General features: G+C 29.1%; 125 protein-coding genes, 1 tRNA gene and 1 other RNA gene (2 of these 127 only partly in view). 55 read left to right on the top strand and 72 right to left on the bottom strand.

What is annotated here, in order from left to right; all coding sequences use genetic code 11:
• A protein-coding gene (gene recG / locus OLM55_RS10545) for an ATP-dependent DNA helicase RecG (RefSeq protein ID WP_264558866.1) crosses the window boundary here: on the bottom strand, positions 1-1379 show its 5' portion. 727 nt of this gene lie to the left of the window's left edge; 1379 of the gene's 2106 nt are visible here — the first part of the coding sequence; it begins with the start codon at positions 1377-1379; its stop codon lies off the left edge, out of view.
• A 153-nt stretch (positions 1380-1532) separates the two neighbouring features.
• Between recG and OLM55_RS10540 the strand changes: the two genes are divergently transcribed.
• Positions 1533-3605 carry a M1 family metallopeptidase gene (locus OLM55_RS10540; protein WP_264558865.1) on the top strand — a complete coding sequence of 691 codons (2073 nt, stop codon included), beginning with the start codon at positions 1533-1535 and terminating at the stop codon, positions 3603-3605.
• On the top strand, positions 3606-4514 hold the full coding sequence (locus tag OLM55_RS10535; RefSeq protein WP_264558864.1) for a patatin family protein: 909 nt from the start codon (positions 3606-3608) through the stop codon (positions 4512-4514). It abuts the gene before it with no gap.
• Positions 4515-4598: 84 nt separating this feature from the next.
• Here the strand turns inward: OLM55_RS10535 and OLM55_RS10530 are convergent, their stop codons facing one another.
• Entirely contained in the window at positions 4599-5123 is a 525-nt protein-coding gene (locus OLM55_RS10530) for a hypothetical protein (protein WP_264558863.1), read from the bottom strand.
• Between the two features lie 440 nt (positions 5124-5563).
• On the opposite strand from OLM55_RS10530, the gene OLM55_RS10525 reads away from it, so the two are divergent.
• The 3 genes from OLM55_RS10525 (at position 5564) to OLM55_RS10515 (ending at position 9611) form a co-directional block, all read left to right on the top strand.
• Entirely contained in the window at positions 5564-7897 is a 2334-nt protein-coding gene (locus OLM55_RS10525) for an ATP-dependent helicase (RefSeq protein ID WP_264558862.1), read from the top strand.
• Positions 7898-7966: 69 nt separating this feature from the next.
• Complete coding sequence (locus OLM55_RS10520; protein ID WP_264558861.1) at positions 7967-8587, top strand: L-threonylcarbamoyladenylate synthase; 621 nt, start codon at positions 7967-7969, stop codon at positions 8585-8587.
• A 1-nt stretch (position 8588) separates the two neighbouring features.
• Positions 8589-9611 carry a carboxypeptidase-like regulatory domain-containing protein gene (locus OLM55_RS10515; RefSeq protein ID WP_264558860.1) on the top strand — a complete coding sequence of 341 codons (1023 nt, stop codon included), beginning with the start codon at positions 8589-8591 and terminating at the stop codon, positions 9609-9611.
• Between the two features lie 41 nt (positions 9612-9652).
• Here the strand turns inward: OLM55_RS10515 and OLM55_RS10510 are convergent, their stop codons facing one another.
• The gene (locus OLM55_RS10510; protein ID WP_264558859.1) at positions 9653-10375 is read right to left on the bottom strand and encodes a YebC/PmpR family DNA-binding transcriptional regulator; all 723 of its coding nucleotides are present in this window, start codon (positions 10373-10375) and stop codon (positions 9653-9655) included.
• A 158-nt stretch (positions 10376-10533) separates the two neighbouring features.
• Positions 10534-11616 carry a glycine cleavage system aminomethyltransferase GcvT gene (gcvT, locus tag OLM55_RS10505; protein WP_264558858.1) on the bottom strand — a complete coding sequence of 361 codons (1083 nt, stop codon included), beginning with the start codon at positions 11614-11616 and terminating at the stop codon, positions 10534-10536.
• A 166-nt stretch (positions 11617-11782) separates the two neighbouring features.
• On the opposite strand from gcvT, the gene hutH reads away from it, so the two are divergent.
• Positions 11783-13285, top strand: coding sequence for a histidine ammonia-lyase (gene hutH / locus OLM55_RS10500; protein WP_264558857.1), 1503 nt, complete (start codon positions 11783-11785; stop codon positions 13283-13285).
• 32 nt (positions 13286-13317) lie between these two features.
• On the top strand, positions 13318-13797 hold the full coding sequence (locus tag OLM55_RS10495; protein ID WP_264558856.1) for a YcxB family protein: 480 nt from the start codon (positions 13318-13320) through the stop codon (positions 13795-13797).
• A 13-nt stretch (positions 13798-13810) separates the two neighbouring features.
• Here OLM55_RS10495 and OLM55_RS10490 read toward each other — a convergent pair whose 3' ends face one another.
• The 6 genes from OLM55_RS10490 to OLM55_RS10465 all read right to left on the bottom strand — a co-directional run bounded on the left by OLM55_RS10490 (position 13811) and on the right by OLM55_RS10465 (position 17602).
• Complete coding sequence (locus OLM55_RS10490; RefSeq protein ID WP_264558855.1) at positions 13811-14176, bottom strand: DUF1304 domain-containing protein; 366 nt, start codon at positions 14174-14176, stop codon at positions 13811-13813.
• A gap of 4 nt (positions 14177-14180) precedes the next feature.
• Positions 14181-14570: a hypothetical protein gene (locus tag OLM55_RS10485; protein ID WP_264558854.1), complete on the bottom strand. Its 390-nt coding sequence runs from the start codon at positions 14568-14570 to the stop codon at positions 14181-14183.
• Positions 14571-14573: 3 nt separating this feature from the next.
• On the bottom strand, positions 14574-15323 hold the full coding sequence (tpiA, locus tag OLM55_RS10480) for a triose-phosphate isomerase (protein WP_264558853.1): 750 nt from the start codon (positions 15321-15323) through the stop codon (positions 14574-14576).
• The gene (locus tag OLM55_RS10475; RefSeq protein WP_264558852.1) at positions 15323-15820 is read right to left on the bottom strand and encodes a TlpA disulfide reductase family protein; all 498 of its coding nucleotides are present in this window, start codon (positions 15818-15820) and stop codon (positions 15323-15325) included. Before OLM55_RS10475 ends, tpiA begins: the two co-directional genes overlap by 1 nt.
• 99 nt (positions 15821-15919) lie before the next feature.
• On the bottom strand, positions 15920-17029 hold the full coding sequence (locus tag OLM55_RS10470; RefSeq protein ID WP_413614319.1) for a BT_3928 family protein: 1110 nt from the start codon (positions 17027-17029) through the stop codon (positions 15920-15922).
• 30 nt (positions 17030-17059) lie between these two features.
• On the bottom strand, positions 17060-17602 hold the full coding sequence (locus tag OLM55_RS10465; RefSeq protein ID WP_264558850.1) for a DUF1599 domain-containing protein: 543 nt from the start codon (positions 17600-17602) through the stop codon (positions 17060-17062).
• A 90-nt stretch (positions 17603-17692) separates the two neighbouring features.
• On the opposite strand from OLM55_RS10465, the gene folP reads away from it, so the two are divergent.
• Both folP and OLM55_RS10455 read left to right on the top strand, forming a co-directional pair.
• The gene (gene folP / locus OLM55_RS10460) at positions 17693-18514 is read left to right on the top strand and encodes a dihydropteroate synthase (RefSeq protein WP_264558849.1); all 822 of its coding nucleotides are present in this window, start codon (positions 17693-17695) and stop codon (positions 18512-18514) included.
• Entirely contained in the window at positions 18511-19221 is a 711-nt protein-coding gene (locus OLM55_RS10455; RefSeq protein WP_264558848.1) for a hypothetical protein, read from the top strand. The genes folP and OLM55_RS10455 overlap by 4 nt, the downstream gene beginning before the upstream one ends.
• A 42-nt stretch (positions 19222-19263) precedes the next feature.
• On the opposite strand, the gene OLM55_RS10450 is transcribed toward OLM55_RS10455, so the two are convergent.
• The 4 genes from OLM55_RS10450 to uvrA all read right to left on the bottom strand — a co-directional run bounded on the left by OLM55_RS10450 (position 19264) and on the right by uvrA (position 23973).
• Positions 19264-19746, bottom strand: a complete 483-nt coding sequence (locus OLM55_RS10450) for a hypothetical protein (RefSeq protein WP_264558847.1) — start codon at positions 19744-19746, stop codon at positions 19264-19266.
• Positions 19747-19851: 105 nt separating this feature from the next.
• A complete protein-coding gene (rlmH, locus tag OLM55_RS10445) occupies positions 19852-20325 on the bottom strand; it encodes a 23S rRNA (pseudouridine(1915)-N(3))-methyltransferase RlmH (protein ID WP_264558846.1) in 474 nt (157 codons plus the stop codon).
• 45 nt (positions 20326-20370) lie between these two features.
• Positions 20371-21075 (bottom strand): hypothetical protein, encoded by a 705-nt coding sequence (locus OLM55_RS10440; RefSeq protein ID WP_264558845.1) that lies wholly within the window; start codon positions 21073-21075, stop codon positions 20371-20373.
• Between the two features lie 108 nt (positions 21076-21183).
• Positions 21184-23973: an excinuclease ABC subunit UvrA gene (gene uvrA / locus OLM55_RS10435; RefSeq protein ID WP_264558844.1), complete on the bottom strand. Its 2790-nt coding sequence runs from the start codon at positions 23971-23973 to the stop codon at positions 21184-21186.
• Between the two features lie 324 nt (positions 23974-24297).
• Between uvrA and OLM55_RS10430 the strand changes: the two genes are divergently transcribed.
• Positions 24298-24894: an RNA polymerase sigma factor gene (locus OLM55_RS10430; protein WP_264558843.1), complete on the top strand. Its 597-nt coding sequence runs from the start codon at positions 24298-24300 to the stop codon at positions 24892-24894.
• Positions 24895-24932: 38 nt separating this feature from the next.
• Positions 24933-25076 carry a hypothetical protein gene (locus OLM55_RS10425; protein WP_264558842.1) on the top strand — a complete coding sequence of 48 codons (144 nt, stop codon included), beginning with the start codon at positions 24933-24935 and terminating at the stop codon, positions 25074-25076.
• Between the two features lie 20 nt (positions 25077-25096).
• Here OLM55_RS10425 and OLM55_RS10420 read toward each other — a convergent pair whose 3' ends face one another.
• On the bottom strand, positions 25097-25753 hold the full coding sequence (locus OLM55_RS10420; RefSeq protein ID WP_264558841.1) for an endonuclease III domain-containing protein: 657 nt from the start codon (positions 25751-25753) through the stop codon (positions 25097-25099).
• A 70-nt stretch (positions 25754-25823) separates the two neighbouring features.
• Between OLM55_RS10420 and bcp the strand changes: the two genes are divergently transcribed.
• Positions 25824-26276, top strand: a complete 453-nt coding sequence (gene bcp, locus OLM55_RS10415) for a thioredoxin-dependent thiol peroxidase (protein ID WP_264558840.1) — start codon at positions 25824-25826, stop codon at positions 26274-26276.
• Between the two features lie 28 nt (positions 26277-26304).
• Here the strand turns inward: bcp and OLM55_RS10410 are convergent, their stop codons facing one another.
• Positions 26305-27768 (bottom strand): TonB-dependent receptor, encoded by a 1464-nt coding sequence (locus OLM55_RS10410; protein ID WP_264560622.1) that lies wholly within the window; start codon positions 27766-27768, stop codon positions 26305-26307.
• Between the two features lie 117 nt (positions 27769-27885).
• Between OLM55_RS10410 and OLM55_RS10405 the strand changes: the two genes are divergently transcribed.
• The 3 genes from OLM55_RS10405 to yaaA all read left to right on the top strand — a co-directional run bounded on the left by OLM55_RS10405 (position 27886) and on the right by yaaA (position 30037).
• The gene (locus OLM55_RS10405; protein ID WP_264558839.1) at positions 27886-28650 is read left to right on the top strand and encodes an MBL fold metallo-hydrolase; all 765 of its coding nucleotides are present in this window, start codon (positions 27886-27888) and stop codon (positions 28648-28650) included.
• Positions 28651-28661: 11 nt separating this feature from the next.
• A complete protein-coding gene (locus tag OLM55_RS10400; RefSeq protein WP_264558838.1) occupies positions 28662-29156 on the top strand; it encodes a hydrolase in 495 nt (164 codons plus the stop codon).
• A gap of 122 nt (positions 29157-29278) precedes the next feature.
• Entirely contained in the window at positions 29279-30037 is a 759-nt protein-coding gene (yaaA, locus tag OLM55_RS10395) for a peroxide stress protein YaaA (protein WP_264558837.1), read from the top strand.
• Between the two features lie 5 nt (positions 30038-30042).
• Here the strand turns inward: yaaA and OLM55_RS10390 are convergent, their stop codons facing one another.
• From OLM55_RS10390 to OLM55_RS10320, 15 genes are all read right to left on the bottom strand, one after another.
• The gene (locus OLM55_RS10390) at positions 30043-30840 is read right to left on the bottom strand and encodes an RluA family pseudouridine synthase (RefSeq protein WP_264558836.1); all 798 of its coding nucleotides are present in this window, start codon (positions 30838-30840) and stop codon (positions 30043-30045) included.
• 118 nt (positions 30841-30958) lie between these two features.
• Positions 30959-32380 (bottom strand): SDR family oxidoreductase, encoded by a 1422-nt coding sequence (locus tag OLM55_RS10385; protein WP_264558835.1) that lies wholly within the window; start codon positions 32378-32380, stop codon positions 30959-30961.
• 14 nt (positions 32381-32394) lie between these two features.
• A complete protein-coding gene (locus OLM55_RS10380) occupies positions 32395-32919 on the bottom strand; it encodes a CIA30 family protein (protein ID WP_264558834.1) in 525 nt (174 codons plus the stop codon).
• Positions 32920-33054: 135 nt separating this feature from the next.
• Positions 33055-34593 (bottom strand): flotillin family protein, encoded by a 1539-nt coding sequence (locus tag OLM55_RS10375; RefSeq protein WP_264558833.1) that lies wholly within the window; start codon positions 34591-34593, stop codon positions 33055-33057.
• A 19-nt stretch (positions 34594-34612) separates the two neighbouring features.
• Entirely contained in the window at positions 34613-35179 is a 567-nt protein-coding gene (locus tag OLM55_RS10370) for an NfeD family protein (RefSeq protein ID WP_264558832.1), read from the bottom strand.
• 174 nt (positions 35180-35353) lie between these two features.
• On the bottom strand, positions 35354-36118 hold the full coding sequence (trpA, locus tag OLM55_RS10365) for a tryptophan synthase subunit alpha (RefSeq protein ID WP_264558831.1): 765 nt from the start codon (positions 36116-36118) through the stop codon (positions 35354-35356).
• A 126-nt stretch (positions 36119-36244) separates the two neighbouring features.
• Entirely contained in the window at positions 36245-37426 is a 1182-nt protein-coding gene (trpB, locus tag OLM55_RS10360; protein ID WP_264560621.1) for a tryptophan synthase subunit beta, read from the bottom strand.
• Complete coding sequence (locus OLM55_RS10355) at positions 37416-38057, bottom strand: phosphoribosylanthranilate isomerase (protein WP_264558830.1); 642 nt, start codon at positions 38055-38057, stop codon at positions 37416-37418. The genes trpB and OLM55_RS10355 overlap by 11 nt, the downstream gene beginning before the upstream one ends.
• A gap of 152 nt (positions 38058-38209) precedes the next feature.
• A complete protein-coding gene (gene trpC / locus OLM55_RS10350) occupies positions 38210-38995 on the bottom strand; it encodes an indole-3-glycerol phosphate synthase TrpC (protein WP_264558829.1) in 786 nt (261 codons plus the stop codon).
• A 1-nt stretch (position 38996) separates the two neighbouring features.
• Positions 38997-39989: an anthranilate phosphoribosyltransferase gene (trpD, locus tag OLM55_RS10345; protein ID WP_264558828.1), complete on the bottom strand. Its 993-nt coding sequence runs from the start codon at positions 39987-39989 to the stop codon at positions 38997-38999.
• Positions 39990-40069: 80 nt separating this feature from the next.
• Positions 40070-40633, bottom strand: coding sequence for an anthranilate synthase component II (locus tag OLM55_RS10340; protein ID WP_264558827.1), 564 nt, complete (start codon positions 40631-40633; stop codon positions 40070-40072).
• Positions 40634-40711: 78 nt separating this feature from the next.
• Positions 40712-42112 (bottom strand): anthranilate synthase component I family protein, encoded by a 1401-nt coding sequence (locus OLM55_RS10335; protein WP_264558826.1) that lies wholly within the window; start codon positions 42110-42112, stop codon positions 40712-40714.
• 271 nt (positions 42113-42383) lie between these two features.
• Positions 42384-42947, bottom strand: a complete 564-nt coding sequence (locus tag OLM55_RS10330; protein WP_264558825.1) for a YceI family protein — start codon at positions 42945-42947, stop codon at positions 42384-42386.
• 19 nt (positions 42948-42966) lie between these two features.
• Entirely contained in the window at positions 42967-43602 is a 636-nt protein-coding gene (locus OLM55_RS10325; RefSeq protein WP_264558824.1) for an NAD(P)H-dependent oxidoreductase, read from the bottom strand.
• A gap of 4 nt (positions 43603-43606) precedes the next feature.
• Positions 43607-44059, bottom strand: a complete 453-nt coding sequence (locus tag OLM55_RS10320; protein WP_264558823.1) for a MarR family winged helix-turn-helix transcriptional regulator — start codon at positions 44057-44059, stop codon at positions 43607-43609.
• A 125-nt stretch (positions 44060-44184) separates the two neighbouring features.
• Between OLM55_RS10320 and OLM55_RS10315 the strand changes: the two genes are divergently transcribed.
• Positions 44185-44490, top strand: a complete 306-nt coding sequence (locus tag OLM55_RS10315) for a rhodanese-like domain-containing protein (RefSeq protein WP_264558822.1) — start codon at positions 44185-44187, stop codon at positions 44488-44490.
• Between the two features lie 31 nt (positions 44491-44521).
• Here the strand turns inward: OLM55_RS10315 and OLM55_RS10310 are convergent, their stop codons facing one another.
• The gene (locus OLM55_RS10310; protein ID WP_264558821.1) at positions 44522-45202 is read right to left on the bottom strand and encodes a Crp/Fnr family transcriptional regulator; all 681 of its coding nucleotides are present in this window, start codon (positions 45200-45202) and stop codon (positions 44522-44524) included.
• Positions 45203-45311: 109 nt separating this feature from the next.
• Here OLM55_RS10310 and OLM55_RS10305 point away from each other — a divergent pair, with 109 nt between their 5' ends.
• From OLM55_RS10305 to OLM55_RS10270, 8 genes are all read left to right on the top strand, one after another.
• Complete coding sequence (locus tag OLM55_RS10305; RefSeq protein WP_264558820.1) at positions 45312-47693, top strand: heavy metal translocating P-type ATPase; 2382 nt, start codon at positions 45312-45314, stop codon at positions 47691-47693.
• A gap of 75 nt (positions 47694-47768) precedes the next feature.
• Positions 47769-47954, top strand: coding sequence for a cbb3-type cytochrome oxidase assembly protein CcoS (ccoS, locus tag OLM55_RS10300; protein ID WP_264558819.1), 186 nt, complete (start codon positions 47769-47771; stop codon positions 47952-47954).
• A 2-nt stretch (positions 47955-47956) separates the two neighbouring features.
• Positions 47957-50140, top strand: a complete 2184-nt coding sequence (ccoN, locus tag OLM55_RS10295) for a cytochrome-c oxidase, cbb3-type subunit I (protein WP_264558818.1) — start codon at positions 47957-47959, stop codon at positions 50138-50140.
• A 15-nt stretch (positions 50141-50155) separates the two neighbouring features.
• A complete protein-coding gene (locus tag OLM55_RS10290; RefSeq protein ID WP_264558817.1) occupies positions 50156-50326 on the top strand; it encodes a CcoQ/FixQ family Cbb3-type cytochrome c oxidase assembly chaperone in 171 nt (56 codons plus the stop codon).
• Between the two features lie 80 nt (positions 50327-50406).
• Positions 50407-51351, top strand: a complete 945-nt coding sequence (locus tag OLM55_RS10285; RefSeq protein ID WP_264558816.1) for a cbb3-type cytochrome c oxidase N-terminal domain-containing protein — start codon at positions 50407-50409, stop codon at positions 51349-51351.
• 56 nt (positions 51352-51407) lie between these two features.
• Positions 51408-52826 (top strand): cytochrome c oxidase accessory protein CcoG, encoded by a 1419-nt coding sequence (gene ccoG, locus OLM55_RS10280; RefSeq protein WP_264558815.1) that lies wholly within the window; start codon positions 51408-51410, stop codon positions 52824-52826.
• A gap of 12 nt (positions 52827-52838) precedes the next feature.
• Positions 52839-53285 carry a FixH family protein gene (locus tag OLM55_RS10275; RefSeq protein ID WP_264558814.1) on the top strand — a complete coding sequence of 149 codons (447 nt, stop codon included), beginning with the start codon at positions 52839-52841 and terminating at the stop codon, positions 53283-53285.
• Positions 53286-53291: 6 nt separating this feature from the next.
• The gene (locus OLM55_RS10270) at positions 53292-53993 is read left to right on the top strand and encodes a sulfite exporter TauE/SafE family protein (RefSeq protein ID WP_264558813.1); all 702 of its coding nucleotides are present in this window, start codon (positions 53292-53294) and stop codon (positions 53991-53993) included.
• Positions 53994-54075: 82 nt separating this feature from the next.
• On the opposite strand, the gene OLM55_RS10265 is transcribed toward OLM55_RS10270, so the two are convergent.
• The 3 genes from OLM55_RS10265 to OLM55_RS10255 form a co-directional block, all read right to left on the bottom strand.
• Positions 54076-55170, bottom strand: a complete 1095-nt coding sequence (locus OLM55_RS10265; RefSeq protein WP_264558812.1) for an endonuclease — start codon at positions 55168-55170, stop codon at positions 54076-54078.
• A 4-nt stretch (positions 55171-55174) separates the two neighbouring features.
• The gene (locus OLM55_RS10260) at positions 55175-56389 is read right to left on the bottom strand and encodes an RsmB/NOP family class I SAM-dependent RNA methyltransferase (RefSeq protein ID WP_264558811.1); all 1215 of its coding nucleotides are present in this window, start codon (positions 56387-56389) and stop codon (positions 55175-55177) included.
• A 69-nt stretch (positions 56390-56458) separates the two neighbouring features.
• Entirely contained in the window at positions 56459-57676 is a 1218-nt protein-coding gene (locus OLM55_RS10255; RefSeq protein WP_264558810.1) for a hypothetical protein, read from the bottom strand.
• A 241-nt stretch (positions 57677-57917) separates the two neighbouring features.
• Between OLM55_RS10255 and OLM55_RS10250 the strand changes: the two genes are divergently transcribed.
• Positions 57918-58847 carry a WD40/YVTN/BNR-like repeat-containing protein gene (locus tag OLM55_RS10250; protein ID WP_264558809.1) on the top strand — a complete coding sequence of 310 codons (930 nt, stop codon included), beginning with the start codon at positions 57918-57920 and terminating at the stop codon, positions 58845-58847.
• Positions 58848-58877: 30 nt separating this feature from the next.
• Here OLM55_RS10250 and OLM55_RS10245 read toward each other — a convergent pair whose 3' ends face one another.
• Genes OLM55_RS10245 through OLM55_RS10235 form a run of 3 tightly spaced genes read right to left on the bottom strand, consistent with a single transcriptional unit; the run spans position 58878 to position 60308 of the window.
• Entirely contained in the window at positions 58878-59318 is a 441-nt protein-coding gene (locus OLM55_RS10245) for a sensor of ECF-type sigma factor (protein WP_264558808.1), read from the bottom strand.
• Positions 59319-59321: 3 nt separating this feature from the next.
• Positions 59322-59735 (bottom strand): hypothetical protein, encoded by a 414-nt coding sequence (locus OLM55_RS10240; protein ID WP_264558807.1) that lies wholly within the window; start codon positions 59733-59735, stop codon positions 59322-59324.
• Between the two features lie 30 nt (positions 59736-59765).
• On the bottom strand, positions 59766-60308 hold the full coding sequence (locus OLM55_RS10235; RefSeq protein ID WP_264558806.1) for an RNA polymerase sigma factor: 543 nt from the start codon (positions 60306-60308) through the stop codon (positions 59766-59768).
• Positions 60309-60421: 113 nt separating this feature from the next.
• Here OLM55_RS10235 and OLM55_RS10230 point away from each other — a divergent pair, with 113 nt between their 5' ends.
• On the top strand, positions 60422-61078 hold the full coding sequence (locus tag OLM55_RS10230; RefSeq protein ID WP_264558805.1) for an HAD family hydrolase: 657 nt from the start codon (positions 60422-60424) through the stop codon (positions 61076-61078).
• Positions 61079-61081: 3 nt separating this feature from the next.
• Here OLM55_RS10230 and OLM55_RS10225 read toward each other — a convergent pair whose 3' ends face one another.
• From OLM55_RS10225 to OLM55_RS10210, 4 genes are read right to left on the bottom strand one after another with little or no spacing between them, the layout of a single operon-like run.
• On the bottom strand, positions 61082-62530 hold the full coding sequence (locus OLM55_RS10225) for a cryptochrome/deoxyribodipyrimidine photo-lyase family protein (protein WP_264558804.1): 1449 nt from the start codon (positions 62528-62530) through the stop codon (positions 61082-61084).
• Positions 62531-62558: 28 nt separating this feature from the next.
• A complete protein-coding gene (locus OLM55_RS10220; protein ID WP_264558803.1) occupies positions 62559-63845 on the bottom strand; it encodes a cryptochrome/photolyase family protein in 1287 nt (428 codons plus the stop codon).
• 51 nt (positions 63846-63896) lie between these two features.
• Positions 63897-64595 carry an SDR family NAD(P)-dependent oxidoreductase gene (locus OLM55_RS10215; RefSeq protein WP_413614312.1) on the bottom strand — a complete coding sequence of 233 codons (699 nt, stop codon included), beginning with the start codon at positions 64593-64595 and terminating at the stop codon, positions 63897-63899.
• An 8-nt stretch (positions 64596-64603) separates the two neighbouring features.
• On the bottom strand, positions 64604-65068 hold the full coding sequence (locus tag OLM55_RS10210; protein WP_264558802.1) for an SRPBCC family protein: 465 nt from the start codon (positions 65066-65068) through the stop codon (positions 64604-64606).
• A gap of 129 nt (positions 65069-65197) precedes the next feature.
• Here OLM55_RS10210 and OLM55_RS10205 point away from each other — a divergent pair, with 129 nt between their 5' ends.
• From OLM55_RS10205 to OLM55_RS10175, 7 genes are all read left to right on the top strand, one after another.
• Positions 65198-66046, top strand: a complete 849-nt coding sequence (locus tag OLM55_RS10205; RefSeq protein ID WP_264558801.1) for a DUF2911 domain-containing protein — start codon at positions 65198-65200, stop codon at positions 66044-66046.
• A gap of 122 nt (positions 66047-66168) precedes the next feature.
• On the top strand, positions 66169-66711 hold the full coding sequence (pyrR, locus tag OLM55_RS10200; RefSeq protein WP_264558800.1) for a bifunctional pyr operon transcriptional regulator/uracil phosphoribosyltransferase PyrR: 543 nt from the start codon (positions 66169-66171) through the stop codon (positions 66709-66711).
• A 22-nt stretch (positions 66712-66733) separates the two neighbouring features.
• Entirely contained in the window at positions 66734-67660 is a 927-nt protein-coding gene (locus tag OLM55_RS10195; RefSeq protein WP_264558799.1) for an aspartate carbamoyltransferase catalytic subunit, read from the top strand.
• A 34-nt stretch (positions 67661-67694) separates the two neighbouring features.
• Complete coding sequence (locus tag OLM55_RS10190; RefSeq protein WP_264558798.1) at positions 67695-68027, top strand: ribonuclease Z; 333 nt, start codon at positions 67695-67697, stop codon at positions 68025-68027.
• A gap of 39 nt (positions 68028-68066) precedes the next feature.
• Positions 68067-68975, top strand: coding sequence for a ribonuclease Z (locus tag OLM55_RS10185; RefSeq protein ID WP_264558797.1), 909 nt, complete (start codon positions 68067-68069; stop codon positions 68973-68975).
• A gap of 24 nt (positions 68976-68999) precedes the next feature.
• The gene (pdxH, locus tag OLM55_RS10180; protein ID WP_264558796.1) at positions 69000-69644 is read left to right on the top strand and encodes a pyridoxamine 5'-phosphate oxidase; all 645 of its coding nucleotides are present in this window, start codon (positions 69000-69002) and stop codon (positions 69642-69644) included.
• Between the two features lie 153 nt (positions 69645-69797).
• Positions 69798-70295, top strand: coding sequence for a CAP domain-containing protein (locus OLM55_RS10175; RefSeq protein ID WP_264558795.1), 498 nt, complete (start codon positions 69798-69800; stop codon positions 70293-70295).
• A 59-nt stretch (positions 70296-70354) separates the two neighbouring features.
• On the opposite strand, the gene OLM55_RS10170 is transcribed toward OLM55_RS10175, so the two are convergent.
• Both OLM55_RS10170 and dnaX read right to left on the bottom strand, forming a co-directional pair.
• Entirely contained in the window at positions 70355-70930 is a 576-nt protein-coding gene (locus OLM55_RS10170; protein ID WP_264558794.1) for a DNA polymerase III subunit gamma/tau, read from the bottom strand.
• Positions 70931-70989: 59 nt separating this feature from the next.
• On the bottom strand, positions 70990-72075 hold the full coding sequence (gene dnaX, locus OLM55_RS10165; protein ID WP_264558793.1) for a DNA polymerase III subunit gamma/tau: 1086 nt from the start codon (positions 72073-72075) through the stop codon (positions 70990-70992).
• A gap of 132 nt (positions 72076-72207) precedes the next feature.
• On the opposite strand from dnaX, the gene rnpB reads away from it, so the two are divergent.
• Both rnpB and OLM55_RS10155 read left to right on the top strand, forming a co-directional pair.
• An RNA gene (rnpB, locus tag OLM55_RS10160) (RNase P RNA component class A) lies at positions 72208-72537 on the top strand.
• 17 nt (positions 72538-72554) lie between these two features.
• Entirely contained in the window at positions 72555-73223 is a 669-nt protein-coding gene (locus OLM55_RS10155; RefSeq protein ID WP_264558792.1) for an FAD-binding oxidoreductase, read from the top strand.
• On the opposite strand, the gene OLM55_RS10150 is transcribed toward OLM55_RS10155, so the two are convergent.
• Genes OLM55_RS10150 through OLM55_RS10140 form a run of 3 tightly spaced genes read right to left on the bottom strand, consistent with a single transcriptional unit; the run spans position 73224 to position 75335 of the window.
• The gene (locus tag OLM55_RS10150) at positions 73224-73781 is read right to left on the bottom strand and encodes an RsmD family RNA methyltransferase (protein WP_264558791.1); all 558 of its coding nucleotides are present in this window, start codon (positions 73779-73781) and stop codon (positions 73224-73226) included. It lies immediately after the preceding gene.
• Positions 73778-74590, bottom strand: coding sequence for a DUF3822 family protein (locus OLM55_RS10145; RefSeq protein WP_264558790.1), 813 nt, complete (start codon positions 74588-74590; stop codon positions 73778-73780). Before OLM55_RS10145 ends, OLM55_RS10150 begins: the two co-directional genes overlap by 4 nt.
• Positions 74574-75335: a hypothetical protein gene (locus OLM55_RS10140; RefSeq protein ID WP_264558789.1), complete on the bottom strand. Its 762-nt coding sequence runs from the start codon at positions 75333-75335 to the stop codon at positions 74574-74576. Before OLM55_RS10140 ends, OLM55_RS10145 begins: the two co-directional genes overlap by 17 nt.
• A gap of 123 nt (positions 75336-75458) precedes the next feature.
• On the opposite strand from OLM55_RS10140, the gene OLM55_RS10135 reads away from it, so the two are divergent.
• Genes OLM55_RS10135 through OLM55_RS10110 form a run of 6 tightly spaced genes read left to right on the top strand, consistent with a single transcriptional unit; the run spans position 75459 to position 80379 of the window.
• The gene (locus OLM55_RS10135; RefSeq protein WP_264558788.1) at positions 75459-76880 is read left to right on the top strand and encodes an ATP-dependent DNA helicase; all 1422 of its coding nucleotides are present in this window, start codon (positions 75459-75461) and stop codon (positions 76878-76880) included.
• 46 nt (positions 76881-76926) lie between these two features.
• Entirely contained in the window at positions 76927-77652 is a 726-nt protein-coding gene (gene kdsB / locus OLM55_RS10130; RefSeq protein WP_264558787.1) for a 3-deoxy-manno-octulosonate cytidylyltransferase, read from the top strand.
• 28 nt (positions 77653-77680) lie between these two features.
• A complete protein-coding gene (locus tag OLM55_RS10125; RefSeq protein WP_264558786.1) occupies positions 77681-78316 on the top strand; it encodes a hypothetical protein in 636 nt (211 codons plus the stop codon).
• Positions 78306-78773 carry a hypothetical protein gene (locus OLM55_RS10120; protein ID WP_264558785.1) on the top strand — a complete coding sequence of 156 codons (468 nt, stop codon included), beginning with the start codon at positions 78306-78308 and terminating at the stop codon, positions 78771-78773. Before OLM55_RS10125 ends, OLM55_RS10120 begins: the two co-directional genes overlap by 11 nt.
• An 11-nt stretch (positions 78774-78784) precedes the next feature.
• A complete protein-coding gene (locus OLM55_RS10115) occupies positions 78785-79705 on the top strand; it encodes a hypothetical protein (RefSeq protein ID WP_264558784.1) in 921 nt (306 codons plus the stop codon).
• Entirely contained in the window at positions 79702-80379 is a 678-nt protein-coding gene (locus tag OLM55_RS10110) for an ATP-binding cassette domain-containing protein (protein WP_264558783.1), read from the top strand. Before OLM55_RS10115 ends, OLM55_RS10110 begins: the two co-directional genes overlap by 4 nt.
• A gap of 2 nt (positions 80380-80381) precedes the next feature.
• On the opposite strand, the gene OLM55_RS10105 is transcribed toward OLM55_RS10110, so the two are convergent.
• Positions 80382-81047, bottom strand: a complete 666-nt coding sequence (locus tag OLM55_RS10105) for a spermidine synthase (protein WP_264558782.1) — start codon at positions 81045-81047, stop codon at positions 80382-80384.
• A 56-nt stretch (positions 81048-81103) separates the two neighbouring features.
• On the opposite strand from OLM55_RS10105, the gene OLM55_RS10100 reads away from it, so the two are divergent.
• Both OLM55_RS10100 and OLM55_RS10095 read left to right on the top strand, forming a co-directional pair.
• On the top strand, positions 81104-81661 hold the full coding sequence (locus tag OLM55_RS10100) for a 1-acyl-sn-glycerol-3-phosphate acyltransferase (protein WP_264558781.1): 558 nt from the start codon (positions 81104-81106) through the stop codon (positions 81659-81661).
• Between the two features lie 73 nt (positions 81662-81734).
• The gene (locus tag OLM55_RS10095) at positions 81735-82742 is read left to right on the top strand and encodes a hypothetical protein (protein WP_264558780.1); all 1008 of its coding nucleotides are present in this window, start codon (positions 81735-81737) and stop codon (positions 82740-82742) included.
• A 65-nt stretch (positions 82743-82807) separates the two neighbouring features.
• Here the strand turns inward: OLM55_RS10095 and OLM55_RS10090 are convergent, their stop codons facing one another.
• Complete coding sequence (locus tag OLM55_RS10090; RefSeq protein WP_264558779.1) at positions 82808-83287, bottom strand: helix-turn-helix domain-containing protein; 480 nt, start codon at positions 83285-83287, stop codon at positions 82808-82810.
• A gap of 303 nt (positions 83288-83590) precedes the next feature.
• On the opposite strand from OLM55_RS10090, the gene OLM55_RS10085 reads away from it, so the two are divergent.
• Genes OLM55_RS10085 through OLM55_RS10075 form a run of 3 tightly spaced genes read left to right on the top strand, consistent with a single transcriptional unit; the run spans position 83591 to position 85831 of the window.
• Positions 83591-84742 (top strand): M14 metallopeptidase family protein, encoded by a 1152-nt coding sequence (locus OLM55_RS10085; RefSeq protein ID WP_264558778.1) that lies wholly within the window; start codon positions 83591-83593, stop codon positions 84740-84742.
• Between the two features lie 50 nt (positions 84743-84792).
• The gene (locus OLM55_RS10080) at positions 84793-85272 is read left to right on the top strand and encodes an Lrp/AsnC family transcriptional regulator (protein WP_264558777.1); all 480 of its coding nucleotides are present in this window, start codon (positions 84793-84795) and stop codon (positions 85270-85272) included.
• A 46-nt stretch (positions 85273-85318) separates the two neighbouring features.
• Complete coding sequence (locus tag OLM55_RS10075; RefSeq protein ID WP_264558776.1) at positions 85319-85831, top strand: DinB family protein; 513 nt, start codon at positions 85319-85321, stop codon at positions 85829-85831.
• A gap of 37 nt (positions 85832-85868) precedes the next feature.
• Here OLM55_RS10075 and OLM55_RS10070 read toward each other — a convergent pair whose 3' ends face one another.
• From OLM55_RS10070 to aroB, 4 genes are all read right to left on the bottom strand, one after another.
• Positions 85869-86174: a hypothetical protein gene (locus tag OLM55_RS10070; protein WP_264558775.1), complete on the bottom strand. Its 306-nt coding sequence runs from the start codon at positions 86172-86174 to the stop codon at positions 85869-85871.
• 86 nt (positions 86175-86260) lie between these two features.
• Positions 86261-87235 carry a deoxyhypusine synthase family protein gene (locus OLM55_RS10065; protein WP_264558774.1) on the bottom strand — a complete coding sequence of 325 codons (975 nt, stop codon included), beginning with the start codon at positions 87233-87235 and terminating at the stop codon, positions 86261-86263.
• Between the two features lie 40 nt (positions 87236-87275).
• Positions 87276-88676, bottom strand: a complete 1401-nt coding sequence (locus tag OLM55_RS10060) for an arginine decarboxylase (protein ID WP_264558773.1) — start codon at positions 88674-88676, stop codon at positions 87276-87278.
• Positions 88677-88969: 293 nt separating this feature from the next.
• Positions 88970-90037 carry a 3-dehydroquinate synthase gene (aroB, locus tag OLM55_RS10055; protein ID WP_264560619.1) on the bottom strand — a complete coding sequence of 356 codons (1068 nt, stop codon included), beginning with the start codon at positions 90035-90037 and terminating at the stop codon, positions 88970-88972.
• A 95-nt stretch (positions 90038-90132) separates the two neighbouring features.
• On the opposite strand from aroB, the gene OLM55_RS10050 reads away from it, so the two are divergent.
• Positions 90133-91299 (top strand): proline dehydrogenase family protein, encoded by a 1167-nt coding sequence (locus tag OLM55_RS10050; protein WP_264558772.1) that lies wholly within the window; start codon positions 90133-90135, stop codon positions 91297-91299.
• 810 nt (positions 91300-92109) lie between these two features.
• Here the strand turns inward: OLM55_RS10050 and OLM55_RS10045 are convergent.
• The 6 genes from OLM55_RS10045 to OLM55_RS10020 form a co-directional block, all read right to left on the bottom strand.
• Positions 92110-92475: a DUF2200 domain-containing protein gene (locus OLM55_RS10045; protein ID WP_264558771.1), complete on the bottom strand. Its 366-nt coding sequence runs from the start codon at positions 92473-92475 to the stop codon at positions 92110-92112.
• A gap of 94 nt (positions 92476-92569) precedes the next feature.
• A tRNA-Val gene (locus OLM55_RS10040) sits at positions 92570-92644 on the bottom strand.
• An 83-nt stretch (positions 92645-92727) separates the two neighbouring features.
• Positions 92728-93114, bottom strand: coding sequence for a DUF4258 domain-containing protein (locus tag OLM55_RS10035; protein WP_264558770.1), 387 nt, complete (start codon positions 93112-93114; stop codon positions 92728-92730).
• 55 nt (positions 93115-93169) lie between these two features.
• Positions 93170-94366 (bottom strand): alanine dehydrogenase, encoded by a 1197-nt coding sequence (locus OLM55_RS10030; RefSeq protein WP_264558769.1) that lies wholly within the window; start codon positions 94364-94366, stop codon positions 93170-93172.
• Positions 94367-94445: 79 nt separating this feature from the next.
• A complete protein-coding gene (gene tsaE, locus OLM55_RS10025) occupies positions 94446-94859 on the bottom strand; it encodes a tRNA (adenosine(37)-N6)-threonylcarbamoyltransferase complex ATPase subunit type 1 TsaE (RefSeq protein ID WP_264558768.1) in 414 nt (137 codons plus the stop codon).
• Between the two features lie 6 nt (positions 94860-94865).
• Positions 94866-96419, bottom strand: a complete 1554-nt coding sequence (locus OLM55_RS10020) for a bifunctional response regulator/alkaline phosphatase family protein (RefSeq protein ID WP_264558767.1) — start codon at positions 96417-96419, stop codon at positions 94866-94868.
• A 154-nt stretch (positions 96420-96573) separates the two neighbouring features.
• On the opposite strand from OLM55_RS10020, the gene OLM55_RS10015 reads away from it, so the two are divergent.
• The 8 genes from OLM55_RS10015 (at position 96574) to sucD (ending at position 103902) form a co-directional block, all read left to right on the top strand.
• Positions 96574-97809: an HD domain-containing protein gene (locus OLM55_RS10015; RefSeq protein ID WP_264558766.1), complete on the top strand. Its 1236-nt coding sequence runs from the start codon at positions 96574-96576 to the stop codon at positions 97807-97809.
• 31 nt (positions 97810-97840) lie between these two features.
• Positions 97841-98857: a UDP-3-O-(3-hydroxymyristoyl)glucosamine N-acyltransferase gene (gene lpxD, locus OLM55_RS10010; protein ID WP_264558765.1), complete on the top strand. Its 1017-nt coding sequence runs from the start codon at positions 97841-97843 to the stop codon at positions 98855-98857.
• Positions 98858-98862: 5 nt separating this feature from the next.
• Positions 98863-100248 (top strand): bifunctional UDP-3-O-[3-hydroxymyristoyl] N-acetylglucosamine deacetylase/3-hydroxyacyl-ACP dehydratase, encoded by a 1386-nt coding sequence (locus tag OLM55_RS10005; protein WP_264558764.1) that lies wholly within the window; start codon positions 98863-98865, stop codon positions 100246-100248.
• A 6-nt stretch (positions 100249-100254) separates the two neighbouring features.
• The gene (gene lpxA, locus OLM55_RS10000) at positions 100255-101040 is read left to right on the top strand and encodes an acyl-ACP--UDP-N-acetylglucosamine O-acyltransferase (protein ID WP_264558763.1); all 786 of its coding nucleotides are present in this window, start codon (positions 100255-100257) and stop codon (positions 101038-101040) included.
• A gap of 37 nt (positions 101041-101077) precedes the next feature.
• The gene (gene efp / locus OLM55_RS09995) at positions 101078-101644 is read left to right on the top strand and encodes an elongation factor P (RefSeq protein ID WP_264558762.1); all 567 of its coding nucleotides are present in this window, start codon (positions 101078-101080) and stop codon (positions 101642-101644) included.
• A 6-nt stretch (positions 101645-101650) separates the two neighbouring features.
• Positions 101651-102580: a UDP-3-O-(3-hydroxymyristoyl)glucosamine N-acyltransferase gene (locus OLM55_RS09990; RefSeq protein ID WP_264558761.1), complete on the top strand. Its 930-nt coding sequence runs from the start codon at positions 101651-101653 to the stop codon at positions 102578-102580.
• A 2-nt stretch (positions 102581-102582) separates the two neighbouring features.
• A complete protein-coding gene (locus OLM55_RS09985) occupies positions 102583-102945 on the top strand; it encodes a nuclear transport factor 2 family protein (RefSeq protein WP_264558760.1) in 363 nt (120 codons plus the stop codon).
• A gap of 84 nt (positions 102946-103029) precedes the next feature.
• Positions 103030-103902 (top strand): succinate--CoA ligase subunit alpha, encoded by an 873-nt coding sequence (sucD, locus tag OLM55_RS09980; RefSeq protein WP_264558759.1) that lies wholly within the window; start codon positions 103030-103032, stop codon positions 103900-103902.
• 48 nt (positions 103903-103950) lie between these two features.
• On the opposite strand, the gene OLM55_RS09975 is transcribed toward sucD, so the two are convergent.
• The 13 genes from OLM55_RS09975 to OLM55_RS09915 all read right to left on the bottom strand — a co-directional run.
• Positions 103951-104697: a DUF2490 domain-containing protein gene (locus OLM55_RS09975; RefSeq protein WP_264558758.1), complete on the bottom strand. Its 747-nt coding sequence runs from the start codon at positions 104695-104697 to the stop codon at positions 103951-103953.
• A complete protein-coding gene (locus OLM55_RS09970; protein ID WP_264558757.1) occupies positions 104687-105328 on the bottom strand; it encodes a DUF4956 domain-containing protein in 642 nt (213 codons plus the stop codon). The genes OLM55_RS09975 and OLM55_RS09970 overlap by 11 nt, the downstream gene beginning before the upstream one ends.
• The gene (locus OLM55_RS09965) at positions 105328-106077 is read right to left on the bottom strand and encodes a polyphosphate polymerase domain-containing protein (protein ID WP_264558756.1); all 750 of its coding nucleotides are present in this window, start codon (positions 106075-106077) and stop codon (positions 105328-105330) included. Before OLM55_RS09965 ends, OLM55_RS09970 begins: the two co-directional genes overlap by 1 nt.
• Before the next feature lie 6 nt (positions 106078-106083).
• A complete protein-coding gene (locus OLM55_RS09960) occupies positions 106084-106470 on the bottom strand; it encodes a hypothetical protein (protein ID WP_264558755.1) in 387 nt (128 codons plus the stop codon).
• A gap of 5 nt (positions 106471-106475) precedes the next feature.
• Positions 106476-108740: a CotH kinase family protein gene (locus OLM55_RS09955; RefSeq protein ID WP_264558754.1), complete on the bottom strand. Its 2265-nt coding sequence runs from the start codon at positions 108738-108740 to the stop codon at positions 106476-106478.
• A 229-nt stretch (positions 108741-108969) separates the two neighbouring features.
• Positions 108970-110313: a YHYH protein gene (locus OLM55_RS09950; protein ID WP_264558753.1), complete on the bottom strand. Its 1344-nt coding sequence runs from the start codon at positions 110311-110313 to the stop codon at positions 108970-108972.
• Positions 110314-110317: 4 nt separating this feature from the next.
• Positions 110318-110995 (bottom strand): SCO family protein, encoded by a 678-nt coding sequence (locus tag OLM55_RS09945; RefSeq protein WP_264558752.1) that lies wholly within the window; start codon positions 110993-110995, stop codon positions 110318-110320.
• The gene (locus OLM55_RS09940; protein WP_264558751.1) at positions 110967-111581 is read right to left on the bottom strand and encodes a toxin-antitoxin system YwqK family antitoxin; all 615 of its coding nucleotides are present in this window, start codon (positions 111579-111581) and stop codon (positions 110967-110969) included. The genes OLM55_RS09945 and OLM55_RS09940 overlap by 29 nt, the downstream gene beginning before the upstream one ends.
• Positions 111568-112338 carry a YHYH protein gene (locus tag OLM55_RS09935; RefSeq protein ID WP_264558750.1) on the bottom strand — a complete coding sequence of 257 codons (771 nt, stop codon included), beginning with the start codon at positions 112336-112338 and terminating at the stop codon, positions 111568-111570. The genes OLM55_RS09940 and OLM55_RS09935 overlap by 14 nt, the downstream gene beginning before the upstream one ends.
• Before the next feature lie 26 nt (positions 112339-112364).
• Complete coding sequence (locus OLM55_RS09930) at positions 112365-112643, bottom strand: EF-hand domain-containing protein (protein ID WP_264558749.1); 279 nt, start codon at positions 112641-112643, stop codon at positions 112365-112367.
• Positions 112644-112705: 62 nt separating this feature from the next.
• A complete protein-coding gene (locus OLM55_RS09925) occupies positions 112706-113737 on the bottom strand; it encodes a cytochrome-c peroxidase (RefSeq protein ID WP_264558748.1) in 1032 nt (343 codons plus the stop codon).
• Complete coding sequence (locus OLM55_RS09920; RefSeq protein WP_264558747.1) at positions 113734-114435, bottom strand: MbnP family protein; 702 nt, start codon at positions 114433-114435, stop codon at positions 113734-113736. Before OLM55_RS09920 ends, OLM55_RS09925 begins: the two co-directional genes overlap by 4 nt.
• On the bottom strand, positions 114428-114862 hold the 3' portion of the coding sequence (locus OLM55_RS09915) for a hypothetical protein (protein WP_264558746.1). Its footprint extends 45 nt past the window's final position; the window shows 435 of its 480 coding nt (coding positions 46-480); the start codon falls outside the window, past its right edge; the stop codon is at positions 114428-114430. The genes OLM55_RS09920 and OLM55_RS09915 overlap by 8 nt, the downstream gene beginning before the upstream one ends.

The following is a 114862-nucleotide window of genomic DNA, read 5'->3' as shown; positions in this document are numbered from 1 at the left end:
ACGGTTTCAATAGGTTTTCTTCCTGGTGGCAATTCATCAATAACCGAAATATCTAAATCGCCATATAAACTCATGGCTAAAGTACGCGGAATAGGCGTTGCTGTCATTACTAAAATATGTGGTGGAATTGTATTTTTTTTCCACAGTTTACTTCGTTGTTCAACACCAAAACGATGTTGTTCATCAATAATGGCTAAACCTAAATTTTTGAATTTTACTTTATCTTCTAATAAAGCGTGCGTTCCAATTAAGATATCTAAAGTTCCATCTTCTAAAGCTTCATGTATAAGTCTTCGTTCTTTAGTTTTACTTGAACCTGTAAGTATTTGTATGTTAATATTTAGGTCTTTAGCTAATTCGGTTAAACCAATAAAATGCTGATTGGCCAGTATTTCTGTTGGCGCCATTAAGCAACTTTGGTAACCATTATCTTTAGCAATTAACATGCTCATTAAGGCTACAATTGTTTTCCCTGAACCAACATCACCTTGTAGCAAACGATTCATTTGGGCATTACTTCCCATATCGTTTCGAATTTCTTTAATTACTCTTTTTTGAGCGTTTGTCAATTCAAAAGGCAAGTGGTTTTTATAAAAATCATTAAAGTTTTCGCCAACTATTTCAAACTGATGTCCTTTTATTTTATGTTTTCGAATTAGATTTTTAGTAATTAATTGCAATTGAATAAAAAATAATTCTTCAAACTTCAATCTAAATTGAGCTTTGTTCAATAAATCTTGATTTTTCGGAAAATGAATATTAAATAAAGCTACATTTTTAGGAATTAGTTTTAAATTTTCAATTAAATATATTGGTAAGTTTTCAGTAAATAAATTTTGCGTTTCAATAAACAATTGTTGCATTAATTTATTGATAGTTCTGCTTGTAATGCCTTTATTATTTAGTTTTTCCGTACTAGGATAAACTGGTTGCATTGCCGAACGCAGACTTGCTTTATGTTCGGCTAAAAGTTCCATTTCTGGATGCGCCATGTTAAAAGCACTTCCAAATTGAGCCACTTTTCCAAAAATCACATAAACTTCATTAATTTTTAAACCTTCCCTAATCCATTTATGTCCTTGAAACCAAACCAATTCCATTTGTCCTGTTTCATCTACAAAAGTAGCGACCAATCTTTTTCCTCGTTTTTGTTCAACCGTTTTAATGTTGATTATTCGACCTACAATTTGAACTTCTGAACTGGTATTTTGTAACTGATTGATTTTAAAATAATGTGTTCTATCGATATAACGATTGGGAAATAAATGAATTAAATCTCCATATTTATGAATGCCTAATTCTTTGCGTAGCAAGTCGCCACGTTGCGGACCAACGCCTTTTAAGTATTCAATGGGAGTTTCTAAGAGATTGTTAGACATTTAAATTGTAAGATTATTAGACTATTAGAATTTTTCAATTCTTCAATCTTTTAATTTTTTTAATCACATTAAGCGAAGATAGTTGATAAATTATTAATTTGGAAATGACTTTTTCTTAAAATGCCTTATATTCGTGACATAAATTAAGTTTACATGATGTTTCGATTTCTTTTTATCTGTTTTTTTACAATTTCTACTTTTGCTCAGCAATTTAAAAAGGTTGACTTTATTTCTTGTAATGCTTCTATAACTCCAATATCATCTGATAAAGTTGTTTTGGGTTCAGTAACTTATGAATTTAATGTTTTTAGTACAATTGATACTATCAGTATTGATGCAATTAATATGGAATTTATTAATGTAGAACTAAATGGTAAAAAAGTTGATTTTATAAATACTAGAAATAAACTTCAGTTTTATGAAGGTTTTCAGATTGGAAAAAATAAACTTTCATTTAATTATTCAGCTAAACCCAAGCAAACTTTATATTTTATTGGTGAAGGAGATGATTTACAAATTTGGACACAAGGTCAAGGTAAATACACAAGTCACTGGTTGCCTAGTTTTGATGATGTAAATGAGAAAGTTATTTTTAAAATAAAAGTTGATTTTGAGCCTAAATTTGAGGTAATAACTAATGGGAAATACGAGTTTGGGATTAGTCAAGATGGAATGATGACTTCGAGTTACCAAATGCAAAAACCAATGTCTTCTTATTTGGTTATGTTGGCAATTGGAAAGTTTGTAAAACAAACAGATGTAACAAAATCAGGAACGAAATTAGAATATTATTTAGATCGAAATGACGCTGATAAATTTGAACCAACGTATCGTTATTCAAAACAAATGTTTAATTTCTTGGAAAAAGAAATAGGAGTGAAGTATCCTTGGGGAATTTACCGTCAAGTTCCAGTTCGTGATTTTTTATATGCCGGAATGGAAAACACGACTTCTACCATTTTTGCACAAGATTTTGTAGTAGACGAAATAGGTTTTAACGATAAAAATTATGTAAATGTAAATGCGCATGAATTGGCTCATCAATGGTTTGGCGATTTTATTACGGCGAAAGAAAGTAAACATCACTGGCTTCAAGAAGGTTTTGCAACGTATTATGCTTTGTTAGCTGAAAAAGAAATTTTTGGTGATGATTATTTTAATTACGAATTGTTTCAAATGGCAGACCAATTAAAACAAGCAGCTAAAACAGATACGATTCCAATTTTGAATGAAAAAGCGAGTTCGCTTACATTTTATAAAAAAGGAGCTTGGGCTTTACATTATTTAAGAACTCAAATTGGTGAACGAAAATTTAAAAAAGCAGTTAAATCTTATTTAAAAGAATATGCTTTTAAAAATGTTGATACCGATGAATTTTTAGCTAAAATTAAAAAAGTATCGAATTTTGATACCGATAAATTTAAAAAAGAATGGTTAGAAAATGCAGATTTTAGATGGAACGATGCCATTTCAATCTTAAATAAAAACACATTTATTGTCGATTTACAAAAAGTAAAAGCATTAGAAGTATTACCTTTTGATGATAAAAAAGATCAATTACTGACTTTAATGACAAAGAAAAGTTATTATCCAGTTCAACAAGAAATTATGTTACAAACCTCGGTTGTAGATTTTGAAGATAAAAAAGAATTGATAGATTTAGCTTTTGATAGTAATAATATAAAAGTTCGCCAAGCTTTAGCACAATCACTTATTAAAATTCCTTCTTCTTACAGAGAAAAGTTTGAAACCTTATTAAATGATGAATCTTACATTACTAAAGAAATTGCTTTATTCAGACTTTGGTCTAATTTTCCTGATGAAAGAAATCGTTATATTGATTTATTTCAAAACGAAAACGGTTTAAATTATAATTTAAAAATAGCTCATTTAACATTGCAATTAGTATCACAGCAAGTAAATCTTGAAGATAAGCAAGTAGCTATTCAAGAATTAGAAAAATTATCAAAAGCACCATATGAATCTGGAGTTAGGCAAAATGCTTTAGAAACGTTGATTAACTTTAAATTGATATCTAATTCGGTTTTAACTTCGTTAATAGATGCTTCAATGCATCATAAATGGCGTTTTGTAAGTTATGCAAAGGCTGAAATTAGAAAATTAATTTCAACAGATGAAGGAAACCAACAGTTAAAAGATTTATTACCTTTATTGAATGAAAATCAGCAAAGTAGATTGAATTCTTTTTTTAATGAAATAAAATAAATGAAAGCATTAGTAATATCAGGAGGAGGAAGTAAAGGTGCATTCGCAGGAGGAGTGGCGCAATATCTTATAGAGGATTTAAAGCACGATTACGATTTGTATTTAGGAACTTCAACTGGTAGTTTATTAGTGTCGCATTTGGCATTAGGAAAAGTAGACAAAGTAAAAGAAATGTATACTTCGGTAAATCAAAACAGTATTTTTAGTAATTGTCCGTTTGTTGTAAGAAAGAAATTTGGAGAAGAAGTAATAGAAATCAACCATTGGAATGTTTTAAAAAATTTCCTAAAAGGCTCCAAAACCTTTGGTGAAAGCAAAAATTTAAAAAAATTAATTAAAAAAGAATTTACGCCATCTGAATTTGAAATTTTAAAAGCTTCCAATAAAGAAATTATAATCACTGTTTCTAATTTATCTTTAAATACAGTAGAATATAAGTCGATAAATGAATGTAGTTACGACGATTTTTGCGAATGGATTTGGATTTCCTGCAATTATATTCCGTTTATGTCATTAGCTAGAAAAAACGGCTGTGATTATGCCGATGGTGGTTTCGCAGCTATGATTCCTATTGAAGAAGCAATTAGAAATGGTGCAACTCATGTAGATGCTATTATTCTACATACCGAAAGCACTTTGTTTAATAGAATGCCAGCAACAAGTGTATTTGCCTCCTTAACCAATTTATTTGCTTTTATGATGGATAGAATTGAGTTCCAGAATATTAAAATTGGAAAATATGAAGCAATTATTCATGGAGCAACTATAAATTTCTATTATACGCCCACAATGTTAACCACAAATTCTTTAGTTTTTAACAAAGAACAAATGAAAAAATGGTGGCAAATTGGCTATGAGTATGCTAAGTCTAAAGATATTGATAGTCAAGAAATAATTACCGAAGAATAAAAGAATTGTAATAACAAGCACAATTTAAAAAAAATATAATTTTAATCTTTTATCTTTTTTCTTTCAGCAAAGCGTTCTTTAATCTTAAAAAATCGTTTTCAAATCTTCTTTCAAATAACTAATTGCAATTGCGCTTGGTGCTTCTGTTTCGGTCATTTCAATTAAAATAGCTTCACGAAGTTTTTCTGCCGAAGTAACTTCTTGTTCAATAGATTTTTTTCTAATTAATTGAATAGTAGAATTCTTCGCTTTATTCACAATATCCCAGCTTGTTGAAGTCAAATAAATTTGTTGTGTTAAATTATGCTCAAATTCTGTTTGAATCGTATGAATTAAAAAAGTAGCATAATCTTCTTTACTTGTATTTGGAGGAGAAACTCTCAATAATAATTGCGCAGGGTTAATACGTTCTAAAAATAAAACCATTCTCTCATAAGCTTGTAAACGAACAGGTAATGCTAAGCTTTGGTTTTCTTTTAATAATTCAAAACGTCTTCTACTTTCCTCATTTTTAAAAAAAGTTTGAAAAGATAAGTAGGCAACTCCCCCCGTTATTAAAGCAGGTAATGTATAAGCTGCTAATTCAATTATTTTTGTAGTAATATCCATTTTTATTTGAAGCTATTTCCTGCTTTCGCTTTTATCTTTTTTTTCGTTAGCACTACAAAAAAGGATATCAGCTCTATCAGGGCTATGTTAGTAGTACAAAGAAAACATTAATATTTACAATTTCAAAATACAATTTCAATTTCAACAAATCACATTCTACACTATCTTGTCATTTCGACCAACGGGAGAAATCACATAAAATATAATCTAAATATCTTAAAAACCATATGAGATTCCTCCTTTCGTCGGAATGACAATAAAAACGGGAAGTAAATCCTTTTAATCTGTATAATCTGTGATGCTAAGTTTTTAAGAATTTCTTATTAAACTTGTCCTTGAACTTGAGTTTTTAATTCGATTTTTAAATTGGCTTTTGTTCTTTGTAATTGAACTTTAAAACACCTATTTTTGTAAATTAGTACAATTTATAGAAAATCATAATGCAGCAAATAATTGCCCAATTAAATGAAGCCCAACAAGCTCCTGTTCTTCAAAAAGACGGGCCAATGATTGTAATCGCTGGTGCCGGTTCTGGAAAAACTAGAGTATTAACGGTACGTATTGCAAATCTTATGCATCAAGGTGTTGATGCGTTTAATATTTTGGCATTGACATTTACCAATAAGGCTGCGCGTGAAATGAAAAAACGTATTGCCGATATAGTAGGGAATAACGAAGCGAAAAATCTTTGGATGGGAACTTTTCACTCGGTTTTTGCTAAAATTTTACGAATCGAAGGCGAAAAATTGGGTTACCCTTCAAATTTTACCATTTACGACACACAAGATTCTGTTCGATTAATTTCGGCAATCATTAAAGAAATGCAACTCGATAGAGATGTATATAAACCAAAACAAGTTTTAGGTAGAATTTCATCCTACAAAAACTCATTAATTACGGTTAAAGCATACTTCAATAATCAAGATTTACAAGAAGCGGATGCTATGAGTAAAAAGCCTCGTTTAGGCGATATTTATAAAAATTATGTAGAGCGTTGTTTTAAATCGGGCGCAATGGATTTTGATGATTTGTTATTGAAAACCAATGAGTTAATTAATCGTTTTCCTGAAGTTTTAGCAAAATACCAAGATAGATTTCGTTACATTCTAGTCGATGAGTATCAAGATACAAACCATTCACAGTATTTAATTGTTAGAGCTTTATCTGATCGTTTTCAAAATATTTGTGTAGTTGGAGATGATGCGCAAAGTATTTACGGTTTTAGGGGTGCAAACATCAACAACATTTTAAACTTTCAAAAAGATTACGATAATGTTCAAATGTACCGATTGGAACAAAATTATCGTTCGTCAAAAAATATAGTTGAAGCCGCAAATAATATTATTGATAAGAATAAGACCAAATTAGACAAAATTGTTTGGACCGCAAATGATAACGGACCAAAAATTAAAGTACACCGCAGTTTAACTGATGGGGAAGAAGGTCGTTTTGTAGCGGCAACAATATTCGAACAAAAGATGCAACAACAATTGCATAACGGTCAGTTTGCCATTTTATATAGAACCAATGCGCAATCTCGTGCAATGGAAGATGCTTTGCGTAAACGCGATATTCCGTATCGTATTTATGGTGGATTATCTTTCTACCAACGTAAAGAGATTAAAGATGTTTTATGTTATTTACGATTGATTATCAACCCAAATGATGAAGAAGCTTTAATTCGTGTCATCAATTATCCGGCGAGAGGAATTGGTAATACAACTATTGAAAAATTAACAGTAGCAGCCAATCATTACAAAAGATCCATTTTCGAAGTTTTAGAACATATTGATAAAATAGATTTAAAACTGAATTCGGGAACCAAAAATAAGTTGCAAGATTTTGTAACGATGATTAAAAGTTTTCAAGTAATTAATGAAAATCATGATGCTTTTTATTTAGCTGATTTAGTTACTAAAAAAACCGGATTAGTTCAAGAACTTAAAAAAGACGGAACGCCAGAAGGAATTACTCGTATTGAAAATATCGAAGAACTTTTAAACGGTATAAAAGATTTTATTGAAGGTCAAAAAGAAATTGATGGAGCAAGAGGTGCTTTAGCTGAATTTATGGAAGATGTTGCTCTTGCAACTGATTTAGATAATGATACTGGCGATGACGATAGAGTTGCATTAATGACTATTCACTTAGCAAAAGGACTTGAGTTTCCTCATGTTTTTATTGTTGGTTTAGAAGAAGATTTGTTTCCAAGTGCTATGAGTTTAAGTTCTCGAAGCGACTTAGAAGAAGAACGACGTTTGTTTTATGTTGCACTAACAAGAGCAGAAAATCAAGCGTATTTAACGTATGCGCAATCGCGTTACCGTTGGGGAAAATTAGTTGACAGTGAACCTTCACGTTTTATTGAAGAAATTGACAGTCAGTATTTAGAATATTTAAATCCAGAAAATAATTCAGGATACCGTTATAAACCAATGATGGATGTTGATATTTTTGGAGACATTGATAAATCTAAATTACGGACAGCAAAACCTGTTGCTAGCAAGCCACCCGCATATTTAAATACACAAGCAAACGAAAAGCCAAACATTCGTAAGTTAAAACCGGTTTCTGGCGTTAGAACACAAGGAAATACTAATTTATTCGATTCTAATTTAGCGATTGGAAATGTTGTTATGCATGAACGTTTTGGAAAAGGGCAAATCATCAATATTGAAGGAATGGCTGGCGATAAAAAAGCCGAAATTAAGTTTGAAGTTGGTGGAGTTAAAAAGTTATTACTCCGTTTTGCAAAACTAGAAGTAATTGGATAGTTAAAACCCTTAACGTTACAATAGAATCTAAAAACCCATCAGTCTAATAATCTAACAATCTTTAAAAAAATGGCAGAATTTATTAAAATATACGAAGATAAACCTAGTGAAGCTGCTATTAAAAAAGTAGTTGATGTTTTACGAAATGGAGGTTTAATTATTTATCCAACCGATACAGTTTACGGTTTAGGATGTGATATTACGAATACAAAAGCATTGGAACGCATTGCTAAAATTAAAGGAATCAAATTAGAAAAAGCCAATTTTTCATTCATTTGTAACGATTTAAGTAATATTTCAAACTATGTAAAGCAAATAGATACTTCTACTTTTAAAATTTTAAAAAGAGCTTTACCTGGTCCTTATACATTTATCTTGCCAGGAAATAACGATTTGCCTAAAGAATTTCGTAAAAAGAAAACAGTTGGTATTCGTGTTCCTGACAACAATATAGCCTTAGAAATTGTAAAATTATTAGGAAATCCAATTGTATCTACATCGATACATGATGAAGATGAAGTAATAGAATATTCTACCGATCCTGAATTAATTTTTGAAAAATGGCAGAATAAAGTCGATTTAGTAATTGATGGCGGTTATGGAAATAATATTGCTTCAACCATAATTGATTTAACAGGCTATGAGCCAGAAGTTATTCGTGAAGGAAAAGGAAGTTTAGATATTTTGTAATATGAAAAAAATAATACTATTCTTTTTTTTATTTGTTACTTCTATAATACATTCACAAACAATTCTAGGAACCGTTGTAGATTCAAATGAAGAACCTATTTTTGGTGCTTTTATTTATTTTGATGGAACATCTTATGGAACAACAACTGATATTGATGGGAAATTCTCTTTTGAAATTAAATCAAGTATAAACACTCCATTAGTGATAAGTTATGTTGGTTATGAAAAAATTTATTTAAAAGAAATAGATTTTAACAAAAGATATAAATTCATAATGCAAGAATCTATTGAAAATTTAAATGAAGTGGTCGTTTCAAACAATAAATTTTCAAGAAAACAAATGTTGACTATTTTTAAAAACCAGTTTTTAGGAGTTACAAAAGCTGGAAAAAGGTGTACAATTGAAAATGAAGATGAATTATACTTTACTTACGATAACGATAATTTTTTACTTAAAGCATTTGCAGATAAACCATTAATTATTAATAATCCTTTTTTAGGCTACAAGATTTATTTTGATATAAATTCGTTTGAAGCAAAGTTTTATAAATACAGTATTAAAAATTCTGATATTTATTCGAGTATTTACATTGGTACTTCAAGATTTGAAGAGACTTCAAATAGTATTAAAATTGTTAAAAATAGAGAAAAGGCATTTAATGGTTCTCTTTTACAGTTTTTCAGAAATTTTGCAAAAATGAGTTGGGGAAAAGATAAGTTTGTATTGTTTTATAAGTCTTTTCAAGATAACCCAAAAAATCATTTCACTATTAATAGTCCTTTTGATAAATCTACAAAAGTGATAATATTTCCTCAAGAAAGTAATTTAAAATCAAAAGGTTTTATTGCAGAGTTTGGTTTGTTGTATAATAATAAAGAACAATCTAAAATTATTTTTCATACAGATAATTTTGAAATTGATGAGTTTGGTTTATTTACAAATTATGATAAAATTTATTTTTCTGGAGCTCTTTCAGAAAAAAAAGTTGGACTAATGTTGCCTTCTAATTATGGGATAGAATGATAAAAAAACCGCTACAATTGCAGCGGTTTTTTTATAAGAAATTATTCTTCTGTATTTTCTTGCATAGAATGGTACACATTCATTACATCATCGTCTTCTTCAATTTTTTCTAAAAGTTTTTCAACGTCTGCTGCTTCTTCTGCTGTAAGTTCTTTTGTAACTTGTGGAATTCTCTCAAAGCCAGAAGAAAGTATTTCTAAACCTCTGTTTTCCAATTCTTTTTGAATAGCTCCAAAACTTTCAAATGGTGCATACATTAAAATACCATCTTCATCAGCAAAAATTTCTTCAACCCCAAAATCAATCATTTCAAGTTCAAGTTCTTCAACATCTTGTCCTTCAGCTGGGATTCTAAAATTACAAGTATGATCAAACATAAATTCTACAGAACCTTGTGTTCCCATAGTTCCATTACATTTATTAAAGTAACTTCTTATGTTGGCAACTGTTCTGTTGTTATTATCAGTAGCTGTTTCAATTAAAATTGCAATTCCGTGTGGTGCATAACCTTCAAATAATACCTCTTTAAAATCTGCCGTATCTTTTTCAGATGCTTTTTTAATTGCTCGCTCTACATTATCTTTAGGCATGTTCGCAGCCTTAGCATTTTGTATTACAGCTCTTAATCGCGAGTTAGTTTCAGGATTTGGTCCTCCTTCTTTAACTGCCATTACGATATCTTTTCCTATACGAGTAAACGTTTTAGCCATTGCTGACCAACGTTTCATTTTACGTGCTTTTCTAAATTCAAATGCTCTTCCCATTTCTTATTTTTTAATCTGTGCAAATTTAATTATTTCAAGGTCAATTTCAAAAGACATTTTAAAAATCAATTTCAAGTTTCAACTTCAATTTTTTTAAAAAATATTCATGCTTTTTATAGCACTTGAAATTTGTTCTTGCTCTTGATTCTTTTAAGTTGCTATTTCTTATAAAAAGGTAATTTAACCACTTTTGCAGCAATGTCTTTATTTCTAATTCGAATGAAAATTTCTGAATCAATCGCTGATAGAGCAGTAGGTACATATCCTAAACCAATTGCTTTTCCAAGTGATGGCGACATAGTTCCAGAAGTTACAATTCCTATTACATTTCCGTTTGCATCAGCAATTTCATAATCGTGACGAGGAATTCCTCTTTCTGTTAATTCAAAAGCAACTAATTTTCTTGTTACACCAGCTTCTTTTTGTTTCTTTAAATTTTCAGAATTGGTAAATTCTTTATCAAATTTGGTAATCCAACCTAAACCAGCTTCTAAAGGAGAAGTTGTATCGTTAATATCGTTTCCATATAGACAAAATCCCATTTCTAAACGCAAAGTATCTCTTGCAGCTAATCCAATTGGTTTAATACCAAAAGATGCACCGGCTTCAAAAACTTTGTTCCAAATCGTTTCAGCATCTTCATTTTTAAAATAAATTTCAAAACCTCCAGAACCAGTATAACCAGTTGCAGAAACCGTTACATTATCTACACCAGCAAATTCTCCAATTTGAAACGTATAATAAGGCATATTAACTAAATCAATTGAAGTCAATGATTGCATTGCTTCAGCAGCTTTTGGACCTTGAATCGCTAATAAAGAATAAGAATCTGATAAATCTTGCATTTCAACACCTAAGTCGTTATGTTTCGAAATCCAATTCCAGTCTTTTTCAATGTTTGATGCGTTTACAACAAGCATATAATGATTATCAGCTATTTTATAAATAATTAAATCATCTACAATTCCACCTTCGTTATTTGGTAAACAAGAATATTGTGCTTTACCATCAACTAATTTAGAAGCGTCATTTGAAGTTACTTTTTGAATTAATGCTAATGCATTTTCTCCTTTTAGGAAAAATTCTCCCATGTGAGAAACATCAAAAACTCCAACACCTGTTCTAACAATTTCATGTTCTGCATTTACACCTTCATATTGCACAGGCATATTGTAACCTGCAAATGGAACCATTTTCGCTCCTAAACTTTCATGAACGTGAGTTAAAGCTGTATTTTTCATTATAATTATAGTATAAAATTTGAAGTGGCTAATTTATTAAAATTCTTAATTTTTGAAGGTATAAATACATAGTTTTATTCCAAATAAAAATAAATTGATGATTATCTTAATGAAACCTTGCATTTTAACAATTGTTTGTTGAATTTTGGGCTTATAAAAATTTAACATGGAAACGATACATTATATAAGCGCTGATTTATTATCTATTGAGAAAATTAATGAAATAATTTCTTATGATTTAAAACTAGAATTATCAGAAGAAGCTCGTATTAATATTGAAAAATGCCGTAATTATTTAGATGAGAAAATGAAATCTCATGATAAGCCAATTTACGGAATTAATACAGGTTTTGGTTCGCTTTGTAATGTAAAAATTGCTGGAGAAAATTTATCTAAGCTTCAAGAAAACTTAGTAAAATCGCATGCTTGTGGAACTGGAGATGAAGTACCTCATGAGATTGTGAAGTTAATGTTGTTGCTTAAGGTTCAATCGTTAAGTTACGGACATTCTGGCGTTCAGTTAGAAACGGTTGAGCGTTTAATTGCATTTTATAATAATGATGTTTTACCAGTTATATATACTCAAGGTTCATTAGGAGCTTCTGGCGATTTGTCTCCATTAGCTCATTTATCGTTGCCTCTTTTAGGTGAAGGTGAAGTTTATTATAATGGATTTAGACAACCTTCTCATAAAGTTTTAGAAAGTTTTGGTTGGAAACCTTTGATATTAAAATCAAAAGAAGGGTTAGCTTTATTGAACGGAACTCAATTTATGGGTGCATATGGAGTTTACAGTTTAATAAAAGCAAGTAAATTATCGTATTTAGCCGATTTAATTGGAGCTGTTTCTTTAGAAGGTTTTGATGGAAGAAAAGAACCATATACCGATTTAATTCATTTAATTCGCCCGCATAAAGGTCAGGTTGTTACTGCCGAAAAAATGTTAGAATTCTTAGACGGAAGTGAAATTATAGAACAAGAAAAAGTACATGTACAGGATCCGTATTCATTTAGATGTATTCCTCAAGTACATGGAGCGAGTAAAGATACTATTGATTACGTAAAGAAAGTTTTTCGTACTGAAATTAATTCGGTTACCGATAACCCAAATATTTTTGTGGGCGAAGACCAAATTATTTCTGGCGGAAATTTCCACGGACAACCATTAGCTTTAGCTTTGGACTTTTTAGGATTAGGTTTAGCTGAATTAGGAAGTATCTCAGAAAGAAGAACCTACCAATTAATTTCAGGATTAAGAGGTTTACCTGCCTTTTTAGTGAATGATCCAGGTTTAAATTCAGGATTTATGATTCCGCAATATACTGCCGCAAGTATTGTAAGTCAAAATAAACAATTTGCTACGCCAGCAAGTATTGATAGTATTGTTTCGAGTAACGGACAAGAAGATCATGTAAGTATGGGAGCAAATGCAGCAACTAAAACGCTTAAAATTGTTGAAAATTTAGAACGTATTTTAGCTATTGAATTGATGAATGCTTCACAAGCTTTAGAGTTTAGAAGACCCTTAAAATCGAGTGATTTTATTGAAATGTTTATTAAATCGTATAGAGAAGAAGTTCCTTTTGTAAGTGAAGATAGAATTTTACATTACGATATTGAAAAATCGATTCAGTTTTTGAATAGTTTTCAAATTGATATAGAGGATTAATATTTTGTTTGTACTTTTAAAATATTGTAATAATGGACTTTAAATTAAATTTTCATCCAGATGAAGAATATTATAAAGAAGCTTATGACCAATTAATAAGTATTGCTAAACTAAAGAAATTTGAACCTATTTTTGCAGTAGTTTTTGTCTTAATCGGAGTTTGTTTATATTATTTTAATATGAATAAAGCGTTCGGTTTTTCGTCTATGATATTTTCAGCAATTGGAATATATGAGTTTTTTAAATTTTATTATGATAGAAATAAATGGTTGAAGGATAGAAATGAAAGTAAAATAAATGGAAATAAAATTGAACTTGAATTTACAGATACACATATTAAACATTCAGGGCCATTTTCTTCTGGAGAAATAAATTGGAGTGGTTTAATGTCAATAATAAAGACTAAAAAAGGAATTGTAATTAAACCACAAAATGGATTAAGTATTTATTTACCTGACAGGCTTTTTGTTGAGCAAAAACAAATTGATTTTATTTTATCTAAAAAAAAGTAAAATCAATTTGTACTCACTTTAAAAATATCAAACTCAAAATTCCTAAAATAGCAGGAATACTTTGTACAAAGAATATTTTTTTAGAAATAGAATAAGCACCATAAATACCTGCAATAGCAACGCATGTTAAAAAGAATAATGCAATGTTATTGCTCCAAACAACATCTGTTATAAATAAAGACCAAATTAATCCAGCTGCTAAAAATCCGTTATATAAACCTTGATTGGCAGCCATAGTTTTTGTTTTCTCAAATAAATCTTTTGGAAAATTTCTAAATACTTTATAGGCTTTTGTGGTCCATACAAACATTTCTAACCATAAGAAATACAAGTGGAGTAGTGCTACAAGAACGATTAATAGTTGTGAAATAATATGCATAAAATTAGTCTAACTTTGTAAGTTCAGAAAAAATCTCCATTTCTGGATATTCTTTCATTGTGCTTTTTATGATGATAGATTTTTCTCTAACTTCTGTTATTTCAACATATAAATAACCTGCAAAATCTTTGTTTTTTGCAAGAGTTTCTTTTGTAGGATACAAAGTGTACTTACAATCGGAAATCCAATTTACATGAAATGAATATCCTTCTTTTTCACCTTCAATTTCTTCCGTTTGTATGTTTCCTTTACGCTTAATTAAAAAAACAGTTCCTGTAGTTTTGTCAACTAGTTTAAAAGTTCCGTTTCTAAAGTTCTTACAATCTTCTTGTCCATAAGATATTGAAGTTATTGTTAGGATTAAGGTTAAAAGTAGTTTTTGTATTTTTTTCATTTTTTAAAACCCATTTACAATTGCTAAGAAATCGTCTGCTTTTAATGCTGCTCCACCAATTAAACCACCATCGACATCTTTTTTAGAGAATATTTCTTTTGCATTTTCTGGTTTTACACTTCCACCATAAAGTATAGAAACGTTTTCAGCAACATCGTTTCCGTAGACTTTTTCAATTAAGCTACGAATGAACGCATGCATTTCTTGAGCTTGTTCTGGAGAAGCAGTTTCACCTGTTCCAATAGCCCAAACAGGTTCGTAAGCTAAAATGATATTTGACCAATCGCTTTTTTGTAAATGAAATAAAGCATCTCTTAATTGGTATTCCACCACATTAAAATGATTGTTTATTTGACGGTCTTTTAACTCTTCGCCAAAACAAAAAATAACACGCATGTTGTGTTTTAAAGCTGTATCGACTTTATTTGCTAATAGTGCATCTGTTTCATGAAAATATGCTCTTCTTTCACTATGACCAAGAATTACAGTATTTACACCAATATTAGTTAACATTGATGCTGAAATTTCTCCTGTAAAAGCGCCACCTTCAGCTTGATGCATATTTTGTGCCGCAACAGTTATATTATTTCCTTCAGAAATAGTAACTGCTGTTTGTAAGTTAACAAACGTTGGTGCTACAATAATTTCTGTTGATGTATTTTGTTTTTTTAATACAATTTCTTCAATTAAAGCAATTGTTTCTGAATGCGTTTTGTGCATTTTCCAGTTTCCTGCAACTATATTTTTTCTCATTATTTTAATGCATTTAATGTTTCTGTAATTTTTTCATCATCAGCTTCAATAGCTTTAAATAATGCAATTTTACCTGTTTTATCAACAATCATATAACGTGGAATCCAATTTAGTTTCACTGATTTTCCAAAAACGCCTTTCATTCCGTCTGAAGTTAAATAGTGTTCTCCTTGTACATCATATTTAGCAATTCCTTTTATCCATGATTCATAATTTTTATCCATAGAAATGAATAAGTAAGTTGCATCGGGAAATTTTGCTTGTAATGCTTTTAGTTTAGGCATTCCTTTGATACAATCTGAACACCACGAAGCCCAAACATCAATAACAATGGTTTTTCCTTCGTATTTTTTTAAAATATCTTTAAATGCAATAGATTCATTATTAGTATCTACCATTACATTTTCTAAGGCTTCTTGCTTAAACTTTGTTTGTTGTGCTTGCGAACAAGAAAGTGTAAATAATGCTATTGTAAATAGTGAAATAATCTTTTTCATAATAATATTGTTTTAAATTTTTTATAAAATTACAATTAGTAAAATCAGATTTTCTTAATAAAACCTCAATTGTTTAGCTATTGTTAGCTAACTAACTTTTTATTTTAAGTCTAATTTGTCAATATCATTAAAGTGTACTTTTTGAACAATTGTTCCTTTTTCTAAAAGTACAATACTAGGATTTGCTCTTTCTACTGTTTTTAAAGTTGTTGCATCGCAAAAGTAATAATCAAATGTGTGTTTGAATTTAGTTTTATAAGCAGCAATTGTTTCAAGATTAGAAGAAGTCATACCAATTACCAAGTATCCTTTTGCAATTGCTTTTTGATGTAGTTCTTCTAAAGCTTCCATTCCTTTATCTTTTGATTTATCTAAGTCATACGAAATAAATAACATAACTTTTGGTTCTTGTAAAACACTATCAGTATAATCTGTTCCGTCTTTTTCAATAGAGAAATCATGAATTGGCGGAACATAACCTTGCTTGATTAGTTTGTCTTTTCTGTCAACAAATTCAGCTCCTTCAGGAATTTTATTAGCCATAACATCAGCATAACTAATTTCGGTATCCACACCATTTATTTTATAAATGAACACCATTTCATATTCGCTTTTTTCAGCTCCTTCGGGGATTTCCATTCCTTTTTGAATATTTGTGCCCACTTTATACGCTCTAAAATCGATTAAAGGCAAATGCTGTAAAACATAAAAAGCCATGAATAAACATAAAGAATAAGTAGCAAAAACGGTTAAGTTGATAGGAGTTTTATCTAATATTGGATTTATGAATTTTTGATTAAAGAAAAGTATTAGAATAAAGAATAACAATACAATATCTTTAGTAAACGATTCCCAAGGCGTTAACTTTAGAGCATCACCAAAACAACCACAATCGGTTACTTTATTAAAATAAGCAGAGTAAAAGGTAAGGAACGTGAAAAATACAATCATTGCTAATAAACTCCAAATGGTAAATTTGGTTTTAAAACCAATTAATAGCATTACCCCTAAAACAACTTCAAAAATGACAACAAAACAAGCAATTACTAGTGCAAATGGAATTAAAAATTCAACATTTAAAACATCTGCATTAAAATATTCTTCAAGTTTATAGGAAAAACCTATTGGGTCGTTTAATTTAATTAAGCCCGAAATTATAAATAATACGCCGACAAATATTCTTGAAAATTGTGTAATTATATTTCTAATATTCATTTTTATTTATTTTAAATTGAAAAATTATTTAGCAATATTCATGTGTATTAATGCAAATACAGAATAGTTAATCATATCTTGGTAATTGGCATCAATTCCTTCAGAAACTAATGTTTGTCCTTTATTGTCTTCAATTTGTTTTACACGAAGTAACTTTTGTAAAATTAAATCGGTTAAACTGCTTACACGCATTTCGCGCCAAGCTTCACCATAATCATGATTTTTATCTTCCATTAATTGCTTTGTTAAGGCAATTTTTTCATCATATAGTTTTACAGCATCGTCATATTTTAAATCAGGTTGCGTAGCAATACCTTTTTCAATTTGAATCAAGGCCATAATGCAATAGTTAATGATTCCTATAAATTCAGATGCTTCACCTTCATCAACTTTACGCACTTCATTTTCCTGAAGGCTTCTTATGCGTTGTGCTTTAATAAAAATTTGGTCAGTTAACGATGGTAAACGTAATATTCTCCAGGCTGTTCCGTAGTCTTTTGTTTTTTTGGTAAACAAATCGCGACAAATTGCTATCACTGCATCGTATTCTTGTGACGTATTCTTCATTATTTCGGTATCTTTGTAGTAAGTTTCTTCAAAAGTAACATTATTTTTTTGGAATGAATAATGAAGATTAACGAATTTTGATTTTAAAGTATGACTATTAACTGTAAAGGAAACCTTATTGATTTATCTACTCCTAAAATAATGGGGATTTTAAATGTAACTCCCGATTCATTTTATGATGGTGGTTCTTATAAAAACGAAATTGAAATAGTAGCACAGGTTGAGAAAATGATTGCCGAAGGCGCTACTTTTATTGATGTTGGTGCTTATTCGAGTAAACCAGGAGCCGAATTTGTTTCGGAAGATGAAGAATTGAATAGAATTTTACCTGTGATAGATTTACTTTTAAATAAGTTTCCAGATGTTTTATTGTCTATTGATACATTTAGAAGTGAAGTTGCAAAGCAAGCTATATATAAAGGTGCAGCTTTAATTAATGATATTTCTGCAGGTTTGTTAGGTGAAAAAATGTTAGAAACTGTTGCTCAATTGCAAGTTCCTTATATAATGATGCACATGAAAGGAACACCACAAACTATGCAATCATTAGCAATTTATGATGATGTTGTGAAAGAAGTTATGTTCTACTTTTCGGAAAGAATTAATGCCGCAAGAAAATTAGGAATTAATGATCTTATTGTTGACCCTGGATTTGGTTTTGCTAAAACATTAGAAGATAATTATGAAATCATGCAAAAATTGGAATTTTTCTCTATTTTAGAATTACCAATTTTAGTTGGAATTTCAAGAAAATCAATGATTTATAAATTATTAGAAAATGAACCACAAGATGCGTTAAATGGAACCACAGTTTTAAACACAATTGCATTACAAAAAGGAGCTCAAATTTTAAGAGTTCACGATGTTAAAGAAGCTCAAGAATGTATCAAAATATATACCCAACTAAAATGAAAAAAATAAGCATAACCTTAGTCGCATTTTTATTAATTGTTTCTTGTAAAAAAGAAGACGTTCAATTACCAAAAGCAGATATTTCTGTAATGAAAGATATTACAGATCACTCGCCAATTTATATGTTTTATGAAAACGATAGTGTTGTAGATGTAAATAAAAACAATTCTATAAGTACTACAAATTGGGTTTTTAATATTGACAAAAGACTTCCATTAGGAATTGTTATTCCTGAAATAATGAAGCTTCAGTATAAAAAAGCAAATTCATCTCATAAAAAAGAAGGAGCAATTAATGTGTTTTCTTACGCAGATAGTATTGGGAAAAATTTAGCTTTTTTACCTTTTACAGACGTTCAATATAAAATAGATAAAGACTTTTCTAAGTTTTTTATTAAGAAAAATGCTGAAGCTTATATGCCGTATCATAACTTTACTGTCAATTTTAATAATGAAAATAAAATTACAGTTGATGGTAATGATATTGAGCGTGAAGAATTAGTAGACTTTATTAAAGATTTTGCTGATTTTACAAACGATGGAAAAACTACAATATTGCATTTAAACTTTGATAAGCGTTTGACTTTTGGCGAATATATTCAAAATAAAATATTAATATGGAAATTAAATTCGGATAAAATTCAAATTTCTTCTTTTGAATTTATTTATGATGTAAACGAATTACCTGATTGTAATTGTAAATTATAAGAATAAAAAAAGCCTTGCAATTGCAAGGCTTTTTTTATGTTTCTATTTGAATTCCGACATTTCGTCTTTATTTTCTTTTTTCTCAAGTTTCTTTTCAAATAATTTATTGATTTGATCTAAATTAAATGCTTTAGTAACACCTGTAGTTTCATTCTTTTTGTTTTTAGCCATAAACTGAACATAAGTTTGTCCTAAGTTTTTTGAATAATGTAACCAAACGAAATCTTCTGGTAATTCTAATTTAATATCTACTAAAGGATCTGAGTTAAAACCATCAACGATAATTTTATTTAGAGCTTCATAATCATTATTTAAATCTTTAAAGTAAAAAGACTTAGAATTGATTGATTCTTCATTTTCAATATTTTTATAAAAGAAAGTATATTTATTTCCTTCTGTTAAAATAAATATGTCATTTTGCCCAATTGAACCTAATCTAATTATAGGAGTAGTTTCAATTACTTTAATTTGCGCATTAGAAAAAAAAGTTAAGAAAAGTGCACAAGCAAGAATAATTTTTTTCATGTGGTAGTTATTAATTAATCGGTTAAGTTTATTTTTTGCTAAATATATATCAAAATATATATATATCAAAAAATTATCAATTTATAAAATGATTTTTTTTAAAAACTATTGATGATGATAAGGTTCGTTTCTTAAAATGGTGAATCCACGATAAATTTGTTCAATTACAAACAAGCGAACCATTTGGTGAGAAAAAGTCATTTCTGATAAAGAAACTTTACCAACAGCTTGTTTATAAACGGTGTCGCTAAATCCATAAGGGCCACCAATTACAAAAACTAACGTTTTTATTCCAGCATTCATTTTCTTTTGTAGAAAATTAGAAAAACCGACACTCGAAAATGTTTTGCCGTTTTCGTCTAACAAAATTAAATGGTCTGTTGGCGTAATTTTAGACAAGATTAATTCGCCTTCTTTTTCTTTTTGTTGGGCTTCGCTTAAATTCTTTACGTTTTTAATATCAGGAATAATTTCTAAATCAAACTTTACATAAAAAGACAAACGCTTGGTGTACTCATCAATCAGCGATTGTAAGTTTTTATTGTCTGTTTTTCCTATGGTTATGAGTTTGATGTTCATTGATTATTGTTTATTCGTTGATTTGGTTATTTGTGGATTTGGGAATTACTTATAAAAAAATAATATGAAATTTTCAATATCTTTTTTTGACCAACTAAAACTATAAGCTTTATTGTATTTAGTTTCTAAATCCATTAAATTTAAATAAAGTTCATTTTCAGTAAATTGATTTGACTGAAAAATATGTTTAAATTCACTTTTTAAAAGAATCTTGTTTATTTCTTTTTCTTTATTATACATTTCAAATAGATAAAGAAGAATAAAGTTTGAATAAATTGAATTTTCAATTTTCAAATCTTCAATATATAAAAGGTTTTTTTTTGATTCTAACCAATCTAATTCACTTAAACATCTATAAGATAAAATTAGGTTCTTATCTTTAAAATTATTTTCATAAGCATTTTCTAGAATAAAGGAATTTTTATTATCCGAAAATTTTCCAATAGTATATATAGTATAACTTATTTTTTCTAAATCAGTACAATGTAAATTATTTTCTAAGACTTTAAAGAAGTGTTGTTTTTTTAATTCTTCGTAATATTCTTTTTTTGTGTTTTTTGATAAATCTGAACCTAAATAAAAATCTCTAGCAAATGTTAGTATTTCAACGTAATCATGTTTGGAATTTACTATCCAATCAATTATTTCTGATACTAATTCTGAAATTGTAATTTCTTCAAATAAAAAATTCAAATTACAATCAAATGAATATTCATTTTTTAAATAATCAAGTAGAAATTCTTTCTTCATTTTTCAAATTATTTACTTTTAGATTTCTCCTAAAGTCGAAATGACAAGTTTGTGTTTAGTTTTTCCAAATAAACAAATAAACAATTAACCAAATCAACAAATCCACATTTAAAGCTTCTCCGCTAAATACTTTCCAGTAACCGAATTCTTATCTTTTGCTACTTCTTCAGGTGTTCCAAAAGCCATTAGTTTTCCGCCATATTCTCCGCCTTCTGGACCAATATCAATAATATAATCGGCACACTTAATTAAATCTAAATTATGCTCAATTACAATAATAGAATGTCCTTTGTCAATTAAAGCATCAAATGATTTTAGAAGTTTTTTAATGTCGTGAAAATGCAAACCAGTTGTTGGTTCGTCAAAAACAAATAGCGCTTTGTCTTTAATTGTTCCCTTTACTAAAAACGAAGCCAATTTAATACGTTGTGCTTCTCCACCAGAAAGTGTAGAAGAAGATTGTCCAAGTTGTACATAGCCTAAACCAACATCTTGTAAACATTGTAACTTCTGAGTAATTTTTGTTTGCTTGTGTTCGGTAAAAAAAGCTAAAGCATCATCAATAGTAAGTTTTAAAACATCATCAATGTTTTTACCTTCAAAAGTAGCTTCTAACACTTCTTTTTTAAATCGTTTTCCATTACACGTTTCACATTCTAAATGCACATCGGCCATGAATTGCATTTCAATAGTTACTTCACCATCACCTTTACAGGTTTCACATCTTCCGCCATCGACATTAAATGAGAAATGCTTTGGTAAATAACCTCTTAATTTTGAAACATTTTGTTTAGAAAACAATTCTCTAATATCGTCATATGCTTTTATATACGTAACCGGATTGGAACGTGAACTTCTACCAATTGGGTTTTGGTCAACGTATTCAATATGTTTTATGTTTGAGAAATTCCCTGCAAGTTCTGTAAACTGCCCCGGTTTTTCACCAACGCCTTCTAATTTCTTTTGAATGGCAGGAAACAATATTTTTTTAACCAATGTACTTTTTCCACTACCAGAAACTCCTGTTATAACCGTTAAGCAATCTAATGGAAACGTAAAATCTTGATTTTGTAAATTATTTTCTCTTGCTCCAATAATATCAACGTGATTTTTAAATTTTCTACGCTTTTTTGGAACGGCAATTTCTTCTTGTCCGTTTAAGTATTTGGCAGTTAAAGAATCGGCTTTTAAAATTTCATCATACGTTCCTTGTGCAACTAAGTACCCGCCATTTGTTCCTGCTTCCGGACCAATATCAATTATCATATCGGCGGCCTTCATGATGTCTTCGTCATGTTCAACAACAATAACAGTATTTCCTAAATCGCGAAGTTCTTTTAATACTTCAATTAATCGTTCGGTGTCTTTTGGGTGTAATCCAATGCTTGGTTCATCTAAAATATACATTGAACCCACTAAACTACTTCCAAGTGAAGTGGCAAGATTAATTCGTTGAGATTCTCCACCAGATAAAGTAGCAGAATTTCTATTTAAAGTTAAATAACTTAATCCAACATTATACAGAAAACCTAATCGGTTATTGATTTCAATTAAAAGTCGTTTTGCAACTTTTGCATCGTAATCGTTTAATTCTAATGTTTTAAAGAATTCAATTAGTTTAACAATTGGTAAATCAACAAGTTCTGAAATGGTTTTATTTGCAATTTTGATATAATTCGCCTCAGGTCTTAATCTTTTTCCTTTACAAGCCGTACATTTTGTTTTTCCTCTATAACGAGATAACATTACACGATTTTGAATTTTATAATTCTTTTCTTCAAGTTCAGCGAAGAATGCATCTAGACCTGTAAAATACTTATTTCCAGTCCAAATCAACTGCTTTTGTTCTTCCGTTAGCTCAAAAATAGGTTTGTGAATAGGAAAATCGAACTTATAAGCATTGTTTACCAATTCATCTCTAAACCAACTCATGCTTTCACCGCGCCAAGGATAAATTCCGTTTTCGTATACAGAAAGTGCTGTATTTGGAAAAACCAATTCTTCATCGATACCAATAACGCTTCCGTAACCTTCACATTTTGGACAAGCTCCATATGGATTGTTAAAGCTGAATAAATGAATATTAGGTTCTAAAAAAGTCATTCCGTCAAGATCAAAATTTGAACTGAAAGAAAACTTATTTTCAGTATTTAATTCTTGTAAATAACATTCACCTTTTCCTTCATAGAAAGCGACTTGTACAGAATCGGCTAATCTGTTGAAAAACTCTTCTTCTTTTTTAACTACAATTCTATCAATAATTAATAAAACGTCTTTTACATTTAATTTATCAGCTTCAATTTCGTCTAAACGAACCATTTCGTTTTTAACTAAAACACGAGCAAAACCTTGTTGTAATAATACTTTTAATTTATCTTCTAAGGGTCTTCCTTCCTCTAAATGAATTGGTGAAAGTAATAACCATTTGCTGTTTTCTTCTAAAGTTTCAATTTTAGAAATTACGTCTGAAATGGTATCTTTTTTTACTTCTTGACCCGAAATAGGAGAGTAGGTTTTACCAATACGAGCAAATAGTAATTTAAAATAATCGTAAATTTCAGTTGAAGTTCCTACGGTAGAACGTGCATTTGTAGTGTTTACTTTTTGTTCAATAGCAATTGCAGGAGCAATTCCTTTAATGTATTCTACTTTAGGCTTGTCTAAACGGCCTAAAAATTGACGTGCATAAGAAGATAAACTTTCTACATAACGTCTTTGACCTTCTGCATATAAAGTATCAAATGCTAAACTTGATTTTCCTGAACCAGAAAGACCAGTTACCACAACTAGTTTGTTTCTAGGTATAGCAACATCTATATTTTTTAAATTATGGAGTTGAGCACCTTTTATTAAGATGTTTTTTTTTGGTTCTAGCTTCGAAAAGTCGGTTTTTATCATGGCAAAAAGTAAAGATTTGCAAATTTACATAAATTAAAATCATAAGCCAATATAATACAGTCTTAGAAAGAAATCAATTGGGTTTAAAATTTTAAGTAGTAATCAACAAAAAATCAATATTTTTATCATTAACTTGCTAATAATTAGTTGTTTTTTCTCTTTTTTTGGTAAATTTTAACTTTTTAAATAAAAATGTTAACGAATATTTGGTTTTTATATTTTATTTGCTTTAAATTTGACCTTATTAACAATCTAAAAAGATAGCCTATACTTAAAAATTACTTTTATAAAATTTACAATTCCAATAAATTAAAAGGTAATCTTATGGCTAATCACAAACTTTCTGACAGTATTTTGGTTAAAAACTATATTGAAGGTGATGAACAATCATTATCAATTTTAATAGAAAGACATCAATCTAAAATTTATGGATTCATTTATTCTAAAATTAATGATAAAGATTTATGTGAAGATATCTTTCAAGATACTTTTATTAAGGTAATTAAAACACTTAAAGCAAAATCATACAATGAAGAAGGTAAGTTTTTACCTTGGGTTATGCGTATTGCACATAATTTAGTAATTGATCATTTTAGAAAATCTAAAAGAATGCGTTTTCAGAGAGATACTGATGAATATTCTATTTTCTCACTTTTATCAGATACTAGTTTAAATGTTGAGAATCAAATTATTTTAGAACAAGTTGAATTAGATTTAACTAAACTTATTGAAGAACTTCCAGAAGACCAGAAAGAAGTTTTAAAAATGCGTATTTACCAAGATTTAAGTTTTAAAGAAATAGCAGAAACTACTGGTGTTAGTATTAATACTGCCTTAGGTAGAATGCGTTATGCAATTATGAACTTAAGAAAAGTGATAGAAAAAAATCAAATTATTTTAACGAATTTAACAATAATATAATATTGGTTTGCGTTATAGATGAAAACACAATAAATTCTATGGCAAAACTTTACTCTAAAAAGAAATTAGCAACCAATAAAATGTTACCTAAAAAAGAAACGATTTCGTTTATTCTTAACTATTCTAAAGCGTTGAGAATTGAAAAAGTAGGCAAACTAACCTTTGAAATTATTGCTAATTAAAAAAAAGCCTCGTAAACAGATTACGAGGCTTTTTTGTTGTACTCATCTAAAATCGATTTTCTACCAATAGTTTTAGTGATAATATCTTTCTCTAAATCCCAACCACGTGCTGGAGAATATTCTCTTCCGTACCAAATAATTTGTAAGTGTAAATCGTTCCAAAGTTCTTTTGGGAAAATACGCTTTGCATCTTTTTCAGTTTGCTGAACATTTTTTCCATTGGTTAAGTTCCAACGGTACATTAAACGATGAATATGAGTATCAACTGGAAATGCAGGAACCCCAAAAGCTTGACTCATAACAACACTTGCTGTTTTATGTCCAACGGCTGGTAATTCTTCTAAAGCTTCAAAGCTTTGAGGAACTTCTCCATTATGTTTGTCAATTAATATATGTGATAATCCGTGAATTCCTTTTGATTTCATAGGAGAAAGTCCGCAAGGTTTTATAATTTCCTTAATTTCTTCCACACTCATTTTTATCATATCATACGGATTATCAGCCTTTGCAAACAAAAGTGGTGTAATTTGATTTACCCTTACATCTGTACATTGTGCTGAAAGTAAAACGGCAATCAATAAGGTGTATGGATCTTTATGATCTAAAGGAATTGGAATCTCTGGATATAATTCGTTTAACGTATTTATAACAAATGTTACTTTTTCGTTCTTTGTCATTTTTGTACTTTTATAGTTTATTACAACTTTTAACAAAGTTACACTTAATACAAATTAAACAAAATATAAAATGACAACTTTAAAAATAGGAGATAAGGCTCCAAATTTTTCAGGATTAGATCAAAATGGAAAACAACATTCTTTATCTGATTATAAAGGAAAAAAATTAGTAGTTTTCTTTTATCCAAAAGCAAGTACGCCTGGTTGTACGGCTGAAGCATGTGATTTAAGAGATAATTTTGAACGCTTTAAAGCAAATAATTATGAAATTCTTGGAGTTAGTGCTGATAGTGCTAAACGCCAAGCAAATTTTATTGAGAAAAATAAATTACCTTTTCCGCTTTTAGCTGACGAAGAAAAATCGGTTATTGAGGCATTTGGTGTTTGGGGACCAAAAAAATTTATGGGTAAAGAGTATGATGGAATTCATAGAACTACTTTTGTAATTGATGAAAATGGTATTTTAACTGATGTTATTGAGAAAGTAAAAACAAAAGCCCACGCAGAGCAAATACTAGATTAATAAAAAATCCCGCAATTGCGGGATTTTTTTAGTTTGTTTTTTCTGCTATTTGTTTTGTAGGATCATAACCAAACAAATTGTGCGTTTTTATAATTTCAGAAATACCTTCAGGAAGCATTTCTTCCCAACCTTCTTCGTTATTGGTAATCATTTTTAGTACTTTTCTAGAAAATATTTCTAGATTTTTTTCTTCAAAATCTTCAATATCAACTACTTTACCATTAAATTTAAAGAACTTATACAACTCTTTCATTCTTGGATGTACTTTTAAATTATCTGAATTGATAATTGATCCATCCTCATCTTTCATAGGATACAAGTATACTTTTAAATCTCTGTAGAATAATTTACCAAAAGCTTCCAGAATACCTCCAGATAAATGGCGGTAATATTTTTCGTCAAATATATCTACAAGATTATTAACTCCCATTGCAAGCCCCATGCGAGCTTTTGTATAATTAGAAAAATATTCTACTACTTTAAAGTATTCTTGGAAATTAGAAATCATTACTGTTTGTCCTAGAGAACAAAGTAATTCTGCTCTATCTAAAAAGTCTCTCTCATCAATTTCACCTTCCGCTTTTAAGTTAGATAGGGTAATTTCAAAAATCACAAATGTATTTTCTTTATCAACTTTTTTCTCTTCAATAAACATGTTATATGACTTCTTAAACATGTTCATATTTACCTTAGTAACAGGCCTAAAACTTCCTCTTAAAGCTAAAATATTTTTTTTGTATAAAACAGCAGCTGGTAGAATGTTGTTCCCGTCTGGACCAAACATTACAGCATCGGTCATACCATTTTTAACCAATTGCAAACTCATTAAGCGATTATCAACTTCGGCAAAACGAGGTCCAGAGAAATTAATGGTATCAATTTCTAACTGATCTTTATCTAAATGATCGTATAAATAGCGTAATAATTTTTTTGGATCGTTGTATTTATAAAATGCACCATAAATTAAATTTACACCTAAAATACCAAGAGTTTCTTGTTGTAGTTTAGCATCTGTTTCCTTAAAACGGATATGTAATAAAATTTCATTATACTCTTCATTTGGTTCTACTTGATAGCGTATTCCTACCCAACCGTGCCCTTTATATTGTTTTGCAAAATCTATTGTAGCAACTGTATTTGCGTAAGTAAAGAATAATTTATTAGGATGTTTATCTCTTAATAAACGCTCTTCCATTAAGTTAGATTCATGTGAAAGCATTTTTCGCAACCTACTTTCGGTTACATATCGTCCATCATCTTCTACACCATAAATAGCATCACTAAAATCTTTATCATAAGCAGACATTGCTTTTGCAATTGTTCCAGAAGATGCTCCAGCTCTAAAAAAGTGACGAACAGTTTCTTGACCTGCACCAATCTCAGAAAAAGTACCATATATATACTCATTAAGATTAATTCTTAGTGCTTTATCCTTAAGAGAAGGAATTTGCTCTATTATTTTATCTCCACTTAATTTTATGTCGGTTACAATACTTTTCATATATAACAGTAATTTTGGGTCAATTTTAAGTAATCTTATTTACTGCAAAGTTAATCATTTTGTTAAAAATTTAGGTAATTATTCTTATTTTTGTGTAAAAATATAACATTGAAGGTTTATTTCTTAGGAACAGGTACATCACAGGGGATTCCCGTCATTGGAAGCAATCACCCCGTTTGTTTAAGTGAAGATTTAAAAGACAAAAGATTAAGGGTTTCTGTTTGGGTTTATTCTAATAGTTTTTCTTTTGTAATTGATTGTGGGCCAGATTTTAGACAACAAATGTTAGCTTCTAAATGTTCAAAAATTGATGCCATTTTATTTACTCATGAACATTCAGATCATACTGCCGGTTTAGACGATATTCGTCCTTTTAACTTTAAACAAGGTGCTCTTTCTGTATATGCTCATCAAAGAGTAATTCAAAATTTAGAAAAGCGTTTTGATTATATTTTTGAAACGGAAAATAAATATCCTGGAGCTCCTTCTGTACAAACACATGAAGTAAAAGAAAACGTTCCATTTAGTGTAAACAATATACGAGTTGTTCCAATCAATGCTTTTCATGGAAGTTTACAGGTTTTTGGATATAAAATAGAAGATTTTGTGTATTTAACCGATGTTAAAACCATTTCTCAAGATGAAATAAATAAAATTATTAATTGTAAAATATTGGTAATTAATTGCTTACGTGAAGAGCATCATAATACACATTTTAATTTACAAGAAGCTTTAGATTTTATATCTTTGGTTCAGCCCCAAAAGGCCTATTTAACACACATAAGTCACTTATTTGGATTTCATGAAGATATACAACAAAAACTCCCAAATAACGTTTATGTAGCATATGATAATTTAGAAATTTCAATTTAAACTCATTTTTTATGAAAAACACATTCATGTATTTATTTATCTTTTCGTTATTGATAAATGTTTTTTTATACGTTAATTCAAACAAAATTTTAAAAGCTAAAGATGCTGACGTTATTAGAATGAAGGAAAGCTTAAAAGCGGCTAATGTTTCTATCGATTCATTAAAAGCAAGCGATTATTTTTCTATTGAAACAGATCAAGACGCACAAGATTATTTTTACAATAAAAATTTAGATTACCCAAAAGTAATGGCTAAAATTAATGAAGATTTAGTTACATTAAATACAAATAAAGAAGGTAATAAATTAGTTCCTTATGAACCAATTGACGGAAAGCCATTTATTATTAATAAAGCAAAAATGTTAAACCATAGATGGATTATTGCCGAATATTCTAATTCTAGTTTATGGGGGCAAGTTTTAATAAAATATTTTCATAATGATGATAAACCAACCGATTTTGAAACGGTAGAAACCATTATGTATGAAAAACAATCAATGAAATAATATTTAAAGCTCCAATTTTGGAGCTTTTTTTATAAGAAAAAACTATTTTGAAATCGAAAATTGCAATTTCAACGTATATGATTTTAATTCGTTTATTTGTACTTTTGAAATAAATAAAAAAAATGAAAATTGTTATATCTCCAGCAAAGTCATTGGATTTTGAAGCTAAATTACCTACTAAATTATTTACGGAATCTGAATTTTTAAAGAAATCAGAAACCGTACAAAAGGTTTTGAAAAAGAAAAAACCAAAGCAATTGATGGAATTAATGTCAATTTCAGATAAGTTGGCCGATTTAAATTGGCAACGTAACCAAGATTGGGCAATTCCTTTTACTTCTGAAAATGCACGACCGGCAATTTTTGCTTTTAATGGCGATGTATATACAGGTTTAGATTCATATACAATTCCAGAAGAAAAATTAACTATTTTACAAGATAAATTGAGAATTTTATCAGGATTGTATGGTATGCTTAAGCCACTTGATTTAATGCAACCATATCGTTTAGAAATGGGAACAAAAATTGAAATTGGTGCAAAGAAGAATTTATATGAATTTTGGAAAAAAACAATTACTGATGCTTTAAACAAAGAACTTTCTAAAGATGAATTGTTTATTAATTTAGCGAGTAACGAATATTTTAGCGCCATTGATACCAAAGCGTTAAAAGTAGCTGTCATTACGCCAGAATTTAAAGATTATAAAGAAGGAAAATTAAAAATGATTAGTTTCTTCGCTAAAAAGGCTAGGGGATTAATGGTACGTTATATTATTGATACCAATGCAGAAACCATTGATGATTTAAAACAATTTAATTACGATGGTTATGCGTTTGATGCCAATTTATCTAAAGGAAATAAGTTGGTTTTTACGAGATAGATAAGCTAAAGTGTTGCTAATTGTACAGCAAATAGTTTTTGAAAACGTTCTGGAAATTCATCTTTTATATGAATATTTTCGTAGGTAAAAGGATGGGTAAACTGTAAAGAATAGGCATGTAAATACAAACCTTTTCCATTTAAAATTAAGGGTTCTGTTCCATAGGTTTTATCTCCTAAAATAGGATTTCCTATACTGGCCAAATGAATGCGCAATTGATGTCTTCTGCCTGTACACGGATTCAATTGTACTAAATTAAGCTTACCAAAACGTTCTGAATTTAGTGTTGCAAGTACTTTATAACTCGATTTAGATTCTTTACCGTCGACTTCATCTTTAATAATACCATGAGTTTGCATTTCACCAATGGTAACGGCATAATATGTTTTTTGAATCTTTTTTTCTTCAAATAGTTCATTTAAAATACGAATACTAGTACTTGTTTTACCTACTAATAATACGCCAGTTGTGGCATAATCTAATCGATGTACAGGCTGTGGTTTGGTAGCATCTGCAAGTGGACTTTGTTTTAGGTTTTGTGGCAATGCATTTGCAATGGTTTTAAAACCGTTACCGCTTACTAAAATTCCTGCAGGTTTATGAATAATGGCTAAAAATGCATCTTCATACAACACAGTAAGCGGAAATACCAACTTTCTTTGCTTACTTGCTTCTTCCGGAATAGTTAAGATTATAGTTTCTCCGCCTTTGATTAAGGTTGCGGTTGTGGCAATGTTGCCGTTTACAGTAATATAGTTTTTCTTAAGTGCTTTTTTTAAAGCCGACTTGGTTAATGCCAACATGAAAATTCCAACTCCATATTCTTGTAAGCGAACAGGAGCAATTAGCGTTGGAACGATATGGGTTTCAATTGATTTAATAATGTTTTTATTTCTATTTCTTAAAAAGAGGCGTTTTTCATTATGATGTTTTAGCGAGTTGCTTTATCATACCTTTAAAAATGAAGCCATGAAAAGGTAAAACAGAGTACCAATATAATCTTCCTGCTAAGCCTAAGGGTCTAAAGGTAGCTGTTTGTATAAGTTGGTTGTTTACTATTTTAAACTCTAGCCAAGCTTCACCCGGTAATTTCATTTCTGCAAATAAAAGCAAACGCCCTTCTTCTTTATTTGCATATAAAACACGCCAGAAGTCAATTGTATCTCCAACATTTATAGTCGTTGTATTTGTTCTACCTCGCCTTAAGCCAACTCCTCCAAATATTTTATCTATAAAACCTCTTGTTTTCCATAAAAAGTTACCGTAGTACCAACCGGTTTTTCCACCAATACTCCATATTCTATCAATGCAAACTGCTTTGTTTTCTATGGTTATGGTTTTGTGGTCTTTAAAACAACCAAAAGTTGGCACTTGAATAAAGTCGGAGATGTTAAAATTTAAACCACTACTGCTATAGGCATCTTTCCAACTTGAAATGATTTCGTTATTTTCAATTTTATGAAAAGCTTTTTTTAATGCTTCTCTATAACTTATAGGTGTAAAGTTTAAAATTTCGTTAATTCTATTGTCTCTACAAACAACTTCAATTTTCATGCTGTGCACTAAAGAAGTTGCTAATTTATATGATGTAGAAGTTACAAAATAAAGCCAGTATGATGAAAGCTTAGGTGTCATAATGGGAATAATGTATATTTTTCTTTTTAAATTTCGTACTCTTCCAAATTCTAAAAGCATATTTTTATAAGACAAAATATCTGGTCCGCCTATGTCAAAATTTTCATTGTATGTTTGAGGATTGCCTAATGATTTGGTTAGAAATGTAATAACATCAGTAATTCCTATAGGTTGGCATTTTGTATGTAACCATTTTGGGGTTACCATTATAGGCAATTTTTCCACTAAATCTCTTATAATTTCAAAAGAAGCACTACCAGAGCCAATAATAATTCCGGCTCTAAATACCGTTAAGTTGTAAGAAGCTTTACCCAATTCAGTTTCTACATTTTTTCTGGAAGTTAAGTGTTTAGAAAGGTTTACTTCGTTTACAATTCCACTTAAATAAATAACCTGTTTTACATTAGTTTTCTTTAAAGCGTTTCTAAAGTTTATTGCAGATAATGCTTCTAAAGAATCGTAGTCATCTGAAGAAGACATCGAGTGAACCAAATAGTAAGCAGCATCAATATCGGATGGAATATTTTCTAAAGACTTTTCGTCTAATAAGTCAAGTTTTAATATGCTTATGTTTTGCTTTAGAGATTCAGGCGGATTAAATCGTTTTACATCTCTTACACAACAAATAACTTCATGACCTAATTCTACTAAAACGGGGAGAAGTCGTTTTCCAATATATCCTGTTGCTCCTGTAAGTAATATTTTCATCTAAAGCGGTTGATTTATTTTAGCTCAATTTTATCTAAAGTAAGTTTAAAAGATTCGTTTTTTTTGTTGGCTATTAAAAATACTATCTCTTCAAAAGAATCACTGTTGAAATTAGGTAAATTTAGTTTTCTTCCTCTAAACGAAGGATATAAATCACTTAGTTTTATTTCTATGGTTTCCCAATTGCCAGAAGTTTTAAAAGTGAAAATATAGGAATAATATGAGTTTGATTTATCTTTAATTCTGAATTGATATTCTTTACCATCACCTTTTAAACGAATGAGTACTTTACTATCTTTCGTACAATTAACTTTATCAAATTGATGACGAACCGATGAAAACCCACCATTATTTTCTAAAGAAACGGTTCCACTAAAAATGCCATTTCCATCTGCATCAATGGAAAACTTTCCTTGAGATTCACCACCCATTACGCCGTCGTCAATTATTCTCCAGTCACTTCTAGAACAATCTTTGTTAAAGTCGTAAATTATTGTACTGTTCATAAATGTAAAGAGTAGAAGTAGGGCTAAATTCATAATATTCTAATTTCATTTAAATTTAAACCAATTTTTTTTCATTGAAAAGAATTTAACAGGCTTTTATACAGTGTTTAAGTATAAAAAATCCCAAGCTTTCACTCGGGATTTTTTAATTAATTTATTTTAATGAAACTACTTCACTTCTTCAGTTGGCGTAATGTCATCTGAAGCATCAACAACCTTAGTTGGTTTTGCATCTTCAGTTTTGTCATCGCCTTTTAAATAGGTTGGTAAATTTAAACCAGCCATATTAAACAAGTCGTTTAATGGAGGAACTGTTTTCATCATTCCGCTAACAAAATTAGCGGTTGAACCGTTTCCATCTTGGTTGTTTCCAGAATCCCAAACGGTAATTTTATCAATTTTAATATTTTTAACCGCTTCCACTTGTGTTTTAACCAATTCGGGTAATTTTTCAATTAACAATAATTGGAATGCTTTTGTTGGATCGCCACCAGCAGCACCAACTACTTCGCGGTAACCTTCTGCTTGTTTGGTTAATATTTCATATAAACCTTTTGCTTCAGCTTCCATTTTTGCAAAAATTGCATCAGCTTCACCTTTTGCTTGCACACGAATACGTTCTGCTTCCGCTTGAGCATCAATAATTGCTTTTTGTTTTGCAATTTCAGCAGGAATTACCACGTTTGCATTTTGAGTAGAACGTTCTCTTTCGGCACGAGCATTTTCTGCTAATTTTTCTGCAACGTATGATTCCTCTAACGCTTTTGCACTTTGTACTTTTTCAGAAGCTAAGGCAATACGCAATGCTTCTGCTTCACGTTCTCTTCTTGTTGCTTCCGATTTTGCAATAGCAATTTTCGCCTCATTTTCTCCTTGAATAGCAATTGCATTTGCTTCAGATGTTTTTACACGAGTATCTCTTTGGGCTTCCGCTTTACCAATACTTTCATCTTTAAAAGCTGCAGCAATACTAACTTCTCTGTCTTTATTGGTAATCGCAATTTTAACGTCGCGATCTCTATGAGTTTCAGCAATTTGAACATCTTTTTCACGATCGGCCATTGCTTTACCTGTTTCTCCAATTTTTTCTTGCTCAGCAACCGAAATTTTAGCTTCGTTGATTGCTTTTGCAGCAGCTTCTTTACCAAGCGCTTCAATATATCCTGATTCGTCTTTAATGTCGGTAACGTTAACGTTGATTAACTTTAAACCAATTTTCTTTAATTCAGAATCTACATTTTTAGAAATATTATCTAGAAATTTATCTCTATCCGAGTTGATTTCTTCAATAGTCATCGTTGCAATAACCAAACGCAATTGTCCGAAAAGAATATCTTTTGCCAATTCCTGAATTTGATCTGGAGAAAGTCCTAATAAACGTTCAGCAGCGGTATTCATACTATCGCTTTCAGTTGAAATAGCAATCGTAAAACGACACGGAACATCTACACGAATGTTTTGACGAGAAAGTGCATTGGTTAAGTTTGCTTCAATTGAAATTGGCTTTAAATCCAAGTATTGATAATCTTGAATAACTGGCCAAATAAAGGCACCACCACCGTGTACACATTTCGCAGAAGTACCACCAGTACGACCATAAATTACTAAGATCTTATCCGAAGGACATCTTTTGTAACGCGAAATTAAAGTCAAAAAAGTAACGAATAGCACAAATGCGGCTACGACAATAATAATTAATTCAGACATAGTTGTTATAATAAAAGGATTAAAGTTTTTCTACAATAAGGATGTTGTTTTCTACAGCAATTACTTTAATTACAGCTCCTGACGAAATTTTTTCTGTACTTAATGTCATAGCATCAAGCTCGTGGAAACTTCCGTTGACACTAATTTGTACTTTTCCTTTTCCTGATTTACTTTCTGGAATGGTTAAATACACATCGGCTGTTTTGTTAATGGTGTTTTCAATTTTAAAGCTATTATCTTCAGACAATTTAAGAATTTGCTTAATTAAAAAGAAGAACACTGCAACAAATGCAACTCCTACTAGTACTGAAATGATAATTAAAACGGTTTTGTTTTCGAATTTGTTGTACAAAGAAATTCCCGTCCAACTGAATCCTAACAAAAAGTTGATCAAATTACGAAGTGTAAAAATTTCAAATGGCATATCTCCCGTATCATTTCCATCAGCATCCATATCAACGTCAGTTTCGCCGCCACTTAGTCCAATAAAGGTCATAATAGTTTGAAGTCCAAAGAAAATACTCACAGGTAATGCGATGTACCAAAAAGCCTTAAGTAATGGCTCATAATTTTCTAAAAAATCCATAGTTGTAAGTTAGTTGTAGTAATTATACGACTAATTTTATAAAAAGTTACAAATGTTTAAAAAAATCAATTGCAATTTCAAAAAATCAATTGCAATTTCAAAAAACAACTACAATTTTAAGAATCAAATTCAACTACAATTTCAATTTTAAAAGTTATTAAGGACTTAATGTATTTAAATTTTAAGCCCTTTTACAAAATTATTAATTGCAGTTATCTTATTTGTTTTGAGAAATTTAATAAAAGTACTCCCAATAATGGCACCTTTTTGATGTTTTGTGGCTTGCGTAAAGGTTTCTTTATCTTTAATTCCGAAACCAACAATTTGGGAATTTTTTAGATTTAAATCAGCAATTCGTTTAAAATAATCCATTTGTTCGTCACCAAAACCAGATTGACTTCCAGTAACTGCAGCTGAACTCACCATATAAATAAAACTATCTGAAATAGCATCAATTTGAGTAATGCGTTCGTTTGAAGTTTGTGGAGTGATAAGAAAAACATTTTTTAGGTCATATTTTTCAAAAATAGATTTGTGTTCATTTTCATAAACATGTAAAGGTAAATCAGGAATGATTAAACCATCAATGCCAACTTCTGCACATTTTTTACAAAATTGTTCCATTCCAAATTGCATCATCGGATTAAAATAGCCCATAATAATTAAGGGAATTTGAACTGTTTTTCGAATGTCTTTCAATTGTTCAAATAGGAGAGAAGTCGTCATTCCGTTTTCAATAGCAATAGTCGAACTTTCCTGAATGGTTGGTCCATCGGCTAAAGGATCAGAAAAAGGCAATCCAATTTCAATCATATCCACACCATTTTTCTCCAATTCTTGAATGATGGAAACTGTATCATTTATTTTGGGATAACCTGCTGTAAAATAAATTGAAAGCAGTTTGTTGTTTTGTTGTAGTGTTGTATTTATTCTGTTCATTTTTGAGTTCTTACAATAATTTATTTGTTCTCGATATATTTTTTGTTTCGTTAGTTCGAGTTGAAGCCTTTGGTTGATGTATCGAGAAGCGAAACAAAAAACACTCGAACTGACGTAATAAGCAAATTAAAAATTAAAATAATCTATATAAGTATTCAAATCTTTATCGCCTCTACCTGATAAGTTGATGACTACAATATCGTTTGGTTTGAATTGTTTTTTATCTAAAACTGCAAAAGCATGCGCTGTTTCAATTGCTGGAATAATTCCTTCCATTTTAGAAATCTCTAAACCTGATTGCATCGCTTCTTTGTCGGTAATAGCAATAAATTCAGCGCGATTAACATCATGTAAATGCGCATGTAACGGACCAACACCTGGATAATCTAAACCTGCAGAAATAGAATAAGGTTCCGTGATTTGTCCGTCTTCGGTTTGCATCAACAAGGTTTTACTTCCGTGAATAATTCCGATTTTTCCTAATACAGAAGTCGCTGCACTTTCACCTGAATCTACTCCATGACCAGCAGCTTCCACAGCGATTAATTTTACCGATTCGTCTTCTAAAAATTCGTAAAAAGCTCCAGCAGCGTTACTTCCGCCACCTACACAAGCAATTACATAATCTGGATTTTCTTTTCCTTCTTGTTCTTGTAATTGCATTTTAATCTCTTTAGAAATTACACTTTGAAACTTCGCAACCATATCAGGATAAGGATGTGGACCAACAACAGAGCCAATGATATAAAAAGTGTCTACAGGATTGTTAATCCAATCACGAATGGCTTCGTTTGTAGCATCTTTTAATGTTTTCGACCCCGAAGTTGCAGGTCGAACTTCTGCTCCCAACATTTTCATTCGAGCCACATTGGGAGCTTGACGTTTGATGTCAACTTCACCCATGTAAACGATACACTCTAAACCCATTAATGCACAAACGGTTGCTGTAGCTACACCATGTTGACCTGCACCAGTTTCGGCAATGATTCTAGTTTTTCCTAAACGTTTTGCCATTAAAATTTGCCCAATTGTGTTGTTTACTTTATGAGCGCCTGTATGGCATAAATCTTCTCGTTTTAAATAAATTTTAGTGTTGTATTTTTCAGATAAACGTTTTGCAAAATAGAGTGGAGTAGGTCGACCCACATATTGTTGTAATAATGAATTAAACTCTTCTTGAAAAGAAGGTTCAGTCATTATTTTTAGGTAATTTTCTTTTAATTCTTCAACATTTGGAAAGAGCATTTCAGGAATGAAAGCACCACCAAATTTTCCGTAAAATCCGTTTTCGTCTACGTTATATTTCAATTTCATAAAGTGATTTTTTAAATTTTTTGAGTTTAATTTTACTTTTATATCCTGGTTTAGTTTCAAATCGACTGTTTACATCAATTGCAATACATTTTTTTGAAGCTTCTGTTTTTAAAAAGTCTTTTACTGCATCAACTTCAGTTATTCCAATTCCACCACTCAAAAAGTAAGGCTTTTCAAAAGAGTAATTTTCTAAGACTTTCCAATCGAAAGAAATTCCGTTTCCTCCAGGTAATTTTCCTTTGGTATCAAAAAGAAAGTAATCAACAAAAGGTTCGTATTCTTTAATTGAATTGAAGTCGAAATCATTATCAACTGAAAAAGATTTAATAACTTCAATACCAATTTTTTTTACATTTTTACAAAATATAATATTTTCATTTCCATGAAGTTGAACTGCATCAAGTTTAAACTGGTTTATTTTTGAGAAAATTTCATGAATTGATTCATCGACAAAAACACCTACTTTTTTTATATTTAAAGGGATTTTAGGTAAAGTCTCAAAATCCATTTTTCGTATAGATTGATCCCAAAAAATAAACCCTAAATAATCAGGTTTCAAAGCAGCAATTTCCTGAATGTTTTCAGGATATTTCATGCCGCATATTTTTAGTTTAACGTTTTTCATACTTATTTTTTTAAAACACATAGGCACATAGATTTTAATTCCGTTGATAAGTTGTTACACTTTTCAAAGTTTACATAGTACTATGTGATTCTATTTTTGGACTTAAAAAAGTCTTATTCAGTTTGTTCTATGTTTCTATGTGGTTAAAATATTTAACGAGTTAGTTGATGAATAAATTTTTTTGCTTCAACGCCCGGATTATCGGTTTTCATAAAATGTTCTCCCATTAAAAAACCTTGATAGCCAAATTTTTGCAAATCTTTTACTGCTTCAACAGAACTTATGCCACTTTCTGAAACTTTTACAAAATCATCTGGAATTTGATTGGCTAATTCTTTACTATAATCCAAACTTACTTCAAAGGTTTTTAGATTTCTATTGTTGACACCAATCATGTCTAAACTGGGCATAATAGACTTTTCTAATTCTTCATGATTATGCACTTCTAATAAAACTTCTAAAGCTAAACTTTGTGCGAATTCAGATAATTTTTTAATTTCTTTACGAGTTAAAACAGCTGCAATTAATAAGATTACATCAGCACCATTGGCTTTGGCTTCAAGTATTTGATATTCATCAATCACAAATTCTTTTCGCAATAATGGAATGCTTACAGAAGCTTTGGCTAACAATAAATCATCTAAACTTCCACCAAAATATTTTCCATCTGTTAAAACTGAAATTCCACAAGCACCAGCATTTTGATAGCCCAAAACTACATCTTCCACAGAATGATTGTTGTTAATCACTGATTTTGAAGGAGATCGACGTTTGTGTTCTGTTATAATTCCTGACAAACTGTTTTTTAGCAATTTGGCCATTGAATTTGTTCTACCATTAAATAAAACAGAAGCTTCCAATTGGGAAACAGGAATGATGCTTTTCTTTAGATCAACTTCTCTTTTTTTGTCGGTTATGATTTTATCTAAAATATTCATTTTATTGACTTATTGCGATTAATTGGCTTAATTTTCCAAATGCTTTCCCACTTATTAGACTCTCTTGTGCTTTGGCTAAAGCATCTTCATAATTTGATTTTTCTATAGTCTGTATCGCTACAGCAGCATTGGCACAAACCACATTGTTTTGTTCTACAGAACCTTTTCCTGAAATTACATTATGGAAAATTTTGGCTGCTTCATCAATTGTAGTTCCACCTTTTATACTTTCTAATTTTATAGGTTGAAAGTTAAAATCTACAGGTTTTAAAATTTGCTCTGAATGGTTTGAAATTATCTTTACATCATCCGTTAAGGAAACTTCGTCAAAACCACTTAATCCATGTAAAATGCTATAATTAGTTGAAGTGTTTTGGTATAAATAAGCATACATTCGAGCTAACTCTAAGCTAAAAACACCGACCATTTGATTCTTTGGAAACGATGGATTTACCATTGGACCTAACATGTTAAAAAAGGTTTTAACTCCTAATTCTTTTCGAATTGGTCCAACATTTTTCATAGCTGGGTGAAATAAAGGGGCATGAAGAATTGCGATGTTCGTTTCTTCGATAGATTTGGTTAAAAAGTCAATGTTATTTGTGAATTTAACGCCCATTTTTTCCATTACATTACTGGAACCCGAAATAGAGGAAACTCCGTAATTTCCATGTTTTGCGACTTTTATTCCTGCTCCAGCAACTATGAATGAAGCTAAAGTGGAGATGTTGAAAGTATCTTTTCCATCACCACCTGTTCCGCATAAATCAATAGTGTTGTATGCAGAGAAATCTACCGGAATACACAATTCCAACAAAGCTTCACGAAAACCCGAAAGTTCTTCGATGGTAATGCTTCGCATCATGTAAACAGTTAAGAATGCTGATATTTGACTTGGATTGTAATTTCCTTCTGATATGTTGACTAATACCTCTTTGGCTTCTGCTTTAGAAAGTATTTCGTGATTGATTAATCTATTTAATATGGTTTTCATTTATGCTGAATTTATTTCAGCATCTCTCGATGCTAATTTTATTTTTTATTGACTGGACACTAACTACTGAACACTGAGCACTAATTCTTAAGCCAATTTTCTAATATTTTTTTGCCATTTGGAGTTAAGACACTTTCAGGATGATATTGCACACCACGAACATCATAAGTTTTATGTTTCATCGACATAATTTGACCGTTTTCATCGACACTAGTTATGATTAAATCTTCTGGAAGGTTTTCAGTTGAAACCACCCAAGAATGATAACGACCTACTTCGGTTTCTTTTGGTAAATCATTGAAAATAAAATCGTCTTCAGTTTGCGTGACTTTTGTAGCTACACCATGATAGACTTTTTCTAAGTTGGTTAAAGTCCCACCAAAGACTTCACCAATGGCTTGTAAACCTAAACAAACCCCAAAGATGCTTTTTGTGGGTGCAAACTTTTTAATTACATCTTTCAATAAACCTGCTTCACTAGGAATTCCTGGACCTGGAGATAGTAATATTTTATCGAATTTTTCTAATTCATCTAATTCAAATTCATCGTTACGGAAAACAGTAACTTCTGCATTCAAATCTTCTAAATAATGGACTAAATTATAAGTAAAACTATCGTAATTGTCTATGACTACTATTTTCATATTTTGTTTTATTGTAAGATTGAAGGATTAAAAGATTGAAAAATTAGCTAATCTTTAAATCATTAAATTTTTTAATTATTAAATATTTTCTGCTAAATCCAAGGCTTTTTGCAAAGCTCCTAATTTATTATAAACTTCTTGTGTTTCGTTTTCTTCTGATGAATCAGCTACAATTCCAGCACCAGCTTGAAAGTGTAAGGTATGATTTTTACTTAAAAAGCTTCTAATCATAATTGCGTGATTGAAATTACCTTCAAAATCCATAAATCCAATCGCTCCACCATAAAAACTACGATTTGTTTTTTCGATTGATTCGATTAATTGCATGGCTTTGTGTTTTGGAGCACCAGATAAAGTTCCAGCTGGAAACGTTTTAGCAACCAATTCCATAAAAGGATGATTAGGTTTTAATTTTCCGGTTACTTTAGAAACTAAATGAATTACGTGAGAGAAAAACTGGACTTCTTTATATTTTTCGACTTTCACTTCGTTACAACTTCTGCTTAAATCGTTTCTGGCTAAATCGACCAACATAACGTGTTCGCTGTTTTCTTTTTTATCTTCGTTTAATTTCTTAGCTAAAATAGCGTCATCTTCATCATTTCCTGTTCGTTTAAAAGTTCCAGCGATTGGGTGAATTTCGGCATGATTATCTTTAATAACCAGTTGCGCTTCGGGCGAAGACCCAAATATTTTGAAATTTCCATAATCAAAATAGAACAGGTAAGGAGAAGGATTTATACTTCTTAAAGCACGATACACATTAAACTCATCACCTTTAAAATTTTGTGAAAAACGTCTAGATAAAACCAATTGGAATACATCTCCACGTTGGCAGTGTTTTTTTGCTAAAGTCACATAATTATTAAAATCAGCATCTGTTAAGTTTGAAACTACTTCACCCTTTTTCGTAAAGTTAAAAGAAGCAAAGTTCTTTGCTTGTAATAATTGTTGGATTTCAGCTATGTTGTTTTGGTTTTCATACGAATGACAAAAAATATAAGCTTCATTTTTGAAATGGTTTATCGCAATTATATTTTGATAAACTGCATAATAAATTTCAGGAATTTTATTTTCAGATGACTTTTGATCAATTTCTATTTTTTCAAAATGTTGAATTGCATCATAAGCTATATAACCAAAAAGACCTTGATTGATGAATTTAAAATTATTTTCATCAGTAATGAATTGTTTTGAAAACAGTTCAATTTCATTCGCGACATTAACATTTTTATCTATTGGAATTATTTCAGAAAATCCATCAGGAAAATTAGTTTCAATTTTATTATTTTCTACTTTTATAGAAGCAATTGGATTGAAACAGATGTAAGAAAAGCTATTTTCATTTCCATGATAATCTGAACTTTCTAATAAAATGCTGTTTGGAAATTTATCGCGTATTTTCAAATATACACTAACAGGAGTAATTGTATCTGCTAGAATTTGTTTGAATTTTGTATTTAATTTATAGGTTTTCATTAATTGAATTTTTAAAATTTGGCAATAAAAAAAGGCTTGTCGTGATTGACAAGCCTTTTCTATGTATTTGAATTAAATTATACTATAGCAGGATTTGCTCACGACGTTTGACGTAAGTTATTCCACCACCAAGTGTTATTTAAAAATGTGTTCATATTGATAAATTGATATGCAAATATATGTAAACTTTATTTTTAAAAACAAACTTTATATAAAAAAAGTCCAAAAAATTAATTTTGAACTTTCTTTATTTCATAGCAAATGAAAAGTATTAGAAGTTTAAAGTCACTTCTAATTCGAAATCATCATAAATAGTTTTGTCTCCTAAATTTTCAAAGAAGTTTCCAGATTTATATTTGATATCATATTTTGTTCTGTCTACTATTAACTTAGTTGTTGCAACTTTACCGTTAACATTCATATCAAAAGAAATTGGATTTGTAATTCCTTTAATTGTTAAATCTGCAGTTACTGTATAATTGTTATTTCCTTTATCTGCAATAGTTTTAAAAACTAGATTAGCTGTTTTAAATTTTTCTGTTCCAAAGAAATCATCAGATTTTAAATGTCCATCTAATTTTTCTTTCATTCCACCATCTAAATCAGTAGTATTAATTGTAGTCATATCTACAATAAAGTTTCCACCAGCTAATTTATTTCCTTTAAATACTAGAGCTCCAGCTTTTAAAGCGATAGTTCCATCATGTTGACCAGTAACTTTTTTCCCAATCCAGTGAATATTACTTTTCTTAGTGTCAATTTTTTTAGTTTGTGCATTTACAGTAAAAGAAACCAATGCTACTAGCGATAATGCAATTGTTTTTAAGTTGTTCATTTTTTTAATTTTTAATTAATTATTTAATAATTGTGAATAATTCGGTATTTGATTTTCTAACTTTTGTAAAATATTGTGTTTGATCTTCTTCATGTCTATAACCAATAGTTGCCACTAAAGAAGCGTTTAATCCTAATTCATTTAGTCCTAGAATTTCATTGTATTTTTCAGGTTCAAAGCCTTCCATTGGAGTAACATCAATTTTTAATTCAGCAGCAGCATTCATTAAATTAGCTAAAGCCAAATACGTTTGCTTAGATGTCCAAATTGCTTTTTTATTGGTTTCTAAAGGTGTTATTTTAGATTTCATAAAATCGGCATAACCTTTTAAATCTTCAATATTTAAATCTCTTGTGTTTGCAATATTAGAAATATATTCATCTATGTGAATATCTTGAACATCAATAATATTGGCAAAAACAAATAAGTGAGAGGCTTCTGTAATTTGTGCTTGTCCCCATGAAACGGGTTGTAATTGCGCTCTTATTTCTGGATTTTCAACAATTAAGACTTTATATGGTTGAAGTCCGTATGAAGAAGTGCTTAGTCGAATAGCTTCTTTTAAGATTTCTAAATTTTCATTTGATATTTTTTTTGTTACATCAAATTTTTTAGTAGCATAGCGCCAATTTTGATTTTCTATAAATGTGTTCATATAATTAATTTCTGATTTTTTCTAATAATATATTTAATGTTTCTAGTTCTTCGTTTGTTAGTTTTTTAGTAATTAACAATTCATATTTTTCGATGATTTCATCCAATTCTGAAAGTATATTTAAACCGTTTTCTGTAATTTGGATTTCTATTTTTCGTCTATTTTCTGGACAAGTATTTCTAATGACCATTTCTTTTAGCAAAAGTTTATCAATTAAACGAGTAGTGTTACTGTTTTTAGTTACCATTCGCTCTTGAATATCTTGCATATTCAAAGGATTTCCTCTTTGGCCTCTTAAAATTCGTAATACATTATATTGCTCACTAGAAATACCATAAGGTTTTAATAATTCATTGAATCGATCTCCTATAAAATTTTTTGTTACTGTTAAGTTAAGAATTACTTTTTTTGAAATACTTAATTTAATTGTACTTTTTATTTCTTCTTCAATATTCATCACTACATTATTTGTAGATACAAATGTATATAAATCTTTTTATTGTATATACAAATGTGTGTTAAAAAAATATTAAATTTTTTAAATTATTATTTTGGTTATACATTTGAAAAAAAAATAATTAAATGAATTTACAACAGCAAGAGTGGTGGAATCAATATTTAACAGATGAAAAAGGAGTTATTATTGATGTAAGAACTGAAGATGAAGTTAATCATGGAAAAATTCCAGGTTCTTTAAATTTTGATATTTATAAAGGCCAAGGATTTGTTTACTTAGTTGATGAGTTAGATAAAACAAAAAACTATTATGTATATTGTGCTGCAGGTGCAAGAAGTGCAAATGCTTGTGGTATAATGCAACAATTAGGTTTTGAAAATACATTTAACTTAGTTGGTGGATTTTCTCAATGGATTGGTCCAATAGAATAAAAAAAGAGGTTTTATATAAAACCTCTTTTTTTTATTCTGCTAATCTTTTAAGCTTACTTTTATCTTTAATGGCTATTTTTTTACCAATTATCTCAATATATTGGTTTTTATTTAGTTCAGATAAAAGTCTAATACAACTTTCCGTAGCTGTACCAATCATTCCGGCAAGTTCTTCTCTAGAAAGTTGAATTTTTAGAGTTTTATCATCGTTTGTACCAAAAGTTTCTTCCAAATATAATAAGGTTTCGGCCAATCTTTGTTTTACTGTTTTTTGAGCCATATTCACCATATGATCATCGGCGTCTTTTAAATCACCACATATTGATTGCATTATATTCATAGAAAACTGGTTATTTTCATTAAAAAAACCAATTATTTCATTTCTAGGAACAAAACAAACTTGCATATCTTCTAATGCAACAGCTGAAAGGTTAGCTGATTCTTCACTAATCATTGATCGTTGACCGAGTAATTCTCCTGGTTTAACTAATTTTAAAATTTGCTCTTTACCGTTAGAACTTAACTTAGATAATTTACAAACTCCATCTTTTATACAAAAAACACCATTTAAAGTTTCACCTTCTTGAAATATAGGCTCTCCTTTTTTAATAGTGTAAGAAGTTTTACAATTAGCCATTTTAACTAATTGTTCTTTATTAAGTGCTTTTAAAGCGCTAACTTTTCTAACGATACATTGATCACAATTACTCATAAAAAGAGTTTATTTTTTACTATTTTTCAAAGATAATTAAAGTATGACAAATATCATATTATTAATTATTAACAATTGTAACCTTTGTTACAGGTAAAATGAGCAAATTATGGATGCAAAAAATTGTTTCCATTGTGGATTAGAATTTAGTAAAAAAGAAGAAATTATTTTTGATGATAAAAGTTTTTGTTGTAATGGTTGTAAAACTGTTTACGAAATTTTTAGTCAAAATGATTTGTCTTGTTATTATGATTTTGAGAATGCACCCGGTGCAACTCCACAAGAGATTAATGGAAAATATGATTTTTTAGATGATGAAAAAATTATTTCAAAACTTCTTGAATTTCAAGAAGAAACAACAAATATTGTTTCACTTTTCATTCCTCATATACACTGTAGTTCGTGTATTTGGATTTTGGAAAATTTACAAAAGCTTCAAGAAGGTATAATAACTTCTCAGGTAAATTTTCCTGAAAAGAAAGTCAGAATCACTTATAATCCAACAAAAACCTCCTTAAAAGATATTGTTTATCTATTAAGTTCAATAGGTTATGAGCCTTATATTAGTTTAGATAATTATGAAACAGGAAAGAAAAATGTAGATCGTAGTTTAATTTATAAATTAGGAGTAGCTTTTTTCTGTTTTGGAAATATCATGCTTTTATCTTTTCCAGAATATTTTGAAGTTGAAGAATTTTGGATCAATCAATACAGAGGTTTCTTTCGTTGGCTAATTTTTACATTATCGCTACCTTCATTTTTATATGCAGCAAGCGATTATTATGTATCTGCTTATAAAAGTATAAAATCTAAGGTATTAAATATAGATATTCCTATTGCTTTAGGAATTATAGTAATGTTTGTAAGAAGTACGGTTGATATTATTTTTGATTACGGGCAAGGTTTCTTTGATAGTTTAACAGGCTTAGTTTTCTTTATGTTGCTTGGAAAATTATTTCAACAAAAAACCTATAGTTTTCTTTCGTTTGAACGCGACTATAAATCGTATTTCCCTATTGCAATTACTAAGTTAACTAATGATGGGAAAGAAATTCCAGTACAAGTTTATGATATTGAAAAAGGAGATAGGTTGCTGATTCGTAATCAAGAGCTAATTCCGGTTGATGGAATTTTAATTTCTGAAAATGCTTCAATTGATTATAGTTTTGTTACTGGGGAAGCTATTCCAATTGAAAAAAAATCGGGTGATAAAGTATATGCTGGAGGAAAAATCATAGGAAAAGTAGTAGAGCTTGAAGTTTTATTTTCGGTTTCTCAAAGTTATTTAACGCAATTATGGAGTAATGATGTTTTTCAGAAAAAAATAGATCAAAAACATAAAAGTATTACCGATAAAGTGAGCCGTTATTTTACACCATTATTATTAATATTAGCTATTGTCGTATTTGTATTTTGGTTATTTATTGACGTTTCAACAGCTTTTAATGTGTTAACAGCAGTTTTAATTGTTGCTTGTCCTTGTGCATTAGCTTTAACAGCACCTTTTACCTTAGGTAATGTTTTACGCATCATGGGAAAACAAAAAATGTATTTAAAAAATGCTATGGTTATAGAACAATTAGCTAAAGTAGATACTATAGTTTTTGATAAAACAGGAACGATTACATCAAACTCTAAATCAGCAATTCAATATTTAGGTATAGAATTGTCTGAAACTGAAATTACATATATTAAAAATACAATTCGTGGTTCTAATCATCCTTTGAGTAGAAAGATTTATGATTTTCTACCTGAAATTCAAAAAATTAATTTAGATGCTTTTGAAGAAATTACCGGCAAAGGAATTATTTCAATAATTAACGGAGTTAAAATAAGTATAGGTTCGTCAAGTTTAGTAAATACTTTAGAAGAAAAAGATTCTAAACAAACTAAAGTACACATTAAAATAGAAAATGAATATAAAGGATATTTTGTTTTTGATAACCAATATAGAAACGGGATTGTAGAATTATTTGAAAAATTAAGCGCTAATTATGAACTAAAAATTCTTTCAGGAGATAATGAAGGAGAAAAAGAGAATCTTGAAGAATTACTACCTAATGGAACAGAACTTATCTTTAATCAAAAGCCAGAGCAAAAACTAGAGTTTATTAAAAATCTTCAAGAAAAAGGAAAGAATGTTATGATGATTGGTGATGGATTAAATGACGCCGGAGCTTTAGCGCAAAGTAATGTAGGTATTTCGCTTTCTGAAAATGTAAATGTATTCTCTCCAGCTTGCGATGGAATAATGGATGCTTCTCAGTTTTCAAAACTAGAATATTATTTAGAATATTCTAAAAACGCAATGAAAACAATTTACATGAGTTTTGGATTATCATTACTTTATAATATCATAGGATTAACATTTGCCATTACTGGTCAGCTATCACCACTTGTTGCAGCTATTATAATGCCATTAAGTTCAATAACTGTAGTTAGTTTTGTAACAATTATGAGTAATTATTATGCAATAAAAGAAAATAATTAATATTTTTATAGATATGATATTTGTCATATTATTTCAATTCAGCTAAGAGTAACTTTGTTAACATAAATTTAAGGTATGAGTGTTATTTATATATTAATCACAGTAAGTATAGTAGTTGCAGTCGTTTTTCTGTTTGCTTTTATAAAAGCAGTTAGGTCAGGTCAGTATGACGACGATTATACGCCATCAGTCAGAATGTTATTTGATGACGAGTTAGTAAAGAATAATTTAAAAAAGTCCGATAAAAATAAAACTAATTAATTATGGAGAAAGAACAATTTTATTACGATAACAAAATTGTCAGAAACTTTCTATACGCATCAATAGCATTTGGTGTAATAGGAATGCTTGTAGGGCTCATAGTAGCTTTCTTTTATTTGTTTCCAAACATGACCGATGGTATTCCATGGTTAAGTTATGGTAGATTACGACCATTGCATACTAATGCAGTAATTTTTGCCTTTGTAGGAAATTCTGTATTTGCAGGAGCTTATTATTCTATGCAAAGGTTATTAAAAACAAGAATGTACAGTAACTTCTTAAGCCAACTAAATTTTTGGGGTTGGCAACTTATAATTCTTGGAGCAGCAATTACCTTGCCTTTAGGTTATACTTCATCAAAAGAGTATGCCGAATTAGAATGGCCTTTTGATATTGCAATTGCACTTATCTGGGTTGCTTTTGGTGTTAACATGATTGGTACAATTATTAAAAGAAGAGAAAGACATATTTACGTAGCTATTTGGTTCTATCTAGCAACTTTTATTGCGGTAGCTTTGCTTCATATTTTTAATAATATTGAAATTCCAGTTTCTGCGTTTAAATCATATTCAGTTTATGCAGGTGTTCAAGATGCTTTAGTTCAATGGTGGTATGGGCATAATGCTGTAGCTTTCTTCCTTACAACACCAATTCTTGGATTGATGTATTATTTTGTACCTAAAGCAGCAAATAGACCAGTATATTCTTACAGATTATCAATTATTCACTTTTGGTCATTAATCTTCATTTATATTTGGGCAGGACCACACCATTTATTATATTCAGCATTACCAGATTGGGCACAAAATTTAGGTGTTATATTCTCAATTATGTTGATAGCTCCATCTTGGGGAGGTATGATTAATGGATTATTAACATTAAGAGGTGCTTGGGATAAAGTAAGAACGGATCCTGTTTTAAAATTCTACGTAGTTGCAATTACTGGTTATGGTATGTCAACTTTTGAAGGACCAATGTTATCTCTTAAAAATGTAAATGCCATTGCTCACTTTACAGATTGGATCGTTGCACACGTTCACGTTGGTACTTTAGCGTGGAATGGTTTTATGGCATTCGGTATGATTTATTGGTTAATACCTCGAATGACTAAAACTAAATTATTTTCAACAGGATTAGCAAATTTCCACTTTTGGATTGGTACTTTAGGTATCATTTTATATACACTTCCTATGTATGTTGCTGGGTTTACTCAAGCTTCTATGTGGAAACAATTTAACCCAGATGGTTCATTAGTTTATGGAAATTTCCTTGAAACTGTGACTGAAATTATGCCAATGTATGCTATGAGAGCAATTGGAGGAACATTATATTTTGTTGGTATTTTAGTATTAGTTTATAACATTGCTAGAACTGTAATGGCTGGATCTCCAGTAGAAGATGAATTAGCAGAAGCTCCTGCATTAGCTAAAATTTCAAATAGACAACTAAAAGGAGAATCATGGCATTCATGGTTAGAAAGAAGACCTGTTCAGTTTACATTATTAACTACGTTAGCTGTTGCTGTTGGGGGTATTGTTCAAATTGTACCAATGTTAGTTGTGAAATCTAATATTCCAACAATTACAAGTGTTAAACCATATACTCCATTAGAGTTAGAAGGAAGAGATTTATATATAAGAGAAGGTTGTAATAATTGTCACTCTCAAATGATTAGACCATTCCGTTCAGAAGTTAAGAGATATGGGGAATACTCAAAATCTGGCGAATATGTATATGATCATCCGTTCTTATGGGGTTCTAAAAGAACAGGGCCAGATTTAATGAGAGTTGGAGGTAAGTATAATGATAATTGGCACTTTAATCATATGTGGGATCCTCAAAGTACATCTACAAACTCAATTATGCCTGGGTATAAATGGATGTATGATAATAAAGCAATGGATCATGAACATATTGAGAAAAAAATGGAAGTAATGGTGACATTAGGAGTTCCATATACTAAAGAAGACATTGCAAATGCTCGAAAAAATATGGATGCCCAATCTGCTCAAATTGAGAAAAACTTGAGTAATGATCCAGATTTTGTAAAATCATATGAAGCAAGTAAAAAAGCGGCAGCCGCTAGAGGAGAGGAATTTGTTCCAATGAAAGATAGAGAAATTGTTGCTTTAATTTCGTACTTACAACGTTTAGGGACTGATATTAAAGTTAAAAAAACAGAATAATTAAAACTCATAACTATGTTAAAATTTGTAAAACACAATATGGAAACTATTATGGGAATTGATATCTATCCTATAATATCATTAGTTCTTTTCTTTATCGTATTTATATCTTTCTTTATTTGGGCCATGACCTATAGTAAGGATAAGATTAAAGAATTAAGTGAATTACCATTTAAAGAAGATTAAAAGTAAAACAACCTCTTATAAACAAGAGAAGAGGTTGTTTTGATAAGGAAAAGTTATATACAACATTAAAATTGATTAAAATGAAAAACATAATTCCTTCATACGTTAGGGTTCCATTAATATTTGCTGCAGTTTTTGCAGGAATGGAGTACTTTATTGATTCAGGAGAAAAACCAGCTTTTATAGAATATCCAATGGTTTCATTATTTTTAGGTGTTTTTTTATTCCTATTAGTAGCCATAGAAATTGTTATAAGTGCAGTTGATAAAGTTACTTATCAATTATTAACTGAAGAACAAAAACAAAAACTTAAAGAGGCTCAAACTTTACCTTTTACAGAAAGTGATTTCTATCAAAAATTAGTTAAAAAACTAACACGATCTAAAGCTATTGAACAAGAAGCAGATGTAATGTTAGACCATGACTATGACGGTATTAAAGAGTTAGATAATGTATTGCCACCTTGGTGGGTATATTTATTCTATTCTTGTATTGTTTTTGCAATAGTTTATTTTGTTCGTTTTGAAATTTACGGAGATTATTCTCAAGCAGAAGAGTATGAAACTGAAGTTGCTTTAGCAGAAAAAGAAATTCAAGAATATCTTAAAACGGCACCTGATTTAATGGATAAAGAAAGTGTTACTTTATTAACAGATGAACCATCGTTAGCTGAAGGTAAGGCTTTATTTACAACAAATTGTGTTGCATGCCATAGAGCTGATGGAGGTGGAGCAATTGGTCCAAATTTAACAGATGAATATTGGATATTAGGTGGAGGAATTAAAAATGTATTTAATACTCTTTCAGAGGGAGGACGTTCTGGAAAAGGTATGATATCTTGGAAAGATCAATTAAAACCTACTGAGATGCAAAAAGTAGCTAGCTATGTTCTTTCTCTTCAAGGTACAAATCCTAAAGATCCAAAACCGACTGAACCTGAGGCAGTTATTTATAAAGAAGATGGTGGTGCAACAAATGATGAAGCAGCAAATGTAACTGTTGTTGATTCTACAGTAACAAATTAAAAAAAAAAGGTTTTAAGTTGCTGCTTAAAACCTTTTTTAATATAAATAGCAAGATTATGTCAAAGATGGTAGATGAGAGTTTTAGAGACTCAATTGCAACAATAAATGAAGAAGGTAAAAGAAATTTTATTTTTCCTAAAAAGCCTTCAGGAAAATTTTATGATAAAAGAAAACTATTAAGTTATATTTTATTAGCATTTTTAATATCTGCTCCTTTTATTAAAATAAATGGAAATCAGTTTTTAATGTTTAATGTATTAGAACGAAGGTTTAATATATTTGGTTTTCCTTTTTGGCCGCAAGATTTTTACTTATTTGTATTATCAATGATTGTTGGAGTTGTTGGTTTGACTCTTTTTACAGTTGCATTTGGAAGAATTTTTTGTGGATGGTTTTGTCCTCAAACTATCTTCTTAGAAATGGTATTTAGACGTATTGAATTTTGGATTGATGGAGATAGAGGTGCTCAAATGCGTTTAGAAAAACAAGAATGGAATGCTGATAAGATTAGAAAAAGAGTTAGTAAATGGTTAATATTTTTTCTTTTTTCTTTTATAATTGCAAATGTATTTTTAGCTTATTTAATAGGTAGCGACCAATTATTAGAATATATTTTTGAAGGACCGTTAGAAAATCTAAGTACACTTATTGCTTTATTAGTATTTACAAGTGTTTTTTATTTTGTTTTTGCATGGTTTAGAGAACAGGTTTGTATTATTGCATGTCCTTATGGTAGAATGCAAGGAGTACTATTAGATAATAAGTCAATTAATGTTACTTATGATCATGTAAGAGGCGAAGGTGAAATAGGGAGAGCAAAATGGGATAAAAGAGAAAATAGAGCAGAAACCGGAAAAGGGGATTGTATAGATTGTAATCAGTGTGTAGTAGTTTGTCCTACTGGTATTGATATTCGTAATGGTACACAACTTGAATGTATAAATTGTACAGCTTGTATTGATGAGTGCGATACAATTATGGAAAAAGTTGGTTTGCCTAAAGGTTTAATTCGTTATGCAAGTGAAGATGAAATTGTTAATAAAGAGAAATTTAAATTAACAACTAGAATGAAAGGCTATATTGGTGTTTTAACTATTTTAGTCGGAATTCTAATTAGCTTATTGTTTTTAAGAAGTGATGTAGAAGCAACAGTTTTACGATTACCAGGTCAATTGTTTGAACACAAAGGTGAAAATATTAGTAATATATATACTTATAAAATTGTAAATAAAACTGTTAAAGACTTTGACAGTGTTTATTTTAAATTAACTTCACCTAAAGGAACTATCAAAACTGTCGGTTCTTCAACAATTAAAGTCCTTAAGGGAGAAATGTCTCAAGGAACATTGTTTATAGAAATAAATCCTTCATTCCTTGAAAGTGATAAAACTAAAGTTAAAATTGAAGTTTATAATAGAAACGAACTTCTTGAAACAACTAAATCTAATTTTTTAAGCCCAAGAAGCTTTAATTAATAAAATAAAAAAATGAAAATAAATTGGGGAACAGGTATCGTAATTGCTTTTGGGTTATTCATAACATTCATACTATATTTTGTTTTTAAAGTACAATCAGATTCAAAGTATGATAATGAATTGGTAACTGAAGATTATTATAAAAAAGAGCAACAAGTTCAAGGTGATATTGAAAAGCAACAATCTGCTAATAAATTAGAGCATAAAGTTGTTGTTACTAAAACTCAAGAAGGATTGATTGTTAGTTTTCCTAAAGAATTTGATTTTAAAAATATTAAAGGTAAAGTGTCCTTATATAGACCGTCTAGCCAAAAGTTAGATTTTGAGATGCCAATTTCATTATCTTCTTCAAATTTGCTCATACCTAAAAGTAACTTGGTAAGCGGTCTTTGGGACATTTCTATAGATTGGGAATATGATAATTTTAGTTACTTAAATAAAGAATCTATTTATTATTAATTTTAGATGTTATACACAGCAGTCATATTTGGTTTAATTAGTAGCTTTCATTGTATTGGTATGTGCGGACCTATTGCCATGATGCTTCCAGTTGACAGAAATAATGAAGCAAAAAAAATAACACAACTGTTACTTTATAATATTGGTAGATTAACAGCTTATGGATCATTAGGGTTATTATTTGGTTTACTTGGAAAAGGTTTTTTTCTTGCTGGTTTACAACAACAATTATCAATAATTGTTGGAATACTAATGATTGTTTTTTCAGTAGTTCCTGAAAGAGTATTAGCAAGTTATAATTTTTCTAAACCAATTTATAAAGTTATTTCAAAAGTAAAATCAAGTTTAGGAAGCCAATTTAAAAATCGTTCATATAAATCGTTTTTTACTATTGGTTTATTAAATGGATATTTACCTTGTGGAATGGTATATGTTGCACTGTTTGGCGCGTTAGCAATGCCAAGTATAGAATATAGTATTTTTTATATGATTTTATTCGGACTAGGAACGGTACCAATGATGAGTATGGTTGTTTTAATAACAAATTTTGTTTCTACACCTATTCGAAATAAAATACAAAAAATAATTCCTTTTTTAGCAGTATGTATTGGTGTTTTATTTATAATTAGAGGTTTAGGTCTTAATATTCCATATATTTCTCCAAGTACTATGAGTTTATTTGTACAAAGTGAAGCAAATTGTCATTAAGAATTTTTAATTAGTTTATTGATAAAAAAAAGCATCAAAAACCGAAAGTTTTGATGCTTTTTTATTTACTAAAAGTATAAATTTAGTTTACAATAACCTTTTTAGTAACAGTTCCATTTTCAGAACCTAACTGCACTAAATAAAAACCTGTTGAAAGGTTGTTTACATTATAAGTTTCGTTACTTATTGTAGACGGGTTTTTAATTTCTTGAATAATTTGTCCGTTTACATTATAAATAGTAATTGAATTTAATTCTATAGAACTTGAAATAGAAAAAGATCCATTTGAAGTTGGGTTTGGATAAATAGAAATATTATTTGTGGTTGCAAAACTTTCTGAACTTAAAGTTGCACATTGAGTTGTGTATATTTCACAAACATATTCTGGATGATCAATAAATGGATTTCTGTTACCTTGTCTAGCATATATTGCATTGTTTCTACCTATTTCTCTTGCGCTAACAGGATCATTTAAATGCCAAGTTAATAATATATTTAAAAAAGTATTATTTAAAACTTGATTTGAAGTGTTATTAAACATATCATATGACCAACCTGCTACTTGACTTTCGTAGCGAGTAATAAAATAAAAGTACATTCTTGCGATATCTCCTTTAAACTCATCAATTGGTTCAAAAACAGTACCTGAGTAACCTGCAGAATAGCCTGAATTTAAATTATTCCCTTTTTTAGATCCATTTGAATAGGTATTTGAAGCAGTTTGAACTTTACCAAAAGGAAAGTTATCTCTTTGAGCATTTACATATTTATCAGAAGGAACAACGAAATGAGCATCTGATTTCATTGGATCTACAGAACCAAAAACAGATTGAGGAATAATATGCTCTCTATTGTATTTTTGACATTCAGAAGTTCCGCCAGAACCATCATCTTGATTAGTTCCATATGTAAAATAACATTCTGTTCCTGTAGGGTTTTCAGTATACATATCTAATAACGAACCATCATTTTCGTAATATAAATCTGTATCTGAAGTTAAATAAGTAACATATAATCCTGCATATTCATTATTTATATATCCGTTAGATATAATTGTACTTAACTGTGTTTTTAAAGTATAACCACTTCCTGTTGCAGTATCATAATAACCAGCAGGAATTTGTGCAAAACTTATTGAAATACTCAATAAAAATAACAATGTAATTTTCTTATTCATAATTTTATTTTTTACGTTCTAATAATGCCATATAAAATCCATCAAAACCGCTTTCATAAGCTAAAACTTTCTTGTCTTTAACGAAAGTAAAGTTTTTCCCTGATTCTGTAGTTAAGAAATGTTTAACTTGCTCTTCATTTTCAGAAGGTAAAATTGAACATGTTGCATATACCATTTTACCACCTGGTTTTACAATTTTAGAATAGTTTTCTAATACTTCAGCTTGTACTTTTCTAATATTATCTATAAACTCGGGTTGTAACTTCCATTTGCTATCTGGGTTTCTTTTCATTACACCTAGTCCACTACAAGGAGCGTCAATTAATACTCTGTCAGCAGTTCCGTGTAATTTTTTTATCGATTTTGAACCTTCAATAACTCTGGGCTCTATATTAAAAGCACCGTTTCTTTTTGCTCTTAATTTTAATTGCTTTAATTTACTTTCATATAAATCCATTGCAATTAATTGCCCTTTATTTTCCATTAAAGAAGCTAAATGTAATGTTTTTCCACCAGCACCAGCACAAGTGTCTACAACTCTCATTCCTGGTTTAACATCTAAAAAGTAAGCAACTAATTGAGATGAGGCATCTTGAACTTCAAACATACCGTCTTTAAAAGCTTGAGTCATGAAAACATTAGCTCTTTCATTAAGTACTAATGCATCATCATAACCTTCTACCGCATGAGTTTCAATATCTAAATCCATTAAAATAGAATGAACAACATCTCTAGTTGTTTTTAGAGTATTTACTCTTAAAATAACTTCTGCTTGTTGGTTTTGAGCAGATAATTCTTTGGTCCAAATTTCTTCTCCAAGTTCTTTAATACCTAATTCGTCCATCCAATCAGGGATAGACTCTTTAAATTTTCTTGTTTTAGATAATTCATCAAAACGACCTTTTATTTTTCTTTCAGGAGTATTTTCAAAATATTTCCAATCTGGAAGTTTAATTCCTCTTAAAACTGCCCAAACGGCAAATATTCTCCAAATATTGTCTCTATCATAAGGCTCTTTGACTTCTGCAATTTCAGCATATAGTCTTCTCCATCTAACAATTTCATAAATTGTTTCTGCAACAAATTTTCTATCGTTGCTTCCCCAACGTTTGTCTTTTTTTAAAGCTCTTGATACCACTTTATCTGCATATTCTCCATCGTTAAAAATGGCTAATAATGAATCAATAACTGTAAAAACTAAATTTCTGTGTAATCTCATTTTTTCTTTTAATCAGCCTGCAAAGATATAAATAAAATCAAAAAGTCCTGCATTTAGCAGGACTTTATATTAGTTGTTTCTTCCGTTACTTCTAGAACTACTAGATCTTGTTCCACTTGAATTTCTATTTGAAGATGAACTTGAAGAACGTGTACTATTTTTAGTATTACTTGACCTTGGTGAAGTTGCTCTAGGTTGTGAAGTACTTCTTGGATTACTTACACTTTTAGGTTGAGACTGACTTCTTGGAGCATTATATCCATTTGAATTATTCGTTCTAGGTGAAGAAGTCGCTTTTGGTGAATTACTTCTAGGCTCTACATTTCCTCTAGGTGTAGAATTTATCTGAGAAGTTGTTCCTCTAGGTGAGTTAGTTCCTCTTGGCGATGTTGTTTCTCTAGGTGAACTATTTCTTGGACTACTTGTTCTAGGCTCTACATTTCCTCTTGGTGTATTAGTCCTAGGAGTAGATGTGTTTGCTCTTGGAGAACTATTTCTTGGTTCATTTGAAGCCATTTCACTTCTTGGTCTAACGTTTCTAATAGGTCTGTTGTTGTCTAACTCATGTCGGTTTGAATATCCATTATTTCTATGAGAAAAAGATCTATTAGGATGTCTTGTTTCATAAGCATAACTTCTTCTTGTTGAATACATTCCGTAAGCTCTATGACAACTTCTATAGTTAACATAATGATAGGTATGGCCAAAGTTAATATGTAAGCTAATATGATTTCTGTATCTAAATATAGGAAACGGGTTCCAGTTATAGTAATAACTTGGATAATAGTTCCAATACCAAATTGAAGAATATGGACGGTAATTTCTTACCCAAAAAACATTATAAATAATTGGTCTATTTACATAAACGGGTTCATAAATATAATTTTCTCCATACATATATACATTTCCAACTACTTGAACTTGAACATTATTTTTATTATCTCTTTCCACTTCAATAGTTGCAACATCTTGGTAAGTATCTTTATCTAATACAGATTGAATAATGATTAAATGCGCATCTCCTTCAACAGATTCTATAACTCTTAAATAATCTACATAATTATCATTGTTTAAATCTAAATTAGATAACTGAGTTTTAGGATCATTTATTCTATTTTCAAAATCTTCTAAATCTTTTGCTTCACCAAAAACTGATGCAATTGCTCTTAAATCTAAATTATCACTAATATCAGAACTATTTGCTCTAACTGTAGTTTTATCTTGTGCATAATTACTCATTGGTAATATAAATGCCAATAAAAGGCTAAGTAGTATTTTCGTTTTCATAATTGTATGTTTTAAGTTAAACATTCTATTTGATAATAAATAACCAATTACTGTGCCAACTTTATTTTTATATCCATATGAAAATTAAAGATAAATTGTATTTTAGCAGTAAATACTATTGGTTATGAAGGTTAAATTTATTTTGGGATTTTGTTTTTTATTCTTGTTTTCTTGTTCGAAAAAAAATGATTTCCCCTCTTTTTTTCAAAAAGTAAACGTAAAAGTAATACATGAAGAGCCTTTGAGTAGTAGAGCAATTTTAATAGATAATAATACACTTTGGTATACTGGAAATAATGGAATATATGCTTCAATTGATTTAATAAATCAAGTAAGAAATAATGGTTTTGTTGAAATAGATTCTTTAAGACCTGAGTTTAGAAGTATTGCTCATACAACTGAAAATGTTTTTATTTTAAGTGTTGCAAATCCGGCTTTACTTTATAAAATAAATAAGAAAAATAAAGCAATTAAGTTAGTTTACGAAGAGAAACACGAAAATGTATTTTATGATAGTATGCAATTTTTAGATGATAACTTTGGAATTGCAATGGGAGATCCAATTGATAATTGTTTAAACGTAATTATTACAAATGATGGTGGAAATTCTTGGCAAAAAATTCCTTGCGACAAACTTCCAAAAGTAATTGAAGGTGAAGCGGCTTTTGCCGCAAGTAATACTAATTTAATTTTAAGAGGAAATACTATTTTTATGGTTTCTGGAGGAATAAAATCAAGAGTTTTTGTTAGTAAAGATAAAGGCATTTCTTGGAATGTTTATGAAACACCAATTATTCAAGGTAAAGCTATGACGGGTATTTTTACAGCCGATTTTTATGATGAAAAGATAGGAGTTATTGCAGGTGGAGATTATGAAAATCAAAAGGATAATTCATCTAACAAAGCCATAACTATTGATGGTGGAAAATCTTGGAACTTAATTGCTCAAAATGAAGGTTTTGGATACGCTTCATGTATACAATTTGTTCCGGGTAAAAAAGGAAATGAAATAGTTTGCGTAGGTGGAACAGGATTACACTATTCTTACGATAAAGGAAAAACGTGGGTAAAAATGCTAGAAGATAATGATCTATTGACTCTTAGGTTTATTAATCAAAAATCAGCAATTGCAACAGGTAAAAACAGAATAATAAGATTAGACTTCCAATAAAAAAGAGCGACAATAATTGTCGCTCTTTTTTTATTTTTTTCCTTTATATTGTTTCATTAATTTTCGGTTAAATTCATCTTCAGCTTTTTTAAGTTTTATTATTTTCTTAGCTGAAATAACCGTTTTTAAATCTTTTATGTACTTCTTTTTATAGTCATGAAGTTCATCTTCAATGTTTTCAACTTGATCAATTAAAGAAGCAGCTTCTTTTTCAGATAATTTCTCTAAACTACCATTTTCAAATTTATTAATTATTGAACGCATTTTTTTATGACGCAATTCAAATTGTTTTTCATCATTTGCATTATATATAGGCCAAAATTTTTGAGCTTCATCAGTAGTTAAATCTAATTGTTCTGTAATATATGCTATTTTAAGAGCTTTTATTTTTTCTCTTTTTTCTTTATAATCCTGTCCAAAACTAAGAACAGTAAATAAAAGAAGTACCGATAGTATTATTATTTTTTTCATAGTTTATTCGTTTAAGTAGAAATCTAAATTTTGAGTATCTAATAAATAAGCTTCAACATCTTCTTGAGAATTAATTGAAAGCGAATTTTCTAATTCTTTTATATCGTTATCATCTAAATTTTCAATAATATCAAAATTGGTAAAGTTGGATTGATAAGATAAATAATTTTCAATATTTGAACTATCTAATGAAGTAGTAGTTTGTATAGAATTGAAATAAGATGGAATTGCAATAGCTAATAATAAAACTGCTGCTATGCTACTTATCCAAAGTTGTTTTCTATGAAATAAAGAAACAACTTTAGTTTCTTGAACCGGAATTTTATCTAAAATTCTTGCTTCAAATTTTTCAAAATAATCATCTGGAGCTTTAAATCCCGATTTTATTTTAGTTGTATTTAAATCAATGTTTTTCATATTAATAAGACAGTTTTTTTATTAAAAGGTTTAATTGGTTTTTAAAATTTCTTCAATTTTCTTGACAGCTATATGATAACTTGATTTTAAAGCTCCCACAGATGTGTCTAAAACTTCAGACATTTCTTCATATTTCATTTCTTCAAAATATTTCATTTTAAATACAAGTTGCTGTTTTTCTGGTAATATAGCTATTGCTTTTTGAAGTTTCAGTTCAATTTCGCTTCCTTCAAAATACACATCACTTTCCAGTTTCATTAACTCTCTTTGTTGTACTTCTTCATTTGAAATCCCACTTTTTTTAGCTTTTTGTTGAAGAAAAGTAAGCGATTCATTTGTAGCAATTCTATAAATCCAAGAATAAAGTTTACTTTCACCTTTAAATTTTGAAATATTAGTAAATACTTTTATAAAAGTATTTTGCAAAACATCATCAGTATCATCATGATTCAAGACAATATTTCTAATATGATAATATAAAGGTTTTTGATATAATTGTACAAGTTTTTTAAACCCTTCATTTTGGGTTTTAGAATTTAGTAGTAATTCAATTAAATCTTTATCGTCTTGCAACTTGTTTTTTATTTAAGACTAAAGATATAGAAAAAGGTTTAATTAGATTTTCTCTTTTTTTAATTGATTAATACATATTCAAATTCTACCTTTGAAAAAACTCTGAAATACTCATGATTAAAACTGTAATTTTCGATATGGATGGTGTAATAGTTGATACTGAACCCGTTCATAAATATGCTTATTTTAAACACTTTGAAGAACTAAATATTGTTGTTACAGATACTCTTTATCATACTTTAACTGGGAATTCCACAAGAAATGTTTTTCAAAAATTAAAGAGTCAGTTTAATTTAGCAAAAGATGTTGAAGATTTAATTCAAAGAAAAAGAAGTATTTTTAATGATGCTTTTGACACTAAAGAAGATTTATTTTTAATTGATGGAGTAGAGGATTTAATAAAAGATTTACATGCTAATAATTTTCAATTAATTCTGGCCTCATCTGCATCAAAACTTACTATTGATCGAGTTTTTAATCGGTTTAATTTAAATCAATATTTTACGCATAAAGTTTCTGGTGAAGATTTTCCGAAATCTAAACCACATCCTGCTATTTTTGAACATGCAGCTAGTTTGTCGGTAGCTCCAATAGAAAATTGTATTGTTATTGAAGACAGTACCAACGGAATTGAAGCTGCAGTAGGAGCTAACATTTATTGTGTAGGTTACGATAGTTTACATTCAAAATTTCAAGATTTATCAAAAGCAAATACAATTGTTAGAGACTTTAATGAATTGAGCGCTGAAATCATAAGGAATTTGAAATAAAAATTAATTAGGGTTTGTGTGTTTATCTAAAATTCGTTTACTGTCTTTTTTTACAACTGATTTTTTTCGCAATCCCCATAAAATATCACTAGAATATTTTCTGCTTTTTTCTAAATCTACTATTGGATAAGGGTAGTGTATACCCAATTTAAAACTATATAATTCTTGCTCCATTTGAGTTAATTTCCAAGGTTCATGAATAAATGCTAATGGAATTTCAGCTAGTTCTGGAACCCATTTTTTTATAAAAACACCTTCTTCATCGTGTTCAATGGAGTTTTTAACCGGGTTATAAACTCTTAAAGTATTCACTCCAGTTACTCCAGCTTGCATTTGTATTTGAGGGTAATGTATTCCTGGCTCAAAATCTAAAAATTGTTGCGCTAAATGTGGAGAACAATTCTGCCAAGGTTGCCACAAATTGTGAGTGTAAAATGAAACAACCAACGCCCTCATTCTGAAGTTCAAATATCCAGTAGTATTTAAACACCGCATACATGCATCTACAATAGGAATTCCTGTTTTTCCTTCTGTCCAAGAATTATGATAAAAAGGATTAACAGGTTGATCTAGATTACGATATCCTTTATTTACAGAAATAAATTCCATTTCACTTTCCATTTCAAATTTCTGAATGAAATGTGCTTGCCAACGTAAACGAGATACAAAATTAGAAATTTGTCTTTTGTTAATTCCTTTTTGTGAATATTTCCTAGCTTCATTACAAACTTGACGTATTGATAAATTTCCCCATGCAATGTAAGGAGACAATCGACTACAACTCATTCGTGCTTTTTCGGGTTTTGAAATGTATTTGGAATAATTCGTAATTCTTTCATTGAAAAAAGAATTTATATAACGCAGACCTGTTGGAGTTCCCCCTTTTTGAAATGGAGAATTCTTATCTGTTTTTAATGACGGTTTATTGAATTGATTTTCGATTTCTTCAATATCCTTGTATTTCATGAAAGTTCTACCATTTGCGTTTAGCGGAAGGCAATCTTTATCCATATAATCATACCAATCCTCTTTCCATTTTTTTCTGTTTTTTATGCCTCTAATTACTCCATTATTTATAGATTCATACCATGGAATTTTATGTTTATCAAAAAACAACTTCATTTGAACATCCCTATCATAAGTAACTTTTATTCCAGTTTCTTGATGAGAATAAATTGCGTGAATTGAAATAACTTCTTTAAGTTTTTTGAAAATTGTATTTGCTTCGCCTTCTACAATTAAAATTTGAGTATGATATTGAATAAGATCTTTTTGTAAACTTTCTAATGATTGTTTTATAAAATCAAAATGCCTTTGACTGTAATGAATATCTTTTAAAAGGGAAGGCTCAAAAATGTAAAGTAAAAGCACTTTTCGCCCAGACGAAATGGCGTTATAAAGAGCCTCATTATCTGTTAATCGTAAATCTCTTTTAAACCAAACAATATTCATTCTTCTCTTTTATAGCATTTTTAACACTTTAACCAACAGCTTCTTTATACACATTTAAGCAAAGCTCTCTTGCTTCTTTATGGTCAACTATTGGTTTAGGATAAGATGAATTTTCCAGTTCTGGAATCCATTTTTTAATGTATTTCAACTCTTTATCAAACTTTTTTATTTGTTCCGTTGGATTAAATATTCTGAAATAAGGAGCTGCATCAACACCTGAACCTGCTGCCCATTGCCAATTCCCAACATTACTCGATTGTTCATAATCTAATAGTTTTTGAGCGAAATAAGTTTCTCCCCATTTCCAATCGATTAATAAATGTTTACATAGAAAACTGGCTACAACCATTCGTACGCGATTGTGCATGTGACCTGTTTTATTTAGTTCTCTCATTCCAGCGTCTACCATTGGGTAACCCGTTTTTCCTTGACACCATTTTTCAAATAATTCTTCATTATTTTTCCATTGAATGGCATCGTATTTTGGTCTAAAACTCGAATTTACAGTATAAGGAAAATGCCATAAAATTTGCATGAAAAACTCTCTCCAAATTAATTCTTTTAAAAACGTTTCATTTTGAAAAGTTGCTGCATGATTTACCATTTTTCGAATTGAAACAGCTCCAAAACGTAAATGAGTTCCTAACATTGAAGTTCCGTTTTGAGCCGGAAAATTTCGAGTTTCTTCATAGTTTAAAATCACTTTATCGCTGATATCAAAAGGAGTTACTTTAATTTCAGAAATTTCAAAACCTATTTCTCTTAAACTTAAAAAAGGGTAGGAGTGATTGGTTATTTTATCTAACTTATCTTCAGAATTGTAATGCTTTAATTTGATTTTAGAAAGAGCTTCTTTCCATTTTTTTGAATAAGGAGTGTACACTACATAAGGGTCACCATCATCTTTTACAACTTCACTTTTTTCAAAAATGACTTGATCTTTACTAGTTTTGAATTCTACATTATTATCTTTAAATAATTGATTTATTTCCTTATCACGTTTTCTAGCATAAGGCTCATAATCGTGATTGGTATAAACCGTTTTTATCTTATTTTCTTGAATTAACTTCTCGAAAATCGCTTTTGGTTCACCATGAAAAACAGCTAGAGATTTTCCGTTTTCTTGAAGTTTGATTTGAATTTTAGATAATAATTCATGTATAAAAGATACACGAGCATCATCTTTTGGTAATTCAGATAAAATTTTTTCGTCAAAAATAAATATAGGTAATACTTCTTCCTCATCATTCAAAGCATGAAAAAGGCCTAGATTATCTTCTATTCTTAAATCTCTTCTAAACCAAAATATATTCATATTCAATTACAATTTCAATTACAAAAATCAAGTTCAATTACAAAAATCTAATTATCCATTAACCAATAGCGTAGACATTCCACCATCAACGTGTAAAATTTGACCACTCATCCAACTGCTATTATCGCTCAATAAAAAAATAGCCATTTGAGCAATATCTTCAGGTTGTCCAAATCGTTTTAACGGATGACGTTCTGATGATTTTTCTTTTTTTACATCATTATTTAAAAATTTATCCGCTAAAGGAGTATCTGTTAAAGATGGAGCAATTACGTTCACTCTAATTTTCGGAGCATATTCAGCAGCTAAAGCTTTAGCAAAACCTTCAATAGCACCTTTTGAAGCCGCAACACTTGTATGAAAAGGCATTCCCATACTTGCAGCAACACTACTAAACAAAACAATGCTAGATTGGTTTGAAGCTATTAAATTAGGTAAAAGAGCTTGAATAACCTTCACCATTCCGATAAAATTAATTTGTAAATCACTTTCAAAGGCTTCAATTTTTAATCCTTTAAAAGGTCTTAGATTAATGCTTCCTGGTAAATAGACTAAACCATCTATTACTTCTGGTAACTTTGAAGTATCTAACGAATCTGTAGAAACATCAAAAGGTATATGTGTAACTTTTAAATTAACCAATTCTTCATTTGTTCTACTAGCAATAAATACGTTATTTTTTTCTTGAAGTTCTTTGGCTAACGCTAAACCAATTCCGTATGAACCTCCAATTAATAGTATGTTTTTCATAATGTAAATTATTTAAATTCTCCAAATAATTCAATTAGTTTTTTTCTTCTGTATTCGAAGATTTCATTTAGTTTAGGTTGAACGATAAATGGATGCACTATTTGGCCTAAAATTCCCATTGGAACTTTATAATCTACAATATCTTCCATTTCAACACCACCATCGATTTCTTTTAAAAAATGTTTATGATGCCATAATGCATATGGTCCAAAACGTTGTTCATCTACAAAAAATTTTTTATCTACAACGTGAGTAATTTCAGTAACCCATTTAGTTTTAATTCCTAGAACAGGAGTTACAATATATTGAATAAGTTGTCCTGGATACATTGGCCTATCTGCCCCAGAAAGTATTTCAAAACCCATATAATCTGGAGTTATTGTTTTTAGATTTCTAGGATTGGATAAAAAAACCCAAGCCTCATCTAAAGAGATTGGTAAGTTTTGTTTGGAGCTTAAAGTGTAAATTTTCATTTTTTTTGGTAAATATACAATTTTGTTTAATTAAATAAAAAAAAAGTTAAACAAAAATATTGTTTTAGATTTTATTAACATTTAACAAGTAAGAAATTATTAATTTCGTTGAATTAAAAAACAATAAAAATGAAAAAGATAGTATTAGCATCATTATTAATGGCAGGGATTTCAATTACAGCACAAGTAAAAACACCACAAGCGAGTCCGTCATCAAAAATTGAACAAGTTGTTGGATTAACTACAGTTGAAGTTAATTATTCACGTCCAAGTGCAAAAGGGAGAACTGTTTATGGAGAACTAGTTCCTTATGGAAAATATTGGAGAACAGGTGCAAATGAAAACACAACAGTAACTTTTAGTGAAAATGTTATGTTTGGTAAAAGTGAATTAAAAAAAGGAACATATGCTTTATTTACACTTCCTAAAGCAGATAGTTGGGATGTAATTTTTTATACAGATACTAACAATTGGGGATTACCTCAAGAATGGGATGATAAAAAAGTTGCATTAAAAGTTAATGTAAAGCCAGAAACTTTGAATAAACCTGTTGAGTCGTTTACTATTTCATTAAACAACTTAACGAATGATTCTGGTGCATTAGAAATTTCTTGGGAACGAACATTAGTATCTGTTCCATTTACAGTTCCTACTCAAGAAATTGCGATGAATAGTATTGAAAAAGCACTAGCTGGTCCTTCAGTTGGAGATTATTTTTCAGCTGCAAAATATTATTATGAGTCAGATAAAGAAATGACAAAAGCTTTATTATGGGTAAATAATGCCATTTCATTAACTCCTTCAGATAAAGAAGTACCATTTTGGTATTTAAGATTAAAATCTCTAATTCAAGCAAAATTAGGTGATAAAAAAGGAGCAATTCAAACTGCAAAATATTCTTTAGAAGGAGCAATTAAAGCCGGAAATAAAGATTATGAAAAAATGAATAACGACAGTATTAAAGAATGGTCTAAATAATCCTTTTCTTTTATTAATATTAAGTAAAGCCGATTCTTTAAATAGAATCGGCTTTATTTTTTTAGTAAATATCCATTATAGCGAAATAAATTTTTAAATTTGCTGAACCAACACAACTACAAATGAGTCAAAAAGTATTGCTAACTGCAAAAGAAGTCAATATCATTCTACATCGTTTGGCTTGCCAATTAATAGAAAATCATTTAGACTTTTCAAATACTATTTTAATAGGAATTCAACCAAGAGGAAAATATTTAGCGCAACGCTTATCTTCATTATTAAAAGAGGAGTATGGTATAAAATCTATCCAAGTTGGCTATTTGGATATTACCTTTTTTAGGGATGATTTTAGAAGAGGCGATAAAACATTAGAAGCTAATAAAACTGAAATTGATTTTGTAGTGGAAGATAAAAAAGTAGTGTTTATCGATGATGTACTTTATACAGGAAGAAGTATTAGAGCAGCATTAACAGCAATTCAATCTTTTGGAAGGCCTTCTGAAATTGAGCTTTTAACTTTGATTGATAGACGATTTAGTCGTCATTTACCCATACAACCCGATTATAGAGGAAGACAAGTCGATGCAATTAACAACGAAAGAGTTATTGTAAAATGGAAAGAAAATGAAGGAGAAGATTTGGTTTTAATCGAAGTAATAAAATAAGACACAACAACACACAACATAAATGAAAACTTTATCTGTAAATCATTTAATAGGAATAAAATACATCACAAAAGATGATATTGATTTAATTTTTGAAACTGCCGATCATTTTAAAGAAGTAATCAACAGACCTATTAAAAAAGTTCCTTCGCTAAGAGATATTACAATTGCTAATATTTTTTTCGAAAACAGTACAAGAACTAAATTATCATTTGAATTAGCTCAAAAAAGACTTTCTGCAGACGTCATTAGTTTTTCGGCAGCACAATCTTCAGTTAAAAAAGGGGAAACTTTAATAGATACTGTAAATAACATACTTTCTATGAAAGTAGATATGGTTGTTATGCGACATAGCAATCCGGGAGCAGCTCATTTTTTATCTCAAAATGTTAACGCAAGTATTATTAACGCTGGAGATGGTGCTCATGAACATCCTACACAAGCTTTACTAGATAGTTATACAATTAGAGAAAGTTTGGGAGAAGTAGCAGGAAAAAAAGTGGTAATTGTAGGTGATATTTTGCATTCAAGAGTTGCTTTATCTAATATATTTGCACTTCAAATGCAAGGAGCAGAGGTTAAAGTCTGCGGACCAAAAACACTTTTACCTAAACATATAGAGTCTTTAGGTGTTAAAGTTGAACCAAACTTAAGAAAAGCGCTTGAATGGGCAGATGTGGCAAATATGCTTCGCGTTCAAAACGAGCGATTAGATGTTAATTATTTTCCTTCTACAAGAGAATATGCGCAACAATATGGGGTTACAAAAGAATTATTAGATTCCTTAAATAAGGAAGTGGTTATTATGCATCCTGGTCCAATAAATAGAGGTGTTGAAATTACTTCAGACGTTGCAGATTCTTCACAATCGGTAATTTTAAACCAAGTTGAAAATGGTGTTGCTATACGAATGGCAGTTATTTACTTATTGGCATCAAAAATTAAATAATTATTCATAAATTAGCTTCAATAGATTAAATATTATGAAAGTAGAGCAAAAAGGTCATACAACGATTATAAAAGAAACTAAAGGAGATGTTAAAGCTTTTGTAGAAAATATTTCAAGTCAATATTCTACTTATGCTTCTCAAAACCTTATTTTAGATATTAGTCATGATAGTTCTATTAAAGAAAAAGATTTAGATATATTTAAAGAACTTTCAAAAAAGCATATTAAAGCAAAAAAATCTTTAGTTATTGTTGCAGATAATATCGATTTTAATAAAGTTACAAGTTCAATTATTGTTGTTCCTTCAGTACTTGAAGCACATGATATGATTGAAATGGATGAAATTGAGCGTGATTTAGGATTTTAAAATTGATAATTGTCAATTATCAATTATCAATTAAAAAAAATGAAACTTACTATATTAGGCTGTTATGCAGCTACTCCAAGAACAATTACCAATCCCACTTCTCAAGTACTTGAAATTAAAAATCAAATGTTTTTAATAGATTGTGGAGAAGGAACTCAAGTACAACTTAGAAAACATAAAATTAAATTTTCGCGCATAAATAGAATTTTCATTTCTCATTTACACGGCGATCATTTTTACGGATTAATAGGTTTAATCTCAACTTTTACTTTGTTAAATAGAGAAAACGACCTGCATGTTTATGGTCCAAAAGGAATTAAAGAAATCATTTTACTACAATTAAAATTATCAAATTCTTACACAGGATATAATTTATATTTTCATGAATTAGAAAGTAACGAAAGTGTTTTAGTTTTTGAAGATGATAATGTAACAGTTAAAACAATTCCTTTAAAACATAGAGTTTATACAAATGGTTATCTTTTTAAAGAAAAAAATACACATCGCAAGTTAAATATTGAAGCAGTTGAAGAATATAATATTGAAAAATGTTATTTTGCAAAAATTAAAAACGGAGGAAATATTACTTTAGAAAATGGTAAAGAAATAAAAAACGAAGAACTTACTTTTAGCCCAGAAAAAGAAAAAAGTTATGCTTTTTGTAGCGATACACTTTATAATGAATCAATTATTCCAATAATTAAAAATGTAGATGTTTTATATCACGAATCAACATTTTTAGAATCTGAAAATCATTTGGCATCTAAAACAATGCATTCAACAGCAAAAGAAGCTGCATTAATTGCTAAAAAAGCCAATGTTGGTACTTTGCTAATGGGACATTATTCTACACGTTATGGAGATATTTCTTTATTTAAAAAAGAAGGAGAAAGTATTTTTAAACCAATCCTTTTAGCTAATGATGGAAAGCAATTTAATTTTAGTTAATTAAAAATCAAAACATAATTAATCATGAAAGATTTAGGAAAATATAGAAAATCATACGAAAAAAGTGAATTAGTTGAGACTTCAATTCCTGAAGATCCAATTAATTTATTCCATAAATGGTTTCATGAAGTAGAAGATTTTGGAGGAGTTGATGAAGTTAATGCAATGACTGTTTCTACAATAGGTTTAGATGGATTTCCAAAAAGTAGAGTAGTGCTATTGAAAAAATATAATGAAGAAGGCTTCATATTCTATACAAATTATAATTCTCAAAAAGGGAAGGCTATTTTAAACAATCCAAATGTTTGTTTGTCTTTTTTCTGGACATCCTTAGAACGACAAGTTATTATTAAAGGAATTGCTGAAAAAACTTCAGAAATTATATCAGATAATTATTTCGATTCTAGACCAGATGGAAGTAAACTCGGCGCCTTAGCATCCTCACAAAGTGAAGTTATTCCAAATAGAGACTTTCTTGAAAATGAATTAAAAGAATTAGAACAAAAATTTGAAGGAAAACCTATACCAAGACCTAATCATTGGGGTGGATTTATTATAAAACCTATAGAAGTTGAATTTTGGCAAGGTCGTCCAAATAGACTTCATGATAGAATAGTTTATAAATTGTCAGAAAATTACGATTGGAATATCTTTAGGTTATCTCCTTGATAGTCAGTTTTTTAAATAAGTGTTAAAATTTTATGCATTTCATCGAATATATTTGCATGTTATCGTAGTTGTTGTACATTTGTCTTGAAAATCAAACAGTTAATCGATTTATTGATTACTGAAATTACAAAAAGACATTAAATGATGACGATTATGAAAAACACAAAATTTATCCTTTTTGCCCTAATTTTTTCAACATTTACCTTAACTTCTTGTTCTTCTGATTCAGAATCTGTTTCAACACCTACTGTAACAGAAACTCAGAAATCGTATTCTCACGATTCAATTGAATTAGAATTATTAGATTTAGTCAACACATATAGAGTTGATAATAATTTAAGTCCTTTAGAAATTATCGAACATATTTCGTATAAATCAGAAGAACATAATTCTTATATGATTGCAACAAATTCTGTAAATCACGATGGTTTTACAGAAAGAAAAACAAATTTACAACAAGTTTTAGGTGCTTATAGAGTTGGAGAAAATGTAGCATTTGGGTTTTCTACACCACAAGCTGCTCTTAATGCATGGATTGCGAGTACTGGTCATAAAGCAAATTTAGAAGGAGATTATACACATTATGGTATTTCTATTCGAATGGATCAAGAAGGAAGAAAATATTATACGAATATGTTTATAAAAAAATAGTATATTTTTAAAGTTAGTTGTAATAATAGAGCTCTGATAATTCAGAGCTCTATTATTTATTATACATCTAAATCAAAAACTTTCCTTAGTAATTCCATTGTAGGGTTTATACTTTTGAGCTTCTCATACTTATCATCTGGAGTAAAAGCATATTTTGTTTCTACCGTCTCATTTACTATTACTTCAATTGTAATGTCATGGTTATGAAGCTTTCCTCTTAAATAGCCTAAAAGTTCATTATTTCCGGCTTCAAATTCTATTTTTGTACTTTCATTTGGAAGTTCAATCGTTATTATAGGACAATTTAGAGTTGGTTTACTCATTAGCATATAAGTTGCCATTAGCCTTTTGTTTTGGTCAGCTAAACGTGCAGCAAATTTATTCCACAATAATAACATGTTAGTTTCAGAGAAAGTTTCTGTAGGTAATTCTCCATCGTGTTTAGTATGAATAAGTTGTTTTGCTTCTAACTCCTTTTTAGCTTTAATACTTGATAAAGATAAAGCCGAAATTTTTGTTTCAGACTTATTTTTATTTTCAGGAGTGATATTAGTTTTATCTAAAATAGGTTGTTTAACTTCTTCAACTATATTAGATACAATAATTGGTTGAATAGGGATTTCTTCATTTTTCACAACTTTAGAAGTCTGTTCTACAATAGAATAAGAACTATTTCTAAAATATGTAGCAGGAATTATATAGGATTTAGCTTTTTTTTTTCTCCATCAAAGTTGATAGAGGCAATTTGCATTAAGCATAATTCAACTAATAAGCGTTGATTTTGACTTTGTTTGAATTTCAAGTCACAATCATTAGCCAATTCAATTCCTTGAAGTAAAAATGATTGAGAAGCTTTAACAGATTGTTGTTGATACAATAATCTTGCTTGCTCACCAGATTCTAAAAGCACTAATGTTGCAGGATTTTGGCATACCAATAAATCTCTAAAATGCGAGGCTAAACCAGCAATAAAATGATGTCCATCAAAACCTTTGGCTAAGATATCATTATAAGAAATAAGCAATTCTGGAATTTTATTTTCTAATAACAAATCTGTTATTTTGATATAATATTCAAAATCTAAAACATTTAAATTTTCAGTAACTGCTTGCCTAGTAAGGTTATTTCCGCAATAAGAAACCACTCTATCAAAAATAGATAAAGCATCACGCATTGCACCATCTGCTTTTTGAGCAATAATATGCAAAGCATCATCTTCAAAAGTTACACCTTGTTCATTTGCTATTTCGGCTAAATGTTCTTTAGCGTCATTAACCGTAATTCTCTTAAAATCAAATATTTGACATCTCGAAAGTATCGTTGGTATAATCTTATGTTTTTCAGTAGTCGCTAAAATAAAAATAGCATGTTTTGGTGGCTCTTCTAATGTTTTAAGAAAAGCATTAAAAGCTGCTGATGAAAGCATATGAACCTCGTCAATAATATAAACTTTGTATTTTCCAGTTTGAGGAGGTATTCTCACTTGGTCAATAATACTTCTAATATCATCAACACCATTATTTGAAGCTGCATCTAATTCAAAAACATTAAATGAAAAATCTTCTAAAGGATCATCATAACCTTCTTGGTTAATTTTACGAGCTAGAATACGCGCACAAGTTGTTTTACCAACACCTCTTGGTCCTGTAAATAAAAGTGCTTGTGCTAAATGATTGGTTTCAATAGCATTTAATAGAGTATTTGTTATAGCACGTTGCCCCACAACATCTTTAAATGTTTGCGGACGATATTTTCTGGCTGATACTATAAACTGTTCCATTATTTCTATTGTTCTACAAATATAGATTTAATTTAAAGATTGTAAAATAGTAGAATTAAAAGATTACTAAAAGTTATTCACAAATAATATGAGAGAAATAGCATTAATGTGAATTCTAAATTTTAAATTTGCAAAGCAGACCGCCTTATCGTCGTTTCGATTCATCGAAAGGGAGGAAAGTCCGGACACCAAAGAGTAGCATAATGGGTAACGCCCATCCGCCGAGAGGTGAGGACAAGTGCAACAGAAAGTATGTACAGGTAATGCTGTAGTGAAACCAGGTAAACTCTATGCGGTGAAATGTCAAGTATATCAGCAATTTTTAGTTCGCTAAAATAAGGGCGACTCGTTCGATGCTGAAGGGTAGGCAGCTTGAGTTTTACAGTAATGTAAAATCTAGATAAATGATAAGGGTTTCAATTTATTGGAATACAGAATCCGGCTTATAGGTCTGCTTTTTTTAATTTTAAATCTTTTTTATGAGTAATCATATCGTTAAAGTAATTGAATCTAACTTCATTAACCATGATGTAAAACGTTTTGTAGTTGAAAAACCTAAAGATTTTGATTTTATTCCTGGACAAGCAGTAAATATTTCTATTAACGAACCTGAATGGAAAAATGAATTACGTCCTTTTACTTTTACTAATCAAAAAGAAACAAAAGATCTTGAATTTATTGTAAAAATATACAATGAACATAAAGGAGTTACCAATAAATTAGCCGGAATAAACAAAGGCGACGAATTAATTTTGCATGATATTTTTGGCGCTATTCACTTTGAAAAGCCAGGTATTTTTATCGCTGCAGGAACTGGAATTACTCCATTTTTAGCCATTTTTAGGGATTTATATAAGAGAAATAAACTTAGAGGAAATAAGCTTATTTTTGTAAATAAAACGTCTTTAGATATTATTGCTTTTAATGAATTAAACAGAATGTTTAAGCAAGATATTCTTCATGTTTTAACCAGAGAAGGTGTTGTGGGTTTTAAAGGAAAACGAATTGACAGAAATTTTCTTATTGAAAACATAGCGGATTTTAGTCAACATTTTTATGTTTGTGGCCCAACTGATTTTGTTCAAGATATATTAAGAATTCTAAAAGATTTAGGAGCTAGTTCTGACAGTTTAATTTTTGAAAGTTAATTACTCTTCTTCATCTGAAACTTCAAACTCAAAAAACGAAAAAGTGGTTCCACCATAACTTTTTGCAAATGAAAAGTACGGCATTTTTTCAAGTTTTGTATCTTTTGAATGTTCAATAATTAACATTCCTTCTTCATCTAACAAATTGTTCTCAAAAACTAAAGTAGAAATATTTTCAAATTGCTGTTGTGTTAACCCATAAGGTGGATCAGCAAAAACGATATCGAATGAACTTTTACAACGCTCTAAAAACTTAAAAGCATCACTTTTTATAGCTGTAATATCAAAGTCAAATTCTGTTGATATCTTTTTTATATAACTTACACAACCAAAATCACCATCAACACAAGTAATAGGAGCGCTTCCTCTAGATGCAAATTCATAACTAATGTTTCCAGTTCCTGCAAAAAGCTCAAGAATTTTTAATTCGGTAAAATTAAAATGATTGTTTAAAATATTAAACAAAGCTTCTTTTGCCATGTCAGTTGTAGGGCGAACGGGTAATTTTTTTGGAGCAGTTAAACGTCTGCCTTTGTATTTTCCAGATATTATTCTCATGCGTGAAAAAGGATAAAATGATTTCTTATTTCATCTTCTGATTTACCAAATGTAGATGGTAAAATAAAAGTGTCAAATAAATTACAATTTCTAATGTATTTATATGCTATTATAAAATAGTCAGAATCTTTAGAAATTGTTCCTAAAATTTTTACTGAAATAGATTCTGGATTCAATTGAAGTTGTTCAAAAGTAAATAAAATGTAATAAATAAAATCTTCAGGCGAACTGTATTCAAATGAGTTAAAAAAGATTAATTTATTTCCTTTTAGCACAATAATTTCAAAATAATTAGACTGAAAATGAATATAAACTTCTTTTTCGTGTAAAGAATTGTTCAAATTTAATAAACGTTCTACTAAAATAGAATTTTTATGCTTGTAATTAAATGAACTGTATTGGTCTAATAAGAAGTTGTTGATGTTTACATATGGAACATAAACGTTATTCATTTCATTTGATGAAATTGTATCAAAATTAAATAAATCAGTTTCAAAAACCTTAACATTATATTGTAAATAACTTCCTAAATATTTTTCGTCAAATAATGATTTTGGAACAAATGTATTTAAGTTGTTATCATGTAAAACAATAACTTCATCATAATTTTGAGTAAGAATAGGGTAATCAATAAATACTTTCCAAAGAGCTTCTTCAATAATACTATTTTTAGTAAATACAACAGACTGAACAGATAAAACTGTATTTGTAAGAAGGTCAAAGACACAAAAAGAAAGTCCACTCAAAGAAATTTGAATGGACAACTTTTTATAATTCTTTTGTGTAATATCGTTATTCGTTACTACCATATTTTTTAGGCCAGTTACCTGTTACTGAAGCTTCTTCTAAAGAACCTAAAATAATTTGGTCACCGTTAATTTTATCAATTCCTTCTACTTTATTTTCACTTGCTACTAAATCTTGATCTAAATCAGATAATAATAAGTTTTTGTCAATAATACATTGAAAAGTAGAAACTTTAGTTTCATTTCTAATAATACTAGACGTTTTCAAAGAAATAGGAACTACTAAATCACCAATTTTAACTTCTTTCATGTTTTTGTAGCGATTAGTATTTTTAAATAACGAATCTTTTACACTAACAGTTCCTAAAGTATCAATTTTTACAATATCTTTAAAGAAACCTCCTTCACCGGTTCCGTCTGTAGTTATACCAAAAGCAGCATTTTTTACAGCATCAATTACGATAGTATCTTTACGAGAAACAATTGAGAATTTTTCGTTTTCAATAAAACGAATCAACTCTTCAAAAGTATCTGCATATTTACCATAAACAGTTTTATAACCAGATTGTGCTTTTTTGATGTCAAGCAATTTATTAACAGCCATTTCATAACGATCAGCTTTTGCTTTTTCAAATTCGATAGGCTTCATTACAGAAGAATAAATTAAATATCCTAAGAATAATGAAACAATCCACAATACAACAGAAACAATAGTTCTTCCTTTTGGAGAGACAAATTTATCAATCAATTTTACTAATCCGAAGACTAATACAATCAAAACGACTAAATAAATAGCAAGTTCTAACATAAATAGTATATATTTTTTAGTTTAATAGGTACGCAAATCTACAATTTTTTTTTCTTCTTAAAAGAAATTCTTCTAAAAATCATCTGTATATTTGAAAAAATCTATAAGCCTAAACATCTTAAAATGACTTCTGCATTGTTTTACAAAACGTTACGAGATAAATTTCCTTTTAATCCTACATTAAAACAGGATATTTTTTTTCAAAAAATTGCAGAATTTGTCATTAGTAATAACAAAGATGAACTATTTGTACTCAAAGGTTATGCTGGAACAGGTAAAACCACGATCATTTCTACTTTGGTCAATTATCTTCAAAAAGCCGATAAAAAATATGTGCTTTTAGCTCCAACAGGTCGAGCCGCAAAAGTAATTAGTAATTATTCGCAAAAACCTGCTTTTACAATACACAAGCGTATTTATTTTCCGAAGAAAAGTAAGTCGGGTGGTGTTTCTTTTACATTACAACCTAATAAGTTTAAAAACACTATTTTTATTGTAGATGAATCTTCAATGATTTCTGACTCTTATCAGGAAACTAAACTCTATGAAAACGGTTCGCTTTTAGATGATTTAATGTTTTATGTCGATGCAGGTCAAAATTGTAAAATTATTTTTATAGGTGATACGGCGCAACTTCCGCCGGTAAATATGGAAGTTAGTCCAGCATTGAATAACGAAACATTATCAATGCATTTTGATAAAGAAGTTTATGGAATTGAACTAGACGAAGTAATGCGTCAAGAAGAGTTTTCCGGTATTTTGTATAATGCTACAGAACTTCGAGAATTATTAAAGTCTCATTTTTATGATGCTTTTAAATTTTCATTAAAAGATTTTAAAGATATTGTTCGCTTACAAGATGGTTACGATATTCAAGATGCAATTTATGATTCATTTGATAAAAATGGACCAGAAGAAACTGCTTTTATTGTTCGTTCTAATAAAAGAGCCAATCAATACAATCACCAAATTCGAACTACCATTTTATCAAGAGAATCAGAATTGTCTGCGGGCGATTTATTAATGGTGGTAAAAAACAATTATTTTTGGTTAAAAGATTCAAAAGATACCGATTTCATTGCAAATGGAGATATTATTGAGGTTTTAGAAATCTTCAAAATTAGAGAATTGTATGGTTTCCGATTTGCTTCTGTAAAAATCAGAATGATTGATTATCCCAACCAAATTCCGTTTGAAGTGGAACTTTTATTAGACACTATTACAAGCGAATCCCCATCATTAACGTATGATGAATCCAATACTTTATATAATGAAGTAATGAAAGATTATGAAGGCGAAAGTCAGTATAAAAAGTTCTTAAACGTTAAAAATAATCCTCAATTTAATGCGTTACAAGTAAAGTTTTCGTATGCTATGACCTGTCATAAATCCCAAGGAGGACAATGGCACACTGTTTTTGTCGAACAACCATATTTACCAAATGGTATTGATAAAGATTATATTCGTTGGTTATACACTGCAATTACTCGTGCTAAAGAAAAATTATACTTAATAGGATTTAAAGATGAATATTTTGAACAATAAAAAACAAAAACATTTTATCTTAGCATTTTAAAACAGACAAAGTCACATGAAAATCATCGCCGTTATTCCAGCTCGTTATGCATCTACACGTTTTCCTGCTAAATTAATGCAAGATTTAGGTGGAAAATCTGTAATTGTGAGAACGTATGAAGCTGCAATTGCTACAAATTTATTTGACGATGTTTTTGTAGTTACAGATTCTACCTTAATATATAAAGAAATTATTGCCCATAACGGAAAAGCAATAATGAGTATAAAAGAACATGAAAGTGGAAGCGATAGAATAGCGGAAGCAGTTGAAAATATTGACGTTGATGTTGTGGTAAATGTACAAGGCGATGAACCTTTTATCGATAAAAAACCATTGGAAGAATTAATTGAGGTTTTCAAAAAAGATAGCGATAAAAAAGTAGACTTAGCTTCATTAATGTTTCAAATTACTGATAAAGAAGAAATTAACAGTCCGAATAACGTAAAAGTTATAGTAGACCAACAAAATTTTGCCTTATATTTTTCGCGCTCGGTAATTCCTTTTCCAAGAGAAGAAAATGTAGGTGTTCGTTACATGAAACATATTGGAATTTATGCGTTTAGAAAACAAGCTTTATTGGATTTTTACAGTTTACCTATGCTTTCTTTAGAAGCTTCTGAAAAACTAGAACAACTTCGTTATTTAGAATATGGAAAGCGCATAAAAATGGTTGAAACAGCACACGGAAGTATAGGAATTGATACTCCAGAAGATTTAGAGAAGGCTAGGAAAATGGTTTAAGTTTAAAAAATAATTATGTTAATAAAAAATGAAAACAATTGCACTATTTTTAAGTTCATTACTATTTTTAAATTGCTCTTTAAAAAGAAATAATATTTATGGAAAATATTCTTGGGATGGTGGTTATGATGTTTTTGAATCAATTACAATTAAACCTGATAGTACTTTTATATTTGATTGGTATGCCGGATTAGCTGGAAATGGACAAACAAAAGGTAAATGGATAAAAGAAGGGAAATATTTAATACTGAATAGTGATATTCAACCAAATGAAAAACCAGAATATATTTTATTAAAAGAACTCGAAAAGCCTAATGATTCTATTGAATTCAAAATAGTTGATAGATATGGTCCAATTCAAGGCGCCAATTGTGTAACATTTATTGGAAATGATTTTATCGAAGGAAAAACTACAAATTCTTTAGGAGTAGTAAAATTTTCAAAAAATAAATTTGAAAAACTTCAAATTTCATTTGTTGGCTATAGTGATATAATTTATTATTTTAAATCATCAAACCTTAATTTCTTTGAATTTGAAATGTTAGAAAAGCAAGGATATTACTATTATTTTGTAAACGAAAAATGGAAAATTAAGAAAAATAGATTGTATAGTAAAAGAGTGAAATCGATGAAAAGTTTAGAAAAAAATTATTATGGAAAATAATTATCTTAAAAAAGATTATCTCTTAGTTGCATTTGGATTATCTGCTTGGTTAGCTATTTCTGGTTTTGCATATTCTGTTGAAATTTTGTTTGAAAATCTACTTATTCTAACAAATTTTGATAATAAATTTAAGTTTTGGTTTACCGATATACTTTTCAATATTTCAAATATTTTATCTTTTTATTTCTTCCTAAAGATAATTAAACCGAATGTTGATTATTTAAAATGGATAAAGTTTTTTATTATTCTTTATATCATTACTCAAGTATTTCAGTTTTTGTTCACTTCATATGTTGGTGCATACATTGTAGAAAATTATCATGAAAGTTGGGTAAATCAAACCGATTTTTATCTAAAATATACTTTTGGATTGATTTTAAAGCCAATAATTACTTATGTTAGATTAATAATTGTAAGTTTTCTATTTTATTCGTTTTATGAAAAAGCAGAAATTTAAAATTGAAAAAAATGATAAAAGAATACTTTAAATTACAATACAAAATGACCAATCGTCATTTAATTGAATTTGGTATAAACCCAATACTTGTTTATTTAGCAAGTGTTTTTTTATTTTATCAATTGTCTATAAAATTATTTAATGATGTTGAATATGCTCCTGTAATTTATACATTTCTTTCGTTAAGTTTTATCGTTAAAATTGCTCAAGAAAGTAAAATTAATTTTTTAAAAAGTGTTTTTACAAAAGCAGATTTTATAAAGATTAGACTTTTAGAAAATTTCCTAATAGCAATTCCTTTTTTATTTTTTTTGATTTATTATAAAGAATTGATATTCAGTTTTTTATTAGTAATAATAAGTTTTTTGTTTGCTTTTGTAAATTTTAATAGCAAGGCTAAATTCACTCTAAAAACACCTTTTTATAAATATCCTTTTGAGTTTTGCATTGGTTTTAGAAAAACATTTTTAGTCAATATTTTTGCATTTTTCATATGTTTTATGGCTATCAAAGTAAATAATTTTGGTTTAGGTATTTTTTCCTTTTTACTAATACAATTTACATGTTTACTTTTTTACACAGAACCAGAAAATAAGTATTTTGTTTGGATTTATTCAATGAATGCAAAAGAATTTATTCGGTATAAATTTAGAATAATAGTACTTTATTCATCAATATTATGTTTGCCAATAATTATAAATCTGTTGATTTTTTTTCCAACAGAATACGCATTAATAATAGGGATTTTGTGTTTGAGTTATTTATTTATTCTTACAGCCATGTTAGCAAAATATGCTGCTTTTCCAGATAAAATAACCATTAGAGAAGGTGTAATACTTGCTTTTTTAGCTTGGTTTCCGCCCATTTTAATATTAGTTATTCCATATTTATATCTTGAATCGGTTAAAAAATTAAATACCTTTTTAAAATGATTGAAATTAAAAACCTTTCAAAGTCTTTTGGGAAAAATGAAGTTCTTAATAATCTGAATTTATCCTTCGAAAAAGGAAAAGTGTATGGAATTGTTGGTGAAAACGGATCAGGAAAGACAACTTTTTTTAAATGTTTAGCTGGTTTAGAATCATTTCAAGGAGAAGTTACTTGCGAATATGGAATAATGAAAGAGAAATTAGGTTTTTTACAAACAGAATCATTTTTCTTTTCTAAAATAACTGGTCGAGAATATTTACAATTATTATGTACTGCTCGAAAAGTTGAGAATTTAGATTTTGATGATAAAAATATTTTTGACTTGCCATTAGATCAATATGCAGTAACATATTCTACCGGAATGAAGAAAAAATTAGCGTTAACTTCAATTTTACTTCAAAAAAACGAATTATTTATTTTAGACGAACCTTTTAATGGTGTTGATATTCAAAGTAATATGATTATTACGGCAATTATTCATGAATTAAAAAGACTAAATAAAACTGTTATTATTTCTTCACATATTTTTTCGACTTTAAATGATAATTGTGATGAAATTTTAGTTCTGAAAAAAGGTGAAATCACTAAAAAAATTAAAAAAGAAGATTTTACTAATTTAGAAAACGAAATGAAAGAATTTTCTATAACTAATAAAATAGAAAGACTAAATTTATAATTCTAATCAATCTTTTCAACCAAAATCAACTCATTAAAAACTTCAATATTTTTAAACTCTTTAATTATATAACTTGAGGTTTCAAAAGCACCGATGAACTGTTTGTTTTTATCAATTCCTTTTTCATCTAAGTTCATAGTATTAAATAAAATAAATCCATTAATTTGAAGCAATTGTTTAGTATTATTGATAAATTCATTTTTAAATAAAAAGTCGGGCATAGTTGCATCCTGAAAAATATCAATGATAATTAAATCAAAATTTTCAGTTGTACTTTTAACAAATTCATTTGCATCGGCAATAATAGGAGTGTAGTTCGTTATTTCATTCAATTTAAAATATTGGTTTGCAATAGTAGTAATTTCTTCATCAATTTCAACTCCAGTAATTTTACCTTTGAATTGAAATTCATCCACAAGCGTTTTAATTACACTTCCGCCAGCAACACCAAGAACTAAAATAGAATTCATGTTTTGAATTCTTTCTTTACCAATAGAATACAATCCGTTACGTAGTACTTTTTGCAGACTTCCGTATGAATAATTCGTGTTTTCAGAATCAATGACCAATTTGCCATTATTCCAGGTTACTTCTAAATTCTTACTTATTTGAGATTTTTTCTCATATATAGTAATAGGAAGTATATAACTTAACCACTTTTTAAGCATTGTATTTTTTCTATTTGTAAATATAATTCTATTTTTACACCAATTAAAAGAACAAAATGAAAAAATACATATATACTTTAATCTTTTGCAAACTGCTTGGTTGGAAGGTTGTAGGAACTATTGAAAAAAATATTACTAAATGTATTGTTATTGCAGTACCTCACACAAGTTGGTGGGATTTTTTCTTGGGTATTTTTTCTAGAGCTATTTTAGAATTAGATATTAATTATGTTGCCAAAAAAGAATTATTTGTTTTTCCATTTGGATATTTTTTTAAATGGACAGGCGGAAAAGCTTTAAACCGACAAAAAAAGGAAAATAAAGTAGATGCTATTGCTAAAATTTTTGAAGAAAATGAAGTGTTTAGATTAGCCATTGCTCCTGAAGGAACTCGTAAAAAAGTAGAAGAATGGAAAACAGGTTTTTATTACATAGCTTTAAAAGCAAATGTACCAATTGTTCCTGTAGCTTTTGATTATGCTAATAAAGAAGTAGTTTATCACAAACCCTTTTATCCAACAGGAGATATTGAAAAAGATTTACCACTATTACAAGCCAATTTTAAAGGTGTTATTGGTAAAATTCCAGAAAATAGTTATGTTCCAAAAAAATAATTATAAATTTTAAAACCAAGATTTCATTTTTCTCGTAAATGAGTTTTTAATAACAATCTAAAAAACTTAAATTATGAAAAAAATGCTTGCTTTAGGAACTTTATTATCATTAATAGCTGTTTCTTGTACAGATGATGATTCAATGTCATCACAATCTAATCCTGAATTAAAATTAGTTACTTCAAGTAATACAACAGGTAAAATTTCCTTTGTTGATTTATTATCAACAAATTCATCTATTTTTTCATTTTCTGTAAACGGAACAGATAATGATGGAATTTATTACAATTCATTTTCTGATGAAGTTATACTTGCATCAAGAACAAATAATCGTTTAGAAACTTATTCAGGACTAAAAAATGGGGTTGAAACCAATACAGATAATTTAATGTTATCTAATTTTAGTTCGAATATGGATTTTACAAATGCTAGAGAAATTGCTATTTCTGGAGATAAAATAATTGTTACTCAAGATCAAGCAACTATTAATAACGATACAAATAAATTTCTTGTTTATCAAAAAACAACATCAGGTTATAATTTAATAAACGAATATACTTTAGATTTTAAAATTTGGGGAATTCACGCTGAAGGAACAACTTTATATGCTGTTGCCGATTTAACTAGCGATATATTGGTTTTTGAGAATTTTTTCTCATTAGCTTCTGGAACTATTATGCCAACTAAACGTGTAACTATTGAAGGTTTAACACGTACTCATGGAATTACTTATTCTGCAAATGATGATGTAATGATTTTAACAGACGTTGCAAGTGCTGCTGATGCAACTGACGGAGGCCTAATTGTGATAAATAATTTTACAACTGTACTTAATTCTACTTCAAATATGGGAACTATTGCTATGAGTAACCAAAAAAGAATCTATGGAGCGAGCTCAACTTTAGGAAATCCGGTTGATGTTGCTTACGATTATGTAACAAATGTAATTTATGTAGCAGAAAGAGCTAATGGTGGTGGTAAAGTGTTAACTTTTAATATCCCAACTGCATCTGGTGATGTTGCTCCAGTTGATTCTAGAGCAGAAGCAGGAGTTGCAGCAGTTTACTTACTTCGAAAATAAATTATTCTTAAAGTAGAATTTAAAACGCTTTACTAATTATATAGTAGAGCGTTTTTTTTTAGAGATTATTCAGGGTGATATTCTTTAAAACTTCCATTTTTATAAAAAATAACAATTCGTTCAATATTGGACGAATTTTGTGTTTGTGGAAAAATCTGCGTATTTGAATTTTTTTCTTCTAAATTATTTTTTACGGCAGTATTTTCACTTTCTATATTTTGAGAAAATAAATCCGAATTTGAAGCATTTGATTTTTCTACAATATTTTCAGTTTTAGAAATTGGAGTAGGAGAACTATTTTCAATTATTTTATGTTCTGATTTTGGGAATGTTCCTTTACCATTTAAAATCCAATATAAATCTACTTCAGGAAATTCTTCAATAATTTTCATAATGAAATCTAAACTCGGTTTGTTTCTTCCAGAGAGTAGGTGAGACAAACTAGAACGTTGTACACTAATCTTATCTGCAAATCCAGAAGCAGATAAACCGTAATATTCTAGTATTTCTTCTAGTCGTTTAATGAAATCATCTGTGTTTACCATTGTAAATTGTAATTATTCAAATTAAGGTTTACAAATGTAAATATAAGTTTTCAAATAAACAATTAAACTTATATAAATAGACTAAACGTTTAATTGTTTACTTTATATAAGGATATATAACTAACTGATTTTTAATATTATCTATAGTGATAATATTTTGTATTACAAATGTAATTGTACAAATAGGTAAAGATGCTAATACGTAATGGTAACGTGTTTACAAAAGTAAACAAAACAGTACATTTATTTGTTTACATTTGTAAATAGATAGTTGTTTACATTTGTAACATAATAATATAGAGTATGTTTTTGCAATTAGCCAACGAATATTTAAACAAGAATTTATCAGGACGATATGTTACAAATTCTCATATTGAAAATGAATTAAGCTTATTAAATTCCAATTTTAAAATTTCAATTGAAGGAAAATCAGTTCAAGATAAAAATATCTACAGCGTTCAATTTGGAACAGGAAAAATCAAAATATTCATGTGGTCTCAAATGCACGGGAATGAATCTACAACAACAAAAGGATTGTTGGATTTTTTTAATTTCTTGAATTCTGATGATGAATTAGTATTAAAAATTAAAGAAAAATATACTTTATTATGTATTCCTATTTTAAATCCTGATGGAGCAGAAGCTTATACAAGGGTTAATGCTAATGAAATTGACTTAAATAGAGATGCATTTAACATTACACAACCTGAAAGTAAGTTGTTAAGAGAATTATATCTTAGTTTTAATCCAGATTATTGCTATAATTTACATGATCAGCGCACTATATTTGGTACTGAAGGTACTAAATTACCTGCTACAATGTCTTTTTTAGCACCTTCTTATAATGTTGAGTGTGATTTTAACGAAACTCGTTTTAAAGCTATTAAAATCATTAATATGATTAATAAGGAATTGCAATTGGTTATTCCTAATCAAATAGGAAGGTTTGATGATGCTTTTAATATAAACTGTATTGGAGATTACTTTACATCTCAAGGAACACCAACGATTTTATTTGAGGCAGGACATTATGCAAATGATTATCAAAGAGATGAAGTTAGAAAATTTGTATTCATATCGTTAATTTCTTCTTTGTTAGGAGTAAGTAGGGAAACTAATTTTGACTCTGAAATTAAAGAATATTTAATAATACCTCAAAACATTAAGAATTATTTCGATTTTATTTACAAAAACGTCAAAATTATTAAGAATTCAGAAGAAAAATTAATTAACTTTGCAGCGCAATATAAAGAAGTGTTAGTAAATGGAAAGATTGATTTTGTAGCAGAAATAACACAAATAGATAATTTAGAAAATTCTTATGGACATGTTGAATATGATTGTGAAGGAATGTTTTTTAGTTCTTCATATGGAAATTTACCAAAAAAACAAGAAAAAGCGGATTTTTATCTAAATAATTTGTTAAAATATAGTAATGGATTATTAATTCTTTAATAAATTTGCACTTTCAATTAGAATTTTAAATATTTATTATTTTATACTTTATGAGTAAGTTTCGATTAGATGAAGTGGATCATCAAATTTTAGACATGTTAATTGATAACACAAGAGTTCCTTTTACGGATATTGCAAAAAAATTGCTTATTTCTGCAGGAACTGTACATGTTAGAGTAAAAAAAATGGAAGAAGCTGGAATTATTCAAGGCTCTTCGTTAACTTTAGATTATGAAAAATTAGGTTATTCTTTTATAGCTTATGTTGGTGTTTTCTTGCACAATACGTCACAAACAAAATTTGTATTAGAAAGGATTGATCAAATACCGTATGTAACAGTTGCTCACATAACAACAGGTAAATTTAATATTTTCTGTAAAATTAGAGCAAGAGATACAAAACATGCAAAAGAAGTTATTTTCATGATTGATGATATTGAAGGTGTTTATAGAACAGAAACAATGATATCACTTGAAGAGAGCATAAACGATAAAAAAAGGTTAATGCATACCATTTTTAAAGAAATGTAATTGTAAAATCCCGGTATTCCCGGGATTTTTTATTATATTTATAATTATGATAGAATTTAATGAAAATGAGTTTGCTCCATTTTATGCGAACTATGTAACAATTGCAAATAATCATTTGTCAATAATTGATGGTTTAATACAACAATCAACTCTTGTTGTAGAATTTTTCAAAACTATACCCAGAGATAAACTAAATTATCGTTATTCTGAGGGAAAATGGACGGTTAAGGATATTTTTTTACATTTAATTGACACTGAAAGGATATTTGCATATAGGGCGCTTAGAATTGCAAGAAATGATAAAACTGATTTACCTGGTTTTGAAGAAAATGATTATGTTATTGAAGCTTTGGCAGGTGAGAGGAGTACTTCAAGCTTAATTGAAGAATATAAAATGGTAAGAAACTCTACTATATGCCTTTTTAAAAGTTTTTCAAGTAAACAAATGAAAAGACTTGGTATAGCATCAAATTCTTCGGTGTCTGTTAGAGCACTTGGTGTTATTATTCAAGGCCACGAAAAGCATCATTTAGATATTATTAAGGAAAGATATTTGTAAAATAAAAAAGCTCCAATAAATTGGAGCTTTTTTATTTTTAATCTTCATCAGAATCAGATTCATCAGCAATCTCTAAATCATTTAAAGAGTCTAATGAGTCATCACCTGTGTTATCATCATCTTCATCATCTTCGTAGTTTTCTATTCTGTCAGCTAATTTGGTACTTACTTTTACTAGAAAAATAGTGTCTTCAGTACGTACTTCAACAGCCTCAACTGTTTCATTTTTAATGTTCTTGAATCGTATGATATCTGAATCTTCATATCCATCAGGAAACTTCTCAACTAGCAAGGTTAAGATTTCATTTGTTAATTTTGCGTAATCAACAATAATTCTTTTCATTGGGTAAAATTTAATCTTTATTTTTTATCAAAAGTAACATCCTTATTGAAAAAATCAAATTATAATTTAATTTTTTTTCATTTTTTTTACCAACCTAAAACATGAGCAAAAATCAACGGAACTACGATCGTTGCATCAGATTCTACTATGAATTTAGGAGTTGTTATATCTAATTTTCCCCAAGTAATCTTCTCATTTGGAACTGCGCCAGAGTATGAACCATAACTTGTTGTAGAATCAGAAACTTGACAGAAGTAACTCCAGAATGGAATATCGTGCATTTCCATGTCTTGATAAAGCATTGGTACTACACAAATTGGGAAATCTCCAGCAATTCCTCCTCCAACTTGGAAAAAACCTAATCCTTTTCCACCAGAGTTTTTTGGGTACCAATCTGCTAACCACATCATGTATTCAATACCGCTTTTAGTTGTAGAAACATTTAATTCTCCTTTAATACAATAAGAAGCAAAAATATTTCCCATTGTACTATCTTCCCAACCTGGAACAACAATAGGTAAGTTTTTTTCAGCAGCAGCAACCATCCAAGAATCTTTAGGATCAATTTCATAATATTGTTCTAAAACACCTGAATTAATCATTTGGTACATGAATTCATGTGGAAAATATCGTTTACCTTCACTTTCAGCTTTTTTCCAAATATCAATTAAATGTTGTTGTAATCTTCTAAAAGCTTCTTCTTCAGGAATACAAGTATCTGTTACACGATTGTAATGGTTTTCTAGTAAATCCCATTCTTCTTGAGGTGTTAAATCTCTATAGTTAGGAATTCTTTTATATGAATTATGAGCAACTAAGTTCATAATATCTTCTTCTAAATTAGCTCCAGTACATGATATTACGTGTACTTTATCTTGACGAATCATTTCAGCTAATGATTTTCCTAATTCAGCTGTACTCATTGCGCCTGCAAGCGAAATTAGCATTTTACCATTATCTAATAAGTGTTCTTCATATCCTTTTGCCGCATCAACTAAAGCTGCTGAATTGAAGTGAAGAAAATTATTTTCTATAAATTGACTAATTGGACCTTTGCTCATTGTTATTTTATTTAATTGAAAAAAATTCTGTATTTGTATATTATTTCTTTTTGTAACCTAATATATTCATAATGTCTTCAGCTTTTTGCTGTTCAGAGAAAACTTCTGTTGCTAAAATACCATTTTCATCCCTATCGATTAAAATATGTTTTGGTTGAGGAATTAAACAGTGATGTAAACCGCCAAAACCACCAATTGTTTCTTGATAAGCTCCAGTATTGAAAAAACCTATGTATAAAGGTTTTTCCTTGTTATATTTTGGTAAATAAACGGCATTCATGTTTTGTTCTGAGTTGTAATAATCGTCACTATCACAAGTCATACCGCCTAATAGCACTCTTTCATATGTATCATTCCATCTGTTAATGGCTAACATTACAAATCTTTTGTTAATTGCCCAAGTATCAGGTAGAGTAGTAATGAATGAAGAATCAATCATGTTCCATTTTTCTCTATCATTTTGTTGTTTTTGATATAATACTTGATAAATAGCACCTCCGCTTTCACCTACTGTAAATGAACCAAATTCTGTAAAAATATTTGGAACAGGTACTTCAGCTTCATCACAAGCTATTTTTATTTGATTAATAATTTCATCAATCATGTATTGATAATCATATTCAAATGCAAGTGAATTTTTAATAGGAAAACCACCTCCAATATTTAAACTATCTAATGTTGGGCACTCTTTCTTTAGTGCAATATAAACTTTTAAACATTTTAGTAATTCGTTCCAATAATAAGCAGTATCACGAATTCCTGTATTAATAAAGAAGTGAAGCATTTTAAGCTCAACTTGTTTATTTTCTTGTATTTGTTTTCTGTAAAAAGGAACAATATTTCTATATCCAATACCTAAACGAGAAGTATAAAATTCAAATTTTGGTTCTTCTTCTGCGGCAATTCTAATTCCGATTTTGAATTTACCATCAATTTGCTCTTGTAATAAGTCTAATTCCTCGTAATTATCAATAATTGGAATTGTATTCTTGTGTCCATTATTAACAATTCTAGCAATATTTTCTACGTAAGCATCTCTCTTAAAACCATTACAAATAACAAACGTATTTTTATTGATTTTTCCTTCTTCTAAAAGACTTTCAACAATATTAATGTCAACCGCAGAAGATGTTTCAATATGAATATTATTTTTAAAAGCCTCATTCATAATAAACTGGAAATGAGAGCTTTTAGTGCAATAGCAATAGTGATACTTACCTTCGTACTTATGTTTTTCCATTGCTTTTCTAAACCATCCTTTTGCTTTATTGATGTTGTTTGAAATTTGAGGTAAATAAGTAAACTTTAAAGGTGTACCATATTGTTCTACTAGTTTCATTAAATCAATTTTATGAAATTCAAGATTGTCTTTATTTAAGGTAAATTCTTCTTGAGGAAAATAGAAAGTTTGATTGATTAAATCGAAATATTTTGTATTCATTTTTTGAGTAATATTTTTGAAATTTATTAATTGTTTTAATTTTATAAACAATTAATTTTCAAAGTCTTATGTTAGAAAATATTATTAAAAGTTTTTCGTTAAATGCTTTTAACAATTCAAATAAATCAAATACAAAAATACTTTCATTAAAGGAACAACTATTATGATGTATTGAATAGCTGTTTTTCTGAAAAGAAAAGCTTGTCGTTAAATTTTGAAGTAAATGTGGTTTTTTCATTACTGCAAATTTAAAAAATATTATTACCGATTGGAATGAATTAGATTATTTTTTTTTAGTTTTTATAATTTATAAAAGATTTTATAATTAATTCATTATCAGCTGTTTGATTGATTTTAATTTTACCTATTCCATCTAAAAGCGCAAATTGAATGGTGCCAAATTCATTTTTCTTGTCAAAAATTAATAATTCAATTACTTTTTGAATGTCAGTTTCATTAAATTCAACCTTGTCATAAAGCGAATTAATTAGTTCTTTTATTTCTAAATATTCAATTTCAGAAATAAGATTTTTTTCTTTAGAAATATAACTTTCTAAAATCATTCCTATGGCAATAGCTTCACCATGGAGTAATGATTTTTTATTAGGATGTTCCAATAAATAGCTTTCTATTGCATGACCTAAAGTGTGTCCGAAATTTAAAGATTTTCTTATTCCATTTTCGGTTAAGTCTTCAGAAACTATTATGTTTTTTATTTGAACTGATTCATGAATTAAACTATTCAAATCATCAGTACTTAAGTTATTTAGGTGTTTAAATTTATTCCAATATAGTTTATCGTAAATTAAACCATGCTTAAGCATTTCTGCTAATCCAGAACGCATTTCTCTTGCAGATAAAGTACTCAGAAAATGTGTATCGATTAACACTGCTTTTGGTTCTCTAATTATTCCAATCTGGTTTTTTAAGTTTCCTAAATCAACTCCATTTTTCCCACCTATTGATGCATCAACCATAGCTAAAAGAGTAGTAGGAACATTTATGAAATCGATACCTCTTTTAAATGTACAAGCAACAAAGCCGCCAATATCTGTAATCACACCACCTCCAAGGTTTATGATAATACTTTTTCTATCTCCTTCTAATTCGGTTAAACTATTCCAAATGCCTAAACAAGTTTCAATATTTTTATGTGCTTCACCAGCTTCTAATTCAATAATTTCAATAGCTACTTCTGTAGCAAAATTCGCTAAAAATCGAGGTAGACATTCGTTTGAAGTATTCTCATCTACAATTATAAATATTTTTGAATACAATTGTGGTGTTATTGATTTGGCAAGAAACTCATAACCTAAATCGTCAAATAATATTTTATAATTGTGTGCTTGAATAGTTTGCATTGTTATTGTTTTCAATTTCATGCAAAATAAGGTATTTTTTATTTAAAAATAGAGAAGACTACAGTATATTTGCATAACAATTTAGTCAAAATCTCATGGAGAAAATCTTTAACAATACAGAAGTTGCTTTTTCACTTAAAAGTGATACCGAGTTAGAAAGAGCTTATTTTTTATTCAAATTAATTGAAAGTCAACCTCTTGTAAAAATTGGTACAGCTGTTACAAATTTTGCATTGAAAGCACATTTACCAGTTGAAGGATTAATTCGTTCTACTGTTTTTGATCATTTTTGTGGCGGAATAAATGAACATGATTGTCTTTCGGTTGTTGATAAAATGTATACTAAAGGAGTTTCATCTGTTTTAGATTATTCTGTAGAAGGAAAAGAAGAAGAAGCTCAATTTGATGCTGCTTTAGAAATGATTTTAAAAACAGTTGATTTTGCTAAAGAACGTATGGCAATTCCATTTGCAGTTTTTAAACCTACTGGATTTGGTAGAATTGCTTTATATGAAAAAGTAGGATCTGGAGCAGAGTTGAATGAGAAAGAAAAAGAAGAATGGAATAGAGTAGTTGCTCGTTTTGATAAAGTGTGTAAAATTGCGCACGATAAAGATGTTGCATTATTAATTGATGCTGAAGAAAGCTGGATGCAAGATGCTGCAGATGATTTGGTTGAAGAAATGATGCGTAAATACAATAAACAAAGAGCAATAGTATATAATACGCTACAAATGTATCGTTGGGATAGATTAGACTACTTGAAAAACCTTCATGACAGAGCTAATAAAGATGGATTCTTCATTGGTATGAAAATTGTTCGTGGAGCCTATATGGAAAAGGAAAATGCTAGAGCAGAAGATAAAGGATATAAATCGCCAATATGCGCAACTAAACAAGCTACTGATGAAAATTATGATGCAGCAATTGTTTATATGGTTGATAATATTGATAAAATGTACATTTTTGCAGGAACTCATAATGAAAATAGTTCATATCGATTGATGGAATTGTGTGAAGAAAAAGGAATTACTAAAAACGAGAACAGAATCTTTTTCGGTCAATTATATGGAATGAGTGATAATATTAGTTATAATTTAGCGGAACAAGGTTATAATGTGGCAAAATACCTTCCATTTGGACCAGTTAGAGATGTTATGCCATATTTAATTCGTAGAGCCGAAGAAAATACTTCTGTAGCCGGACAAACAAGCCGTGAGCTCGATTTAATTAAGAAAGAAAGAAGTAGAAGAAAATTATAAAACGCAAAATCCCTCAGTTGAGGGATTTTTTTTTGTTAATACTAAATTTAGTTATTTGTTTTTGAAATTTTATTCCAAAAAATATTTAGGAAGTTTTTTTGATATATTTTCAACTTATTATTGAACATTATTATTAATATTGATTCGATTGATGTAAGGATTGCTAGTTTTAAACATAGTTCTGCTGTTGTATGTGTTGAATTTAAGATAAGTTCAATTAAATATAAAAATAGGCTTAGAATCCATATTTTTCCTAAAAAAGACTTAGTAACATAAAAACTTCTGTATTTTAATAACGATAAAAAGAGTATGGTAGTTTTAAATATAAAAATTAAAACTAATTGTGAATATATTGTTAGTTCAATATTTCTTAAATAAATTATAGTAGCTGAAATAATTATCCAAGATAAATAATGAATTAAAGAAGACTTTGAATTCTTAATTTTATTTAAATTAATAAAATCAAGGATTAATAATGATAAGAGTAAAAGTACGCCTAAATAATTAATATACTTTGAGTACCTGAATAAAATCATTATTACAGGAAACAATACGCTAATGATAATTCTTATTTTATCTTTCAAAGTTTAAATTATATTTAGTTTTTTATATCTTTAGTTTTTTATATCCTTAAGTTTATAAATGGTAATTTATATTCTCTAAATTGATTCTCTCGTGTAAATCTTACTTATTGGTTCAGAAGAAAAATCAAGTAACATACAAGGAAAAAAATACCTGTAAATGTCAAGATGCTTATAAAGCAACATTCCGATATTTTGAATGTGTTGTTTTAATATGGGTTCCTTAGTTTTATTTGTTTCTCAATATTTTCTCCATTTTTTTTCCTTTTGCTAATTCATCAACTAGTTTGTCTAAATATCTAGTTTGTCTGGTTAAATCATTATCAATTTCTTCAATTCTATAACCACAAATAACGCCTTTAATAAGTTGTGCATTTATATTTAAATTTGCATTTTGGAAGAAAGCTTCAAAAGTAGCCTCATCATCAATTAGTTCTTGTAGTTTTTGGTTATTAAAACCAGTAAGCCATTCGATAACTTGATGTAATTCATCTATTGTTCGACCTTTTTTCTGGACTTTTGTTACATAATGTGGATAAACAGAGGCAAAAGTCATTTTTGCAATTCGTTCGTCATGTTCTGGAGTTGTTTTCATTTTGATTTATCTTAAATTTCAAATATAAAGAAAATCAAAGTAAATTAAAATAAAAAAATCCTACATTTCTGTAGGATTTTTTTAGAAATTGAAGTGGGCGATGAGGGGTTCGAACCCCCGACCCCCTCGGTGTAAACGAGGTGCTCTGAACCAGCTGAGCTAATCGCCCCAATAAACTGCTTTACTATTACCGTATTGCGAGTGCAAATATACACCCATTATTTATATTTACAAGTGTTTTTAAATAAAAAATTATTTTTTTTCTATTGACTCTAAAGTTGCCTTAGTAGTACTGTTTGCTACTGTTAATATAATTGCTTCATTTTGAGCTGTTTTACCTTCGATAACATATATTTTTCCGTTTTTTGATGGAATATTACTTTTTCCAAAATCTATATCACCATATTGCATACTCGCTTTAACATCTTCAATTGTTACCCAACCTTCATTTAAAGTATTTTTCGCAGCTTCAGAATAATGAAATGATTTACTTCTCATATCTTTTAAAGCTCTACAGTTTGGTAAGTAGCAAAACTCAACCCCTTTGGCATCTGCTTTTGCTCCTAAAAAATATACTACAAAAAAGCCACCTAACATTAATCCGAATAGGTAATAGGCTAATCTAAACTTGAATTTCATTTTAAAAAATTTTCGACAAATTTAATGTTTTATTGACTTAGTAAGAGTATTTACTTTAAAAAACTAATAAATTAATATCTCTGTATTCAATGTTAAACCAATCTCCAATAGATTTATTTGTTAATAGACCATGATAGAAATAAATTCCGTTTTTTAAACCTCTATTACAACGAATTGCACTTTCAATACCTCCATCTTCAGCAATGTCTAATAAAAAAGGTGAAATAATATTACTAATTGACATTGAAGCTGTTTTAGAATATCTTGATGGAATATTAGGGACACAATAATGAATTACATCGTTTTTTATGAATGTTGGTTTTTCATGTGTTGTTATTTCAGAAGATTCAAAACATCCACCAGTATCTATACTTACATCTACTATTACAGCTCCTTTTTTCATGTTTTCAACCATAGTTTCGGTAACTATAATAGGAGTTCTATTTTTTCCTCTCATTGCTCCAATAGCTACATCACATCTGCGTAATGCTTTTAAAAGGCTTTTTTCTTGTATGGTTGAAGTAAATATTCTTTGGTTTAAATTGTTTTGTAATCGTCTTAATTTTGTAATTGAATTGTCAAATACTTTTACATTTGCGCCTAATCCTATTGCAGTTCGTGCTGCAAATTCGGCAACGGTTCCTGCACCAAGAATTACAACTTCTGTAGGTGGAACTCCAGTAATATTGCCAAAAAGTAAACCTTTACCTATGTTTTGATTAATCATTAGCTCTGCAGCGATATGAATTGAAGCAATTCCTGCTATTTCTGATAATGACTTTACAGCTGGATAAGAACCATCTTCGTCTTTTATGAATTCAAATGCTATTGCAGTAATTCTTTTTATGGCCAATGCCTCAAAATATTCTTTTTTCTGTGTTTTTAATTGGATAGCTGAAATTACAATTGTTTGCGGGTTCATCATCTCAACTTCAACGAGAGTAGGAGGTTCTACTTTTAAAATCATTGGGCAGCCAAAAACTTTATTTGTATCGTTTGTTACTTCTGCACCCGCTTCACTATATTCTTTATCAGAAAAACTTGAACTCTCTCCAGCCCCCGCTTCAATCATAACTCTATGACCATGATTTACCAATGAACTAACGGCATCAGGTGTTAAGCAAATACGTCGTTCTTGATAGGAAGTCTCTTTTGGAACACCAATAAATAATTCGCTTTTATGTCGTGCAATTTCTAACTTTTCTTCCTGTGGAAGTAATTGCATTTTTGAAAAAGGACTGTACGTTGACATAGTTGGTTTTTAGTTATGTTTAGCCAATTTAGGAAATAATCTTACAATTTGCAAGTGCTTAAAAATAACAAATTATAGATTAATTTATTAACGTTAATTCTCTTTTTCCATTTTCTACAATTTTTAAGTGAATTGCAGCATGATCAATTGGAATTAAGTTTGGCGTTTTTTCTGGCCATTCTATTAAACACCAATTTCCAGAATAAAAATACTCATCAATTCCCATATCATATGCTTCTTCTTCGTTGTTTAAACGATATAAATCAAAGTGATAAATAACTTCTCCTGTCGAAGTTTCGTATTCGTTTACCAATGAAAAAGTTGGGCTGCTCGAATTATCATTAACGTCTAATTGTTTTACAATTTCTTTAATAAATGTTGTTTTTCCAACACCCATTTCTGCATGAAATGTAATCACTTTTTTTAATCCATTTGTATTAAGCAATTGTTTTACAACGCTTTGTATTTCGTCTAAAGAAAAAACTATTTGCATTTATTTTTATTTTGGTTCTAAAACTAAAAAAGGAACGATCATTTCTTCTAATGAAATTCCACCATGTTGATAAGTATTTCTATAATAACTTACATAATGATTGTAATTGTTAACATAAGCTAAGAAATAGTCATTTTTTGCAAAAATAAACGAACTACTCATATTTAATGCAGGTAAACCTATTTTTTTAGGATCTTTAACTGCATAAACATCTTTGTTTTCATAGGTTAAACTTCTACCAGTTTTATAACGAAGGTTTAAACTTGTATTTTTGTCGCCAATTACTTTAGACGGATTTTTACAATTAATCGTTCCATGATCGGTAGTTAAAATTAATTTGAAACCCATTTTTTGGGCTTGCTGAATCATATCCAATAAAGGCGAATTTTTAAACCAACTTACTGTTAATGAGCGATAAGCTTTGTCATCTGAAGCTAATTCCTTTACAACTTCCATTTCGGTTTTGGCATGTGAAAGCATATCTACAAAATTATAAACAATTGTAGTTAAATCATTATCTTTTAATCCTTTGAAGTTGTCTGCTAATTTTTTTCCATCTCTAAAATTAGTAATCTTATAATATTCTTGTTTAATATCTAAACCTAAACGTTTTAGTTGTTCCGTTAAAAACTCACCTTCATATAAATTTTTTCCGCCTTCATCTGGGTCATTTTTCCAATATTGCGGAAATTTTTTCTCCATTTCCAAAGGAGTTAAACCAGAAAATATTGCATTACGAGCATATTGAGTAGCGGTTGGTAACATTGCGTAATAACTAGTCTCTTTTTCTAATTTGTAATGATTGTTTACAATGTTTTCAAAAGCTTTCCATTGGTCATATCTCAAATTATCTATAACTACAAATAGAATTGGTTTGTCTTTCTTACGAATTTCAGGCGCAACTAATTCTCCAAAAAGTTTATGTGAAAGTACTGGTTTATTGTTGTTTTCAACAAACCAATCTTCGTAGTTTTTTTCAATAAACTTTCCAAATTGATGATTAGCTTCGACTTTTTGACTTTCCAATATTTCAACCATGCTTTGGTCTTCGATATTTTCAAGTTCCATTTCCCAATAAATCAGTCTTTTGTATAAATCTGCCCAATCTTCAAAAGAATTGACCATAGCCATATCCATAGCTATTTTACGAAATTCTTTTTGGTAGTCTAAAGTCGTTTTTTCAGAGACTAATCGAGAATGATCTAAGTTCTTTTTTAAACTTAAGAGTATTTGATTAGGGTTTACTGGTTTTATTAAGTAATCTGCTATTTTAGAGCCAATAGCTTCTTCCATAATATATTCTTCTTCACTTTTAGTAATCATTATTACAGGAACAGAAGATTTTTTTTCTTTTAATTCTGATAAAGTTTCGAGACCACTTAAACCGGGCATATTTTCATCTAAAAAAACAACATCAAAATTATTTTCTTCAAATAGTTCAATTGCATCTTGTCCGTTATTACAAGTAGTAACGTCGTAGTTTTTCTTTTCTAGAAATAATATATGAGGCTTTAATAAGTCAATTTCATCATCAACCCAAAGTATTTTTATTTTATTCATTTTGTACTAATTTGTCTGCAAGTTACTATTTCTTCAACGATGAATGTATTAAAATTAGTATAAAATTTATGTATATACTTAAAAAAATGAATATTTAATAGTTCATAAAAAATCTGTTAATTTTAATTACATTTGTTAATCAAAATTTAAACTTGTGAGCCAAACCAATAAACTCAAAATTTTTAACGATCCAATTTATGGTTTCATAACCATTCCTAACACTCTAATTTACGATTTAATTCAGCATAGATATTTTCAGCGTTTGCGAAGAATTTCTCAAATGGGAATGACTTATTTGGTTTATCCTGGCGCACATCATACGCGTTTTCATCATGCGATAGGTTGTATGCATATTATGCAAAAAGCTGTACAAACATTGCGCTTTAAAGGAGTTGATATTTCAGATGATGAGGAAAATGCCCTTTATGTAGCTATACTTTTACATGATATAGGCCACGGCCCATACAGTCATGCAATGGAAAAAAGTATTGTTGAAGAAGTGCATCATGAAGAATTATCATTACTTTTCATGCAAGAATTAAATGTTGAATTTAATGGGCAATTAGATTTAGCGATACAAGTTTTTAAAGGTGAATATCATAGAAAATTCATGTTGCAATTAATTTCGAGTCAATTAGATATGGATAGAATGGATTATTTGCGTCGCGATAGTTTTTATAGTGGAGTTGCTGAAGGAAACATCAACAGTGAACGATTAATTCAAATGATGAATGTTCAGGATGACTGCTTAGTTATTGAGGAAAAAGGGATTTATTCGGTAGAAATGTTTTTAGTAGCAAGAAGATTAATGTATTGGCAAGTTTATTTACATAAAACTGGAGTAGTTGCTGAATTAATATTGACAAAAATCTTAAAAAGAGCAAAAGAATTATCTCAAAAAGGAATTATTTTAAATTGTAGTCAGCCGTTAAAATTCTTCTTAAATAATAAAATTTCATTAATAGATTTCAATAATTCAATACTTGAAAAATTTGCATTATTGGATGATTATGATGTGATGGGAGCAATAAAAGAATGGCAATTTCACGATGATTTTGTATTAAGTTCTTTGTGTAAAATGACATTAAACAGAGATCTACTAAAAATTCAGATGGGAGATGATAAACCTAACAAAGAGAGATTATTAGGTTATATAGAATTATACATGAAAAAACATAGTTTATCTGAAAAAGAAGCGGCTTATTTTGTGTTTAAAGGAAAAATAAAAAATCAGGCTTATAATAAAAATGATGAACCTATACGAATACTAAAAAAGAACAAAAAAGTGGAAGATGTAGTAGAAGCTTCTGATCAATTAAATTTAAAAGCATTATCTAAACCTGTTACAAAATATTTTATATGTTTTCCAAAAGTAGTATTGGAAGTCTAAGTATTTAATTTAATTTTATATTTTTGTCAAGATGAAATTTACAGCAGAACAAATAGCAGGTATATTAGAAGGTAAAGTAGTAGGGAATCCTAATGCTGAAGTTTTTAAATTAGCGAAAATAGAAGAAGGCACAGAAGGATCATTAACTTTTTTAGCTAATCCTAAGTATATCAATTACATATACTCTACAAAAGCAACTATAACGATTGTTAGCAATACTTTTGTACCAGAACAAGAAATAACTACAACTTTAATTAAGGTTGAAGATGCATATAAATCTTTTTCTAAATTATTAGAATATTACAATCAGGTAAAGCTAATGAAATCAGGTATTGAACAGCCATCAATGATTTCAGAAAATGTTACTTATGGTGAAGGACTATATTTAGGTAGTTTTTGTTACATTGGTAAAAATGTAAAAATAGGTACTAATGTAAAAATTTATCCTAATAGTTTTATTGGCGATAATGTAACTATAGGTAATGATTGTATCTTTTTTGCTGGTGTACGAATTTATTCAGAAACTGAAATTGGTAACAATTGTACTATTCATTCAGGAACAATTATTGGTTCAGACGGATTTGGTTTTGCACCACAACAAGACGGTACATTTAAAAAAGTACCACAAATAGGTAATGTAATTATAGAAAATGATGTTGAAATAGGTGCAAACACTACTATTGATAGAGCGACATTAGGTTCTACATTTATTAGAAACGGAGTAAAATTAGACAATCACATACAAGTAGCACATAATGTAGATATTGACGAAAATACGGTTATTGCTGCTCAAACAGGAATTGCAGGTTCTACAAAAATTGGAAAAAATTGCATGATTGGCGGACAGGTAGGAATTGCGGGGCATTTAACGATCGGAAATGGAGTAAAAGTACAAGCGCAATCAGGAATTGGTAAAAATCTACCAGATAATGAAGTAGTTCAAGGTTCTCCAGCATTTAATTATGGAGATTTTGCTAAATCATATGTTCATTTTAAAAATTTACCTAAAATAGTTTCAGATATTAACGAATTTAAAAAAAATAATTAATTCTTATGGTTAAGCAAAAAACCATCGCAAGTGAAATAACTCTTACAGGAGTAGGATTACACACAGGACAAGATGTTATAATGACATTTAAACCTGCACCAGTTAACAACGGTTTTACATTTATTAGAGTTGATCTTGAAGGTCAACCAGTTATTGAAGCTGATGCAAACTATGTAGTAAACACACAAAGAGGAACTAACCTTGAAAAAGGCGGAGTTAATATTCAAACTTCAGAGCATGTTTTAGCTGCTTTTGTAGGTTGTGATGTTGACAATGTAATTATAGAATTAAACGCTTCTGAGCCTCCTATTATGGATGGGTCATCAAAGTACTTTGTTGAAGCCATTGAAAAAGTAGGTATTGAAGAGCAATGTGCTGAAAGAAATGTTTATGTTGTTAAAGAAGTTATTTCATATAAAGATGAAACAACCGGAAGTGAAATAACTATTATTCCAAGTGATGAATATAGTGTTACAGCAATGGTTGATTTTGGAACTAAAATTTTAGGAACTCAAAATGCAACAATGAATTCAATTTCAGAATTTAAAACTGAAATTGCTGATTGTAGAACTTTTAGCTTTTTACATGAATTAGAAAGCTTATTGCAACATGGTCTAATTAAAGGTGGTGATTTAAATAATGCAATAGTTTATGTAGATAAAGAAATTTCTCCTGAAACCATGGAGAACTTAAAAAAAGCTTTTAATAAAGATAAAATTTCTGTAAAAGAAAACGGAATTTTAGACAATCTTACTTTACACTTTCCAAATGAAGCTGCTCGTCATAAATTGCTAGATGTTATTGGAGATTTAGCTTTAGTAGGTATTAAAATTCAAGGAAAAGTTATTGCAAATAAACCAGGTCATTCGATTAATACACAATTTGCAAAACATCTTTCAAAAATAATTAAAGCAGAACAGAGAAACCAAATTCCTGTATACGATTTACATAAAGAACCATTAATGGACATAACAAAAATTATGTCTATGTTGCCTCACCGTCCACCGTTTTTATTAGTTGATAGAATTTTAGAAATGTCAGACAGTCATGTAGTTGGGTTGAAAAATGTAACTATGAATGAAGATTTCTTCGTGGGACATTTTCCTGGAGCTCCAGTAATGCCTGGGGTTTTAATTGTAGAAGCAATGGCTCAAACAGGAGGTATTTTAATTTTAAGTTCTGTACCAGATCCTGAAAATTATTTAACATTCTTCATGAAAATTGATAATGTTAAATTCAAACAAAAAGTATTACCTGGTGATACATTAGTATTTAAATGTGATTTAATAACACCTATTAGACGTGGAATATGCCATATGCAAGCTTATGCTTATGCAAACGGTAAATTAGTTGCACAAGCCGAATTAATGGCACAAATAGCAAAAAAATAATATTTTATGAATCAACCGTTAGCATATGTACATCCTGGAGCGAAAATTGCTCGAAATGTGGTTATAGATCCTTTTACAACTATTCATAATAATGTTGAAATTGGTGAAGGAACTTGGATAGGTTCTAATGTAACAATAATGGAAGGAGCAAGAATTGGTAAGAATTGTAACATTTTTCCAGGTGCAGTAATTGCTGCAGTTCCTCAAGACTTAAAATTTGGTGGAGAAGATTCTTTAGCAATTATAGGAGATAATACAACTGTAAGAGAATGTGTTACAATTAACAGAGGAACTTCAGCTTCTGGGAAAACAGTAATCGGTCAAAATTGTTTAATTATGGCTACAGCCCATATAGCACACGACTGTAATATTGGTAATAATGCAATTATTGTAAATGGCGTTGCATTAGCTGGTCATGTAACCGTAGGTAACTTTGCTATTATTGGAGGTTTAGCAGCTGTTCATCAATTTATTAGTATTGGAGAACATGCAATGATTTCTGGTGGTTCTTTAGTCCGTAAAGATGTTCCACCCTTTACAAAAGCAGCAAAAGAACCTTTATCTTACGTTGGTATAAACTCTGTAGGATTAAGAAGAAGAGGTTTTACAACTGAAAAGATTAGAGAAGTTCAAGATATATACAGAATTTTATATCAAAAAAATTACAATACTTCTCAAGCAGTTAGTATCATTGAAGCTGAAATGGAAGCAACTAACGAAAGAGATGAAATTTTAGATTTCATAAAAAATTCTTCAAGAGGAATTATGAAAGGTTATTCAGGAATTGGATAGACTTTAAATATATTAAAATTTAAATAAAATAAATAAAATGGCAAGTACTTCAGATATTAGAAACGGATTATGTATTAAATATAATCACGATATATATAAAATTATTGAATTTTTACACGTTAAACCAGGAAAAGGACCTGCTTTTGTAAGAACAAAATTAAAATCAGTTAGTAATGGAAAAGTATTAGACAATACCTTTTCAGCAGGGCATAAAATTGATGTTGTTCGTGTAGAAACGCATACCTATCAATTTTTATATGCAGAAGGTGAAACATTTCACTTTATGAACGTAGATAACTACGAACAAATTACTTTACAAAGAAGTGTTTTAGATGCTCCAGATTTATTAAAAGAAGGAACAAATGTATTACTACAAATAAACACTGAAACTGATTTACCTTTATCAGTAGATATGCCAGCTTCAATTGTTCTTGAAGTAACATATACTGAACCAGGTTTGAAAGGAAATACAGCAACAAATGCTACAAAACCTGCAACTGTTGAAACAGGCGCTAGTGTTAATGTGCCTTTGTTTATAAATGAAGGAGATAAAATTAAAATTGATACTGCTTCTGGTAATTATATGGAGCGAGTAAAAGAATAATTTTATATGAAATTTTCTTCAAAACAAACTCTTAAAGATATTGCAAATATAATTAGTGCTAATTATGTTGGTAATGATGATTTTCCGGTTGAAGGTATGAATGAAATTCATGTGGTTACACCTGGAGATATCGTTTTTGTTGATCATCCAAAATATTATGACAAAGCATTACAATCGGCAGCTACAATTATTTTAATTAATAAAGAAGTAGAATGTCCAAAAGGTAAAGCTTTACTAATTTCAGATGATCCTTTTAGAGATTTTAACACATTAACAAAACACTTTAGACCTTTTCAACCTTCAAATGTTTCAATTTCTGAATCATCTAAAGTAGGAGAAGGGTCGATAATTCAACCTAATTGCTTCATTGGTAATAATGTATCAATTGGCACAAATTGTATTATTCATCCAAATGTTACTATTTATGACAATACGATAATTGGTAATAATGTAGTTATACAAGCCGGAACAATTCTTGGCGCTGATGCTTTTTATTATAAAAAACGTCCGGAAGGGTATGACCAACTTTTATCAAACGGAAGAGTAGTCATAGAAGATAATGTTGGAATAGGAGCTTTATGTACTATTGATAAAGGAGTTACTGGAGATACTACTATTGGAGAAGGAACAAAAATAGACAATCAGGTTCATGTTGGTCATGATACAATTATTGGTAAGAAATGTTTAATTGCTGCTCAAACAGGAATTGCGGGTTGTGTTGTGATTGAAAATGAAGTTACTATTTGGGGGCAAGTAGGAACAACAAGCGGAATTTCAATTGGAGAAAAAGCAATAATACTAGGGCAAACTGGGGTGACAAAATCTATAGAAGGAGGGAAGACCTATTTTGGTACTCCTATTGAAGAATCTAGAGAAAAGCTAAAGCAGTTAGTAAATATTAAACGAATTCCTGAGATTCTAAATAAATTAAAGTAATTATGGCAAAAAAAGAACTACTTAAAGAGTTTTATATTTCAGATGGTATTAGAGATGTAAATGCATTAAATAAAATACTACATGATGATGTTATTCTTCATTGGGATAGTTCTGAAGGAACTTTAATTTTAGAAAAAGAGGGAATAATAAATTTAGGCAAAGAATTAAGTCAAAATTATCATAAATCAATTATTGAGATTGAGCATTTAATCGCCGAAGATGATTTAGTAACTGTTCATTATAACCATAAAGTTGCAACCATAGAAAACCCTAAAGAATTAATGCATATTGCAAAAATTATTGTTATTTGGGAGTTTTCAGGAAATAAATTAATAAAAGGTTATCAAATTAGCCAACCAGCATAAAATAAAAGTAAAAAAGGTATCGTTTTTTTATCAAAAATCTTACTTTTGCATCACAAATAAAAATATAATTATAATAATCATATCATGAGTGTTTTAGTAAATAAAGATTCAAAAATAATTGTTCAAGGATTTACAGGTAGCGAAGGAACTTTCCACGCTACTCAAATGATTGAATACGGAACAAATGTTGTAGGTGGAGTTACTCCAGGTAAAGGTGGTCAAACACATTTAGACCTTCCTGTTTTTAATACTGTAAAAGATGCAGTTGATCAAGCAGGAGCTGATACTTCTATTTTATTTGTACCTCCAGCTTTTGCTGCCGATGCAATTATGGAAGCTGCTGATGCAGGAATTAAAGTTATTATTTGTATCACAGAGGGAATCCCTGTTGCTGATATGATTAAAGCTTACGCTTATGTACAAGATAGAGATTGTCGTTTAGTAGGTCCTAACTGTCCAGGTGTTATTACTCCAGGTGAAGCTAAAGTTGGTATTATGCCAGGTTTTGTTTTCAAAAAAGGAACAGTAGGTATCGTTTCTAAATCAGGTACTTTAACTTATGAAGCTGCTGATCAAGTTGCAAAACAAGGATTAGGAGTTACTACAGCTATCGGAATTGGTGGAGATCCAATCATTGGAACTACAACTAAAGAAGCTGTTGAATTATTAATGAACGATCCAGAAACTGAAATCATCGTAATGATAGGTGAAATTGGTGGTCAATTAGAAGCTGATGCTGCTAAATGGGTTAAAGCGGACGGAAACAGAAAACCAGTTGTTGGTTTTATTGCAGGTGAAACTGCTCCAGCAGGTCGTACAATGGGTCACGCAGGTGCAATTGTAGGAGGATCTGATGATACAGCTGAAGCTAAGAAACGTATTATGAGAGAAAACGGAATTCACGTTGTAGATTCTCCAGCTGAAATTGGTAAAAAAGTAAAAGAAGTTTTAGGTTAATCTTAAACTATCAGATAAAAAAAAGCGAAACAAATGTTTCGCTTTTTTTTATTCTTCAATTTCTTCATTTTGTTCATTTTCCTTTTTCAACGCTTTCTTCTTATTCTTTTTTAGCTTTTTAAGAAAACCATCAATTGAAACGTTCAGTTTTGTAACAAGTACAATCCTATCATTTTTTTGCGGATTCACTTTATCGTCATAAAAACCCGAAAGACCAACTGTGGTACCATACTTCAATCTGTATTCTCCACCAATTGAATAACGCATTCTATTCCATTTTAAATAAGGCTGACTGTCCATTTTCAAAAATATTTCAGAAGCAATAAATACTGAAGCTTTCGTATTTGGAATATCATAATCTAAACTTATTTCTTCTCTAAGCATATGAACGGGTTCTTTATAATACTGCATAAAGTCCGAATCAAAACTATTAGTAGAAAATTGATATTTTGATGTTATAGCCGCTTTAAAGTCGTTCCATTTTTTATTGTATTTAATTCCAACAAAAAAACGATGGTTGTCTTCTTCAAAAGAAGTTGTGAATCGATAACCGCCTAAAACATTTAATCGTTTTGTAAAATCGTATTTTAAACCAATTTCTCCTGCACTTGATCTAAACACGGCAAAATCATTCTGTAATGAATATCTATATTCACCTGAAATTTTTAATTTTTTAGTAATTTTATAATCTACCGAAGAAATAAACCTTCCTTGCGTATCAGTATAACTTTGACTATAAATTACAGAAGTAAAGAAAATTAAAAAAAGACCTATAATTTTCTTATTAATCATCATTATCAGTTGAATTTGGAATTAAATTTAAACTTTCTTTAGAAAAATAATAAGCCTTAATTTGAGCTACATCTTTTAAATAATCTATTGTAAGCACTTCTACTTTATGAATATTTAAACCAGTTCTAAATTTTAAATCATCTAATAATAACAACTTATTTTCTGGTTTTATTAACTCTACATTATCATAAACAATTAGTTTTGAATTTTCGTTTTTTAGAAAATCTAAACGTTCAAGTAAGAATGTTAATAATAGAATTACAGCGTTACATATGATTAATAAAGTAAAACCATCTTCAACAGAAGCTAACGAGTTGATCATTCCAAGTGCTACGCAGCCAAAGAAGTAACCCATATCTTTAATTGAAATTGCAATGGTTCTATATCTAATAATTGAAAACATTGCAAACAATCCAAAAGCAAACCCAATTTTAATTTTTACTGCTCCAAGCAAACTACAAATCATGAAATTAACAACGTTGAATAAAACGAAGTTAAAAATGAAGTCTTTGTTTTTATGTTTTGGATAATAAATGAATCCTACTAATATAATAATTGCAATAAAATCTATTAAAGCTCTATTTGAAAAATCACTTATACTGAATGCTGATGTTACTAGTTCTTCGTTTTCCATTAGGTTAAATTATTTATTTTTTTGATTATGGGTAAAAAATTATTTTTTTTGATTTCGGGCATTAAGGATGCTACACCATATATGTATTTACTTATACTTTGTTGTCTAATTGTATTCTCTTTAAAGTAAGTTGTTATTGGAGATGCAATTGATGTCTTAGATTGTTTAACTTCTACAATAGCTACATTATCTAATTTAACTTCTTGATCACCATCTTGAAAATGTAGGTTTAAATCGATCGTAACTCGCTCTGTAAAATTTTTATTAACTAATGTAATTCTACTAAAATTGTTTTTTAGAATTAATTTAATGTCAGATATTTCTTTACGAATGAAGCTTTGTATTACTTCTTTTCTATCTGCATTAATTTCAGAAAGAATATTAGGCAAACGTTCTCTAAATTTGTTTGTTCTAGATATTTTTTCTTTTTTTTTAATTTCAAAAAAACAAAGATTAGACTCTACATATCTTCTGCTTCTAACTTTAATTCTTTTAGCATATCCGTTATGATGATCTCTAAAAAACAATAAATTTGGGGTGTCAAAATAATTGTTTTCATAGGTAAAAACTCTCATTCCATCAATTTCAAGTACGTTATAGTTGTTTACTAAACATGGAAGAATATTATTTAAATTTTCTTCTGTTAAAGTATACTTACTATCAACTCTGTTAAGTAATGCAACAGAGTCTAGCTCTCTTAAAGAAACTGGACTTATTGAATTTAAGTTATTTTTAAATTTATTAAACATCTTTTATTAAAATGTAATTATTAAATCTTCCATTGTTACAGAAGATTTTTTTGAAGAAATTTCTACAGTTTGCAAAACATAGGTTTGATCCCAACTACAAGAATCACAATCACCAAAAACCCAAATGTCGTAAGTTCCTTTTTGTAAATATTCAAATCTAAAAGTTCCATCATATGAAGTATCGATATCATCAAATGGAGTTGAACTTCCGTGCACACCAATATAAACTTTTGCTCCACCAAGGTAATTTTCACTAACTAATACACCGTTTGAATTATAATCTTTTCCATATACTTTTCCAGTAATTGTAGCTAATCCTCCATAACCTTCATCTTTTGAACATGATAATAAAAGTGATGTTATTGCAATAAGTAATAATGTTTTGTATTTCATTTTAATTAGTTTTTAATGATTTTTATGTTAGTATTTGAATTGATTACTACTAAATACATTCCGTTTGAATAACTTGAAAAATCTAAATTCAATAAATTAGAATTTTCATATTTATTAGAATATAAAAGTTGGCCTTGTAAATTAAAAATTTCCACTTTTTCAATATTAAATTGACTATTTTCAATAGTTAAATTTCCTGATGTTGGGTTAGGATAAGTAATTAATGATTGATTAAAAACTTCACTTGAGATAGATAATGACTCATTATTAGCATTATAAGTAGGTGCTTGTATTACAAAATTTCCTGTTCCATTAGGAATTCTTGCATAACCCATATTTGCCGTTTGAACTCCAAATGTTACACTATCTACGATTGTACCATCTGAATAAGAAAGTATGCAACTTTCTCCAGCTGCTGAAAACTTAAAGTCTGCATGGATACCATCTTGATTTAAATCTTCATCTGCCCATACAATTAAGTAACTATTTGGCGCTATTGTAAGTCCTGAGGGAAATTGCCATTTTAATAAATTTGTTGGATCATCTGTAGCATATAAATAATCAAGACTAATAGTGTTAGTTGAATTGTTATATAACTCAAACCAATCGCTATAATCTCCATGAGGATCAGTAACTGTATTTGTATTTTGAGCCATAATCTCGTTCACAACTAAATCACCAGGTGTAATAGTAGGATAAGTGGCCGTTAAAGTATAATACTCATGTTCTGCTCTTTCAGGAGAAAATTTTCCAATTGTTGTATTTTCTCCATAAATATAATATTGAGTTGTTACACTTGAAATTGTAATCGAGTTACCATAAATGTTATCACCAGCAACACCATCATTATGTGCACCATCATCATATAAAGTAATTTTATTAAAAGGTAATAATGCATCAGTTCTATATCCTAGATATACAGAACTACCCGTTACGTTTGTAACTGTTGCGTTAAAGTTAACATTATTTCCAATCATAGGATTGTTATTAGATGTTGTAACATTTGAAATAGTAGGTTGTGTAGCTGTAAAATCGCTTAATGCACTTAAGTAGGTTACACGCCCAGGCATTAAATTACTTAAACCTGGTGCTGTATTCATTCCAACAGAAACATCTGTTGTCATGTTACTTGTAAATTGCGCAGTGGTATAAAATTTATTAGGGTCTGCTGAAACTGAAGCACTAATCAATGTTTGAAATGCTTGTGCAGTTGCATAATAACTATTGTTAGAAAAATTTTCTGTTAAGATCGTTTTATAATGCGCTAAGTATTTTTTCTTATAAGTAGGAACAGCGAGTAATTTTTGTACTAATGGCCAGCTAGACTCTGTTGAATGTAAAGTATGAGATAACTGTCTTTTTGATGTAGTTGTAGTTAAAGTTCCACTAGAGCCACTACTTCCTGTCATATTGAATGTTCCAAAACACATATTAAAGTCCCATTTTATAGGATTAAAACGTCCATTATCATCTTTATACAAATAATAATTTTGTTTAAATTGTCCAATATAACTATCTAAGTTAACCATTACATTATCTAATGCTAACATCCATAAAGCTCTATCAACATCTAAAATTGTTTCAATATTTGTTACATTATTACTTAATGTGTTAGTTAAATTAATTAAATCATCCCAACCCGTATCTGATTTCATTTCATAAGCTGATTCATAACTTGTACTATTAGTTCCTAAATATGCAAGATTTGGTAAATTAGTTGTAGAAGGACCTGCTCCTGCAGGAGGACTACAATTAAAAAAAGCATTTGTTTTTGAACCAAAATGACTATCTACAAATTTTTTAGAGATTGATTCAACATTTGTATACAACCCTATTAATGTTCCATTTACATATACATTAGCATAATTAGATAGTGGAGCATGCATATATTTTCTAGTAATATTATATGCTACCGTTTCTCTAACAAATGATGGATCATAAATAACATTATTTAGTTTTATATCTGTATAACCTTGATAATCTTGATCTTGATAAGTATCTAATTCAATATGAAAAGGGTTTTTATTATAACTTGCGTTATACGAACTATTCCCTTTATATTTTACTCCAACGTTTTCAATTAAAGTACCATTAATGGTTACAGATGTAGCTTGGACATAAGCATCTGATGCTTCTGCAGCATCTAATAGTGCATCCCAGTTGCTTTGAGAAAAAACAATTCTAATATCTTGAATAGTATTTTCATCATAAAATGTTTGCCCAAAAGATAAATTAGCGCAAAAGAACAGAAATAATGTAATTTTTTTCATTATAATAAATTTTTAGTCTTATTTCTTTTAGACGAAACTTTAATTTAATTCTTGCGCTAAATATTTAATATTTTGATAACATTAATCTTTTATTTTTTTATTATCAGTTAATGTGTTGATTTTTAGTATTTAATGTTTGAATTAATTTAAAAAAAAAAGAGTCAATCAAAATATTTGATAAACTCTTTTCACAACTAATTAAACTAATTCTAATCCTAATTTATTATTATTACTTGTTTACTATAATTTTATGAGTTTTAGAATGTTCTCTTAAAGTTACTTTAATAAAATACACACCATTGTATACAGTATCTAATTCAATTGAGCACATTGTTGTTCCCTGTAAAATTTTTGAACTTTTAATAACTTGTCCTAATTCATTTATTAATTCTACTTTATAATCTGTTTCGACAAAATCAGTTTGAATAGTTATAAAATCTTGAGAAGGATTTGGGAAAATTTTTATACTCTTTTTTTCTAAAGTAAAATCATCTGAATTTAAAACATAGGTAGTAACACCAGTAGGTACTGTTGTAACTTTTCCTCCGGTTACATTTCCATAGTAAGTTGGTCCAATAACATATGGATATGCAGATGAATTATCTGCATTTACTGTCGCAAAATAACAATATATACCTGCTGGATATTCTGGAGTTATGCAAAACCTACCATTGTGTTCATCTAAATAAGTAGGATCTGAAGGATGTGAAACAAATACATAATCTTCTCTAAAATAACCATTAAAATAAGTTGAATTAACAGGAGGTCCATTTGTTCTTGTTGTATTCGTACTTAATTGGTATCCCGATTTCATTCTTGTAATTGCACCAGTACCATTAGTATTTGTATAAGCATAAGCGCCATAAATTGGAAAACCATCATAAGCATAACCTATTAATGGAGAATGTTGAGATGGATTAATAGTATACAGACCTTCAGAATCATATAAATTACAGATATTAGAATATGAGTTAGAAGTTGTACTATCATATTTAAAAGCACTTGGATTTTGATGATGATGATAATTTGTACCAGCTGGATGACCTTTTGCACAATCAAAACCTAGTTTTTCAGCAGGTACTGCATCTCTGTTCCAAGTTTGTGTTGCTGCTGGTCCACCTGGGCATGTTGGGTTACCTGGTCCACCACATAAAGCGTTTGTAGAATTATTCCAAGCAACCCCATCTCGGTAATCAAATAATGAAACACCATTTATGAAAATTCCACAATTTCCTGCAGAAGTTGCAGTAGGAGTTCCTGTATTTTGAGTTGGATTTAATGGAAGCCTGTAAATTGCATTTTGATTGCCTGCTACATTTGTGTTTCCATCTCCAGTAAAAATACCAGTGGGATAAGCTGGGATTCCGGTTGCATTAATATACACCCAATCTGTTCCATATCTTACTTGTTGACAATTTACTAAAATACCATTAGAAATTGGAGTAGAATTTCCAGATTGGTAATAAGTTCCTGTTGTTGTTGTGTTTTGGAGCCAACTCGTTATTGCAGGGTTTGTTTGTGCGTTTAGTCCTAGGGCAAAAAGGATATATAAACAAAGTAATTGTTTTTTCATAAAATTATTTTTCTTTTTTTAATGTTTTAACATCAGTAATTAATTGAATTATATCATTTGAATTAAGACCGTTATAAATTCCTCTAATGTGTTTGTTCTTATCTACTAAAACAAAATTTTCAGTATGAAGAAAATCATTAGCTGTTTTTTCTTTTCCCAAATCTTCTTCTACGAAATAAGATTTTCTACCTAAATCATAAATTTCTTTACGATTTCCGGTTACCAAATGCCATTTTGAGGAAACTATTTCATTCTTTAAGGCATATTCTTTTAAAGTTGGAACAGAATCGATTTCTGGAGTTACAGAATGAGAGAGAAGCATTACTTCATCATCATTTATATATTCCTTTTGTAAATCCATCATACTTGCTGTCATTTTTGGACAAATTCCTGGACAAGTAGTGAAAAAGAAATCTGTGATATAAATTTTGTTATAAAATGTTTTATTAGAAATGGTTTCACCGTCTTGGTTAATTAGATTAAAATCTGCTATTTTATGGAAATATTTTAAAGAATCATTATCATTTGCAAACCATTTTGGAGTAAATGTTGCTTCATCATAAAAAGGTAAAGTTTCAACTCTACTAAGAACTTTTTCTTGTTCTAATTTTTTACAACCAATTAATAAAATTAAACTAACTAGTATTAAAACATTATTCTTCATCGTATTGTACTTTTTCATCTTTTAATTCATAACAAAGAATAGCTCTTTTAAGCCCAAAAGTTCTACCATTTTTCATTTCACAGTTTACATATATTTTTCCGTTATCTAACCAAGCTTGCTGTAGACCTTCTTCAATTCCATTTTTTAAAGTGTTCAATCGTGACATTTGTCCATTGGGATGCCAAGATTTTTGTATGCCATTTCTAGTACCATTTTTATAAATGGATTCAGATGCTAAATTGCCATTTTCCCACCAAGTTTTTACAATTCCATCTAATTGATTATTCTTATAAAATGATTTTTTTTGAATAGTTCCATTAATAAAATACTTTGATGAAACTCCATTTTTTTTACCTTTAAAATAAAGAATTTCCTCTTGAATTTTATTATTTGGATAATTTACAATCGTTTTTCCCGTGAAAGGAATATTTTTATAATACCAATTTCCCTCTGAAGTATTTAATTTTAAATTATCTTTTGGTACAATAATGGAAAAATAATCTTTTTGGTTGTAAGAATTATTATTTGAATTATTATTTGAATTATTATTACAACCAAAAAGACTAATTATAAATGATATATATATTATTCTAGTTAAAAGCATTTGGTGTTCCTTTGTATGGACCTTTAAACACTATATAACTTCCTGTTGTAGAATATACTTCATTTTCAACATGATAATGATATTTTGCTGTAGTTGAATGTTGTGTAGTAGATGTATGTCCGTGAGACGCATCTAAATCAGTTGGATAGGTTCCAGTTGAATGACATTTTCTTCCATAAATAAAAAAACCATCAGAAATAACTCCAACTAAATTTTCATCATCATAAGAAAAAGCTTTAGGTTCTAAATGGTAATGATAAACCGATGGGCCAATGTGAGCTCCACACCAATCAAGACTTCCTGCAGCTGATGATAAAGGTCCATTACCTTCAGAATCATTAAAAATGGCTGCACCACTTACAGCAATTCCAACATGATTTAATGAAGTTGCCGTTGTTGAACTCGCAAAAGTTGGGTTTTGAGGAACTGTTAATGAACCTGATGCATCGTAACCTGTAATTAAAGTTGCTCCACCTGCAGTCATTTGTACAGTTGGTTCACTTAAATATAAAGGGTGTGATGTTCCCCAATAAGTTGTTGTATGATTTGGTCTACCGGTAGTTTCAATAACTACATTTGTACCATATAAATAAATATCTGTTTCGTCAGGATCAAATTCGGCGTAAGCTGGATCTAAAGTTCCAGTAGTAACTACTTCATCTTTTTCATTATCGTTATTACAAGAAATGAATAAACTAGTGGAAGCAGTTAATATTATTATGAAACTTAATTTTATATTCATAACTATTTTTTTCATGATTATTAACTTTAGTTATAATAATACTATTTTTCTTGTCTTTCTGGCGGACCTTTTCTTTCTGGTTTTGGTGCTTTTTTTAATTCTTCTTTACTAATAAAGCCATCTTTATTGATGTCTACCTTAGAAAAGTCATCTTTAAGTGGACCTTTTATTTCTTTTTTAGACAACTTGTTATCTTTATTACTATCCATTTGAGTAAAAATTTCATCTACTGTTGGCATTTTTCGTTCTTCTTTTTTTTCTTGAGCACAAGAGTTAAAAGAGATTGCAATGAGTGCAAATAATAATGTTACCTTTTTCATTGTTTGAAGTTTTTGGTTATAAATATTTAGACGACAATAATTTTTATTTCTTGCATAACTTCTCAATTATTTTCTCTTGGGTAAGAAAACCTTGTATTAAATAAAAATTCTTCATCTGTTAACGTTTTTAAAAAAGCAACTAAATCAACTCTATCATTATCGGATAAATTCATTGGTTTTAATAATTTAGAACTTAATGTTTCATTTTTATGTATTCCAGAATTATAATGTTTTACAACTTCTGTTAAGGTATTAAATCGACCATCGTGCATGTATGGAAAGGTAAATTGTATATTTCTTAAAGTTGGTACTTTAAATTTTAATTTATCTTTTGAATTATTTGTAATTTTCATTCTTCCAAAATCATTTAACGTACTATCTATAGCTAATCCGTTATTTTCAAAACTATTATTTGTAAATAATGGCTCTTGATGACAAGATGCGCAATGTTGTTTAAATAAAGAATAACCATTATGCTCTTGTGTAGTAAAATTTGCTTCTTTACGAATGACTTTATCGTATTTAGAATTATCTGTTTTAAGCATTACTACAAATTGAGCTAAGGCTTTTAAAGTTAACTGTCCTGTAATTTTTTTAGTTCCAAATGCTTTTTCAAACATTTGTACATATTTTTCGTTTTGTTGAAGCTTAGAGACAATATTTTCTAGCGTTTCATCCATTTCAACTTCACTTTCAATAGGAGCAAGAGGTTGTATTTCTAAATGATTTACAGCTCCATCCCACATGAAATGAGTATTCCAAGCTAAATTCATTAAAGTTGCAGAGTTTCTAGTTCCTATTTTACCTTCAATTCCGTGGCTTAAATCATGATCTACATGTGTAAAACCTGTTTGTTGCAAATGACAACTGGCACATGAAATAGTGTTATCTCTAGAAATAATAGGATCGTAAAATAAACTTCTACCCAATTGAAAACCTTCTTCCGTTAATGGATTTTTGCTAAAATCATAAGTAGGTTTTGGCCATTTTTTTGGAATTTCTAAATAAATAGGAGTAGGGTCATAAAAAACATATCCAAATGAAATAATACATATTATCAATATAACACAACTGTATAAAAAACTTTTTCTCATTGCATAAAGAAAATTTGACTACTTAAATCGGCTAACTGCATTGCATCTTTCCCAGGAATCATTATAGTATTATTTTCTTTTAACTGAATTTTAGAAAACAACTTCCCTAAGTCCATAGCTAATGCTATTTTGTTGTTATCTTTTTGATTAATAGATGGTACGATAACTTTTCGTATTGCGTAGTTTGGATATATATAACCACCAATATGAAACTGAAACTTATTTTTCCGAGTTAAACAACTCGAGCTTTTTCCTTCAATTTTCATATTAATATAACCACTTTGCCAAGCCCAATACATTCCTTTTGTTGGATCTAGATCGTCTTTCATTGCTCCCGAAACACTCATTAAGCTATCCACACCAATATTAAATTGAACTGATTTTAGTGTTTTGTCTTTAAAATTAGTTTTTGAAAAAGAAAGTGCTGTGGATTTTGGTTTGGTAACATCTATTAAATGATAACTCTTTACTTCTTTATAAGTTGAATTATCACTAAAATGAAATTCAACTGATGATAAGTAGAATTTAACTGTTGAGAAACTTAAAGTGTCTTTTGTTTTTGAAATATAATTAGAATCTAATTGTAATGGATTTCCATCAAATAATACATTAACATTTAAATATAAACTATCAGAAGATTGCTGAGCGTTTAATTGAATTGAAAATATAATAACTAATGAATAAATAATTTTAATCATTAGTTCTATGATGCATAGGTTTAGGAGCAAAAATATTTGATAACTCTAAAATTAACGTATTATAATTATTTAATTGTTCTGGTTTACAAAGATTTTTAATATCTAAAAAATGATTATAATGAGCCAATTCAACCTCAGATTTATAGTTGTTTAATACATTTAAAATAGAATCTTTTTTTGAATTATTTTCATTTGAAGCTAATTCTAAATAAAGTTTATTTTTAGTTTCATTTATTTTTTGATCTAAATCGTTAATTTGAGTAGAATGTTTTTCAATTAAAACCCTATATTTTTCAATTTGTTGCTCGTCAAAATCCAATTCGTGAATAACTACTTCACTAGGATTAGGTCTTGGTCTTTGATTAGGCCTATTATCTGTTCTTGGTTCTTTAAAAAATAAAAAAGATAACGTAGAAATATTTATAAG

The sequence above is a fragment of the Flavobacterium sp. N2270 genome (assembly GCF_025947225.1).
In the GTDB taxonomy this organism is placed as follows: domain Bacteria; phylum Bacteroidota; class Bacteroidia; order Flavobacteriales; family Flavobacteriaceae; genus Flavobacterium.
The sequence above is the reverse complement of the archived record's forward strand: the minus strand, read 5'-3'. Positions and strand labels throughout refer to the sequence as shown.

Excerpts from the sequence above, each read along its gene's own strand:
- OLM55_RS09950 (WP_264558753.1), bottom strand. The coding sequence starts at position 110,313 with ATGAAAAAACAATTACTTTGTTTATATATCCTTTTTGCCCTAGGACTA.
- OLM55_RS10110 (WP_264558783.1), top strand. The coding sequence starts at position 79,702 with ATGATTGAAATTAAAAACCTTTCAAAGTCTTTTGGGAAAAATGAAGTT.
- OLM55_RS10380 (WP_264558834.1), bottom strand. The coding sequence starts at position 32,919 with ATGAATTTAGCCCTACTTCTACTCTTTACATTTATGAACAGTACAATA.
- OLM55_RS10145 (WP_264558790.1), bottom strand. The coding sequence starts at position 74,590 with ATGGTAGTAACGAATAACGATATTACACAAAAGAATTATAAAAAGTTG.
- OLM55_RS09990 (WP_264558761.1), top strand. The coding sequence starts at position 101,651 with ATGAAATTTTCTTCAAAACAAACTCTTAAAGATATTGCAAATATAATT.
- OLM55_RS10420 (WP_264558841.1), bottom strand. The coding sequence starts at position 25,753 with ATGACAAAGAACGAAAAAGTAACATTTGTTATAAATACGTTAAACGAA.
- OLM55_RS10030 (WP_264558769.1), bottom strand. The coding sequence starts at position 94,366 with ATGTCAACGTACAGTCCTTTTTCAAAAATGCAATTACTTCCACAGGAA.
- OLM55_RS10320 (WP_264558823.1), bottom strand. The coding sequence starts at position 44,059 with ATGAATATTGAAGAAGAAATAAAAAGTACAATTAAATTAAGTATTTCA.
- OLM55_RS10430 (WP_264558843.1), top strand. The coding sequence starts at position 24,298 with ATGGCTAATCACAAACTTTCTGACAGTATTTTGGTTAAAAACTATATT.
- OLM55_RS10370 (WP_264558832.1), bottom strand. The coding sequence starts at position 35,179 with ATGGATTTTTTAGAAAATTATGAGCCATTACTTAAGGCTTTTTGGTAC.
- OLM55_RS10080 (WP_264558777.1), top strand. The coding sequence starts at position 84,793 with ATGAGTAAGTTTCGATTAGATGAAGTGGATCATCAAATTTTAGACATG.
- folP (WP_264558849.1), top strand. The coding sequence starts at position 17,693 with ATGACTATTAACTGTAAAGGAAACCTTATTGATTTATCTACTCCTAAA.
- kdsB (WP_264558787.1), top strand. The coding sequence starts at position 76,927 with ATGAAAATCATCGCCGTTATTCCAGCTCGTTATGCATCTACACGTTTT.
- OLM55_RS10425 (WP_264558842.1), top strand. The coding sequence starts at position 24,933 with ATGGCAAAACTTTACTCTAAAAAGAAATTAGCAACCAATAAAATGTTA.
- OLM55_RS10440 (WP_264558845.1), bottom strand. The coding sequence starts at position 21,075 with ATGAAGAAAGAATTTCTACTTGATTATTTAAAAAATGAATATTCATTT.
- OLM55_RS10195 (WP_264558799.1), top strand. The coding sequence starts at position 66,734 with ATGAAAACTTTATCTGTAAATCATTTAATAGGAATAAAATACATCACA.
- OLM55_RS09925 (WP_264558748.1), bottom strand. The coding sequence starts at position 113,737 with ATGAGAAAAAGTTTTTTATACAGTTGTGTTATATTGATAATATGTATT.
- rlmH (WP_264558846.1), bottom strand. The coding sequence starts at position 20,325 with ATGAACATCAAACTCATAACCATAGGAAAAACAGACAATAAAAACTTA.
- sucD (WP_264558759.1), top strand. The coding sequence starts at position 103,030 with ATGAGTGTTTTAGTAAATAAAGATTCAAAAATAATTGTTCAAGGATTT.
- dnaX (WP_264558793.1), bottom strand. The coding sequence starts at position 72,075 with ATGGAACAGTTTATAGTATCAGCCAGAAAATATCGTCCGCAAACATTT.
- OLM55_RS10465 (WP_264558850.1), bottom strand. The coding sequence starts at position 17,602 with ATGAAGAATACGTCACAAGAATACGATGCAGTGATAGCAATTTGTCGC.
- OLM55_RS09920 (WP_264558747.1), bottom strand. The coding sequence starts at position 114,435 with ATGATTAAAATTATTTATTCATTAGTTATTATATTTTCAATTCAATTA.
- OLM55_RS10060 (WP_264558773.1), bottom strand. The coding sequence starts at position 88,676 with ATGAATACAAAATATTTCGATTTAATCAATCAAACTTTCTATTTTCCT.
- OLM55_RS10455 (WP_264558848.1), top strand. The coding sequence starts at position 18,511 with ATGAAAAAAATAAGCATAACCTTAGTCGCATTTTTATTAATTGTTTCT.
- OLM55_RS10115 (WP_264558784.1), top strand. The coding sequence starts at position 78,785 with ATGATAAAAGAATACTTTAAATTACAATACAAAATGACCAATCGTCAT.
- OLM55_RS10070 (WP_264558775.1), bottom strand. The coding sequence starts at position 86,174 with ATGAAAAGAATTATTGTTGATTACGCAAAATTAACAAATGAAATCTTA.
- OLM55_RS10535 (WP_264558864.1), top strand. The coding sequence starts at position 3,606 with ATGAAAGCATTAGTAATATCAGGAGGAGGAAGTAAAGGTGCATTCGCA.
- OLM55_RS10265 (WP_264558812.1), bottom strand. The coding sequence starts at position 55,170 with ATGAATAAGAAAATTACATTGTTATTTTTATTGAGTATTTCAATAAGT.
- OLM55_RS10355 (WP_264558830.1), bottom strand. The coding sequence starts at position 38,057 with ATGAAAAACGTTAAACTAAAAATATGCGGCATGAAATATCCTGAAAAC.
- OLM55_RS09965 (WP_264558756.1), bottom strand. The coding sequence starts at position 106,077 with ATGTTTAATAAATTTAAAAATAACTTAAATTCAATAAGTCCAGTTTCT.
- OLM55_RS10540 (WP_264558865.1), top strand. The coding sequence starts at position 1,533 with ATGATGTTTCGATTTCTTTTTATCTGTTTTTTTACAATTTCTACTTTT.
- hutH (WP_264558857.1), top strand. The coding sequence starts at position 11,783 with ATGGAAACGATACATTATATAAGCGCTGATTTATTATCTATTGAGAAA.
- OLM55_RS10100 (WP_264558781.1), top strand. The coding sequence starts at position 81,104 with ATGAAAAAATACATATATACTTTAATCTTTTGCAAACTGCTTGGTTGG.
- OLM55_RS10085 (WP_264558778.1), top strand. The coding sequence starts at position 83,591 with ATGTTTTTGCAATTAGCCAACGAATATTTAAACAAGAATTTATCAGGA.
- OLM55_RS09960 (WP_264558755.1), bottom strand. The coding sequence starts at position 106,470 with ATGAAATACAAAACATTATTACTTATTGCAATAACATCACTTTTATTA.
- OLM55_RS10230 (WP_264558805.1), top strand. The coding sequence starts at position 60,422 with ATGATTAAAACTGTAATTTTCGATATGGATGGTGTAATAGTTGATACT.
- OLM55_RS10210 (WP_264558802.1), bottom strand. The coding sequence starts at position 65,068 with ATGAAAATTTACACTTTAAGCTCCAAACAAAACTTACCAATCTCTTTA.
- uvrA (WP_264558844.1), bottom strand. The coding sequence starts at position 23,973 with ATGATAAAAACCGACTTTTCGAAGCTAGAACCAAAAAAAAACATCTTA.
- gcvT (WP_264558858.1), bottom strand. The coding sequence starts at position 11,616 with ATGAAAAATACAGCTTTAACTCACGTTCATGAAAGTTTAGGAGCGAAA.
- ccoG (WP_264558815.1), top strand. The coding sequence starts at position 51,408 with ATGTCAAAGATGGTAGATGAGAGTTTTAGAGACTCAATTGCAACAATA.
- pdxH (WP_264558796.1), top strand. The coding sequence starts at position 69,000 with ATGAAAGATTTAGGAAAATATAGAAAATCATACGAAAAAAGTGAATTA.
- OLM55_RS09970 (WP_264558757.1), bottom strand. The coding sequence starts at position 105,328 with ATGGAAAACGAAGAACTAGTAACATCAGCATTCAGTATAAGTGATTTT.
- OLM55_RS10385 (WP_264558835.1), bottom strand. The coding sequence starts at position 32,380 with ATGAAAATATTACTTACAGGAGCAACAGGATATATTGGAAAACGACTT.
- OLM55_RS10205 (WP_264558801.1), top strand. The coding sequence starts at position 65,198 with ATGAAAAAGATAGTATTAGCATCATTATTAATGGCAGGGATTTCAATT.
- OLM55_RS10120 (WP_264558785.1), top strand. The coding sequence starts at position 78,306 with ATGGAAAATAATTATCTTAAAAAAGATTATCTCTTAGTTGCATTTGGA.
- OLM55_RS10095 (WP_264558780.1), top strand. The coding sequence starts at position 81,735 with ATGAAAAAAATGCTTGCTTTAGGAACTTTATTATCATTAATAGCTGTT.
- ccoS (WP_264558819.1), top strand. The coding sequence starts at position 47,769 with ATGAGTGTTATTTATATATTAATCACAGTAAGTATAGTAGTTGCAGTC.
- OLM55_RS10340 (WP_264558827.1), bottom strand. The coding sequence starts at position 40,633 with ATGAAAATAGTAGTCATAGACAATTACGATAGTTTTACTTATAATTTA.
- bcp (WP_264558840.1), top strand. The coding sequence starts at position 25,824 with ATGACAACTTTAAAAATAGGAGATAAGGCTCCAAATTTTTCAGGATTA.
- OLM55_RS09935 (WP_264558750.1), bottom strand. The coding sequence starts at position 112,338 with ATGAAAAAAATAGTTATGAATATAAAATTAAGTTTCATAATAATATTA.
- OLM55_RS10185 (WP_264558797.1), top strand. The coding sequence starts at position 68,067 with ATGAAACTTACTATATTAGGCTGTTATGCAGCTACTCCAAGAACAATT.
- lpxA (WP_264558763.1), top strand. The coding sequence starts at position 100,255 with ATGAATCAACCGTTAGCATATGTACATCCTGGAGCGAAAATTGCTCGA.
- tsaE (WP_264558768.1), bottom strand. The coding sequence starts at position 94,859 with ATGCAAATAGTTTTTTCTTTAGACGAAATACAAAGCGTTGTAAAACAA.
- OLM55_RS10275 (WP_264558814.1), top strand. The coding sequence starts at position 52,839 with ATGAAAATAAATTGGGGAACAGGTATCGTAATTGCTTTTGGGTTATTC.
- OLM55_RS10315 (WP_264558822.1), top strand. The coding sequence starts at position 44,185 with ATGAATTTACAACAGCAAGAGTGGTGGAATCAATATTTAACAGATGAA.
- OLM55_RS10260 (WP_264558811.1), bottom strand. The coding sequence starts at position 56,389 with ATGAGATTACACAGAAATTTAGTTTTTACAGTTATTGATTCATTATTA.
- OLM55_RS10255 (WP_264558810.1), bottom strand. The coding sequence starts at position 57,676 with ATGAAAACGAAAATACTACTTAGCCTTTTATTGGCATTTATATTACCA.
- OLM55_RS09945 (WP_264558752.1), bottom strand. The coding sequence starts at position 110,995 with ATGAAAAAGTACAATACGATGAAGAATAATGTTTTAATACTAGTTAGT.
- lpxD (WP_264558765.1), top strand. The coding sequence starts at position 97,841 with ATGAAATTTACAGCAGAACAAATAGCAGGTATATTAGAAGGTAAAGTA.
- OLM55_RS10240 (WP_264558807.1), bottom strand. The coding sequence starts at position 59,735 with ATGAAAAACATTGATTTAAATACAACTAAAATAAAATCGGGATTTAAA.
- OLM55_RS09955 (WP_264558754.1), bottom strand. The coding sequence starts at position 108,740 with ATGAAAAAAATTACATTATTTCTGTTCTTTTGCGCTAATTTATCTTTT.
- efp (WP_264558762.1), top strand. The coding sequence starts at position 101,078 with ATGGCAAGTACTTCAGATATTAGAAACGGATTATGTATTAAATATAAT.
- OLM55_RS10225 (WP_264558804.1), bottom strand. The coding sequence starts at position 62,530 with ATGAATATTGTTTGGTTTAAAAGAGATTTACGATTAACAGATAATGAG.
- OLM55_RS10490 (WP_264558855.1), bottom strand. The coding sequence starts at position 14,176 with ATGCATATTATTTCACAACTATTAATCGTTCTTGTAGCACTACTCCAC.
- OLM55_RS10220 (WP_264558803.1), bottom strand. The coding sequence starts at position 63,845 with ATGAATATATTTTGGTTTAGAAGAGATTTAAGAATAGAAGATAATCTA.
- OLM55_RS10190 (WP_264558798.1), top strand. The coding sequence starts at position 67,695 with ATGAAAGTAGAGCAAAAAGGTCATACAACGATTATAAAAGAAACTAAA.
- OLM55_RS10050 (WP_264558772.1), top strand. The coding sequence starts at position 90,133 with ATGGAGAAAATCTTTAACAATACAGAAGTTGCTTTTTCACTTAAAAGT.
- OLM55_RS10305 (WP_264558820.1), top strand. The coding sequence starts at position 45,312 with ATGGATGCAAAAAATTGTTTCCATTGTGGATTAGAATTTAGTAAAAAA.
- OLM55_RS09985 (WP_264558760.1), top strand. The coding sequence starts at position 102,583 with ATGGCAAAAAAAGAACTACTTAAAGAGTTTTATATTTCAGATGGTATT.
- OLM55_RS10155 (WP_264558792.1), top strand. The coding sequence starts at position 72,555 with ATGAGTAATCATATCGTTAAAGTAATTGAATCTAACTTCATTAACCAT.
- OLM55_RS10530 (WP_264558863.1), bottom strand. The coding sequence starts at position 5,123 with ATGGATATTACTACAAAAATAATTGAATTAGCAGCTTATACATTACCT.
- aroB (WP_264560619.1), bottom strand. The coding sequence starts at position 90,037 with ATGCAAACTATTCAAGCACACAATTATAAAATATTATTTGACGATTTA.
- OLM55_RS10475 (WP_264558852.1), bottom strand. The coding sequence starts at position 15,820 with ATGAAAAAGATTATTTCACTATTTACAATAGCATTATTTACACTTTCT.
- OLM55_RS10400 (WP_264558838.1), top strand. The coding sequence starts at position 28,662 with ATGAAAAACACATTCATGTATTTATTTATCTTTTCGTTATTGATAAAT.
- OLM55_RS10375 (WP_264558833.1), bottom strand. The coding sequence starts at position 34,593 with ATGTCTGAATTAATTATTATTGTCGTAGCCGCATTTGTGCTATTCGTT.
- tpiA (WP_264558853.1), bottom strand. The coding sequence starts at position 15,323 with ATGAGAAAAAATATAGTTGCAGGAAACTGGAAAATGCACAAAACGCAT.
- OLM55_RS10520 (WP_264558861.1), top strand. The coding sequence starts at position 7,967 with ATGGCAGAATTTATTAAAATATACGAAGATAAACCTAGTGAAGCTGCT.
- OLM55_RS10215 (WP_413614312.1), bottom strand. The coding sequence starts at position 64,595 with ATGAAAAACATACTATTAATTGGAGGTTCATACGGAATTGGTTTAGCG.
- OLM55_RS10140 (WP_264558789.1), bottom strand. The coding sequence starts at position 75,335 with ATGTTAGAACTTGCTATTTATTTAGTCGTTTTGATTGTATTAGTCTTC.
- OLM55_RS10310 (WP_264558821.1), bottom strand. The coding sequence starts at position 45,202 with ATGAGTAATTGTGATCAATGTATCGTTAGAAAAGTTAGCGCTTTAAAA.
- OLM55_RS10515 (WP_264558860.1), top strand. The coding sequence starts at position 8,589 with ATGAAAAAAATAATACTATTCTTTTTTTTATTTGTTACTTCTATAATA.
- yaaA (WP_264558837.1), top strand. The coding sequence starts at position 29,279 with ATGAAAATTGTTATATCTCCAGCAAAGTCATTGGATTTTGAAGCTAAA.
- OLM55_RS10450 (WP_264558847.1), bottom strand. The coding sequence starts at position 19,746 with ATGAAAAAAATTATTCTTGCTTGTGCACTTTTCTTAACTTTTTTTTCT.
- OLM55_RS10175 (WP_264558795.1), top strand. The coding sequence starts at position 69,798 with ATGAAAAACACAAAATTTATCCTTTTTGCCCTAATTTTTTCAACATTT.
- pyrR (WP_264558800.1), top strand. The coding sequence starts at position 66,169 with ATGAGTCAAAAAGTATTGCTAACTGCAAAAGAAGTCAATATCATTCTA.
- OLM55_RS10485 (WP_264558854.1), bottom strand. The coding sequence starts at position 14,570 with ATGAAAAAAATACAAAAACTACTTTTAACCTTAATCCTAACAATAACT.
- OLM55_RS10090 (WP_264558779.1), bottom strand. The coding sequence starts at position 83,287 with ATGGTAAACACAGATGATTTCATTAAACGACTAGAAGAAATACTAGAA.
- OLM55_RS10270 (WP_264558813.1), top strand. The coding sequence starts at position 53,292 with ATGTTATACACAGCAGTCATATTTGGTTTAATTAGTAGCTTTCATTGT.
- OLM55_RS10245 (WP_264558808.1), bottom strand. The coding sequence starts at position 59,318 with ATGAAAAAAATAATAATACTATCGGTACTTCTTTTATTTACTGTTCTT.
- OLM55_RS10135 (WP_264558788.1), top strand. The coding sequence starts at position 75,459 with ATGACTTCTGCATTGTTTTACAAAACGTTACGAGATAAATTTCCTTTT.
- OLM55_RS09940 (WP_264558751.1), bottom strand. The coding sequence starts at position 111,581 with ATGCTTTTAACTAGAATAATATATATATCATTTATAATTAGTCTTTTT.
- OLM55_RS10330 (WP_264558825.1), bottom strand. The coding sequence starts at position 42,947 with ATGAACAACTTAAAAACAATTGCATTATCGCTAGTAGCATTGGTTTCT.
- OLM55_RS09930 (WP_264558749.1), bottom strand. The coding sequence starts at position 112,643 with ATGAAAAAGGTAACATTATTATTTGCACTCATTGCAATCTCTTTTAAC.
- trpC (WP_264558829.1), bottom strand. The coding sequence starts at position 38,995 with ATGAATATTTTAGATAAAATCATAACCGACAAAAAAAGAGAAGTTGAT.
- trpA (WP_264558831.1), bottom strand. The coding sequence starts at position 36,118 with ATGAACAGAATAAATACAACACTACAACAAAACAACAAACTGCTTTCA.
- OLM55_RS10045 (WP_264558771.1), bottom strand. The coding sequence starts at position 92,475 with ATGAAAACAACTCCAGAACATGACGAACGAATTGCAAAAATGACTTTT.
- OLM55_RS10525 (WP_264558862.1), top strand. The coding sequence starts at position 5,564 with ATGCAGCAAATAATTGCCCAATTAAATGAAGCCCAACAAGCTCCTGTT.
- OLM55_RS10290 (WP_264558817.1), top strand. The coding sequence starts at position 50,156 with ATGTTAAAATTTGTAAAACACAATATGGAAACTATTATGGGAATTGAT.
- OLM55_RS10325 (WP_264558824.1), bottom strand. The coding sequence starts at position 43,602 with ATGAACACATTTATAGAAAATCAAAATTGGCGCTATGCTACTAAAAAA.
- OLM55_RS10065 (WP_264558774.1), bottom strand. The coding sequence starts at position 87,235 with ATGAGCAAAGGTCCAATTAGTCAATTTATAGAAAATAATTTTCTTCAC.
- trpD (WP_264558828.1), bottom strand. The coding sequence starts at position 39,989 with ATGAAAACCATATTAAATAGATTAATCAATCACGAAATACTTTCTAAA.
- OLM55_RS10510 (WP_264558859.1), bottom strand. The coding sequence starts at position 10,375 with ATGGGAAGAGCATTTGAATTTAGAAAAGCACGTAAAATGAAACGTTGG.
- ccoN (WP_264558818.1), top strand. The coding sequence starts at position 47,957 with ATGGAGAAAGAACAATTTTATTACGATAACAAAATTGTCAGAAACTTT.
- OLM55_RS09975 (WP_264558758.1), bottom strand. The coding sequence starts at position 104,697 with ATGATGATTAATAAGAAAATTATAGGTCTTTTTTTAATTTTCTTTACT.
- OLM55_RS10075 (WP_264558776.1), top strand. The coding sequence starts at position 85,319 with ATGATAGAATTTAATGAAAATGAGTTTGCTCCATTTTATGCGAACTAT.
- OLM55_RS10005 (WP_264558764.1), top strand. The coding sequence starts at position 98,863 with ATGGTTAAGCAAAAAACCATCGCAAGTGAAATAACTCTTACAGGAGTA.
- OLM55_RS10390 (WP_264558836.1), bottom strand. The coding sequence starts at position 30,840 with ATGTTGGCATTAACCAAGTCGGCTTTAAAAAAAGCACTTAAGAAAAAC.
- OLM55_RS10285 (WP_264558816.1), top strand. The coding sequence starts at position 50,407 with ATGAAAAACATAATTCCTTCATACGTTAGGGTTCCATTAATATTTGCT.
- OLM55_RS10020 (WP_264558767.1), bottom strand. The coding sequence starts at position 96,419 with ATGAATAAAATAAAAATACTTTGGGTTGATGATGAAATTGACTTATTA.
- OLM55_RS10105 (WP_264558782.1), bottom strand. The coding sequence starts at position 81,047 with ATGCTTAAAAAGTGGTTAAGTTATATACTTCCTATTACTATATATGAG.
- OLM55_RS10125 (WP_264558786.1), top strand. The coding sequence starts at position 77,681 with ATGAAAACAATTGCACTATTTTTAAGTTCATTACTATTTTTAAATTGC.
- OLM55_RS10495 (WP_264558856.1), top strand. The coding sequence starts at position 13,318 with ATGGACTTTAAATTAAATTTTCATCCAGATGAAGAATATTATAAAGAA.
- OLM55_RS10150 (WP_264558791.1), bottom strand. The coding sequence starts at position 73,781 with ATGAGAATAATATCTGGAAAATACAAAGGCAGACGTTTAACTGCTCCA.
- OLM55_RS10035 (WP_264558770.1), bottom strand. The coding sequence starts at position 93,114 with ATGAAATTCAAGTTTAGATTAGCCTATTACCTATTCGGATTAATGTTA.
- OLM55_RS10335 (WP_264558826.1), bottom strand. The coding sequence starts at position 42,112 with ATGAAAACCTATAAATTAAATACAAAATTCAAACAAATTCTAGCAGAT.